Origin of the sequence: Rhodococcus sp. SJ-3, assembly GCF_051918125.1 — a bacterium.
Lineage (GTDB): Bacteria > Actinomycetota > Actinomycetes > Mycobacteriales > Mycobacteriaceae > Rhodococcus.
In genome coordinates this window covers 4,751,995-4,867,337 of record NZ_CM123306.1, presented here as the reverse complement: position 1 = coordinate 4,867,337, position 115,343 = coordinate 4,751,995, and the positions used below count along the sequence as shown (strand labels likewise).

111 protein-coding genes (2 of these 111 only partly in view) are annotated in these 115,343 nt (G+C 65.3%); 44 read left to right on the top strand and 67 right to left on the bottom strand.

What is annotated here, in order from left to right:
* Positions 1–101, top strand: the final stretch of a protein-coding gene (locus ACTDXD_RS22705; RefSeq protein ID WP_440124452.1) for a potassium channel family protein. 553 nt of this gene lie to the left of the window's left edge; only the last 101 of its 654 coding nucleotides appear in the window; its start codon lies off the left edge, out of view; its stop codon occupies positions 99–101.
* Here the strand turns inward: ACTDXD_RS22705 and ACTDXD_RS22700 are convergent.
* On the bottom strand, positions 98–832 hold the full coding sequence (locus ACTDXD_RS22700) for a DUF3159 domain-containing protein (protein WP_440124451.1): 735 nt from the start codon (positions 830–832) through the stop codon (positions 98–100). The genes ACTDXD_RS22705 and ACTDXD_RS22700 overlap by 4 nt on opposite strands.
* 59 nt (positions 833–891) lie before the next feature.
* Complete coding sequence (locus ACTDXD_RS22695; protein ID WP_440124450.1) at positions 892–1,269, bottom strand: OB-fold nucleic acid binding domain-containing protein; 378 nt, start codon at positions 1,267–1,269, stop codon at positions 892–894.
* 137 nt (positions 1,270–1,406) lie between these two features.
* Here ACTDXD_RS22695 and ACTDXD_RS22690 point away from each other — a divergent pair, with 137 nt between their 5' ends.
* Positions 1,407–2,150, top strand: a complete 744-nt coding sequence (locus ACTDXD_RS22690; protein ID WP_440127759.1) for an alpha/beta hydrolase — start codon at positions 1,407–1,409, stop codon at positions 2,148–2,150.
* A gap of 44 nt (positions 2,151–2,194) precedes the next feature.
* Here ACTDXD_RS22690 and ACTDXD_RS22685 read toward each other — a convergent pair whose 3' ends face one another.
* Both ACTDXD_RS22685 and dut read right to left on the bottom strand, forming a co-directional pair.
* The gene (locus ACTDXD_RS22685; RefSeq protein WP_440124449.1) at positions 2,195–3,019 is read right to left on the bottom strand and encodes a DUF3710 domain-containing protein; all 825 of its coding nucleotides are present in this window, start codon (positions 3,017–3,019) and stop codon (positions 2,195–2,197) included.
* Between the two features lies 1 nt (position 3,020).
* Entirely contained in the window at positions 3,021–3,491 is a 471-nt protein-coding gene (gene dut, locus ACTDXD_RS22680; RefSeq protein ID WP_440124448.1) for a dUTP diphosphatase, read from the bottom strand.
* A gap of 60 nt (positions 3,492–3,551) precedes the next feature.
* Here dut and ACTDXD_RS22675 point away from each other — a divergent pair, with 60 nt between their 5' ends.
* Positions 3,552–4,055 carry a DUF3093 domain-containing protein gene (locus ACTDXD_RS22675; protein ID WP_440124447.1) on the top strand — a complete coding sequence of 168 codons (504 nt, stop codon included), beginning with the start codon at positions 3,552–3,554 and terminating at the stop codon, positions 4,053–4,055.
* 153 nt (positions 4,056–4,208) lie between these two features.
* On the opposite strand, the gene ACTDXD_RS22670 is transcribed toward ACTDXD_RS22675, so the two are convergent.
* Entirely contained in the window at positions 4,209–4,511 is a 303-nt protein-coding gene (locus ACTDXD_RS22670) for a DUF4193 domain-containing protein (protein ID WP_054714450.1), read from the bottom strand.
* Between the two features lie 367 nt (positions 4,512–4,878).
* On the opposite strand from ACTDXD_RS22670, the gene cei reads away from it, so the two are divergent.
* Positions 4,879–5,562, top strand: a complete 684-nt coding sequence (gene cei / locus ACTDXD_RS22665; protein ID WP_440124446.1) for an envelope integrity protein Cei — start codon at positions 4,879–4,881, stop codon at positions 5,560–5,562.
* A gap of 111 nt (positions 5,563–5,673) precedes the next feature.
* On the opposite strand, the gene ACTDXD_RS22660 is transcribed toward cei, so the two are convergent.
* Positions 5,674–6,600, bottom strand: a complete 927-nt coding sequence (locus ACTDXD_RS22660; protein ID WP_440124445.1) for an inositol monophosphatase family protein — start codon at positions 6,598–6,600, stop codon at positions 5,674–5,676.
* A gap of 104 nt (positions 6,601–6,704) precedes the next feature.
* On the opposite strand from ACTDXD_RS22660, the gene ppgK reads away from it, so the two are divergent.
* Together ppgK and ACTDXD_RS22650 are read left to right on the top strand one after the other, a co-directional pair.
* Positions 6,705–7,490: a polyphosphate--glucose phosphotransferase gene (ppgK, locus tag ACTDXD_RS22655; RefSeq protein WP_440124444.1), complete on the top strand. Its 786-nt coding sequence runs from the start codon at positions 6,705–6,707 to the stop codon at positions 7,488–7,490.
* Between the two features lie 134 nt (positions 7,491–7,624).
* Positions 7,625–8,974, top strand: coding sequence for an RNA polymerase sigma factor (locus ACTDXD_RS22650; RefSeq protein ID WP_440124443.1), 1,350 nt, complete (start codon positions 7,625–7,627; stop codon positions 8,972–8,974).
* Positions 8,975–9,072: 98 nt separating this feature from the next.
* On the opposite strand, the gene ACTDXD_RS22645 is transcribed toward ACTDXD_RS22650, so the two are convergent.
* Positions 9,073–9,417, bottom strand: a complete 345-nt coding sequence (locus ACTDXD_RS22645) for a DUF952 domain-containing protein (protein ID WP_440124442.1) — start codon at positions 9,415–9,417, stop codon at positions 9,073–9,075.
* A gap of 285 nt (positions 9,418–9,702) precedes the next feature.
* Between ACTDXD_RS22645 and ACTDXD_RS22640 the strand changes: the two genes are divergently transcribed.
* Entirely contained in the window at positions 9,703–9,897 is a 195-nt protein-coding gene (locus ACTDXD_RS22640; RefSeq protein WP_169688813.1) for a DUF7455 domain-containing protein, read from the top strand.
* 113 nt (positions 9,898–10,010) lie between these two features.
* Here ACTDXD_RS22640 and ACTDXD_RS22635 read toward each other — a convergent pair whose 3' ends face one another.
* Positions 10,011–11,738 (bottom strand): DEAD/DEAH box helicase, encoded by a 1,728-nt coding sequence (locus ACTDXD_RS22635; protein ID WP_440124441.1) that lies wholly within the window; start codon positions 11,736–11,738, stop codon positions 10,011–10,013.
* A gap of 293 nt (positions 11,739–12,031) precedes the next feature.
* On the opposite strand from ACTDXD_RS22635, the gene ACTDXD_RS22630 reads away from it, so the two are divergent.
* Entirely contained in the window at positions 12,032–13,228 is a 1,197-nt protein-coding gene (locus ACTDXD_RS22630; protein WP_440127758.1) for a YihY/virulence factor BrkB family protein, read from the top strand.
* Here ACTDXD_RS22630 and ACTDXD_RS22625 read toward each other — a convergent pair.
* Positions 13,201–13,437, bottom strand: coding sequence for a DUF3039 domain-containing protein (locus tag ACTDXD_RS22625; protein ID WP_169688810.1), 237 nt, complete (start codon positions 13,435–13,437; stop codon positions 13,201–13,203). The two genes, ACTDXD_RS22630 and ACTDXD_RS22625, sit on opposite strands and share 28 nt — an antisense overlap.
* Before the next feature lie 73 nt (positions 13,438–13,510).
* Here ACTDXD_RS22625 and ACTDXD_RS22620 point away from each other — a divergent pair, with 73 nt between their 5' ends.
* The 3 genes from ACTDXD_RS22620 (at position 13,511) to ACTDXD_RS22610 (ending at position 16,598) form a co-directional block, all read left to right on the top strand.
* Entirely contained in the window at positions 13,511–13,870 is a 360-nt protein-coding gene (locus ACTDXD_RS22620) for a DUF3099 domain-containing protein (RefSeq protein ID WP_440124440.1), read from the top strand.
* Positions 13,871–13,976: 106 nt separating this feature from the next.
* Positions 13,977–15,455, top strand: a complete 1,479-nt coding sequence (locus ACTDXD_RS22615; RefSeq protein ID WP_440124439.1) for a DUF7782 domain-containing protein — start codon at positions 13,977–13,979, stop codon at positions 15,453–15,455.
* Positions 15,456–15,635: 180 nt separating this feature from the next.
* Entirely contained in the window at positions 15,636–16,598 is a 963-nt protein-coding gene (locus tag ACTDXD_RS22610; RefSeq protein ID WP_169688807.1) for a sigma-70 family RNA polymerase sigma factor, read from the top strand.
* Between the two features lie 81 nt (positions 16,599–16,679).
* On the opposite strand, the gene ACTDXD_RS22605 is transcribed toward ACTDXD_RS22610, so the two are convergent.
* Entirely contained in the window at positions 16,680–19,427 is a 2,748-nt protein-coding gene (locus tag ACTDXD_RS22605; RefSeq protein ID WP_440124438.1) for a bifunctional acetate--CoA ligase family protein/GNAT family N-acetyltransferase, read from the bottom strand.
* A complete protein-coding gene (locus ACTDXD_RS22600) occupies positions 19,420–20,691 on the bottom strand; it encodes an acetoin utilization protein AcuC (protein ID WP_440124437.1) in 1,272 nt (423 codons plus the stop codon). Before ACTDXD_RS22600 ends, ACTDXD_RS22605 begins: the two co-directional genes overlap by 8 nt.
* Before the next feature lie 103 nt (positions 20,692–20,794).
* Here ACTDXD_RS22600 and ACTDXD_RS22595 point away from each other — a divergent pair, with 103 nt between their 5' ends.
* A complete protein-coding gene (locus ACTDXD_RS22595) occupies positions 20,795–21,481 on the top strand; it encodes an iron dependent repressor, metal binding and dimerization domain protein (protein ID WP_440124436.1) in 687 nt (228 codons plus the stop codon).
* A gap of 52 nt (positions 21,482–21,533) precedes the next feature.
* A complete protein-coding gene (gene galE / locus ACTDXD_RS22590) occupies positions 21,534–22,529 on the top strand; it encodes a UDP-glucose 4-epimerase GalE (protein WP_440124435.1) in 996 nt (331 codons plus the stop codon).
* Here galE and ACTDXD_RS22585 read toward each other — a convergent pair whose 3' ends face one another.
* Both ACTDXD_RS22585 and ACTDXD_RS22580 read right to left on the bottom strand, forming a co-directional pair.
* Positions 22,530–23,660, bottom strand: a complete 1,131-nt coding sequence (locus ACTDXD_RS22585; RefSeq protein WP_440124434.1) for a DUF4192 domain-containing protein — start codon at positions 23,658–23,660, stop codon at positions 22,530–22,532.
* Between the two features lie 199 nt (positions 23,661–23,859).
* Positions 23,860–24,597 (bottom strand): DUF5642 family protein, encoded by a 738-nt coding sequence (locus ACTDXD_RS22580; RefSeq protein WP_440124433.1) that lies wholly within the window; start codon positions 24,595–24,597, stop codon positions 23,860–23,862.
* A gap of 149 nt (positions 24,598–24,746) precedes the next feature.
* Here ACTDXD_RS22580 and ACTDXD_RS22575 point away from each other — a divergent pair, with 149 nt between their 5' ends.
* From ACTDXD_RS22575 to ACTDXD_RS22560, 4 genes are all read left to right on the top strand, one after another.
* Positions 24,747–25,688 (top strand): proteasome assembly chaperone family protein, encoded by a 942-nt coding sequence (locus ACTDXD_RS22575; protein WP_440124432.1) that lies wholly within the window; start codon positions 24,747–24,749, stop codon positions 25,686–25,688.
* 246 nt (positions 25,689–25,934) lie between these two features.
* Positions 25,935–26,972 (top strand): alpha/beta fold hydrolase, encoded by a 1,038-nt coding sequence (locus ACTDXD_RS22570; protein ID WP_440124431.1) that lies wholly within the window; start codon positions 25,935–25,937, stop codon positions 26,970–26,972.
* Positions 26,973–27,003: 31 nt separating this feature from the next.
* Positions 27,004–29,508 carry a DEAD/DEAH box helicase gene (locus tag ACTDXD_RS22565; RefSeq protein WP_440124430.1) on the top strand — a complete coding sequence of 835 codons (2,505 nt, stop codon included), beginning with the start codon at positions 27,004–27,006 and terminating at the stop codon, positions 29,506–29,508.
* A 33-nt stretch (positions 29,509–29,541) separates the two neighbouring features.
* Complete coding sequence (locus tag ACTDXD_RS22560; protein WP_440124429.1) at positions 29,542–30,315, top strand: LysR family substrate-binding domain-containing protein; 774 nt, start codon at positions 29,542–29,544, stop codon at positions 30,313–30,315.
* Between the two features lie 25 nt (positions 30,316–30,340).
* Here the strand turns inward: ACTDXD_RS22560 and ACTDXD_RS22555 are convergent, their stop codons facing one another.
* Positions 30,341–31,270, bottom strand: a complete 930-nt coding sequence (locus ACTDXD_RS22555) for a LysR substrate-binding domain-containing protein (RefSeq protein WP_440124428.1) — start codon at positions 31,268–31,270, stop codon at positions 30,341–30,343.
* 176 nt (positions 31,271–31,446) lie between these two features.
* On the opposite strand from ACTDXD_RS22555, the gene ACTDXD_RS22550 reads away from it, so the two are divergent.
* Together ACTDXD_RS22550 and ACTDXD_RS22545 are read left to right on the top strand one after the other, a co-directional pair.
* On the top strand, positions 31,447–32,037 hold the full coding sequence (locus ACTDXD_RS22550) for a peroxiredoxin (protein ID WP_169688797.1): 591 nt from the start codon (positions 31,447–31,449) through the stop codon (positions 32,035–32,037).
* On the top strand, positions 32,034–32,573 hold the full coding sequence (locus tag ACTDXD_RS22545; RefSeq protein ID WP_440124427.1) for a carboxymuconolactone decarboxylase family protein: 540 nt from the start codon (positions 32,034–32,036) through the stop codon (positions 32,571–32,573). Before ACTDXD_RS22550 ends, ACTDXD_RS22545 begins: the two co-directional genes overlap by 4 nt.
* Before the next feature lie 76 nt (positions 32,574–32,649).
* Here ACTDXD_RS22545 and ACTDXD_RS22540 read toward each other — a convergent pair whose 3' ends face one another.
* A complete protein-coding gene (locus ACTDXD_RS22540) occupies positions 32,650–33,357 on the bottom strand; it encodes a hypothetical protein (protein ID WP_440124426.1) in 708 nt (235 codons plus the stop codon).
* 51 nt (positions 33,358–33,408) lie between these two features.
* Between ACTDXD_RS22540 and ACTDXD_RS22535 the strand changes: the two genes are divergently transcribed.
* Complete coding sequence (locus ACTDXD_RS22535; protein ID WP_440124425.1) at positions 33,409–33,672, top strand: hypothetical protein; 264 nt, start codon at positions 33,409–33,411, stop codon at positions 33,670–33,672.
* 9 nt (positions 33,673–33,681) lie between these two features.
* Here the strand turns inward: ACTDXD_RS22535 and ACTDXD_RS22530 are convergent, their stop codons facing one another.
* Positions 33,682–34,941: an aminotransferase family protein gene (locus tag ACTDXD_RS22530; RefSeq protein WP_440124424.1), complete on the bottom strand. Its 1,260-nt coding sequence runs from the start codon at positions 34,939–34,941 to the stop codon at positions 33,682–33,684.
* Between the two features lie 269 nt (positions 34,942–35,210).
* Here ACTDXD_RS22530 and hrpA point away from each other — a divergent pair, with 269 nt between their 5' ends.
* Positions 35,211–39,104, top strand: a complete 3,894-nt coding sequence (gene hrpA, locus ACTDXD_RS22525; RefSeq protein ID WP_440124423.1) for an ATP-dependent RNA helicase HrpA — start codon at positions 35,211–35,213, stop codon at positions 39,102–39,104.
* A 27-nt stretch (positions 39,105–39,131) separates the two neighbouring features.
* Here hrpA and nrdR read toward each other — a convergent pair whose 3' ends face one another.
* A complete protein-coding gene (nrdR, locus tag ACTDXD_RS22520) occupies positions 39,132–39,608 on the bottom strand; it encodes a transcriptional regulator NrdR (RefSeq protein ID WP_440124422.1) in 477 nt (158 codons plus the stop codon).
* 740 nt (positions 39,609–40,348) lie between these two features.
* Here nrdR and lexA point away from each other — a divergent pair.
* The gene (gene lexA, locus ACTDXD_RS22515; RefSeq protein ID WP_440124421.1) at positions 40,349–41,056 is read left to right on the top strand and encodes a transcriptional repressor LexA; all 708 of its coding nucleotides are present in this window, start codon (positions 40,349–40,351) and stop codon (positions 41,054–41,056) included.
* 125 nt (positions 41,057–41,181) lie between these two features.
* On the opposite strand, the gene ACTDXD_RS22510 is transcribed toward lexA, so the two are convergent.
* From ACTDXD_RS22510 to ptsP, 3 genes are all read right to left on the bottom strand, one after another.
* Positions 41,182–42,324, bottom strand: coding sequence for an acyl-CoA dehydrogenase family protein (locus tag ACTDXD_RS22510; RefSeq protein ID WP_440124420.1), 1,143 nt, complete (start codon positions 42,322–42,324; stop codon positions 41,182–41,184).
* Between the two features lie 104 nt (positions 42,325–42,428).
* A complete protein-coding gene (locus ACTDXD_RS22505) occupies positions 42,429–43,685 on the bottom strand; it encodes a uracil-xanthine permease family protein (RefSeq protein WP_440127757.1) in 1,257 nt (418 codons plus the stop codon).
* Between the two features lie 139 nt (positions 43,686–43,824).
* Complete coding sequence (ptsP, locus tag ACTDXD_RS22500; RefSeq protein WP_440124419.1) at positions 43,825–45,492, bottom strand: phosphoenolpyruvate--protein phosphotransferase; 1,668 nt, start codon at positions 45,490–45,492, stop codon at positions 43,825–43,827.
* Between the two features lie 113 nt (positions 45,493–45,605).
* On the opposite strand from ptsP, the gene ACTDXD_RS22495 reads away from it, so the two are divergent.
* The 4 genes from ACTDXD_RS22495 to ACTDXD_RS22480 are packed head-to-tail and all read left to right on the top strand — an operon-like array spanning position 45,606 to position 49,708.
* Positions 45,606–46,373 carry a DeoR/GlpR family DNA-binding transcription regulator gene (locus ACTDXD_RS22495; protein ID WP_440124418.1) on the top strand — a complete coding sequence of 256 codons (768 nt, stop codon included), beginning with the start codon at positions 45,606–45,608 and terminating at the stop codon, positions 46,371–46,373.
* Positions 46,370–47,374, top strand: coding sequence for a 1-phosphofructokinase family hexose kinase (locus ACTDXD_RS22490; RefSeq protein WP_440124417.1), 1,005 nt, complete (start codon positions 46,370–46,372; stop codon positions 47,372–47,374). Before ACTDXD_RS22495 ends, ACTDXD_RS22490 begins: the two co-directional genes overlap by 4 nt.
* Entirely contained in the window at positions 47,374–49,425 is a 2,052-nt protein-coding gene (locus ACTDXD_RS22485) for a PTS fructose transporter subunit IIABC (RefSeq protein WP_440124416.1), read from the top strand. Before ACTDXD_RS22490 ends, ACTDXD_RS22485 begins: the two co-directional genes overlap by 1 nt.
* 25 nt (positions 49,426–49,450) lie before the next feature.
* The gene (locus ACTDXD_RS22480) at positions 49,451–49,708 is read left to right on the top strand and encodes an HPr family phosphocarrier protein (protein ID WP_440124415.1); all 258 of its coding nucleotides are present in this window, start codon (positions 49,451–49,453) and stop codon (positions 49,706–49,708) included.
* A gap of 20 nt (positions 49,709–49,728) precedes the next feature.
* Here the strand turns inward: ACTDXD_RS22480 and ACTDXD_RS22475 are convergent, their stop codons facing one another.
* From ACTDXD_RS22475 to ACTDXD_RS22455, 5 genes are all read right to left on the bottom strand, one after another.
* Positions 49,729–50,796, bottom strand: coding sequence for a hypothetical protein (locus ACTDXD_RS22475; RefSeq protein WP_440124414.1), 1,068 nt, complete (start codon positions 50,794–50,796; stop codon positions 49,729–49,731).
* Positions 50,796–52,259, bottom strand: coding sequence for a GTPase HflX (hflX, locus tag ACTDXD_RS22470; protein ID WP_440124413.1), 1,464 nt, complete (start codon positions 52,257–52,259; stop codon positions 50,796–50,798). Before hflX ends, ACTDXD_RS22475 begins: the two co-directional genes overlap by 1 nt.
* A 73-nt stretch (positions 52,260–52,332) precedes the next feature.
* Positions 52,333–53,199, bottom strand: a complete 867-nt coding sequence (dapF, locus tag ACTDXD_RS22465) for a diaminopimelate epimerase (protein WP_440124412.1) — start codon at positions 53,197–53,199, stop codon at positions 52,333–52,335.
* Between the two features lie 100 nt (positions 53,200–53,299).
* Entirely contained in the window at positions 53,300–54,226 is a 927-nt protein-coding gene (gene miaA / locus ACTDXD_RS22460) for a tRNA (adenosine(37)-N6)-dimethylallyltransferase MiaA (protein WP_440124411.1), read from the bottom strand.
* The gene (locus tag ACTDXD_RS22455; protein ID WP_440124410.1) at positions 54,223–54,945 is read right to left on the bottom strand and encodes a hypothetical protein; all 723 of its coding nucleotides are present in this window, start codon (positions 54,943–54,945) and stop codon (positions 54,223–54,225) included. Before ACTDXD_RS22455 ends, miaA begins: the two co-directional genes overlap by 4 nt.
* 148 nt (positions 54,946–55,093) lie before the next feature.
* Between ACTDXD_RS22455 and ACTDXD_RS22450 the strand changes: the two genes are divergently transcribed.
* Positions 55,094–56,497, top strand: coding sequence for a DUF349 domain-containing protein (locus tag ACTDXD_RS22450; protein WP_440124409.1), 1,404 nt, complete (start codon positions 55,094–55,096; stop codon positions 56,495–56,497).
* Between the two features lie 82 nt (positions 56,498–56,579).
* Here ACTDXD_RS22450 and ACTDXD_RS22445 read toward each other — a convergent pair whose 3' ends face one another.
* Positions 56,580–57,203, bottom strand: coding sequence for an Rv2732c family membrane protein (locus tag ACTDXD_RS22445; protein ID WP_440124408.1), 624 nt, complete (start codon positions 57,201–57,203; stop codon positions 56,580–56,582).
* Positions 57,200–58,729, bottom strand: coding sequence for a tRNA (N6-isopentenyl adenosine(37)-C2)-methylthiotransferase MiaB (gene miaB, locus ACTDXD_RS22440; protein ID WP_440124407.1), 1,530 nt, complete (start codon positions 58,727–58,729; stop codon positions 57,200–57,202). The genes ACTDXD_RS22445 and miaB overlap by 4 nt, the downstream gene beginning before the upstream one ends.
* Before the next feature lie 235 nt (positions 58,730–58,964).
* Here miaB and ACTDXD_RS22435 point away from each other — a divergent pair, with 235 nt between their 5' ends.
* The 4 genes from ACTDXD_RS22435 to ACTDXD_RS22420 all read left to right on the top strand — a co-directional run bounded on the left by ACTDXD_RS22435 (position 58,965) and on the right by ACTDXD_RS22420 (position 62,265).
* Positions 58,965–59,693 (top strand): amino acid ABC transporter ATP-binding protein, encoded by a 729-nt coding sequence (locus ACTDXD_RS22435; RefSeq protein ID WP_440127756.1) that lies wholly within the window; start codon positions 58,965–58,967, stop codon positions 59,691–59,693.
* 46 nt (positions 59,694–59,739) lie between these two features.
* A complete protein-coding gene (locus ACTDXD_RS22430) occupies positions 59,740–60,573 on the top strand; it encodes a glutamate ABC transporter substrate-binding protein (protein ID WP_440124406.1) in 834 nt (277 codons plus the stop codon).
* Between the two features lie 103 nt (positions 60,574–60,676).
* A complete protein-coding gene (locus ACTDXD_RS22425; RefSeq protein WP_440124405.1) occupies positions 60,677–61,357 on the top strand; it encodes an amino acid ABC transporter permease in 681 nt (226 codons plus the stop codon).
* Positions 61,354–62,265, top strand: a complete 912-nt coding sequence (locus ACTDXD_RS22420) for an amino acid ABC transporter permease (protein ID WP_440124404.1) — start codon at positions 61,354–61,356, stop codon at positions 62,263–62,265. The genes ACTDXD_RS22425 and ACTDXD_RS22420 overlap by 4 nt, the downstream gene beginning before the upstream one ends.
* A gap of 12 nt (positions 62,266–62,277) precedes the next feature.
* Here the strand turns inward: ACTDXD_RS22420 and ACTDXD_RS22415 are convergent, their stop codons facing one another.
* The 8 genes from ACTDXD_RS22415 to ACTDXD_RS22380 form a co-directional block, all read right to left on the bottom strand.
* A complete protein-coding gene (locus ACTDXD_RS22415) occupies positions 62,278–62,916 on the bottom strand; it encodes a regulatory protein RecX (RefSeq protein WP_440124403.1) in 639 nt (212 codons plus the stop codon).
* On the bottom strand, positions 62,903–63,535 hold the full coding sequence (locus tag ACTDXD_RS22410; RefSeq protein WP_440124402.1) for a DUF459 domain-containing protein: 633 nt from the start codon (positions 63,533–63,535) through the stop codon (positions 62,903–62,905). The genes ACTDXD_RS22415 and ACTDXD_RS22410 overlap by 14 nt, the downstream gene beginning before the upstream one ends.
* A gap of 33 nt (positions 63,536–63,568) precedes the next feature.
* A complete protein-coding gene (locus ACTDXD_RS22405) occupies positions 63,569–64,054 on the bottom strand; it encodes a hypothetical protein (RefSeq protein WP_440124401.1) in 486 nt (161 codons plus the stop codon).
* A gap of 142 nt (positions 64,055–64,196) precedes the next feature.
* On the bottom strand, positions 64,197–66,329 hold the full coding sequence (gene recA, locus ACTDXD_RS22400; protein ID WP_440127755.1) for an intein-containing recombinase RecA: 2,133 nt from the start codon (positions 66,327–66,329) through the stop codon (positions 64,197–64,199).
* A gap of 191 nt (positions 66,330–66,520) precedes the next feature.
* Entirely contained in the window at positions 66,521–66,715 is a 195-nt protein-coding gene (locus ACTDXD_RS22395) for a DUF3046 domain-containing protein (RefSeq protein ID WP_440124400.1), read from the bottom strand.
* 47 nt (positions 66,716–66,762) lie between these two features.
* Entirely contained in the window at positions 66,763–67,908 is a 1,146-nt protein-coding gene (locus ACTDXD_RS22390) for a glycosyltransferase (RefSeq protein WP_440124399.1), read from the bottom strand.
* 72 nt (positions 67,909–67,980) lie between these two features.
* The gene (locus ACTDXD_RS22385) at positions 67,981–68,703 is read right to left on the bottom strand and encodes a PIG-L deacetylase family protein (protein WP_440124398.1); all 723 of its coding nucleotides are present in this window, start codon (positions 68,701–68,703) and stop codon (positions 67,981–67,983) included.
* 21 nt (positions 68,704–68,724) lie between these two features.
* The gene (locus ACTDXD_RS22380) at positions 68,725–68,901 is read right to left on the bottom strand and encodes a hypothetical protein (RefSeq protein WP_169688772.1); all 177 of its coding nucleotides are present in this window, start codon (positions 68,899–68,901) and stop codon (positions 68,725–68,727) included.
* A 247-nt stretch (positions 68,902–69,148) separates the two neighbouring features.
* On the opposite strand from ACTDXD_RS22380, the gene ACTDXD_RS22375 reads away from it, so the two are divergent.
* Genes ACTDXD_RS22375 through ACTDXD_RS22365 form a run of 3 tightly spaced genes read left to right on the top strand, consistent with a single transcriptional unit; the run spans position 69,149 to position 71,043 of the window.
* Positions 69,149–69,745: a biotin transporter BioY gene (locus tag ACTDXD_RS22375; RefSeq protein ID WP_440127754.1), complete on the top strand. Its 597-nt coding sequence runs from the start codon at positions 69,149–69,151 to the stop codon at positions 69,743–69,745.
* A gap of 15 nt (positions 69,746–69,760) precedes the next feature.
* On the top strand, positions 69,761–70,441 hold the full coding sequence (locus ACTDXD_RS22370; protein WP_440124397.1) for an energy-coupling factor ABC transporter ATP-binding protein: 681 nt from the start codon (positions 69,761–69,763) through the stop codon (positions 70,439–70,441).
* Positions 70,438–71,043, top strand: a complete 606-nt coding sequence (locus tag ACTDXD_RS22365; RefSeq protein WP_440124396.1) for an energy-coupling factor transporter transmembrane component T family protein — start codon at positions 70,438–70,440, stop codon at positions 71,041–71,043. Before ACTDXD_RS22370 ends, ACTDXD_RS22365 begins: the two co-directional genes overlap by 4 nt.
* 55 nt (positions 71,044–71,098) lie before the next feature.
* Here the strand turns inward: ACTDXD_RS22365 and pspM are convergent, their stop codons facing one another.
* The 4 genes from pspM to pgsA form a co-directional block, all read right to left on the bottom strand.
* Complete coding sequence (gene pspM, locus ACTDXD_RS22360) at positions 71,099–71,908, bottom strand: phage shock envelope stress response protein PspM (RefSeq protein ID WP_440124395.1); 810 nt, start codon at positions 71,906–71,908, stop codon at positions 71,099–71,101.
* Between the two features lie 34 nt (positions 71,909–71,942).
* On the bottom strand, positions 71,943–72,755 hold the full coding sequence (locus ACTDXD_RS22355) for a PspA/IM30 family protein (RefSeq protein WP_330131668.1): 813 nt from the start codon (positions 72,753–72,755) through the stop codon (positions 71,943–71,945).
* Between the two features lie 209 nt (positions 72,756–72,964).
* Positions 72,965–73,399: a helix-turn-helix domain-containing protein gene (locus ACTDXD_RS22350; protein ID WP_440124394.1), complete on the bottom strand. Its 435-nt coding sequence runs from the start codon at positions 73,397–73,399 to the stop codon at positions 72,965–72,967.
* 233 nt (positions 73,400–73,632) lie between these two features.
* Positions 73,633–74,301, bottom strand: coding sequence for a CDP-diacylglycerol--glycerol-3-phosphate 3-phosphatidyltransferase (gene pgsA, locus ACTDXD_RS22345; protein ID WP_440124393.1), 669 nt, complete (start codon positions 74,299–74,301; stop codon positions 73,633–73,635).
* 42 nt (positions 74,302–74,343) lie between these two features.
* Here pgsA and ACTDXD_RS22340 point away from each other — a divergent pair, with 42 nt between their 5' ends.
* Together ACTDXD_RS22340 and ACTDXD_RS22335 are read left to right on the top strand one after the other, a co-directional pair.
* Entirely contained in the window at positions 74,344–74,871 is a 528-nt protein-coding gene (locus ACTDXD_RS22340; protein WP_440124392.1) for an amino-acid N-acetyltransferase, read from the top strand.
* Between the two features lie 59 nt (positions 74,872–74,930).
* Positions 74,931–75,215, top strand: a complete 285-nt coding sequence (locus ACTDXD_RS22335) for a YciI family protein (RefSeq protein ID WP_440124391.1) — start codon at positions 74,931–74,933, stop codon at positions 75,213–75,215.
* On the opposite strand, the gene ACTDXD_RS22330 is transcribed toward ACTDXD_RS22335, so the two are convergent.
* The 6 genes from ACTDXD_RS22330 to thyX all read right to left on the bottom strand — a co-directional run bounded on the left by ACTDXD_RS22330 (position 75,205) and on the right by thyX (position 83,548).
* Positions 75,205–76,230 carry a TerC family protein gene (locus ACTDXD_RS22330; RefSeq protein WP_440124390.1) on the bottom strand — a complete coding sequence of 342 codons (1,026 nt, stop codon included), beginning with the start codon at positions 76,228–76,230 and terminating at the stop codon, positions 75,205–75,207. The two genes, ACTDXD_RS22335 and ACTDXD_RS22330, sit on opposite strands and share 11 nt — an antisense overlap.
* A 194-nt stretch (positions 76,231–76,424) precedes the next feature.
* Positions 76,425–79,214, bottom strand: a complete 2,790-nt coding sequence (locus ACTDXD_RS22325) for a DNA translocase FtsK (protein WP_440124389.1) — start codon at positions 79,212–79,214, stop codon at positions 76,425–76,427.
* Positions 79,215–79,331: 117 nt separating this feature from the next.
* On the bottom strand, positions 79,332–79,955 hold the full coding sequence (locus tag ACTDXD_RS22320) for a TIGR03085 family metal-binding protein (protein ID WP_440124388.1): 624 nt from the start codon (positions 79,953–79,955) through the stop codon (positions 79,332–79,334).
* 55 nt (positions 79,956–80,010) lie between these two features.
* Positions 80,011–81,726, bottom strand: a complete 1,716-nt coding sequence (locus ACTDXD_RS22315) for a ribonuclease J (protein WP_440127753.1) — start codon at positions 81,724–81,726, stop codon at positions 80,011–80,013.
* A gap of 95 nt (positions 81,727–81,821) precedes the next feature.
* The gene (gene dapA, locus ACTDXD_RS22310; RefSeq protein WP_440124387.1) at positions 81,822–82,727 is read right to left on the bottom strand and encodes a 4-hydroxy-tetrahydrodipicolinate synthase; all 906 of its coding nucleotides are present in this window, start codon (positions 82,725–82,727) and stop codon (positions 81,822–81,824) included.
* Positions 82,728–82,798: 71 nt separating this feature from the next.
* Positions 82,799–83,548 (bottom strand): FAD-dependent thymidylate synthase, encoded by a 750-nt coding sequence (thyX, locus tag ACTDXD_RS22305; protein ID WP_440124386.1) that lies wholly within the window; start codon positions 83,546–83,548, stop codon positions 82,799–82,801.
* A 125-nt stretch (positions 83,549–83,673) separates the two neighbouring features.
* Here thyX and ACTDXD_RS22300 point away from each other — a divergent pair, with 125 nt between their 5' ends.
* On the top strand, positions 83,674–84,267 hold the full coding sequence (locus tag ACTDXD_RS22300) for a toxin-antitoxin system HicB family antitoxin (protein ID WP_440124385.1): 594 nt from the start codon (positions 83,674–83,676) through the stop codon (positions 84,265–84,267).
* A gap of 88 nt (positions 84,268–84,355) precedes the next feature.
* Positions 84,356–84,796 carry an SRPBCC family protein gene (locus ACTDXD_RS22295; RefSeq protein ID WP_440124384.1) on the top strand — a complete coding sequence of 147 codons (441 nt, stop codon included), beginning with the start codon at positions 84,356–84,358 and terminating at the stop codon, positions 84,794–84,796.
* An 18-nt stretch (positions 84,797–84,814) separates the two neighbouring features.
* Here the strand turns inward: ACTDXD_RS22295 and ACTDXD_RS22290 are convergent, their stop codons facing one another.
* The 12 genes from ACTDXD_RS22290 to ACTDXD_RS22235 form a co-directional block, all read right to left on the bottom strand.
* The gene (locus ACTDXD_RS22290; RefSeq protein ID WP_440124383.1) at positions 84,815–85,282 is read right to left on the bottom strand and encodes a flavodoxin family protein; all 468 of its coding nucleotides are present in this window, start codon (positions 85,280–85,282) and stop codon (positions 84,815–84,817) included.
* Positions 85,283–85,304: 22 nt separating this feature from the next.
* On the bottom strand, positions 85,305–85,796 hold the full coding sequence (locus ACTDXD_RS22285) for a hypothetical protein (RefSeq protein WP_440124382.1): 492 nt from the start codon (positions 85,794–85,796) through the stop codon (positions 85,305–85,307).
* Entirely contained in the window at positions 85,793–86,551 is a 759-nt protein-coding gene (gene dapB / locus ACTDXD_RS22280) for a 4-hydroxy-tetrahydrodipicolinate reductase (protein WP_440124381.1), read from the bottom strand. Before dapB ends, ACTDXD_RS22285 begins: the two co-directional genes overlap by 4 nt.
* An 86-nt stretch (positions 86,552–86,637) precedes the next feature.
* Positions 86,638–87,972 (bottom strand): M16 family metallopeptidase, encoded by a 1,335-nt coding sequence (locus ACTDXD_RS22275; protein ID WP_440124380.1) that lies wholly within the window; start codon positions 87,970–87,972, stop codon positions 86,638–86,640.
* Between the two features lie 127 nt (positions 87,973–88,099).
* Positions 88,100–88,831 carry a respiratory nitrate reductase subunit gamma gene (gene narI / locus ACTDXD_RS22270; protein WP_440124379.1) on the bottom strand — a complete coding sequence of 244 codons (732 nt, stop codon included), beginning with the start codon at positions 88,829–88,831 and terminating at the stop codon, positions 88,100–88,102.
* Positions 88,828–89,520, bottom strand: coding sequence for a nitrate reductase molybdenum cofactor assembly chaperone (narJ, locus tag ACTDXD_RS22265; protein WP_440124378.1), 693 nt, complete (start codon positions 89,518–89,520; stop codon positions 88,828–88,830). Before narJ ends, narI begins: the two co-directional genes overlap by 4 nt.
* Positions 89,517–91,190: a nitrate reductase subunit beta gene (gene narH / locus ACTDXD_RS22260; protein ID WP_440124377.1), complete on the bottom strand. Its 1,674-nt coding sequence runs from the start codon at positions 91,188–91,190 to the stop codon at positions 89,517–89,519. The genes narJ and narH overlap by 4 nt, the downstream gene beginning before the upstream one ends.
* Positions 91,190–94,888 carry a nitrate reductase subunit alpha gene (locus tag ACTDXD_RS22255; RefSeq protein WP_440124376.1) on the bottom strand — a complete coding sequence of 1,233 codons (3,699 nt, stop codon included), beginning with the start codon at positions 94,886–94,888 and terminating at the stop codon, positions 91,190–91,192. Before ACTDXD_RS22255 ends, narH begins: the two co-directional genes overlap by 1 nt.
* Complete coding sequence (locus tag ACTDXD_RS22250; protein WP_440124375.1) at positions 94,885–96,132, bottom strand: nitrate/nitrite transporter; 1,248 nt, start codon at positions 96,130–96,132, stop codon at positions 94,885–94,887. Before ACTDXD_RS22250 ends, ACTDXD_RS22255 begins: the two co-directional genes overlap by 4 nt.
* 253 nt (positions 96,133–96,385) lie before the next feature.
* Positions 96,386–98,686 (bottom strand): polyribonucleotide nucleotidyltransferase, encoded by a 2,301-nt coding sequence (locus ACTDXD_RS22245; RefSeq protein ID WP_440124374.1) that lies wholly within the window; start codon positions 98,684–98,686, stop codon positions 96,386–96,388.
* 310 nt (positions 98,687–98,996) lie between these two features.
* Positions 98,997–99,266 (bottom strand): 30S ribosomal protein S15, encoded by a 270-nt coding sequence (gene rpsO, locus ACTDXD_RS22240; RefSeq protein WP_054806682.1) that lies wholly within the window; start codon positions 99,264–99,266, stop codon positions 98,997–98,999.
* A gap of 131 nt (positions 99,267–99,397) precedes the next feature.
* Entirely contained in the window at positions 99,398–100,363 is a 966-nt protein-coding gene (locus ACTDXD_RS22235; RefSeq protein WP_440124373.1) for a bifunctional riboflavin kinase/FAD synthetase, read from the bottom strand.
* A 104-nt stretch (positions 100,364–100,467) separates the two neighbouring features.
* Between ACTDXD_RS22235 and ACTDXD_RS22230 the strand changes: the two genes are divergently transcribed.
* From ACTDXD_RS22230 to ACTDXD_RS22215, 4 genes are read left to right on the top strand one after another with little or no spacing between them, the layout of a single operon-like run.
* On the top strand, positions 100,468–101,355 hold the full coding sequence (locus ACTDXD_RS22230) for a metal ABC transporter substrate-binding protein (RefSeq protein WP_440124372.1): 888 nt from the start codon (positions 100,468–100,470) through the stop codon (positions 101,353–101,355).
* Positions 101,352–102,131, top strand: a complete 780-nt coding sequence (locus ACTDXD_RS22225) for a metal ABC transporter ATP-binding protein (RefSeq protein ID WP_440124371.1) — start codon at positions 101,352–101,354, stop codon at positions 102,129–102,131. The genes ACTDXD_RS22230 and ACTDXD_RS22225 overlap by 4 nt, the downstream gene beginning before the upstream one ends.
* A complete protein-coding gene (locus ACTDXD_RS22220; protein WP_440127752.1) occupies positions 102,131–103,006 on the top strand; it encodes a metal ABC transporter permease in 876 nt (291 codons plus the stop codon). The genes ACTDXD_RS22225 and ACTDXD_RS22220 overlap by 1 nt, the downstream gene beginning before the upstream one ends.
* Positions 103,007–103,015: 9 nt before the next feature.
* Complete coding sequence (locus tag ACTDXD_RS22215; protein WP_440124370.1) at positions 103,016–103,708, top strand: metal-dependent transcriptional regulator; 693 nt, start codon at positions 103,016–103,018, stop codon at positions 103,706–103,708.
* 9 nt (positions 103,709–103,717) lie between these two features.
* Here the strand turns inward: ACTDXD_RS22215 and ACTDXD_RS22210 are convergent, their stop codons facing one another.
* Both ACTDXD_RS22210 and ACTDXD_RS22205 read right to left on the bottom strand, forming a co-directional pair.
* Positions 103,718–104,461: a hypothetical protein gene (locus tag ACTDXD_RS22210; RefSeq protein ID WP_440124369.1), complete on the bottom strand. Its 744-nt coding sequence runs from the start codon at positions 104,459–104,461 to the stop codon at positions 103,718–103,720.
* 2 nt (positions 104,462–104,463) lie between these two features.
* Positions 104,464–105,390, bottom strand: coding sequence for an ABC transporter ATP-binding protein (locus tag ACTDXD_RS22205; RefSeq protein ID WP_440124368.1), 927 nt, complete (start codon positions 105,388–105,390; stop codon positions 104,464–104,466).
* Between the two features lie 107 nt (positions 105,391–105,497).
* Between ACTDXD_RS22205 and ACTDXD_RS22200 the strand changes: the two genes are divergently transcribed.
* Positions 105,498–106,673: a sensor histidine kinase gene (locus ACTDXD_RS22200; RefSeq protein WP_440124367.1), complete on the top strand. Its 1,176-nt coding sequence runs from the start codon at positions 105,498–105,500 to the stop codon at positions 106,671–106,673.
* A 5-nt stretch (positions 106,674–106,678) separates the two neighbouring features.
* On the top strand, positions 106,679–107,326 hold the full coding sequence (locus ACTDXD_RS22195; protein ID WP_440124366.1) for a response regulator transcription factor: 648 nt from the start codon (positions 106,679–106,681) through the stop codon (positions 107,324–107,326).
* Between the two features lie 7 nt (positions 107,327–107,333).
* Here ACTDXD_RS22195 and truB read toward each other — a convergent pair whose 3' ends face one another.
* The 8 genes from truB to infB form a co-directional block, all read right to left on the bottom strand.
* On the bottom strand, positions 107,334–108,251 hold the full coding sequence (truB, locus tag ACTDXD_RS22190; protein ID WP_440124365.1) for a tRNA pseudouridine(55) synthase TruB: 918 nt from the start codon (positions 108,249–108,251) through the stop codon (positions 107,334–107,336).
* A gap of 3 nt (positions 108,252–108,254) precedes the next feature.
* Positions 108,255–108,917, bottom strand: coding sequence for a 4'-phosphopantetheinyl transferase Npt (npt, locus tag ACTDXD_RS22185; protein ID WP_440127751.1), 663 nt, complete (start codon positions 108,915–108,917; stop codon positions 108,255–108,257).
* Positions 108,918–108,958: 41 nt separating this feature from the next.
* Positions 108,959–109,897 carry a metallophosphoesterase family protein gene (locus ACTDXD_RS22180; RefSeq protein WP_440124364.1) on the bottom strand — a complete coding sequence of 313 codons (939 nt, stop codon included), beginning with the start codon at positions 109,895–109,897 and terminating at the stop codon, positions 108,959–108,961.
* Between the two features lie 5 nt (positions 109,898–109,902).
* Entirely contained in the window at positions 109,903–111,267 is a 1,365-nt protein-coding gene (locus tag ACTDXD_RS22175; protein ID WP_440124363.1) for an MATE family efflux transporter, read from the bottom strand.
* Positions 111,267–112,259 (bottom strand): DHH family phosphoesterase, encoded by a 993-nt coding sequence (locus tag ACTDXD_RS22170; protein WP_440127750.1) that lies wholly within the window; start codon positions 112,257–112,259, stop codon positions 111,267–111,269. Before ACTDXD_RS22170 ends, ACTDXD_RS22175 begins: the two co-directional genes overlap by 1 nt.
* Positions 112,260–112,266: 7 nt before the next feature.
* On the bottom strand, positions 112,267–112,716 hold the full coding sequence (rbfA, locus tag ACTDXD_RS22165; RefSeq protein WP_169688723.1) for a 30S ribosome-binding factor RbfA: 450 nt from the start codon (positions 112,714–112,716) through the stop codon (positions 112,267–112,269).
* A 61-nt stretch (positions 112,717–112,777) separates the two neighbouring features.
* Positions 112,778–113,068 (bottom strand): DUF503 domain-containing protein, encoded by a 291-nt coding sequence (locus ACTDXD_RS22160; RefSeq protein WP_169688722.1) that lies wholly within the window; start codon positions 113,066–113,068, stop codon positions 112,778–112,780.
* Positions 113,069–113,155: 87 nt separating this feature from the next.
* On the bottom strand, positions 113,156–115,343 hold the 3' portion of the coding sequence (infB, locus tag ACTDXD_RS22155; RefSeq protein ID WP_440124362.1) for a translation initiation factor IF-2. Its footprint extends 710 nt past the window's final position; only the last 2,188 of its 2,898 coding nucleotides appear in the window; the start codon falls outside the window, past its right edge; the stop codon is at positions 113,156–113,158.

The following is a 115,343-nucleotide window of genomic DNA, read 5'->3' as shown; positions in this document are numbered from 1 at the left end:
TCGTCCCGCAGGCCGACGATCCGCTCGAAGGTGGAGATGAGCTGTTGTTCGTCGCAGCGGAAGACGTCGAAGACGAGCTTCGCGCCTTGATCGAGCGTTAGCGCTTCTCGTGCCGCGGGCGGGCGTCGTGAGACGCGGTAGCCGCGTCCGTGGCCGCTGCAGGGTCCGTGGCCGCCGTGGAGTCCATGGGCACCGCGGTGTCCGGGTGCGCCTCGTCGTACCCCGCCGTGGACTCCACCAGCCTGTCGGCCCTGCGGACGGCCCAGAGGGTCACGAGCAGTGCGAGCGCGGTCAATGGCCATCCCATCCCGATTCGAGCAGCAGCGAGCCAGCCGGTTTGATCCTCGTCGTAGAGGTGGTTCTGAACCATATAGCGCGCAAGGAACACCAACGCCCACGCGGCCGTCGCGATGTCGTACGCGCGCACCGCCTCTCGATGGGTACGCCAGCGCGAACCCTGCCCGTTGAGCATTCCCCAGATCACGCCGACGAGGGGCCGGCGCACGAGCACCGACAGCACGAACGCGCCACCGTAGACCAGGCTCGCGTAGATGCCGAACAGGAAGTACCCTTTGGCGTCGCCCGTGCGGTGCGCAATGAAGGCGCACAGAGCCACACCCATGAATCCGGAGATGGCCGGCTGGATGGGTGTCCGCCGGATCAATCGCCACACGAGCACACCGCAGGCGACCCCGACGGCGGACCAGATCGCAGCAGTCAGGCCCCAGACGCTGTTGATGGGCACGAAGACCAGCACGGGCAATGTCGAATACACCAACCCGCTGAGTCCACCGAGTTGTTCGAGAAGGGTCTGCCGGCTGGTATCGCTCACGTATACGAGGGTGCCATACTCGGATGCTTTCGACTCCCGCCGAACTGCGGGTCAGTCGTTCAGGCCGGGTCTCTGAGCTCGTAGTACGGGTTGTAGATGGCTTTGCGGCCCTCCCGCTCGCCGACCCTGCCGCGAACCTGCAGCGTCTTGCCGGGTTCGATGCCGGGGATGCGCCGCCGCCCGATCCACACGAGCAGGATCGAGTCGGTTCCGTCGAAGAGCTCGGCCTCGACCGACGCGGAAGCAGCCTTCGACGAAGACTCCACACTTCTCAGTCGCCCGAACATCGTCACTTCCTGCCCACGGGTACAGGACACGACAGGCAACGCGCCCGTCGCGTGTGATGATTCGGCCATCTCCTCGGCATCGAGTTCTTCGAGATCCTCAGTGAGGCGGCGGGTGAGCCGGCGAATGTAGCCGGCTGCGGCGGATGCCATAGCGCGCTCCTGCAACGGGCGGCACGGGTTTCGCGCCGCGACACTTCCTTCGTCCGCCACTGTAGACCGATCCGCACAGGAGACAACCAAGACCGGGTCGACCGCCTTCGAATCGATTCGGCAGGATCACATTCATGATGCGAGATACTGCTGCTGCACCGCACGATGCCGTCGTCACCGCAGTCCTCCTACCTGGGACGGGGTCCGACGCCAGGTTCGCCAACGAGGCCTTCGCCATCCCACTGCAGCGTCGCGGCATCGCCACGGTCGCAGTCGAGCCGGATCCTCGCGGTGTGGTTGCCGGCTACGTCGAAGCCATGGACCGGGCGGCTGTCGGGGGTCCCGTTCTCGTCGGTGGCGTGTCCATCGGAGCGGCGGTCGCGTTGCGCTGGGCGGCCCGGCACCCGGACCTGACAGTCGGCGTTCTCGCGGCACTCCCTGCCTGGACCGGAAAGCCGGACGGTTCCCCCGCCGCCGCGAGTGCCCGCTGGACGGCATCGCAGCTACGTACCCACGGTCTGGAGTCCGTCGCTGCGGCAATGGTCGAGTCGAGTCCGGCGTGGCTCGGAGCCACGTTGTCACGCTCGTGGAGTTCCCAGTGGCCGGATCTTCCCGAGGCTCTGGAAGAGGCCGCGAACTACCGGGCCCTCGACGTCGACGAACTGCATTCGGTGACGGTGCCCGTTGGGATCACCGCGGCCGTCGACGACGCGGTTCATCCCCTCGACGTCGGGCGTGAGTGGGAGACGGCGTTGCCGTTCGCGGCCCTGACCACGATCGCACTGGCCGACGTCGGAACGGATCCGGCGGTGCTCGGCGTGGGATGTCTCGCAGCCCTCGACACAGCGGCCCGTACGAAACGGGCCGCCGCGGCTAGGTGATGCGGCACGACCACTGGGGCGAGCAACCGAAGTCGTGACTGCGGTCAGAAGCCCAATTGCTGCATGGCCGACCCCGACCCACCGGTGCGGGGACGCGGTTGGGGTCGGGCAGGGGGAGCCTGTTGTCCGGCGGCCGGGACTCCTGATTGCTGCGGCCGAGCCTGCCCTTGCTGCGGCCCGGCGGCTTGGCGCGACGCCTGCTGTTGTTGCTGTTGCGCGGCAGCAAGTTGATCCGCGAGCGTCTGAGGAAGGACGACCGGCAGAGGCGTTCGGACGGGATGGGGTTCCTTGCCTCGTCGCACGACCGTATCGGCAAGCACCGCGTGGGCTGCCGCGATCAGCGGACCGTTCGCTGCGGCGGCTCCGGCAGGACCCGCGGCGACACATCGGATCATCCATCGGTAGCCGTCGACGCCGATGAACCTCATATCCGCGTTCGGAGTGCTCCCGTGCAGTTCCCGGCCCCACGGTCCGGTTTCCATGCTCACGGTGGCGTTGTCGTTGCGCAGCGTCTCGGCCAGCTCGGCAGCCACTTCGCGCCATTGGCCGGGCGACTTGGGCGCAGCGTAGGCCGCGACGGTGATCCGGCCGTGCTGCGTTACCAGGTGCACCGCCTGGGGATTGCCGTTGGGCGCCATCTCCACCTGGATCTGGCCGCCCTGCGGAATCGGGACGAGCACGGAGCCGAGGTCGAGGCGGGAGCCACCGACCTCGTCCTCATCCATCTCGTCGATGTCATACGGGCCGCCCTCGGCCGATGCAACGTCGTCGAAGTCGTCGTCCGGAGAGGAAGCTCCGATCCGTTCGAATTCGTCGGTCGTCGCGTCAACGGAGTTGTCGGAGCGGTTCTTGCGGCGTCGTCCGAACATGTCAGGACCCTTCTTTCAGGAGGCCTGCGTGGCCACCACTCGAGCCGTGACCACCGGCACCACGCGAGGTGTCGTCGAGTTCGTCGACCTCGACGAAGTCGACGAGCTCGACGCGCTGCACGAGGAGCTGCGCGATGCGGTCACCCCGGCTCACCTCGAAGGGGTGCTCGGTGTCGTGGTTGATCAGGCAGACTTTGATCTCCCCCCGGTAGCCGGCATCGACGGTGCCCGGGGTGTTCACAACGGAAAGTCCGAACTTGGCGGCAAGCCCCGAGCGCGGGTGGATCAATCCGACGGTCCCCACCGGCAACGCCACCGCTATTCCGGTTCCGACGAGCACCCGCTGTCCGGGTTCGATCGTCACATCGCAGGTAGCACACAGATCCACGCCCGCGTCACCGGCGTGCGCCCGTGTCGGCATAGGCACGCCCGGGTCGAGACGACGCAGCGGGATGGGGGAAAGGTCGGTCACGTGCACCGAGACTACTCTCCGGATGTCGATGCCCCATCTCCAGGCGACTATCCTGGTGGCGTGTCTGATACCTCCAGCTCCGGCAGCGCCACCGGTTCGTTGACCCACACGCCGACCTACTCCGAACGGTTGTGGGTTCCGATCTGGTGGTGGCCCATCGGTATCGGAATCGCAGCGCTGCTCGCAGCCGAACTGCACATGGGTGCGCCGGGGATGTACGCGTGGGTGCCGTATGCCGCGCTGATCCCCTGCGCGCTCTGGACGCTGGTATGGCTCTCGCGACGGCGCATCGAAGTCATCGACGGTGAGCTCGTGGTCGACCAGGCTCATCTACCGGTGGAACTGATCTCGAGGGGAGTCGTGGTTCCGGGTTCGGCGAAGAGCTCTGCTCTCGGCAGGCAACTCGATCCAGCCGCATTCGTGCGGCATCGACCGTGGGTCAAGACGATGGCTCTGGTCGTCCTCGACGACCCGGAGGATCCGACCCCGTACTGGCTGATCAGCACGAGGCGGCCTGCGGAACTCCTGGGCGCACTGGGACACGGGGAGCCTTCGAAGAGCTGAACCCGTACTCCGGCAGATCTTTCCCTGCCGGATGCTTCGACGTCGGATACTTCGACGCCGGATACTTCTACGGCGGATACTTCTACGCCGCAGCCGTGGCCCTCTCAGGTCACTGCTGCGGCGTTCCGAAGTCGATTCAGCGCGGGCGCTTGCTCACCAGGCGCAGTCACGGCAGATCATCTGTCCGCCCTCCTCGCTCGCAAGGCGGCTTCGGTGATGTACCAAAAAGCAGCTCGAGCAGGTGAATTCATCGGCCTGTTTCGGCACTACGCGCACCGACAGTTCCTCGCCGGACAGGTCCGCACCCGGGAGCTCGAAGGATTCGGCCGTGTCCGATTCGTCGACGTCCACTACCGCGGACTGCGCCTCGTTGCGCCGTGCCTTCAGTTCTTCGAGTGAGTCTTCCGACACATCGTCGCTATCGGTCCGCCGCGGTGCGTCGTAGTCAGTCGCCATTTCCCTCTTACCTCTAGTCCTCTTACAGGTGCTCGACAGGAACCACCGTGATGCTCCCGGCCAAGGCAACGCTTGACGGCGCGGTGAAGTTCCCACAGGTATCGGCTCGTCGGTATCCCCGAAATTCCTCGAATCCGAACCCCGTCGCCCTCGTCGATGGACGACGCTCGGCCGCCGAACAATAGCCGACAGAAGAGCTGAATATGCAATCGATTCACGATTCCACCGGAATCGACCGGAAATCGTCACCAACATCACGGTCACCGTGACATTCCTGAGCCGGTACGCCTCCGCCGCACAGACAGGCCCGCCCTCTACAGTGAACGACGCATCGCACTCAGCGCGACGAGACGAAAGGCAGGCCTGCGTGGTTTCCCTGATCACCGAAGGCAGTGCAACCGACAAGCGCGGTCGCCCGTTCCATCGTCGCCGGTGGGTTCCCGCCGCGCTCGCGGGCGCTGTTCTCGCCGCGGGCACGATCGTGGTCTGGACCTCGGTACTCACCACGGCCGACACCACCACGACCACCGTCGCTTGCCCGGCGCCGCCCACCGCATCGACCGATCCCGAGGGTCCTCCGCCCGTCCCACTCGGCCAGGTGGTGGACCGTTCGACCATGCTCGATGTCGATCCGGCCCCGCTCGCTGCGACCCGGGTGCGGGTGTTCAACGCGAACGGCCAGCGCGGACAGGCGTCCACCGTGGCGGCGCAGCTCAGCGACTACGGCTTTGCGAGTGCGCCGGATGTGCAAGCGGGTAACGATCCGGTGTACGTCGATCAGAACATGCAATGCCACGGCCAAGTCCGGTTCGGCGAGGCCGGTCGCGCAGCAGCGAATACTGCGCGTCTCGTGGCGCCGTGCGCCGAGCTGATCCTGGACGATCGCCCGGACGACACGGTCGACCTGGCACTGGGCACCTATTTCCGCGACATGACACCGAGCGCCGATGCTGAAGAACTACTGCGCACGTTGCGGGAGGCGCCGGTGGGCGAGAAGTCCGCGCCTCTCGATGTGGAACTCCTCGACGCCGCACTCAACTCCCCCTGTTGACCGCGCGGACATTCTCGATCGGATTCGGGCAAATTGCTCTTTTCTCCGAAATTCACCCGCGAATTCGGATCGCATTCCCGGTGTTACCCGAACGAGAAGTCGTCGGCGCTGTCAGTCGCGAAGTGGTGCGATCGCCCCAATTTTCGTAAGCGCCTCTGCGAATGCGTCCGCAATGCCGGGCGCCGCGGCAGTCATGATCTCGCCGTCGTCGCCGAATCCCGTCGGCAATCGGACCTCGGCACCTGCTTCGGAGGCAATGAGTGCACCTGCCGCCCAATCCCACGGATTGAGGCCGTGCTCGTAGTGGGCGTCCACGCTCCCCGAGGCCACCATGCACAGATCCAGGGCCGCAGCCCCGATACGCCGGATATCTCGTACCTGTGGCAACAGCTCCGCCACCATTTTCCCTTGGCTCGCTCTGCGCGTCGCTGAGTACGAGAATCCGGTGGCAACGAGCGCCAGGCCCAGATCGGTCACCGGCGTGCAGCGCAGCGTCGTCACCATCCCGTCCGCGCCGGTGCATGTCGCGCCGAGTCCCACCGCCGCCGAGTAGAGGCGCTCCGCCGCGACATCGACGACAGCGCCTGCTACCGAGACCCCATCGATTCGGGCCGCCACACTCACGGCGTAGGCGGCGATCCCGTAGACGAAGTTCACCGTGCCGTCGATGGGGTCGACCACCCACTGGACGCCGGTTTCTTCGCCGCTGCCCTCATCGGCACCGTGGTCTCCCCCGCTTTCCTCCCCGAGGAACCCGTCACCGGGTCTCAACTGCCCGAGTCGAGTGCGGATGAGGTCCTCGGACTCGGTGTCCGCGATGGTGACCGGATCGGTGTCGGTGGACTTCGTCTGCACCGAGTGGCCCTCACCGCCTGGTGGCCGGTCCGATCCGAACAGCTCGGCACGGCGGCGTCGCACATGCGCTGCTGCTTCCAGTGCAACGGTGACGGCCACCGCCCGAAGCTCGGCGAGGTCGGATTCGGAGAAAGCACGGGAATCGATGGCATCTGACACTCGACCATCGGAACACACGCGCATCCTCCGCACCACCCGCACAAACCGGAACTTCCAACTATCGTTGCCCCACAAGCATTGCGGCCGACCGAGCACCGTTGCGCACCGACCCGGAGAGTGAGCATCTCATGACGCAGCCGACATCCCCCACCCCGAGCGACTCCGCCGATGTGGGATTCGGCGTCGACGTCGGTGGCAGCGGAGTCAAAGGCGGCCTGGTCGACCTGTCCACCGGTCAGCTGATCGGCGAACGGGTCAAGATCCTCACCCCGCAACCGTCGACTCCCGACGCCGTGGCTGCGACGGTGGCCGATATCGTCCGGCAGGCGAGGTGGGACGGCCCCGTCGGCATCACCCTCCCGAGCGTGGTGACCGCAGGCGTCGCCCGGACCGCAGCAAATATCGATTCGTCGTGGATCGGGACGGACGCACGGGCACTGTTCCGGTCCGTCCTCGGGGAACGAGATGTCACGGTCCTCAACGACGCCGACGCCGCAGGCATCGCCGAGGATCGGTTCGGCGCAGCGGCCGACACCGACGGTGTGGTCATCCTCCTGACCTTCGGTACCGGCATCGGCTCGGCAGTACTGCACAACGGCGTCCTTCTGCCGAACACCGAGCTAGGGCATATGGAGATCGACGGCAAAGAAGCCGAGCATCGCGCTGCCTCCTCGGTCAAGGAACACCATGACTGGTCCTACAAACGGTGGGCCCGGGAAGTCTCCCTTGTCCTCGAACGTTTCGAGGCCCTGCTGTGGCCCGACCTGTTCATCGCGGGCGGTGGTATCAGCCGCAAGCACGAGAAGTGGATTCCGCTGCTGACGAACGACACTCCCGTGGTCCCGGCCGAACTACGCAATACCGCGGGGATCGTCGGCGCTGCATACGCTGCGAAAACAGGTGCGACTCCTTGAGTCCGACACATCCTCGGTCACAGGGATCGTTACAATGGTGCACAGCCGGCCGGAACCCGGCCTGATCCCGACAGACCTCTCCGCCGGAACACCTCTGGCGCGACGCCGCACTACCTCGTCACGAAAGGGCGTACGTGGCAGCCACCGACATCCACACCGCTGATTCACAGAAGGAATCGGCACCCGTCGCAGACGCTTCAGGCGCCGCCGACGCTACAGACTCTGCTACACCCGCGGCAAAGCCACCGGCCAAGAAGGCCGCCGCGAAGAAGGCACCCGCCAAGAAGACCGCGGCAAAGAAGGCACCCGCCAAGAAGGCCGCCAAGAAGACCGCGGCGAAGAAGACCGCAGCCAAGGGCGGGAAGGCCGGAGAAGACGAGTTCGACGGCGCAGCCGAACCGGAGCTCGAAGACATCGACGTCTCGGAAGGCGAACTCGTCGCCGACGACGCGTCGGTCGAAGACGACGAACCCAGCGAAAAAGACAAGGCGTCCGGCGACTTCGTCTGGGACGAAGAGGAATCCGAAGCACTGCGTCAGGCGCGCAAGGACGCCGAGCTCACCGCCTCCGCCGACTCGGTTCGTGCCTATCTCAAGCAGATCGGCAAGGTTGCGCTCCTCAACGCCGAGGAGGAGGTCGAACTCGCCAAGCGCATCGAGGCGGGCCTCTACGCCACGTTCCGATTGCAAGAACTCGCCGCGAAGGGCGAAAAGCTCCCTGTGGCCCAGCGCCGCGACATGAACTGGATCTGCCGCGACGGCAATCGCGCGAAGAATCATCTCCTCGAAGCGAACCTTCGCCTCGTCGTCTCCCTCGCCAAGCGGTACACCGGTCGCGGCATGGCCTTCCTCGACCTCATCCAGGAAGGCAACCTGGGTCTCATCCGTGCGGTGGAGAAGTTCGACTACACCAAGGGCTACAAGTTCTCGACCTACGCGACGTGGTGGATCCGTCAGGCCATCACCCGCGCCATGGCCGACCAGGCCCGCACCATTCGCATCCCGGTTCACATGGTCGAGGTCATCAACAAGCTCGGTCGAATCCAGCGCGAGCTGCTCCAGGATCTGGGTCGCGAGCCCACGCCCGAAGAGCTTGCGAAGGAAATGGACATCACGCCGGAGAAGGTGCTGGAGATCCAGCAGTACGCGCGTGAACCCATTTCGCTCGACCAGACCATCGGCGACGAGGGCGACAGTCAGCTCGGCGACTTCATCGAAGACTCGGAGGCTGTCGTCGCAGTTGATGCCGTGTCATTCACGCTACTGCAGGATCAGCTGCAGTCCGTCCTCGAGACGCTCTCCGAGCGCGAGGCCGGTGTCGTACGGCTGCGCTTCGGCCTCACCGACGGTCAGCCACGCACCCTCGACGAGATCGGCCAGGTCTACGGGGTGACCCGTGAACGCATTCGCCAGATCGAGTCGAAGACCATGTCGAAGCTGCGCCACCCGTCGCGGTCGCAAGTCCTGCGCGACTACCTCGACTAGTCACCTCAACCGGACCGGCGAGGCGCGCTGCAGTATCCGGAAAAGGGGCGAGAGGGACGTCATCGTCCCTCCGCCCCTTTTGTGGCGAGAGGCCACAATCACACGGGTGCGAATCGTCCGTCGTCCCCGGGGCGATAGTCGATGACTTCCACGATCGCGTCGACCGGCAACGGCCCGTACAGATGTGGAAACGTCATCGACCCGGGGTCCGCAGGCACACCCGGTTCGAACCGCACCTCGTCGATCAGGCGAGACGGGTCGATCCGGAGAAGAACAAGGTCCGTGCGGCCGTGGAACAAGCGATTCGCTGGAAGGTGGACCTGACTGGGCGTCGACAGATGCACGAATCCCACCTCATCCAGTGACGCTGGTGTCACAGCGCCTGCCTCACGGGCACGGAACCACTCGTCGCGCGGGCAGATGTGCAGCAGAGTTCCACTCATGCCCCCATTGTTCGCATTGCCGAAGCGCAGACGATTCGTCGACGCGCCGTGCCCGCTGCTGCGCTGTGAGCGAACAGCCGCGCCTGGGAGCACGAGAACAGATCAGCAAACGCCCACGTCCTGGGGTTTCTCAGCGTCCATTCGTGAAACACAACACGAATGGACGATCAGGGGAACAACCCACGAACGCGAATCGTCTGTAAGAGTAGATCTACCGCGCTACCCCCGGCGCGGCGGACCAGACCCCAGGCGACCGTTGTCGAAGGTGGCCAGTTTGGAGGAGTCATGCCCGGTACGTTGACCACCCCGAAGTTGACCGCCGCCGACAGGTGCGATCGATGCAACGCAGCCGCTCGCGTACGCGCTGTCCTTCCCACAGGCGGCGAACTGTTGTTCTGCGGTCATCACGCAAACGAGCACACCGATCGGCTCCGTGAGCTCGGTGCCACGATCGTGACCGAGGCCGACGCCACCGTCTGATCCGCCGTCCGGAGCCTCACGGTTCCGCGACTCGACCCCGGATACGGGCGACTACCTTTCGGTAGTCGCCCGTATCGTCGTTCAGGGACGGCTCCTCGCCGACAGCAGGGCCGTCACCAGCTCCGCAGAATCGCGATGCGGTCGCGCAACTGCTCGGCGCTCGCCATTGCGGTCGGCGGTCCACCGCACTGACGTCGAAGCTCTCCGTGGATCACGCCGTGTGGCTTGCGAGTGCGGTGGTGCACGACCGCTACCAAGGAATTGAGCTCGCGCCGCAGCTGGGGCAGCTCATCGGCCGCAGCGATCCGTTCGGCCACCTGCTGCGGGGGACTCGGCGTCTGCACGGCCGCAGGTTTGTCGAGTTGTTTCTCCTGTCGTTGACGTAGCAGCGCCCTCATCTGGTCTGCATCCAGTAGCCCGGGCAGGCCGAGATAGTCCGCTTCCTCGTCGCTACCCGAGAACGTGGCAGTGCCGAAGGACGAACCGTCGTAGATCACCTGATCGAGCTCGGCCTCCGCGCCGATCGAGGTATAGGCCTTCTCGTCCTCGCCCGGCTCATCCTTCCTGCGATTGGCGTCGGCGAGCAGTTCGTCGTCGAAACCTTCCTTGACTCGATGCGGTTTGCCAAGGACATGGTCGCGTTGCGCTTCGAGCTGACTGGCGAGTTCGAGCAGCACCGGTACCGACGGGAGGAACACGCTGGCCGTCTCTCCCTTCTGCCTCGCACGCACGAAACGCCCGATCGCCTGAGCAAAGAACAGTGGAGTCGAAGCGCTGGTCGCATACACGCCGACGGCGAGCCGGGGGACGTCGACTCCTTCGGACACCATTCGAACTGCCACCATCCAACGCTGAGTTCCCGCGCTGAACTCGGAAATACGCGACGAGGCAGTGGGATCGTCGGAAAGAACGACGGCGGGCGGCTCACCTGTGAGGTGTTCGAGAGTCTTCGCATACGCACGAGCGACCGTCTGATCGGTCGCGATGACGAGGCCGCCCGCATCCGGCATGCCCCCCGCGCGCAACTGCTCGAGACGGGTGTTGGCAGCACCCAGAACGGCAGGCACCCAGTCACCTTCCGGGTCCAGCGCGGTACGCCAGGCGCGCGCGGTGTGCTCGGCGCTGAGCGGCTCACCGAGTCTGGCGGTGTACTCCTCCCCTGCATTGGTTCTCCACCTGGCTTCGCCGGAGTAGGCGAGGAACACGACCGGTCGGACGACGCCATCTGCGAGCGCATCGGAATATCCGTAGGCGTGGTCGGCCTTCGATTGCATCAGGCCTTCCTCGTTCGGTTCGTACGTCACGAACGGAATGGCGCTGTCGTCGCTACGGAACGGCGTGCCTGTCAGCGCCAGCCGACGTGTCGCATCGCCGAACGCCTCGAGAATTCCCTCCCCCCAGCTCTTGGCGTCACCGCCGTGGTGGATCTCGTCGAGGATGACCAGCGTGCGGCGCGCTTCGGTGCGAACACGGTGCTTGAACGGGTGGGAGGCGATCTGCGCATAGGTCACGACGACGCCCTGGTAGTCGCTCGAGGTCTGCCCCGTGGAGTTGGTGAAGTTCGAGTCCAGGGCGATGCCGAGTCGGGCCGCTGCGGACGACCACTGGTGCTTGAGGTGTTCGGTAGGGGCAACGACCGTGACCTGGTCCACGGTCCGGTCCTTCAACAGTTCCGACGCGACCCTCAGTGCGAACGTGGTCTTGCCTGCCCCTGGCGTCGCCACCGCGAGGAAATCGCGAGGTTTGGTGGCGAGGTACTTGGTCAGGGCGCGACGCTGCCACGCGCGCAGCTGTCCTCCGGGGGCGGAGGTCGTAGCTTGTCCGACGGTTTCAGTGCTCACCGGTTCTTCGTGCTCCTTGTCCGCTCAACTCCGGTCGGTGACGGCAGAACTGGCCAACCGATCACCGACCGCCATGCAGCCTATCGCCTCGGCCTCGCGATCGACGCCCCGAACCGCCAGGCCGATGAGGATGGGAAGTGATGGTCGTGACAGAATCCGAAATACCGACAACCGCATGTGGTGCGCGCATCGCGGCGTGTCATCAGGAATGCTGGAAGTAGATGAACGCCACAGCTGTGCCCCACGTGCCCGGACCGCGCCGTATCGGGCGCGCGGTACGGGCGTGCGGTCGGGTGTTCGGTCACACCGCGCAATCCGCGTGGAATCACTCGATCTTCAGCAAGGCCGCGACAGCCGCGTTCTGGCAGACCCTGTCACTCCCCCCGCTACTCCTGGGACTGCTCGGCAGCCTCGGTTACGTGGGCGGATGGTTCGGACCCGACATTCCCAACATCATCGTGTCCAAGATCGTCACGTTCACACGCACGGCATTCAGCGACAGCGTTGTCGACGAGATCATCGCGCCGACCGTCTACGACGTGCTCAACCGTGGACGTGCGGATGTGATGTCGCTGGGCTTTCTCCTGTCGCTGTGGGCAGGATCTTCGGCCATCTCCACGTTCGTCGATTCGATCGTCGAGGCGCATGGGCAACAGGACCATCGCCACCCGGTCTGGCAGCGGGTGTTCGGCCTGCTGCTGTACGTGATGTTTCTCATCCTGGCGGTCATCACGTTGCCCTTGGTGGCACTGGGGCCGACGATGATCGGCCGATTACTACCCCAGTCGTGGTACTCGGTGGGTTCGCAGCTTGTCGACACCTTCTACTACCCGGCTGTCGGTCTGCTCCTGCTCATTGCCCTGACAACTCTGTACAAAGTGGCCTTGCCGAAGACTCTGCCGTGGCATCGTCTGCTCGGCGGAGCAGTACTCGCGGGAGCGTTCTTCATTCTCGCGAGCGCGGGACTACGCAGGTACCTGACCTGGATTGCCGAACACGGGTACACCTACGGCGCGCTGGCCGCGCCCATTGCGTTCCTGCTGTTCACATTCTTCCTCGGCTTCGCGGTGGTGATCGGTGCCGAATTCAATGCCACGATCCAGGAGATGTGGCCCGCGCGAGCAACACGGATCGAACAGTGGCGTGTGTGGCTCGCCGAGCAAGCCGACAAGCAGCCGTCACCCGGAGAGGGGCCGGTCACCAACCTGACACGACGGATCACGATGGCGAGCCCCATCCGGCTCACCGATCTTCTCCGTTCCGATCAACTGCCCGGCTACGACGACGCGTGTCCGTCCGACGAAGGTGGGCCCGACGCATGCCCGATCGACAGGCCGGACCTCTCGAGAGGATCCAGGCACGACGAAACGGCCGAGGAGGCATCGATCACCTCGGCCGATGATGGTCCGGTTTCGCCGCGAGAACCCGGGTCAGTGGAGCGCGATTCCCTGACCCGACTTCCTCAGTCGCCCTTGCGCAGGCCCTCGTAGACCTTCTTGCACTCGGGGCACACCGGCGAACCAGGCTTCGGCGACATGGTCACCGGGAAGACCTCACCACACAGTGCAACAACGTGTGTCCCCATGACGGCGCTCTCCGCGATCTTGTCCTTCTTCACGTAATGGAAGAACTTGGGAGTGTCGTCGCTGGTGGTTTCGTCGGTGGTGGTATCCGGCCGTTCCTTGATATCCGTGCTCACGTGTCCATGATGCCGCACCGCACCCCCGGACCGGTATGTGCATTCGATCTACGGGCGTGGGAAAGTAGTAGATATGGCACGAACACCTGGTTTCGGCGGATCCCACGAGAGCGGATCGCCCGATAACCCGGTCCTGATCACGGAGGCGGAGGCGTCTCTCGAGGACCAGCACCGAGCGCGGGTCCGTAAGTACATGACATTGATGGCTTTCCGCATCCCCGCCCTGATCTTGGCAGCCGTCTCCTACGGCGTATGGGCGAACCCGTGGATCGCGATGGCGATCATCGGCCTCTCGATCCCCCTGCCGTGGATCGCGGTACTCATCGCGAACGACCGGCCGCCGCGACGCAAGGATGAGCCGAGCCGCTGGGACAGCCGGCACAGGGAACTTGCGGCGCTCGAGCGATCCGAGCATCGCGTCATCGACGGCTGACCGGACCGGCCGGCCGATGTTCGACGCACGCACAGACACCACGGACTTCGGCACGGGGGGGGTGGGCACCGGGTCCACCTGTACACACGGCTGCGAGAATGCTTCCGTGGACCCCGACCTGCTTCTGTCGATCTGCCCTTCCCTCCGTACTGCGTTGATCCGGTGTCGCTACGACATCGACAGCGTGCGTGAACTCCTGGGCGCGGAAGCTCACGCCGCGTTGGGGCGCAGCGAACCGGTCGCCGCACGTCGCGCCTCGCGCGACGCGGGTGATCTCGGTGTGCTCGTGCGGCTGCTCCTGTTGCAGGACACCTGCTCGGCCGACCAGGTCGCCGCGGCACTTGCACCTCTGAATCTCGACGACGCGATCGCCGCCGGTCTGCTCGAACGTGACGCGAACGGTGTGCGGTCTGCGCTGGATCTGCGGCCGCTGGATGCGGGCGGGGGCAACCTCTGGGTTCTGTCGGACCTCGACGGTGCGCTTCGACCCAGCCCTACTCGTCCTGATCATGTGCTGGGCGTCGGGCAGGCATCGCTGTCGTTGTTGCAGGCCACTCCCACCGACCCTGTGGGTTCCGTACTCGATCTCGGCACCGGATGCGGTGTCCAGGCAATCCACGCGGCCGAGTACGCCGACACGGTGACCGCGACCGACATCACACCGCGCTGCCTGACACTGGCCGCGGCCTCCGCCGCGCTGAACGAAGTGGACCTCGAACTTCTCGAAGGCTCGTGGTTCGAGCCCGTTGCCGGCCGCCGCTTCGACCGGATCGTCGCGAACCCCCCGTTCGTGGTGAGCAGCGGCCAGGTCGAGCACAGCTACCGTGATTCCGGTCTCGATCTCGACGGCGCGAGCAAGCTGATGATCTCGCAGAGCGTCGACCACCTGAATCCAGGAGGGACCGCGTCCATCCTGGCGTCGTGGGTTCATATCGAGGGCCAGGACTGGCGAGCACGCGTCGCGTCGTGGTTACCCGCCCACGGTGTGGATGCATGGATCGTGCAGCGTGATGTGGCCGATCCGGCTCTGTACATAGGGACCTGGCTCCGCGATGGCGACGCCGACCAGCGCGACCCGGCAGTCGCGGGACGCGCCGAGGAGTGGTTCGACCACTTCGCACGCAACCGTGTCGAGGGTGTCGGCTTCGGGTTCGTCTATCTGCGTCGCACGGATGAGCCGTCGGATGTGCTGGCCGAGGACCTGCGTCATGCCTTCACCGATGCGCTCGGGCCCGAATCGATCGACTATTTCGCACGCCTCCAATGGTTGCGCGACCACGATGTCCTCGAATCTCGGTTCCGAGTGCGCGACGACACCGCACTCGAGCGCGTCTTCCTCCCCGGCGAGGAAGGCTGGAACCAGGTTGTCACCCGAGTGCATCGGGGGGGCGGCCCCGCGTGGCAGCACGAGCTGGACGACCTGGCAGCCGCCTTGCTCGGCGGTCTGCGTTCCGACGGCCTCTGTCTGGGCGATCTGGTCTCGCTGCTCGCCGCGGCCCACGGCGAGGAGGAGGACGAGCTGGCGGCAATGGCGGTACCCCTGATGCAGGGGCTCATCCGTCACGGTCTCGTCACGCCGGTATAGATCCGAGCAGGCGGGGCACAGTTCCCGCGACGACGCCCCTCCCCCGATCTCTCAGCAACTTCTCAGACGAGCTACCAGGTTTACGCAGGTCGCAGCACTGCGGTTCGGAAACCGGTGGGAACTTTCCCAGGTGACCCGAGCGTTGAACCCTGTGAGACACCACCGATGAGGAGGCACGTCATGGCACGCCCCGCAACAACCGCTCGAGTCAATTCCGACCTCGACAATCAAAGTCCCGCCGCCGATCTTGTGCGCGTTTACCTGAACGGCATCGGAAAGACGGCATTGCTGACCGCAGCGGACGAGGTAGAACTGGCAAAGCGGATCGAGGCCGGCCTTTATGCCAAGCACGTGCTCGAGACCAAGAAGCGTCTCTCACCTGCAAAGAAGCGCGACCTTGCGATCGTCGTACGCGAAGGCCAGGCAGCTCGTAGTCATCTACTCGAGGCGAACTTGCGGCTCGTGGTGTCGCTGGCCAAGCGCTACACCGGACGCGGCATGCCCCTGCTCGATCTGATCCAGGAAGGCAACCTCGGTCTTATCCGGGCAATGGAGAAGTTCGACTACGCGAAGGGCTTCAAGTTCTCGACCTACGCCACGTGGTGGATCCGTCAGGCAATCACCCGCGGTATGGCCGATCAGAGCCGCACCATCCGGCTTCCGGTCCATCTCGTCGAGCAGGTCAACAAGCTCGCCAGGATCAAGCGGGAACTGCACCAGCAGCTCGGACGCGAGGCCACCGACGAAGAACTCTCGGAAGAATCCGGCATTCCGGTCGCGAAGATCGCTGATCTGCTCGACCACAGCCGCGACCCGGTGAGCCTGGACATGCCGGTCGGGAGCGACGAAGAAGCGCCTCTGGGCGACTTCATCGAGGACGCCGAGGCGACCTCCGCCGAGACCGCCGTGATCGCCGGACTCCTGCACAGTGATGTCCGTAGCGTTCTCGGAACTCTCGACGAGAGGGAGCAGCAGGTCATCCGGCTCCGGTACGGGCTGGACGACGGCCAGCCGCGCACTCTCGACCAGATCGGCAAGTTGTTCGGTCTCTCGCGCGAGCGCGTACGGCAGATCGAGCGTGAAGTGATGGGCAAACTCCGCGAGGGCGAGCGTGCCGAACGCCTCCGCGCCTACGCAAGCTGACCGGGCGCGTCAGCTTCAGCGATCCCCGAGAGCCGGGCTGGGTTCTCGGGGATCGTGCTGTCGGCGGGTTGCTCGGTTCGCTTACCGCAACCGGCGCGGTCCCAGGTCGAGAGGATGTTGCGATTCCGGGCCGATCCGCAAGTGCGCGTCGGTGAGCTCAGCACCGACCGGCGACGCCAGCACCGGTTCGCATACGAGCTCACGGACCTCGGGTAGGTCGTCGGCGAGCGCAGAAATGCGCTGGACGATATCGACGAGCGCGGCGCGATTGGCCGGTGCAGCATTGCGGTAGCCGGTCAGCAGCGGCGCTGCCTTGGGTGCGTCGATCAGTTCGACGGCCTCGTCCTCGGTCAGAGGCAACACCTGGTAAGCGCGGTCACCCAGCAGGTCGGAGATCACGCCTGCGACGCCGAAGGAGATCAAAGAACCGAACGAGGGGTCGTCCTGTACCCGAATCGCGCATCCGATGCCCTTGGTCGCCATCTTCTGCACATGAAGCAGCGGCTCCCCGGACACCGCAGCGAGGTCCCGGTACGCGATACGAACCGAATCGGCGTCGACGAGATCGAGCCGGACCCCGGTCAGATCGGGCCGGTGTCGCCATTGCGCCCCGGTCGCCTTGACTGCCACCGGGAAACCGATCTCGTGGGCTGCTTCGATCGCTTCGTCCTCGGTGGTCACCGACCGGAACGTGGCGATATGCACGCCGTAGCACGAGAGCAGCAACGCGGTCTCGGTGTCGGACAGGTAGCGACCGCCGGGCGTGGTGTCGAGCCAGCTGTCGACGAGGGCACGGGCCCGCTCCGGGTCGATCCCTGCGGGACGGACAACCTGTGATTGGGGGCGAGACCGCCACTTGGCGTACCGCCACGCACGTGCAAGAGCTGTCGCAGCCCGTTCCGGCCCCGGGTACGAGGGCACCGATCCCCTCGCCGGGTTGCCGTCCTCATCTCGGACCGCGAGAACGTCGGGGATGCCCTCGGTCGCAAGGAATGTCGTGACCACCGGCTTCTCCGCACCTGCCACCGCATCGCGCAGTGCTTGTGCGTAGGGCTCGACCGTCACCGCAACCGGGGGAACGAACACGGCGATGACCGCATCGATCTCGGGTGTCCCGAGCGCCTGTGCCACCGCTTCCGCGAACCCTTCCGGGGTCGCCTGCGCGCCGAGATCCACTGCGTCGGCGGGCTTGAGGCCCTGCCCTCTCGCCGCATCCACGGCGAGCACCCCGAGCGCTGTCGAATTACCCACCACCGCGACCCGCGGTCCGGCAGGCAGCGGCTGATAGCTGAACAACAACGCCGAATCGAACAGTTGCGCAATGGATTCGACCTGAACGACGCCGGCCTGCTCGAACAAATGACGCACAATTGCGTCATCCATCTCCCCTGTGCGGGCCTCGAGTACCGGAGGTACCGCATGTCGACCGGATTTGACCGCCACGATCGGTTTGCTTCGCGCGACCCGGCGGGCGATGCGCGAGAACTTACGGGGGTTGCCGAAGCTCTCGAGGTAGAGGAGTACCACCTCGGTAGCGGGGTCTGTGTCCCAGTACTGCAACAGGTCGTTGCCCGACAGGTCGGCACGGTTTCCCGCAGACACGAACGAGGACAGGCCCACTCCGGTCTTGGCGGCTTCGTCGAGAATCGCGATGCCCAACGCACCCGACTGACAGAAGAACCCGACATTGCCCGCGGCGGGCAGTATGGGGGCGAGCGTCGCATTCAGCCGGAACGCCGGATCGTTGTTGGCAACTCCGAGGGCGTTCGGCCCGATCAATCGCATCCCGTGCGCACGCGCGGCATGCGCCAGGCGGCGCTCCGCGTCGCGTCCCTCGGGCCCGGTCTCGCCGAATCCGGACGACACGACGAGTAGTGCTTTGACGCCTTTCGCGAGACAGTCGTCGAGGACCGCGTCGATCGATTCGGCGGGAACCGCGGCGATCGCAAGGTCGATCTCGTCCGGGATGTCGCGCACTGTCGGGTAGGCTCGCACTCCCCGCACCGACCGGTGCTCGGCGTTGACCGGATAGACCGGTCCGGTGAATCCGCTGCGCAGCATGTTCACCAAGACGGCGTTGCCGACTTTTCGGCTGTCGGTGGACGCACCGATCACCGCGACGCTTCCCGGACTCAAGATGTTGCGGACGCTACGAGCCTCAGCGGCACGCTCACGTGCATTGCGCACCGAGACGAGTGCCTCAGTGGGGTCGATGTCGAACTCCAACCGCACCACACCGCCCTCGAAACTGCGGCTGACCTGATACCCGGCCTCACGGAACACCGAGATCATGTGGCGGTTCTCTGCGAGGACCTCCGCAACGAAACGACGGAGTCCGTTCTCCGCGGCAGCACCGGCGAGGTGTTCGAGCAGAATGGGCCCCAACCCGCGACCTTGATGCGAGTCCGACACGGTGAATGCGACTTCGGCGGACAGACCGTCCCCCTCGGACGACAGTCCTTCGTAGCGACCGACTGCGATGATCTCGTCTCCGAGCATCGCCACGAACGCCACCCGCTTGCGATGGTCGACAACGGTGAAATTGAACAGGTCGCGCTTCGAGATCGTCGGGTACGGTCCGAAGTATCGGAGATACCGCGTCCGTTCGGACAACTTGCCGTGGAATTCGACGATCTTGTCGGCGTCTTCCGGAACGATCGGCCGTAGATGGACGACACCGCCATCGGAAGCCAGCACATCGGCAACCCAGTGGCGAGGATAATCACGCGCGACCGCGAGTGCCCGTTCGCGCTCGGGGTCGGCAGTCGCATCGGGCGTGCGAGGCGCTTCATCTCCCGCATGTGCCTGCGTGCTCTCCGAGTCAGTCACGAGGGTCCTCCGGGTCCAGTCCGAGAAGCGGGAAGCATGCGCGGCGCGTAGCGATGATCGCCGAATCGATTCGGGTCAGCGCGCGATCGAGTGACGCAACGCCGGTTTCGGGTGTACCACCGGGACCGTCCCACGCCAGATACGACAGGTCGGCCCCTTCGCCCATTTCAGTGGGAAGGTCGACTCCGGGTGCCATGGCGCCGACACGATCGCGCCAGTCGTCGGGAACCTTTGCGGTGAGGTCGATCTCACGATCGAGTGCCGCGGCGATCAGGTGTGTCCACGAACGCGGTACAACCCGGACCAGGCCGTATCCTCCCCCGCCCAATGCAAGCCAGCGTCCCTCGCAGTACCGGTCGGCGAGATCGCGCATTGCGAGATACGACGCACGTTGCCCGTCGACGGTGAGCGACAGATCGGCCAGCGGGTCTTCGCGGTGACTGTCGGCCCCGCACTGACTGATGAGGATCTGAGGGCGGAAGGCGGCGATCGCGCCGGGCACGACGGCCTGGAACGCCCGCAACCACAAGGAATCGACCGTGCCGGGTAGTACAGGAAGATTGATGGCGGTACCTTCGGCGGCACCGGCCCCGACCTCACTCGACCAACCGGTGTTCGGCCACAGGGTCGCGGGATGCTGATGAATCGAGACAGTCAGCACACGCGGGTCGTCCAGGAATGCGTGCTGGACCCCATCGCCGTGGTGAGCATCCACATCGACATAGGCGATGCGGTCGTAACCTTGATCGAGCAACCACGAGATGGCGATCGCCGCATCGTTGTAGACACAGAATCCGGCGGCCCAGTCGGCCATCGCGTGGTGCATGCCCCCGCCGATACTCACCGCTCTGCGGGTCCGGCCGGAGGCGATCTCCCGGGCAGCGGCCAGCGTGCCGCCCGCCAGTGTGGCGCTCGCCTCATGCATCTTGGGGAAGATGGGATTGTCGTCGGTGCCCAAACCGTGCGGTGTATCGGCCGGAGGTTCCGATCCGGCGGGCGCCGACCCCGCCTTCTTGACAGCATCGACATAGCCGGAGGTGTGGATGCGCAGGAGATCTGCATCGTCCGCAGGGTCCGGACGCACCGTTTCGACGCCCTCGAGCAGCCCGATGCTGTGTGAGAGCGCCATCGTCAGGTCGAGCCGGGTCGGGTTCATCGGATGGCTCGGACCCCACCGATAGTCGAGGTAATCGGGGCTCCAGACCACCACACGGTCGCCGCCCAGATGTGTCGAACCGCCTGCCGCGGTGGAGCTCGTGGTCATGAACACAGACGCTACTTGCCCGCCTCGGGTCACGCGAGCATCGGACCTCACCCACCACCTGAACGCCACGGTTAGAATCGGGCGCAGACGAAGGGGTGTGAGAGTGAAGGACCTGGTCGATACAACGGAGATGTATCTCCGGACGATCTACGACTTGGAGGAGGAAGGTGTGGTGCCCCTGCGGGCACGCATTGCCGAACGCCTCGAACAGAGCGGTCCGACGGTCAGCCAGACCGTCGCCCGCATGGAACGCGACGGATTGCTGCGCGTCGCGGGCGATCGCCATCTGCAGTTGACGGAGAAGGGACGGGATCTCGCCGTGTCCGTCATGCGTAAGCACCGCCTCGCAGAGCGGTTGCTCGTCGATGTGATTGGGCTCGACTGGGAGAATGTGCACGCCGAGGCGTGCCGCTGGGAACACGTGATGAGCGAGGAGGTGGAACGCCGACTCGTCGAAGTACTGAACAATCCGACCACTTCGCCGTACGGCAACCCGATCCCCGGGCTCGCAGAACTGGGTCTCGACAAGGCCGCCGTCTCGGACGAGAAACTGGTCCGTCTGACGGAGATTCCGAGCGGGCAGCCCACCGCGGTCGTGGTGCGCAGACTCGCCGAGTACGTCCAGTCGGATCCAGACGTGATCGCTCGCCTGCGTGAGGCGGGCGTCGTGCCCGACGCACGCGTTACAGTCGAGACGCGTCCGGGTTCGGTGATGATCACCGTCACCGGCCACAGCACATTCGAGCTTTCCGACGAGATGGCCCATGCCGTGCAGGTGAAGCAGGTCTGATGCCGGGCCTCTTCCACCGGGCCCGGTGGGCCGGTGGAAGAGGAGACCCAGCGTGAAACTTCTGGTGACCGGCGGCGCCGGTTATGTGGGCAGCGTATGCAGCACTGTGTTGCTCGAGCGCGGCCACGACGTGGTCGTCGTCGACGATCTGTCCACCGGTAACGCCGACGCCGTGCCGTCGGGCGCCGAGTTCGTTCACGGTGATATCGCCGATGTTGCCGCGGAGATACTGGGCTCCCGAGGTAGTTCACCCCGATTCGACGGCGTTCTCCATTTCGGTGCGCAATCGCTCGTAGGAGAATCGGTCGAGTTCCCGGAGAAGTACTGGCAAGGCAACGTCGTATGCACACTCGCACTGCTCGAAGCGATGCGATTGTCGGGCACGCCGCGGCTTGTCTTCTCGTCCACCGCAGCGACCTACGGTGAGCCCGAGCAGGTACCGATCACCGAGGATGCACCCACCCGGCCCACGAATCCGTACGGTGCCTCCAAACTCGCGATCGATCACGCAATCTCCTCGTACGCCCACGCACACGGGATCGCCGCGACCAGTCTGCGCTACTTCAATGTGGCCGGCGCATACCGGGGCGCCGGGGAGAATCGTGTCGTCGAGACACACCTGATCCCGCTCGTCCTGCAAGTCGCCCTTGGGCAACGCGAGCGCATCTCGGTGTTCGGCACGGATTGGCCGACCAAGGACGGCACCGCCATCCGCGACTACATCCATGTCAAGGACCTTGCCGACGCACACGTGCTGGCGCTGTCGAAGGCAACTGCGGGAGCTCATCGCATCTACAACCTCGGCAGCGGTGAGGGCTTCACCGTGCGCGAGGTCATTTCGTCGTGCGAGCGGATCACCGGACTTCCGATCGCCGCTGCCGATGCACCACGACGCGCCGGGGATCCTGCCGTGCTGATTGCCTCGAGTGCGCGCGCGATCGACGAACTCGGCTGGAAACCTGAGCACACAGACCTCGACGAGATCGTCGCGGATGCCTGGGAATTCATGCGGCACCTCGGTGATCGCGCGCACGCCGCCCGTACTTGATCATTCCGGCGGTCCGGGCGAGGGCAGCACCACGCCCAGTCGAGCAGCGATCTCGTAACCGGTGTCGGCAAGACCACGAACGGCTTGGGGACGCAGCCCGGCCTGCAACGCCTGGTCGAGGAGATCCGAAAGACGGTGTCGCGGGTTCGATTCCAGGGCCACCCCGAGCGCAACGCCCGCGAACGCACCGTCGCCTCGTACGTAGGCACTGAAGGCGACGAGTGCAGCAGCGTCGGCTCGTTCCGGATCCGGCAATGCACGAGCAAGCTCGACCCACATACGCTCGGCAATTCGCGCCTGCGTCCCCGCCGCCAATGCGAGGGTCGCGTCACGAACCGTCGGATTCGCAAGGAGTACGGCCACTTCGGCGCATTCCTGGGCGCGGAGTTGCCCTCCGTCACCGAATGCCGCGAGATGGCCGAGCAGTGTTTCGAGTTCCATTCGGTCTGCACGGGCGGAGCCGCCGGCGCGTGCAGCGCGCTCGTACGCCAGGTCGCGGGCATCGATCACATCGTCGATGCATTGACCTACTCGCCTGCGATGCTCCTGCGAGGACGGAGCAAGCAGTGCGTCGAGTTCGTCCCGCGACCGCCGGATCGGACTCCCACCGAAAACTCGTGTGGCAGCAACCACCGAACTCTCGGGATCGGGGATCGTCCCGTTCACATTGCCTTCAGGCGTGAACCACACGCGTCCACGGGCGATTTCGGGGGTGGCATGCACTCCGGCCACTTCGATGCCGGACAGTGCGAGTTCTTCGGCGAATTCCTCGACCAGACGCAATGCGGCAGCGGACCCAGGGCAGTGGGGATGGTCGAGCCTGTCGTCGACGAGCACCACCAGTACGGCGCGTGCCCCTTCGCGGACGCAGACCGTGCAGAACCGCTCGAATGCGGCGCTCATCGGTGCAGGAATCGGTTCGTCGGTCCGTGGAAGCAAGAGGTCGTGTCGCATGACGGCGCCGATCGCGTCGCTTCTCCCATCGCTGTTGGGTGATCGCTGTGCAGGAGAGAGGCTCAATACGAGAATCGAGCGCGCCGGATGGAAGCCGAGCATGGCGGGCACCGCTGCGAGCAGTTCGCCGATGTCCGACAGATGCAGTGGCTGCGAGGATGAGGTCGATGCGGTCATGCCCAGCACGATCCATGGTCGCGGCGACCGAAATCGGGCCTCGGACGTGGAATCCGCAAATCTGTGGATGGATGAGGCGGCTGTGGACAATCCGGGCAGCGCAACCTCGTGCCAGGCGATGACACAGCAGGCAGTGTCATCGCAGACTGTTAAGGTCCGGCCGCGAGAAGTCCGCAACGCCCTTCACGAAGCACCTCGCTCAACCTCCGAAGGCATGCACCACTGCATTGTGGAAGACGATGTCCAGGGCATCGCGGTCGACCTCACGCCGGTCGAAGGTCATATAGGTCACCAGCACCCTGGCATCTCCGAGCTGGGCACCACGGGTCTCCATCGACTGGATCAGCTGGCGATCGTCTCCCGAAACCACCGTGCGTGTGTACGCGAGGGTCCGGACGCCCCCCATGGGCGGAAGCGGTTTCGGCGCGGCGACGGTGGTGACGGTGGCGGTCACCCCCCTGTGAGTGGCATCGACCTCGCCGCACTCTCCGAGGTGCTTCCTCAGTTCGGGGAGTTCGGGTGCCGGAACGACCACCTCGACACTGATGGTGGCCCGTCCGTCCTCGGAGGTTCCCACGGCCATCGCGGTTCCGTCGGGGCCGTAATTCTGCGGGAGCGGGAGACAGCCGGGCGGTTCCACCTTCGCGCCGACAGGGATCCCTGCCAGGTCCGGCGCGGCCTGCGCCACTGCAGAGGGAGGCAGCGTCACCGCCCGGTACGAGGCGGGGAACTCCCCCGGGGGCAGCAGAAGCGCAGTAGGCAAGGACCGGTCCAGCGCGGGGTCGGAGATCCCGGACACGTCGATCGCCCGCGAGGCGGTTTCGGGCATCGCGGTGCCTGCCACCGTCGTCGAGCACCCTGCCGCGGTGGCGATCAGCGCCGCGCACATGACCACGCGACCGACGTACCGGTCGCGCCGCCGACGAACTGCGTTCACGGCCACCCGAACCTCCGCTGTTCCCGTTCATCGGGGCAGAACACCCCGTCGAGCGCTGTTCTCGGTTCAATTAGACTCGAACACCACCATGCCACGCCGGTGCGCCACCGGGCAGAAGGCTATGACGACGTGATCGGAGTGGTTCGGAAATGGACGAACAGTCCCGGATGTACGAGCTGGAGTTTCCCGCGCCTCGATTGACCTCGGCCGACGGGCAAGGGCCCGTGTTGGTGCACGGGCTGGAGGGCTTCTCCGATGCGGGACACGCTGTGCATCTGGCCACCACTCACCTCCGGGAGCAGCTCGAGACGGAAGTCGTCGCTTCCTTCGCCATCGATGAACTTGTCGACTACCGTTCGCGGCGGCCCATGATGACGTTCGAATCGGATCACTTCTCCGAGTACGCGGCACCCGAACTCAACCTGTATGCGCTCGTCGACAATGCGGGCACTCCGTTCCTGTTGCTCGCAGGTACCGAGCCGGACCTGAAATGGGAGCGCTTCATCACGGCGCTCCGCATTCTGGCGGAGCGATTCGGGGTCCGACGCACGATCGGCCTGAATTCGATACCCATGGCGATTCCCCACACCCGCCCGCTGGGTGTGACCGCCCATTCGACGAACAAGGATCTCATCGCTGATCATCACCGGTGGTCCGGTCAGCTGCAGGTTCCGGCGGGCGCGTCGTCATTGCTCGAGTTCAGGATGGCTCAGCACGGACATGAGGCTGTCGGATTCTCGGTGCATGTTCCGCACTATCTGGCGCAGACCGACTACCCCGCTGCCGCCGAGTCGCTGTTGATCAACGTCGCGGAGGTCGGGAATCTCGATCTTCCGCTCGGAGCGTTGGGGGAGGCTGCCGCGCGCGTTCGCGAGCAGGTCGACGAGCACATCGAAGGCAACGAGGAGGTGCTGTCCGTCGTGCGCGCGCTCGAACGCCAGTACGACAGCTACGTGGCAGCCCAGGAGCAGCAGTCCACTCCCCTGCCGACCGATGAAAGCCTGCCCAGCGGGGACGAGCTGGGGGCCGAGTTCGAACGATTCCTCGCCGAGTACGAGCGCAAGGACGGTGACACGGACTCCGAGTCCTGACCTGCGAGTCCTGACCTGCGGCTCCGAGACTCTGTAGGAATCGACTCGGAGGAATTCGGTACGGCCGGTTCGGGTACGGCTCGGTAGCGCTGCAGCCGCGTTACATACCGGTAACGATCCTCATTGCCGACGTCACATACAGAAAGTATGCTCGCCCGGCATGCAAGGGTAGGCAAGCAAGGATCAACTCCCGAGCCAGATCGGAGACCGGCCGGCTGCAACCCGTGGACACGGCAGGAGAGACTGATGGCTACATCGCGACCGCGTACATTGCGCCCGGTTCCCGATACGGAACCACGGATGGTCTTCCGGACCGTTCACGGATACCGGCGCGCCTTCCGCCTCGCAGGCAACGGTCCGGCCCTGGTGTTGATCCACGGTATCGGCGACAATTCGTCCACCTGGCTCGACGTCATTCCCCATCTTGCGAAGAAGTACACGGTCATCGCCCCCGACCTGCTCGGCCACGGCCGTTCCGACAAGCCTCGCGCCGACTATTCCGTCGCCGCATACGCCAACGGTATTCGCGACCTGCTCTCGGTTCTCGGTGTCGAACGGGCCACGATCATCGGTCACTCCCTCGGTGGCGGGGTTGCAATGCAGTTCGGCTACCAGTTTCCCGAGATGGTGGAACGGCTCGTGCTCGTGTCGTCCGGTGGCGTAACCAAGGACGTCCATCCGGCACTGCGGCTCGCGTCCCTGCCCGGAGTGAGTGAACTACTCAGACTGCTCAGAATTCCCGGGGCAGTGCCGGCGGTCAGGATCGTGGGCACCGTCCTCGGTCATATCCACGGCTCGCCGCTACGGCCCGGAGCTCTACTCCACGACACGAGCGATCTCGTGCGGATCCTGTCCGGTCTGCCGGACCCGACCGCATACGAGGCATATCTGCGCACTTTGCGTGCGGTGGTCGACTGGCGTGGTCAGGTGGTGACGATGCTCGATCGTTGCTATCTCACCGAGGATGTCCCGGTGCAGTTGATCTGGGGTGATCAAGATGGTGTGATCCCCGTCGGACACGCACACCTCGCGCACTCGGCCATGCCCGGGTCGCGACTCGAGATATTCCACGGTTCGGGGCATTTTCCGTTCCGAGACGACCCGATCCGGTTCCTGCGGGTGATCGAGGACTTCCTCGATTCCACAACGCCGCTGAAGTTCGACGAGGAGCAGTGGCGGCAGCTGCTGCTCACGGGACTGCGCGAATCCCGCATCACCGGTGGCCCGGCGACACGCACAGCCGTCCTCGGCGCAATGGGATCGGACGAACGCAGCGCGACGTAGAGCCGGCCGGCGTTCCGACTAGCCTGGAACGGTGCTGCTTCCGGATCTGATACCCGACACTGTCGACGACGACTCCCTTTTCGACGCGTTCACCTCCTGGACGACGGACCGGGGTATCACGCTCTATCCGGCGCAGGAGGAAGCGTTGATGGAGCTCGTCTCCGGCGCCAACGTGATCCTTGCGACCCCCACCGGCTCGGGGAAGTCGATGGTCGCGCTCGGCGCTCATTTCCACGCATTGGCCACCGGAAAGCGGACCTTCTACACCGCACCGATCAAGGCGCTCGTGAGCGAGAAGTTCTTCGCATTGTGCGATGTGTTCGGTGCCGACCTCGTCGGGATGATGACCGGCGACGCGTCCGTCAACGCTGGAGCTCCGATCATCTGCGCGACCGCCGAGATCGTCGCCAATCTCGCGTTGCGCGAGGGAGCGAACTCCGACATCGGCCAGGTGGTCATGGACGAGTTCCATTTCTATTCGGAGCCCGAACGCGGCTGGGCATGGCAGGTACCGCTCGTCGAACTTCCGAATGCGCAGTTCCTGCTCATGTCGGCGACACTCGGCGACGTCACGTTCCTGAAGAACGATCTCACGCGGCGAACCGGGCGGCCCACCGTTGAAGTTTCGGGTTCGGAACGCCCTGTTCCCCTGACCTTCTCGTACTCTCAGGTACCGATCGGCGAGGCCATCGAAGAACTGGTCTCCACCCATCAGGCCCCGGTCTACGTGGTGCACTTCACACAGGCCGCCGCACTCGAGCGGGCACAAGCCCTCACCAGCGTCAACATGTGTTCCAAGGACGAGAAATCAGCCATCGCCGATGCCCTGGGCGGATTCCGGTTCACCACCGGTTTCGGCAAGACACTCTCACGGTTGGTCCGGCACGGAATCGGCGTTCACCACGCGGGCATGCTGCCCAAGTACCGGCGATTGATCGAGAAGCTCGCGCAGGACGGCCTCCTCAAGGTGATCTGCGGCACCGACACTCTCGGCGTCGGCATCAACGTGCCGATCCGCACGGTTCTGCTGACAGGGCTGACCAAGTACGACGGCACCCGCACGCGGCAGCTCAAGGCACGGGAGTTCCACCAGATCGCGGGGCGTGCCGGACGCGCAGGCTACGACACTATGGGAAGCGTCGTAGTCCAGGCACCCGAGCACGAGATCGAGAACATCCGCGCACTCGCCAAAGCCGGTGAGGATCCCAAGAAACGACGCAAGGTGCAGCGCAAGAAAGCACCCGAGGGTTTCGTATCCTGGGGACAGGGCACCTTCGACAAGCTCATCGCCGCGTCGCCGGAGCCCTTGCAGTCCCGGTTCGCGGTGAGCAACTCGATGCTTCTCAACGTCATTGCGCGACCCGGCAACTGCTTCGACGCGATGCGTCACCTCCTCGAGGACAATCACGAACAGCGGCCCGCGCAACGAAAACACATTCTCAAAGCGATATCGCTGTACCGCGGTCTGTTGCAGGCAGGGGTCGTGCAGCAGCTCGACGAGCCTGATAAAGACGGACGCATGGCGCGCCTGACGGTCGATCTGCAACGCGACTTCGCACTGAATCAGCCGCTGTCCCCGTTTGCACTGGCTGCGATCGAGCTGCTCGACATGGAATCGACCACGTACGCGCTCGACGTGGTGTCGGTGATCGAATCGACCCTCGACAACCCCCGTCAGATCCTGATGGCTCAGCAGCATGCGGCACGTGGCGAAGCGGTCGCCGAGATGAAGGCCGACGGCATCGAGTACGACGAGCGGATGGAACTGCTCGAGGAGGTCACCTGGCCCAAGCCTCTCGTTGAGCTCCTCGAGCCCGCATTCGAAACCTACCGTGGTGGCCACCCATGGGTCTCCGAGTTCCCCTTGTCCCCGAAGTCCGTCGTGCGCGACATGATCGAGCGCGCGATGACATTCGCGGAGCTGGTCAGCCACTACGGACTGGCGCGGTCGGAAGGCCTGGTACTCCGGTATCTCGCCGACGCGTACCGGGCGCTGCGGCAGACAGTTCCCGATTCCGCGCGCACCGAGGAACTCGAGGACATCGCGGAGTGGCTCGGCGAGCTGATCCGGCAGGTCGATTCGTCACTGCTCGACGAATGGGAGTCGCTCACCAACCCCGGCGCAGAATCCGACGATCAGCAGATCGCGTTCGGTGCCGATACACCGCGACCGCTCTCGGCGAACACTCGCGCGTTCCGGGTGATGGTGCGCAACGCGATGTTCAAGCGCGTCGAACTCGCATCACGACGTCGCTGGAACGATCTTGCCGAACTCGGTGACGGCCTCGACGCGGAAGACTGGTCGGACCTGCTCGAGCTCTACTTCGACGAGTACGACGAGATCGGCACCGGCCCCGATGCGCGCGGACCGTTGTTGTTCTCGTCCGAGATGGGCTCCGAAGTGTGGCGCGTGCGCCAGACGCTTGCGGATCCGCAAGGTGATCACGGTTGGGCACTGATCGGGGAAGTCAACCTCGCCGAGTCGGATGCCGCCGGTGAGGTCGTCTTCGACGAGTTCGAGATCGTCGAAGGCTGAGAGCGGGGGGACGGGACCGGTACCCTGGTTCCGGTGAACGATGAGCCCGCTGCGGCGTTTCGCCTGTCCTACGTCCCCGGCGTGACCCCGGCCAAATGGGTTCGGGTGTGGAAGGAACGGATTCCGGACGTACCGATCGAGCTGGTTCCCGTCGATTCGACCTCGGGGGCGGAGTGTGTGCGGGACGGGACGGCGGACATCGCGCTACTGCGGTTGCCGCTCGAACGTGACGGACTTTCGGTGATCACCCTCTACACGGAAACCTCCGTGGTGGTCGTGCCGAAGGAGCACGCGATAGCCGTCGTCGACGAGGTGTCGGTGTCCGACCTTGCAGACGAGACCGTGTTGCATCCCCTCGACGACGTGCTCGATTGGGTGAGCCTGCCCGGGGAGGAGGCGTTCGAGCGCCCCGCAACCACCGAGGACGCGATATCGCATGTCGCGTCGGAGGTAGGGGTACTCGTGACACCGCAGTCGCTCGCTCGTCTGCATCATCGTAAGGATCTGACGTATCGTCCGGTCGCCGATGCCCCTCAGTCGCAGGTGGGTCTCGTATGGCTCACCGACCGCACTACCGAGCACGTAGACGAGTTCGTCGGTATCGTCCGGGGCCGCACCGCGAACAGTTCCCGTGGGAGGCAGGATCCTTCCGGAACCGACGCCGCATCCAATGCCTCGGGTAAGCGTCGCGGCGAGCGTCAGGGTTCACAACCGAGGAAGATTGTCGGCGACAAGAAACCCAGGTCGCGCCGCGGCGCCACCGGACGCGGCAAGAACACAGGCCGTCCCAACCGCCGACGCGGCTGATCAGATTTCTCCGCAGCGCAGCCGATCAGCCGATGACCCGGGACTGCGGCGGGGCCTGCGACCGCAACACATCTGCCAATGCCCGGTAGTCGTCTGCGCGCGCGCTCGACGCCCGGAAGACCAGTCCGACGGTGCGTCCCGGTTCGGGGGCGGCGAAGTGGGCCACGGCCAGGTCCCCGCCCGCCGTTTCCACCGGCACCGCCGAGGCGGGCACGAGCGTAACGCCGAGACCACCTGCGACGCACCGCACGACAGTGGCAAGCGACGTTGCCCGTGTGTCTCCGGCATCAGGCCGGGCATCGACCGATCGGCACAGATCCAGGGTCTGGTTCCGGAGGCAGTGACCTTCGTCGAGAAGCAGGAGTGGAAGCTCGTCGAGGATAGACAGTGGAAGATCGGTTCTGCCTGCGAGGTGATGATCAGCGGGAACAACCAGGATGAAATCCTCGATGTACAAAGGGATCTCCACGACTCCCGCCACTTCGGACGGCAGAGCGAGCACTGCGACGTCCAGTGTGCCCGAACGGAGCGAACCGAGGAGCCGGGCCGTCTGATCCTCGATCACGTGCACTGCGAGATTGGGCATGCGCGTGCGAAGTTCGGGCAACAGGCCGGGGAGAAAGTAGGGCGCAACCGTGGGAATCAGCCCGATCCTCAGCGGGCCCGAGAACCCGTCGGAGACGCCCGCAGCCGCGGCGACGAATCCATCCGCGGCGTCGAGAATCGCTTTGGCCTGGGCGAGCAGTCTCGCGCCCGCGGGGGTCACAAGCACACGACGCGTGCTCCTCTCGATCAGTTGCACCCCGAGACCGTTCTCGAGCGAGGCGAGACCCTGCGACAGTGTGGGTTGGCTCACATTCAAACGCGCTGCGGCCGTGCCGAAGTGCTTATATGTGGCGACGGCCACGAACGCACGCAGCTGTGACAGGGTCGGGTGATAAGTCTGATCGGACACGCCTATCAGTATAGTGCGAGCCATCACCTTTACCTTTTGAAATTTTTCCGGCAGGATGAATCTCGTACCGGAGAACGATCCCTCGGGAACGTCCGGTAGCGCACAGACCCACGTCATCGGGCGTGGTGTGCGTGATCGACTCGCTTGTTCACGAGACACCAACGAGAGGACCGAAAATGGCATTGCTGACCATCGGCGATCAGTTCCCCGCTTTCAACCTGAAGGCCCTCATCGGCGGCGACCTGTCGCAGGTCGACGCCGCCCAGCCCGACGACTACTTCACCACCATCACCAGCGATGACTACGCAGGCAAGTGGAAGGTCGTCTTCTTCTGGCCGAAGGACTTCACCTTCATCTGCCCCACCGAGATCGCCGCGTTCGGCAAGCTGAACGAGGAGTTCGCGGACCGCGACACGCAGGTCCTCGGCGCCTCCGTCGACAACGAATTCGTGCACTTCCAGTGGCGTGCACAGCACGAGGATCTCAAGACCCTCCCCTTCCCGATGCTCTCGGACCTCAACCGTGAGCTCGTCTCGGCCACCGGCGTCCTGAACTCGGATGGCGTTGCCGATCGCGCCACCTTCATCATCGACCCGAACAACGAGATCCAGTTCGTGTCGGTCACCGCCGGTTCCGTCGGCCGCAACGTCGACGAGGTCCTCCGAGTCCTCGACGCCCTGCAGTCCGACGAACTGTGCGCGTGCAACTGGAAGAAGAACGACCCGACCCTCAATGCAGGTGAGCTCGTCAAGGCGGCGCTGCAGTGAGTGTCGACAACCTGAAGAACGCTCTCCCCGAGTACGCGAAGGACCTCAAGCTCAACCTGAGTTCGCTCGCACGCTCGACCGAGCTCAACGAGCAGCAGCTGTGGGGCACGTTCCTCGCCGCCGCGGCCGCGACCAAGTCCGCGACCGTGCTCACCGAGATCTCGGAGGAAGCCGCCGACGTCCTGTCTGCGGAGGCGTACAACGCCGCGCTCGGCGCAGCGTCGATCATGGGCATGAACAACGTCGCCTACCGGGCCAAGGGCTTCCTGGGCGACGAGTACACCCAGGTGCGCATGGGCCTGCGGATGAACATCATCGGCAGCCCCGGAGTGGAGAAGTCCGACTTCGAGCTGTGGTCGCTGGCAGTGTCCACGATCAACGGATGCCACGACTGCACCGCAGCGCACGACAACGTCGTCCGCAAGGAGGGTCTCACCAAGGAGCAGGTCTGGGAGGCCGTCAAGGTCGCCGCGACCCTCCAGGGCGTGGCCCAGGCGATCACCGCCAGCGAGATCCTCGCCGGCGCCAACGCCTGATCTACTGCATCACCGAGAAGGGATCCCTCCGCGGAGGGGTCCCTTCTCGCGTTCTCCGGCCTACCCGAACAGGTGGCTATGCGTTCGAACTCGGCGGAGTCCCGCCGAGCGCCTCCCCCGCAGCGATGTCGCATGCGTCGAGGGCTACTTCGATCTCGCCACCGAGCGCCACGCCGGGCGCGAGCGGCAACCGGTCACCGCTCCAGAAACGCCCCGGGTCGTACCAACTGCTCCCTCGGCGCCTCTGTTCGAGTAGTCCCATCTCCTCCATCGTCACGGCCACGACCTCAGCGCAATACGCGGATTCGAGACCGCCCTCGCTCCGCTTCAGGCGAGGAACGCGGCCGGCGAACCACCGCCCCGCGAGCTTCGCCGTCGAGGGGAACGGCGTTCCGTCGAGGCAGGCGATGGTACGCAGCAGCTGGTCTTCCTGTTCCGCGGTGATCCGAATCGAGAGCTGACGCAACCAACCACGCTGCCCGTAGCGCGCACCCCAGACCTGGACCGCGCTGCGCAGATCGTGCAGCTGGACACCACGCTGATGCCGGCCTGTCCACATGTCCGGCAGACTGCGCCCCAGCTCGGCATGCCACATCAGCGGAGGCAGATCCTCGAATGCCACCGTCATACCGACGTGATTGACCGGAGCGTTGGTCAACGTCTGGATGGCCCGGTCCGCGCCACTGGTGCCGCGGAAGACCCAGATGTCCCCCGTTCGAGTCAGATCCACGGCCTCGTCGAGCGAGACTCGTGACGGTGTCGGGCCGGACGGTACAGGGCTCACGGGGTGCATAGGGAAAGCCTGCCACGGACCGCTCCCAGCTAGGGTCGGTGCATGGCCCTTCGCACCAGCACCCTGTGGAAGCTGCTCGGACTTGCCGGAATAGCGGGAGTTGCAGCGACCGGTGCGATCACCCTGCGCAACGAACGCAGACGCCGCGACTACACCCCCGACGAGATCCGGTCGGTCCTTCATGAGCGGTACGCACGAGCGGTGGCAGCGCAGGACGGCACCGAGGAGGTACCGCTCACCCAGGTGCCGGTGAGCCCGACAACCCGGATCCGCCGCCTGATGCGCCGGGTCCGGCGTCGGCCATGAGTGATTCGGTCAGCCCAATGCCGCAGCGAAACCGTCAGCGAGTTCTTGCACCTGCTCGTCCGTCATGACGAACGACGGGGAGATCTGCATCGCGCCCTGACCTGCAGCGCGGCCCGAGATGCCGTGCTCCCGCAGGGTCTTGACGAAGCCGAGGGCCTCGCCGGGATCGGCGAGCTGCACTGCCGCGACCGCCCCCAGACCGCTCCGCACTTCCGCGACACGCGGATGATCCGCGAGCGGGGCGAGCTTCTCGTGGAGCGTCTTCTCGAGGCGTGCGGATTCGTCGAGCAGGTTCTCGCGTTCGAAGATATCGAGGTTGGCGTGTGCGGCCGCCGCTGCTGCCGCGTGACCTCCGTAGGTGTAACCGTGACGCCACCACACACCCCCGGCGAAGAACGGTTCGGCCACAGGCGGTGCCACGAACACCGCGCCCATCGGCAGATACCCCGACGTCAGGCCCTTGGCTGTTGTCACAATGTCGGGCTGAAGGTCGAACCTCGTCGCCGCGAACCACGACCCGCCGATCCTCCCGAACCCGGTGACCACCTCGTCGAGGACGAACAGGATGTCGTGATCTCGGCAGATGTCTCGGATCTCAGCGAGATAGCCGTCGGGCGGCAGGTACACGCCCCCGGCACCGATGATCGGTTCGCAGAAGAAAGCAGCGATGTTGTCGGCCCCGACTTTCTCGATGAGCTCGAGCAGGCCTTTGGCGTCGTCCCAGGGAACGGTGGCGGTGTCGGTCCACAGCGCGCCGTAGCCCTCTGAGTTGACGGCGATACCCGCCATCGACGTCCCGCCGACATGCATCCCGTGATAGGCCTTCTCGCGGCTGACGATCATGGTCTTGGTCGATCGGCCGACCTCTTGCCAGTAGCGGCGGGCAAGCTTCGCTGCCGTATCGATCGAGTCCGAGCCGCCCGAGGTGAAGAAGATCTTGCTACCGGGAATCGGCGCAATCTCCGCGAGCCTCTCCGCAAGCGCGATCGTGGGTTCTGCTGCGAAATCACCGAAATTCGAGAAGTGCGCAACTTTCGCCAGTTGCGCGGCGACTGCCTCACCGATCTCGGTGCGACCGTGACCGACGTTGGCAAACCACAGTCCCGCCGTCGCGTCGAGATAGCGAGTACCTGCATCGTCCCAGATGTATGCGCCTTCTCCACGAGCCACGACGAAGGCCCCGTCCCGCTCCACGACGCCCATGTCGGCGAATCCGTGCCACAACGCACCCACAGTCAGCTCCTGTCCACGACTACCGGTCCCAGCCATCGTATGGGTTCCGGGCGAGCGCGGCGGCTTCCGGTTCGGCAGGGCACGAAAGCGGCGGGGGATCGGTTGCGATCCGTCGGCCGAGAATCCGGCACAGGGGATCCTCACCCGAGTTCTGCCCGGGTTGCCGCACTACACAGTGCTCGCCTGCTACCGACACACCATCCGCACCACTCCTGCGCGGCAGTGACACTGCTCTCAGGCAGATCGGCCTGCTCCACACCGGTGTCGCACGAGAGCACCGACAGTCGCTAGGCTGTGTGACCAGCATGTCCATCTCTCCTGCCCCGAACCGTCGCGCACTTCGCGCGTCGCTGACCGAGGTGTCGCTCAGCGACGAACATCGGTTCCGCCGCCGCCTCGATCGAGCGCGCGGCGACGACGCGCTCACCAAGATCGCCCACGACATCGACTCCGCGCGTTCGCGCCTCGCGCGACGCATCGAGTCGATTCCACAGATTCGGTACCCGGAAGATCTTCCGGTATCCCAGCGCAAGAACGACATCGCGGACGCGATCCGCGACCACCAGGTCGTCGTGGTGGCCGGCGAGACCGGGTCCGGCAAGACCACCCAGATCCCGAAGATCTGTCTCGAACTGGGTCGCGGTGTGCGCGGCCTCATCGGGCACACCCAGCCCCGCCGTATCGCGGCACGTGCAGTGGCCGAGCGTCTTTCCGACGAACTCGATTCCGAACTCGGCGACACCGTCGGCTACACGGTGCGTTTCACCGATCAGGTGTCCGAGCGCACTCTGGTCAAACTGATGACCGACGGCATTCTGCTCGCCGAGATCCAGCGCGACCGTATGCTCCGCCGCTACGACACCCTGATCATCGATGAGGCACACGAACGCAGCCTCAACATCGACTTCCTTCTCGGGTATCTCGAGCAACTGCTCCCCCGCCGGCCCGACCTGAAGGTGATCATCACCTCGGCCACGATCGACCCCGAGCGATTCGCGAAGCACTTCGCCGATGCGGAGGGGACGCCGGCTCCGATCGTCGAGGTCTCGGGACGCACCTACCCGGTTGAGGTGCGGTACCGACCGCTGACCGTCGAGCGAGGCGACGAACTCGTCGACCGCGACCCCGTCGACGCCGTGTGCGAGGCAGTCGAGGAACTGCAGTCGGCCGGCGACGGCGACATCCTCGTGTTCCTCTCGGGCGAGCGCGAAATCCGAGACACTGCGGACGCACTGCGCGACCGCAAGTTGCGCAACACCGAGATCCTCCCCCTGTACGGCCGACTGTCGGCTGCCGAACAGCATCGCGTCTTCACCGGGCACACCGGACGGCGCGTCGTACTGTCGACCAACGTCGCCGAGACCTCGTTGACGGTGCCCGGCATCCGCTACGTCGTCGACCCCGGCACCGCCCGTATCTCGCGGTACTCGGTGCGGACGAAGGTCCAACGACTACCCATCGAAGAGATCAGCCAAGCGTCCGCGCGGCAGCGCGCCGGTCGTTGCGGTCGCGTCGCCGACGGCATCTGCATCCGCCTTTATTCGCAGGACGATTTCGAGTCGCGCCCCGAGTTCACCGAGCCCGAGATCTTGCGTACGAACCTCGCGTCGGTGGTCCTGCAGATGACGGCACTCGGTCTCGGCGACATTGCTTCGTTCCCGTTCGTCGAGCCGCCCGACGCTCGCGCGATCCGCGACGGTATCGCGCTACTGCACGAACTCGGTGCGGTCGAACCCGCAGGCAAAGACGAAACGCTGAGGTTGACCGGCATCGGGCGGGAGCTCGCACGGCTCCCCGTCGACCCCCGCATGGCTCGCATGATCGTCGAGGGGCACCGCAACGGGTGTCTGCGCGAGGTCCTCATCATCGTATCCGCGCTGTCGATCCAAGATGTCCGAGAGCGCCCCACCGAGCACCAGCAGGCCGCCGACGAGAAGCACGCTCGTTTCAACGTCGACGGATCGGACTTCCTCGCTTTCCTCCGCTTGTGGGACTACCTGAAGCAACAGCGGAAAGAGCTGTCGTCCAACCAGTTCCGAAAACTGTGCCGCAGCGAGTTTCTACACTGGATGCGTATCCGAGAGTGGCAGGATCTGCAAGGGCAGCTCCGTCAGATCACCTTGAACCTCGGTTGGGAGACCGCGCACCAGCAGGTCGGCGACGACGCGATCCATCAATCGCTGCTTGCAGGCCTGCTCTCGCATATCGGATTGCGCGAGGGCGACAAACGCGACTTCCTCGGCGCGCGAGGCGCACGCTTCGCGCTCTTCCCCGGCTCGTCCTTGTTCAAGAAGCCCCCTCGATGGGTGATGGCGGGTGAGCTGGTCGAAACCTCGCGGCTGTGGGGCAGGATGGCAGCGCGGATCGAGCCCGAGTGGGCAGAGAAACTTGCGCCCCACCTGGTCAAGCGCGCTTACTCGGAGCCGCACTGGTCGACGAAGCAGCAAGCAGCGATGGCGTATGAGCGTGTCACCCTCTACGGCATCCCCCTCATCGCCCAACGCCGGGTGCAGTACGGCCGAATAGACCCCGAAGCCTCACGAGAGCTGTTCATCAGACACGCGCTCGTACAGGGTGAGTGGCAGACCCGCCACAAGTTCTTCCACGACAACCGGGCATTGCTCGACGACGTGGAAGAACTCGAGCATCGCGCGCGGCGACGCGACCTGGTCGTCGACGACGACACCCTGTTCGAGTTCTACGATCGGCGTGTCGGCCCTGAAGTCGTGTCGGCCAGGCATTTCGACGCCTGGTGGAAGAAGGTCCGGCACAACGAGCCGGACCTACTGACCTTCACACCCGAGACGGTCGTCAATCAGGACGCGGCAGCGGTCCTCGAGGGTGACTATCCGGATGCGTGGCGACAAGGCGAGCTGCAATTTCCCCTGACCTACCAGTTCGAGCCGGGCACCGAGGACGACGGCGTCACCGCCAGAATCCCATTGGCGCTGCTCGCAGGAGTACGACCCGTAGGATTCGACTGGCTCGTTCCGGGCTTGCGACACGAACTCGTCACCGCGCTGATCAAGAGCCTGCCGAAGCAGATTCGACGCCAGGTGGTTCCGGCCCCGGACTTCGCGAAAGCCGTCCTCGTCTCGGTGACCGCACGCAGCGAACCTCTCGTCAACGCACTCGCCCGTGAACTGTCGCGGCTCGGGAACTGCAAGATCGAACCGGGTGACTTCACTCCAGCGATGCTGCCCGATCACTTGAAAATGACCTTCGCAGCGATCGACGAGCAAGGAAAGGTGCTGGGCCGCAGCAAGAGTCTCACCGCACTGCGAAAACAACTCGCTACCCGAGTCGACGCCGAGGTCGCGCGCGCGGCCTCGGGCACTGAACGCGCACCTGCCCTCGCATGGACGGCGGAGACCCTCGGCACCCTTCCGCAGACGGTCACGCGCGAAGTCGGTGGCCAGCAGGTGACCGGTTATCCCGCCTTGGTGCCCGAGAACGAGGGTGTGGCGGTACGCGTTCTGAGCACTCCGCAGGCGCAACGTTCCGCCACCCGCGCCGGAGTGCGAGCGCTCCTTCTCGCTGCCGCCCCGACCAAGGCGAAGGTCGTCACCTCAGGGTTGACGAACTCGGAACGGCTGACACTCGGGCGTAACCCGGATGGCTCGTTCGACGCACTCATCGAGGACTGCCGGGCATGCGCGGTCGACGAATTGATCGCAGCCCACGGGAAGCCGGTACGGACACCCGAGGAATTCGAAGTACTCGCGGTGGTAGTGCGCAGCGAGCTTCCCCGGCGCGTCGCGCACCTGCTGAAGTCCGTTGTGCCTGTATTGAGCAAGGCTCACGAGGTGGGCGTGCAGTTGGATCGGGTTCGCGGCGAGGCGGCGGACGACGTCCGTGAGCAGCTGTCTTCGTTGCTCTTCGCCGGGTTCGTCACCGACCTGGGTTCTCGTCGGCTGGCCGATCTTCCTCGGTATCTCGCCGCCGCAGCTCAGCGTCTCGAATCACTCCCGGCAAGTGCAAATCGCGATGCCCAGGCAATGGATGTCCTCGATCGGGTGTATGCGTCCTACGACAAGCTGCTCGCGCGGTTGCCGGAGGAACGCCGAGACGCACGCGACGTCGTGGATGTCTACTGGATGATCGAGGAACTACGCGTGAGCCTGTTTGCCCAAGGGATGGGTACACGGGTTCCGGTGTCGGAAAAACGGATACTCAAGGCCATCGGTTCGATCCGCTGACGTCATGACCGGCCCGACCCTGACGGATCAGTCCGCGTCGGCGGCGACGTCGCGGGTACGTTGGTGTTCGCGCAGTTCCGTGATCTCGCGTTCGAAATCTTCAGCAGAGCTGAATGACCGATACACCGAGGCGAATCGGAGGTAAGCGACCTCATCGAGGTCGCGAAGCGGCCCGAGAATCGCAAGCCCGACCTCGTGGCTGGGGACCTCGGGTGCGCCCTTCGCCCGCACTGCGTCTTCGACCTGCTGCGCCAGCTTGTTCAGGGCGTCGTTGTCGACATCGCGGCCTTGGCAGGCTCGCGCGACACCGCGCACGACCTTCTCACGACTGAAGGGCTCGGTTACGCCGCTGCGCTTGACCACGGACAACACCGCGGCTTCGACCGTGGTGAATCGGCGACCGCACTCCGGACATGCCCGACGGCGACGAATCGCGGCGCCCTCGTCGGCTTCACGCGAATCGACGACCCTGGAGTCGGGGTGCCGGCAATACGGGCAGTACATGTCGATTCCTTCGTCGCTGCCGTGGTGGCCGCAACGTCGCCGACGAAACGATGTCGTGTTCGAAGGATCGATCCTGCCCGGGGGCAGGGTCTTCCCGACGCGACCACACGGGGTGGTGTGACTGACAGATTCAGACAATACCCGCACGTGTAGTGCGCTCCCGGAGTCCGGGTGGGTCGGCACCGCGTCGTCATCTTCCATCGGTGACCACCCCCACTCCCTCCGCACGCGGTGCCGAGTCGGTCATCACCGGTATCGTGCGGCCGGCTTCCGCCGCGACCTGGCTCGTACGAACGTGTGCCACACACAGGATCGCCGTCACCGCGGCGGCTGTGAATATCACCGTGGCGAGCATCTGTACCAGCAAGTACCCGAGACCGATTCGAGGTGCAGGCAGGTGGGCGCAGGACCTCCCCCCGCTCCGCGGCGGGTGCCCGTCGACTCCGGCCGGCAGTGTGGACGCTCTCCGCGGATGAGCAACAGCCTCGGCCGCATGGGTCGTTCGGAATTCCGTCAACAATGTTGTGCCCATCGGGTCCTCCGTGGCAGTCATGAGCCGGGTGGGTTCGCCCATTCATTCGAACGAATGCCTGTTCGAACTTTCTATCACGCTTCGGCGTTCGTGTCGTCCGTTTGTTCGAAACAATCTCGAACAGATGTTTGATATACGGCACCGATGCGGATAGATTCGAAAGATCACACACAACACATCAGAAACTCGACGCACGGAGGTCACGAGCATGACGGACGCCAACTCCGCGACCAGCCGGAAGAAGTCGTCCGGCACCGACGGCACCACGCTCACCGAGCGTCAACGCCGCGTCCTCGAGGTGATTCGTACCTCGGTGGCCGAGCGAGGCTACCCACCGAGCATCCGAGAGATCGGAGACGCGGTCGGCCTCAACAGCACCTCTTCGGTCGCGCACCAACTTCGCACCCTCGAGCGCAAAGGCCTGCTGCGCCGCGATCCGAACCGTCCCCGCGCGGTGGATGTACGTGGATTCGACGACCCACAGGTCGCGCCCGACGTCGTCGGGGAGGTGCTCCCGGCGGCGTCCTCCGACGACATCCCCTCGGCTGCCCTGGTTCCCGTGGTCGGGCGAATCGCAGCAGGCGGCCCGATTCTCGCCGAGGAAGCCATCGAAGATATCTTCCCGCTACCCAGGGAGGTCGTGGGCCAGGGATCGTTGTTCCTGCTGAAGGTCGTGGGCGAATCGATGATCAACGCAGCGATCTGCGACGGAGACTGGGTCGTGGTTCGTCAGCAGAATGTGGCCGAGAGCGGCGATATCGTTGCCGCCATGCTCGACGGGGAAGCCACGGTCAAGACCTTCAAGCGCGTGAAGAACGACGTCTGGCTCATGCCACACAACCCCGTGTTCGAGCCGATTCCGGGTAACGACGCGGTCATTCTCGGCAAGGTGGTCACGGTCATCCGCAAGCTCTGACCGCACACTTCCGTCGCGCCTCAGAGACCGGCGTCCGCACCTCCCTACACAGCGAGGCCGGTGAGGCTCCATCGATGCGGAGCCCCACCGGCCTCATGTAGTGCGCCCGCATGAATGCGCAGCGATCAGAGGTTCAGCCCGCGGCCGATGACCTCCTTCATGATCTCGTTGGTACCGCCGTAGATCTTCTGGACCCGAGAGTCGAGGTACGCCTTGGCGATCGGGTATTCGCGCATGTATCCGTAGCCGCCGTGCAACTGGAGGCAGCGGTCGATGAGTTCGACCTGCTTGTCCGTGGTCCAGTACTTGGCCATCGCGGCCTCCTGGACGGTGAGCGCACCGGCATTGAGCAACTCGACGCATTTGTCCACGAACACCCGAGCAAGCAGGGTTTCCGTCGACAGTTCGGCGAGTTCGAATCGGCTGTTCTGAAAACGTCCGATCGACTTGCCGAAGGCCTTGCGGTCGCGGCAGTACTGGATGGTGTCCTCGAGGACCTGCTCCATTGCGGCGGCCGCGACGACCGCGATCGAGAGCCTCTCCTGCGGAAGGTTCTGCATCAGGTAGATGAAGCCCATTCCCTCTTCACCGAGCATGTTGGCGGCGGGAACACGCACGTCGTTGAAGCTCAGCTCGGCGGTATCCTGTGCATCGAGACCGATCTTGTCGAGATTGCGGCCACGCTCGAAGCCGGGCATACCGCGCTCGACGACGAGCAGGGAGAATCCCTGGGCGCCCTTCTCCGGGTCGGTGCAGGCAACCACGATCACCAGGTCGGCGTTGATTCCGTTGGTGATGAACGTCTTGGACCCATTGAGGACCCAGTCGTCACCGTCACGAGCCGCCCTGGTCTTGATGCCCTGGAGATCGCTGCCGGTGCCCGGCTCGGTCATCGCGATGGCGGTGATGATCTCACCGGAACAGAAACCGGGAAGCCACCGCTTCTTCTGTTCCTCGTTCGCGAGGTTCAGCAGGTACGGCGCTACGACATCGTTGTGCAGCATGAAACCGACACCGCTGTATCCGCCGCGGGTGGTTTCCTCGGTCAGGACAACGTTGTAGCGAAAGTCGTCGACGCCTCCGCCACCGAACTCCTCAGGCACTGCCATGCCCAGAAAGCCCTGTGCACCGGCCTTCTTCCACACTTCGCGGTCGACAATCTTGTCCTTCTCCCACTGCTCGTGGAAAGGGGCCACCTCCTGTTCGAGGAACTTCCGGTACGACTCACGGAACAGGTCGTGTTCGGGCTCGAAAAGGGTGCGTTCCATCTGCGCTCCTGTCAGTGACGACGTGGACATACCCACGGTATGCACGCCGGCGAACGATGGCGCTGACAGGAGCGAGCAGATTTTGTGACCGCGACAACCGCGAATCAGTGGCGCAGTTCTGCCAATCGGCGCAGCAGTGGATAGGCGACGAGTATTCCTATCGACCCCCACGCGATGCCGCCCAACTCCACCGATCCGATCGACAGGGTGAGGTCGCCGATCCCTGCAACGAGTGCTGCTGCTACCACCGTGAGATTCACAGGGTCGGTGAAGTCGATCTTCGCGTCCATCCAAATCCGCACGCCCAGAAGGCCGATCAACCCGTAGAGGACGAGAGTGGCTCCACCCAGAACGCCCTCGGGCACCGTGAACACGAGCGCCCCGAACTTCGGGGAGAACGCGAGCACCACTGCAGTCACCGCCGCCACCCAGTATGCAGCGGTCGAGTACACCCGGGTAGCAGCCATCACACCGATGTTCTCGGCGTATGTGGTGGTTCCCGATCCTCCGCCTGCGCCCGCAAGCGTGGTGGCCAGACCGTCGGCGAGCAGCGCGTCGCCTGCGACACTGTCGAGATTGCGGCCCGTCATCGCGGCAACAGCCTTGACGTGACCCACGTTCTCTGCGACCAGGACGATGACCACCGGCAGGGCCAGCAGAATGACCGACAACTCGAAGGTCGGGGCGCGCAACTCGGGCAAGCCGAACCAGGCTGCTTCCTTCAGCGCGTCGACACGGTCGGGCGCCAGACCTCCGGTGATCCATGCGAAGAGCCATCCGATGACCACGCCGACGAGGATGCCGAGCCGGCCGAGGAGGCCGCGGCCGAGCACTGTCACCATAAGGATCGCGATCAGCGTCACCGCACCGATCAACGGTTGGGCTTCGAACGATCCGACAGCAGTCGGGGCAAGATTGAGCCCGATCAGCGCGACCACCGCGCCGGTCACGACGGGAGGCATCACGGCGTCGATCACCCGCGAGCCGAGCGCCTTGACGATCAGTCCGATGATCGCGAGCACGGCGCCTGCCGCCACGATACCGCCGAGCTGCGCAGCCGGACCGCTCCCGGCCGAGGCCGTCAAGGGCGCGATGAACGCGAAGGACGAGCCCAGATAGCTCGGTACGCGCCCGCGGGTGATGAGTAGGAACAACACGGTGCCGATGCCGGAGAACAGCAATGTGGTGGTCACCGGGAAGCCGGTGATCGTGGGCACGAGCAGCGTGGCACCGAACATCGCGACCACATGCTGCATCCCGATGCCGATGGTTCGCGGCCAAGAAAGCCGCTCGTCGGGAGCGACGACCGCACCGGCATTGATCTGCCGCCCGTCACCGTGCAGTTCCCAGCCGAATCCCATGTTGCGACTCGTCGGCCGCACGCGTTCATTCACGACGCAGATCGTATGACCCGGACGCGCTCCGCCGGGCACCGGCCGAAAGATGATCCGCGTCGCTCCGCAATTCTCCGGCCCGGCAATTCGCGGACTTCTGCGATTCTCAGACGAGGATGCGGGCGGCCGCGGCGCGCGCCTCCACAGGATCGACAGCGGACGACACCGCATGCGCGGCGTCGCGGCATTGCTGCATCGTGACCGCAGACAGTCGCGCGCCGACAGCGGCGACGGCCGATGCCGCGCAGGACAGCGAAGTCACACCCATTCCCGCGAGAACGCACGCGAGAAGAGGATCTGCCGCGGCCTCGCCGCAGACTCCGACGGGTTTGCCTGCCGCCACGCCGGCCGCGGCGGTCCGCGCGACCAGTGCCAGCACTGCCGGCTGCCAGGCATCGGTCAGCGACGCCAGTTCCGGCGACATCCGATCTGCCGCCATCGTGTACTGCGCGAGGTCGTTCGTTCCGATGGACAGGAAGTCGACGTGTTCGAGCAGGCGGTCTGCGAGGAGCGCCGCGGACGGCACCTCGACCATCACGCCGGGCACCATGTTCCGCGACCGGACCCGGTCGGCGAATGCGGCTGCTTCGGCCACCGTGGCGATCATGGGGGCCATGACCCACGGCGCCGTGCCAGTGCGCTCAGCGGCTGCAGCCACCGCGTCGAGTTGCCGTTCGAGGATTCCGGGTGCGGCGGCCGCCACCCGGATGCCCCGGACGCCGAGCGCGGGGTTGTGCTCCTGCGGATGTTCTGCGAATCGCAACGGCTTGTCGGAACCGGCATCGAGCGTGCGGAGCACGACCTTTCGGCCCTGATACGCGTCGAAGACCTCGGCGTAGATGTCGGCCTGTTCGGACACGGTCGGTTCGGTGTCGCGATCGAGGAAGCACAGTTCGGTGCGGAACAGTCCTACGCCTTCGGCTTGGGTCGGGCGAGCAGCGCGCGCACCGGACCCGTCCTGGACATTGGCGAGGACGGCGACGGGATGGCCGTCGGAGGTCGCTCCCGGGCCCGTCCACGCACCGATACGGGCGCGGTCGGTGCGGTCCTGTTCGACGGCCGCCTCGGCGGCATCGTGATCGGGGTCGACGACGATACGTCCGGTACCGCCGTCGATCAGGACCGTCGTGCCCGCGGCGACGTCGTCGAGCCCCGCTGTGGCGACGATGCACGGAATCCCCAGCTGCCTGGCAATGATGGCGGTGTGGCTGGTCGGGCCCCCGAGGGAGGTTGCGAGTCCGAGGATGCGCGCGGGGTCGAGTCCGGCCGTGTCGGCGGGTGCGAGGTCGTCGGCGAGCAGAACCGAGGGAACGTCGGGTAGTTCGATGCCCGGTTCGGGATCGCCGTTCAGTTCGGCGAGGACGCGGTCGCGGATGTCGATCAGGTCGGTGACCCGTTCCGCCTGCAGACCGCCGATCTTCTCGAAGATCGTGACGAATTGGTCGGTCGCGCCGATCGTGGCGGCGGCCGCGTCGGATCCGGATCGGATCTTTCCGTCGGCGGCGGCGCGCCACGCACGGTCCTGCGCCAGTACCGCGTTGGCCTGCAGCACTTCGGCGGCGGCCCCCGAGGCGTGTACGGCTCGTGACTTCAGACGATCTGCGACCACCTCGACTGCAGCATCGAACCGGGCGGATTCCGCTTCGCGCGCAGTATCCGGAACGGTGGTCGTCGTCGTGGTGATCTGCGGGCGCGGTGCCGGCCGGATGACCGGACCGTATCCGACCCCGGGCACCACCGGTGTGCCGTGCAGTACTGGCGCCTCGTTCGTCATTCCGTCTCCTCACCACTACCAGATTCTGTGATCCAGATTACCCGTAGGCATTGACATGTCAACACATACGGGCGTAAAACAACATTATCCAACATCGATTCCAAGGGGTTCTGGTGTACGCAGAGGAACGTCAGCAAGCAATCGCTGATCTGGTCGGTCGCCACGGACGCGTGTCCGTGGCGGATCTCGCCGACCGCTACGACGTCACCTCGGAGACGGTGCGCCGCGACCTCGCACTCCTCGAACGTCTGGGCCACGTCCGGCGGGTCCACGGCGGAGCCGTCCCCACCACAGCACTCACCGCGACCGAACCGGGTCTGTCCGAACGTGAGAACACTCGCGCCGCCCACAAGGATCGGATCGCGGCCGCAGCGGCACGATTCCTCCCCGGCGCGGGCGGCAGTGTGATCCTCGATGCGGGCACCACCACCAGCCGGATCGCCGCCGTCCTGCCGAGCGACTCCGAGATCACCGTCGCGACGAATTCGGTTCCCATCGCGTCACGACTCGCGGGAGCGAACTCCGTGAACCTGCACCTGATCGGGGGACGCGTCCGCGGCACCACCCAGGCCGCGGTGGGGCCCGAAGCTCTCCGGTTCCTGGACATCCTCAACGTGGATGTGGCATTCATCGGCACCAACGCGCTCACTATCGAACATGGGCTGTCCACCCCCGACGCCGACGAGGCGGCGGTCAAGAGCGCGATGGTGCATTCCGCCGAGCGTGTGGTCGTCGTGGCGGATTCGTCGAAGATCGGCCGGCGGCACCTGCTGCGATTCGCTCCGATCGATGCGGTCGATGTCCTCGTCACCGACACCGACCTCGACGACGCAGACCATGCCCGCCTGACCGACCATGGAATCGAGGTGGTGACGGCATGATCGTCACTCTGACTGCAAATCCCAGCCTGGACCGCACCGTCGATCTGGACGCACCGCTCATGCGCGGTGCCGTGCACCGAGCCACAGGAACAACGGTCGACCCCGGAGGCAAGGGCATCAACGTCGCACGTGTCTTGCATCGCGCAGGTCAGGACGTACTGGCAGTACTTCCCGGAAACCCCGACGATCCTCTGCTCGGCGCCCTCGACACACGGGGAATCCCGTACCACGCAATCGCAACCTCGGGGCACGCCCGCACCAATGTCACCATCGCCGAACCCGACGGCACCACCACGAAACTCAACGAACCCGGCACGCCGTGCTCCGACACCACCCGCGCGGGGTTGCATTCCGCCGTGCTCGGTCACGCTCCCGGTGACGGATGGGTCGTGCTGTCCGGATCGCTTCCGCCGGGTATGCCGAGCGACTTCTACGCCGATCTCGTGCGCACCCTCCGGCCCACCGGGTGCCGCGTCGCCGTCGACACCTCGGAAGCGCCACTGCTCGCCCTCGCGGCAGGATTCCCCCACGCCGCACCCGACCTCATCAAACCGAATTCCGACGAGCTCGCCCAGCTCACTGGAGCCGACGCGAGAACACTCGAGGCCGACGCCGCGTGCGGCGACGTCGGATCGGTCGCAGACGCCGGCCGGATGCTCGTCGCACAGGGTGTGGGGGCAGTGCTCGTCACTCTCGGATCCGCCGGTGCCGTACTGATCACGGCCGAGGGCGTCTGGCGGGCCGCGGCCCCGCCGGTCATCGCCCGCAGCACCGTCGGTGCCGGTGATTCGTCTCTCGCCGGCTATCTCATCGCCGAGCAGGCAGGCGCCGCCCCGCCGGACCGCCTGCGTCACGCCGTCGCATACGGCAGCGCCGCCGTTGCCCTCCCCGGAACCCGCATCCCCGGACCCGACTCCGTCGACCCCTCCGCAACCCGCACCGAACCGGTACCCGATCACCCGGACCGCACGAACCGCCCACTCTCCCGTAAGGACACGTGATGTCAGACAGCGCTTCCGGCCCCACCCGTAGGATCATCGACGCCGATCTCATTGCGCTCGACACCGACCTCGGCGCCGACAAGGACTCGGTGATCACGGCGCTGGCCGGGCGACTCACTGCCGCGGGTCGCGCGACGGACCGAGACGCACTCGCGGCCGCGGTCCTCAACCGCGAGGCAAAGTCGGCGACCGGCCTACCCGGCGGGATCGCAATCCCCCACTGCCGCCACGCTGCGATCACCACCGCATCGCTCGGATTCGCCCGACTGTCACCGAAGGTCGACTTCGGTGCCCCGGACGGTCCGGCCGATCTCGTGTTCCTGATTGCCGCGCCCGAGGGCGCCGGCGCAGACCACATGAGACTCCTGACCGCTCTGGCCCGCGCCCTCGTCCGTCCCGATTTCGTGGCGGCGCTCCGAGCAGCGCGCGACTCCGACGAGATCATCGCTCTGGTCGAGGGTGTCCTCCCCACTGCACCCGCCGACACCGCGCCGGCCACCGCCCCCGAGCAGGTCGCGGAGGACACGAAACCCGCGGCATCGGAACCGTCGGAGCGGTCGGTGGTCGCAATCACCGCGTGTCCCACCGGGATCGCCCACACCTACATGGCGGCCGACGCGCTCACCGCTGCCGCCGAGCGGGCCGGCGTCACCCTGCAGGTCGAGACTCAGGGGTCGAGCGGAAGCACCCCGATTCCTCCGTCCGTCATCGCAGCCGCCGACGCCGTGATCTTCGCAACCGACGTCGGAGTCAAGGGCCGTGAGCGCTTCGCCGGGAAACCGGTGATCGCCTCGGGCGTCAAACGTGCAATCAACGAGCCTGACGCCATGATCACCGAGGCGCTGCACGCCGCCGCTGATCCGAAGGCCGCGCGAGTCGAAGCGGGCACAGCCGACACCACCGGTGAGAGCACCGCGGCCGACGTCGGATGGGGTACCCGCCTGAGACAGATTCTGCTCACCGGCGTCAGCTACATGATTCCCTTCGTGGCAGCCGGTGGTCTTCTCATCGCACTCGGGTTCCTGCTCGGCGGTTACGACATCTCCGACTCCGCAGCGCTCATCGTCGTGGACAATTCGCTGACGAACCTGCCCGACGGTGGACTGACCATCTATCTCGGCGCGGTTCTGTATCAAATCGGTTCGCTCGCGTTCTCGTTCCTCGTGCCCGCGCTTGCCGGATACATCGCCTACGCGATCGCCGACCGTCCCGGTCTCGCGCCCGGCTTCACCGCGGGCGCGGTCGCGGTGTTCGTCGGGGCCGGCTTCATCGGCGGTCTGGTCGGCGGCATCATTGCCGGCTTCGCCGCACTGTGGGTCGGACGGATACCACTGCCCGCGTGGGCCCGAGGCCTGATGCCGGTGGTGATCATCCCGCTGCTCGCAAGCCTGATCGTCGGCGCCGCGATGTTCCTCGTGCTGGGCAGGCCGCTCGCCGCGATCACCACCGGTCTCACCGACTGGCTCAATGGCCTGTCCGGCGGTTCTGCGGTCGCACTCGGGGTGATCCTCGGTCTCATGATGTGCTTCGACCTCGGAGGCCCCGTCAACAAAGCTGCGTACGCGTTTGCCGTCGCAGGCCTCGACGTGAGCAATCACGCATCGCTGCAGATCATGGCGGCTGTCATGGCGGCAGGTATGGTACCTCCGCTCGCCATGGCGCTGTCCTCACTGGTGCGACCGCGTCTCTACAGCGCGGCGGAACGCGAGAACGGCAAGGCTGCATGGCTGCTCGGCGCGTCCTTCATCTCCGAAGGGGCCATCCCCTTCGCCGCCGCCGATCCGTTCCGGGTGATCCCGTCGATGATGGTCGGCGGAGCAGTCACCGGCGGCATCATCATGGCCACCGACGTCACGTTGAGCGCACCACACGGCGGTATCTTCGTCATCTTCGCGATGGATCGTGTGCTGTGGTTCTTCATCGCACTCGCTGTGGGCACCGTCATCGCTGCGCTCTGCGTCACCCTGGCAAAGGAGTTCATTCGCACCGATTCCACACGCACCTCGGCACCCGTCGTAACCGGGTCGCAACCAGCCCCGGCCCGGTCCTGATCAACCATCACCAGAAGGAGTTCTCATGCCTGTCAACACCGTCGAGGTCGGCTCGTCCATCGGCCTGCACGCACGTCCCGCCGGAATCATCGCCGAAGCCGTCGTCGCCGCAGGAGTTCCGGTGACGCTGTCGGTCGAGGGCGGTGAACCCGTCGACGCGGGTTCCGCGCTGATGATTATGACCCTCGGAGCCTCACAAGGGGTCGCGGTGACCGTCAGCTGCGAGGACGAGACCGTTCTTGCGCAGGTCAGCGACCTGGTTGCGGCAGACCTCGACGCCTGACTCCGCACGGCAGAGGTGATTCAGGCACGTCGCGTCCGTAGACGCCGCACGATCACGGCGCCAACCACCACGAGCACGGCAGCTGCTGCCGCGACTCCGATCGGCCCGGCGGCGTACGGGTCCGAGTTCGATTCTGTGTCCGACACCGTCTCCGCAGCGAAATGCTCGGTCACACCACGCCACACCCGGAGAGGAGGTCGCGCATCGGTAAGGGTGCCGCCCTGAACGACCGCTTCGGAGCCCGTCACCAGATCGCCTGCCGAGGTGAAGGCCACCGCCTCCCCCTGCGGTTCGTCGGGAACCGGGATTCGCAGCACTGGGCCCGCAATCAACGCTGCTACCAGGTCGGTGTCGGGCGCATGGAACAGGTAGATGTCCGTGTAGGTGCGGACCGCCGCGACAGTTCCGTCCGGGCTCACCGCACCACCGGTGATCAACGTGGACGACGCACCCGGAAGCGGTCCGCCGGGTGTGTCGGTAGGACCGAGAGCGAGCGACCCGGCCTTTTCCAGCGGTGTCGGTCCTGGTGTTGCGAGCTGCTCGAGTGCTCGACCGCGAACCGGCCGATAGATACCGCTCGCACCGAACAGCGTCTTGGTGACGATCACCGGCTCTCCGGTCGCCGATACCAGCACGGCCTCGGCGTCACGAGGACCGTCAGGGTAGGTCAAGCGGTGCAGATCACCGGCTCCGCTGGCGGGGTCGAGCGAGATCAGTGCCACCGTCTGTCGTGCGGAGGTGTTGTCGCCGATGTCCGCGAGCCACAGTCTGCCGTCGGGACCTGCCGTCATGTCTTCGATGTCATAGGGGTCGACTGGAACCGGGAACCGTTGCACCACTGCGCAATCCGGGTCGAGTTCGACCACTGACTCGTCGACACCCGCGTCGGGGGTCGCGAACAGCCGCCCACCGACCACGGCCAGGCCCGACAGCTCGTCGAGGGAGGGATCGTCCGGTGTGCACAGGTTTTCCGATGGAAAGTCCACGACGGGGATGTCCGCGGTGTCCGCCTCGGCGCGCGCCGCACCCGGCAGAACACAGGCGAGCGCGAGGACGGCGGCGACCCCGGCGCCGCGGAGCGGACTCATCAGACGGCGTACTCGTCCAACACGGAGGCGAGCGCCCGCGGAACTCTGGCATGCACGCGTGTTCCGTCCGCCTCGTGCGCGGAATGGAGGATCTGGCCGTCCGAGTGGATTCGGGACAACAGGTCGCCGCGGGTGTACGGCACAAGTACCTTTACCTCTACGTCCGGGTCCTCGAGCATGCGCCCGAGCCGCTCGCGCAGCTCGTCGATGCCCTCACCGGTATGCGCCGAGACGAACACCGAATCGGTCAGGAGCCCGCGGAGTTGGGTCAGGGTGACCGGATCGGCCGCATCGACCTTGTTGACAACGATCAATTCGGGCGGCGGCGGTCCGTCGGACTCACGTAATACGTCCGTCAGAACCTCGCGAACCGCTTTGATCTGTTCGGTCGGGAGCGGGTCGGATCCATCGACCACGTGCAGCAGAAGATCGGCATCGGCGACCTCCTCGAGGGTCGACCGGAATGCCTCGACGAGCTGAGTCGGCAGGTGACGTACGAATCCGACCGTGTCGGTCAGAACCAACTCCCGGCCGTCGGGTAGCGCTGCGCGTCGTGTCGTCGGGTCCAGGGTCGCGAACAGAGCGTTCTCCACCAGGACCCCGGAGCCGGTGAGCCGATTGAGCAGGCTCGATTTGCCTGCGTTGGTGTAGCCGACGATCGCGACGGACGGGACCCGGTTGCGCAGCCGGCGAGTCCGCTTCGTGTCTCGCGCTGCCTTCATCCCTTTGATCTCGCGGCGCAGCTTCGCCATCCGTTCACGGATCCGACGACGGTCGGTTTCGATCTTGGTTTCGCCGGGTCCGCGGAGTCCCACACCGCCGTTGCTACCGGCACGGCCACCTGCCTGACGGGACATCGACTCACCCCAGCCACGCAGTCGCGGCAACATGTACTCCATCTGCGCGAGGGAGACCTGCGCCTTGCCCTCACGTGAGGTCGCGTGCTGCGCGAAGATGTCGAGGATGAGCGCCGTCCGGTCGATGACCTTGACCTTGACTACCTTCTCCAGCGCTGTGAGCTGAGCAGGAGTGAGTTCGCCATCGCAGATCACGGTATCGGCACCGGTAGCGAGCACGATCTCGCGGAGCTCGTCGGCCTTACCCGAGCCGATATAGGTGGCGGCGTCCGGCTTGTCGCGGCGCTGCACCATCCCCTCGAGCACCTCGGAGCCGGCAGTTTCGGCAAGTGCGGCAAGTTCGGCGAGGCTCGCGTCGGCCTGAGCGGCGGTGCCTCCCGTCCATACGCCGACCAGCACAACCCGTTCGAGGCGAAGCTGTCGATATTCGACTTCGGTGATGTCTTCGAGTTCAGTGGACAGACCCGCAACGCGCCGAAGAGCGCTGCGGTCTTCGAGCTGCATCTCGCCCACCGATGGATCGTCGTGAGCCCAGCCTTCTGGCCCGTCGTATCCGGTGCGATCGGTGTCGTCTGTCGTGTTGCGAGTGCGCGATGTGTTCGTCATACAGGGTCCATCGTCCCACGAAGTCCGATTCGGTGCATTCGAGTTTTTCGGACGACCCCGTGAAGGTACGCGCTCACTCGAGCGAAGACCACCAGTCGTCGCTGATGGTGCCGTGCGCAACGAGCACCGAGGGCCCTCTCAACCAGGCATGCTCGTCCTCGATCCGCACCTCCACTGCACCGCCGGGAATCCGTACCCGGACGACACCGGCGTCGGCCCCGTCGTACCGCAGCGCCGCTGCGGCGGCCGCGACCGTGCCCGTTCCACACGAGCGTGTCTCGCCGACCCCCCGCTCGTGCACGCGCATCTGGACGGCTCCCGATTCGATCGGGGTCAGAAACTCGATGTTGACGCCTTGAGGGAAGAAGCCGGGGTCGTAACCGGGCGACGTGAGGTCGAGTGCGGCGAGGCTCGCGCCCGTGAGATTCGGATCGACACAGGCCAGATGCGGGTTTCCGACGTCGATGCCGATCCCCGGATACACGCGGCCATCGATCGTGGCGGACGACTCGCCGAGCTGTGCAACCCGTCCCATTTCCACGGTGACCTCGCCCCTGACCGCTCCGGCAGAGTGGACCCGCACGGGCTTGCCGCCGGCTCTCGATCCCACGACGAAGCTCTTCCGAGTTTCCAGCCTTTCCGCGGTGAGGTAGTGCGCGAAGACCCGCACCCCGTTGCCGCACATCTCGGCGATCGATCCGTCGGCGTTGCGGTAGTCCATGAACCAGTCGCCGGCGCTCGCCCCGTCGGGGACCGCATCGAGCAGACCCGACTCGACCAACGCTCCGGTGCGCGCTACACGTAAGACGCCGTCGGCTCCGAGACCGCGTCGTCGGTCGCACAGGGCCGTGATGCGGTCGGATGTGAGAGTCAGCCGGGCATCGGGATCGGGAAGGATGACGAAATCGTTCTCGGTGCCGTGACCTTTGCTGAACTCCATGCCGTCAACCTTAGCGAGAGCTTCGCTGTTCTCAGCTCCAGGAGTCGACGACTCGCAGCGCATCGGAGTCGACGACTCACAGTGCTTCGGAGTCGACGACTCACAACACTTCGGAGTCGACGACTCGCAGCGCATCGGCAGCCACATTCGGGTCGGCGCCGTCGAACCAGCGGATCCGATGATCGCGGCGAAACCATGAGCGCTGCCGACGGACGTACCGTCGGGTTCCGATGAAGGTCCGTTCCCGCGCATAGTCGAGGTCGCACTTCCCTTCCAGGTACTCGAGGACCTGGGAGTATCCAATCGCACGGGGTGCAGTCACGCCGTCGCGCAGTCCACGCGCGATCAGTGCATGTACCTCGTCGACGAGGCCGAGTTCGAACATGAGATCGGTGCGTTTCTCGATGCGCTCGTCCAGATCCGCCGTGTCGCGGTCGACGCCGAGGATGACCGTGCCCCAGCGTGGATCGCCGACGACCGGCTGTGATGCTGCAAAGGGAAGCCCGGTCAGCTCGACCACTTCCAGCGCACGGACCATGCGCCGCCCGTCCGTGGGCAGGATCGTGGCGGCCGCGGCAGGGTCGGCACGGCGCAAGGCTTCGTGCACTGCGGCCACTCCCCCGTCGGCGAGAACCGCTTCCCATTTCGCGCGGACGTCGGGGTCGGTCGCGGGGAACTGCCAGTCGTCGAGCAGGGACTGCACGTACATCATCGATCCGCCCACGACGATCGGCACCCGGCCCGACGCGAGGATGCGTTCGACGTCGGCGGTGGCGGCCTCCTGGTAGCGCGCGACCGTCGCAGTCTCTGTGACGTCGAGGACATCGAGTTGGTGGTGCGTGATCCCGCGTCGCTCGTCGACCGGAAGTTTCGCGGTGCCGATGTCCATCCCGCGGTACTGCTGCATCGCGTCGATGTTGACGATTTCACCCCCGACGGCCTCAGCGAGGTCCAGCCCGAGATCCGACTTACCCGTTGCGGTCGGACCTACCACGGCGATCGGACGACGATGTCCCGTCTTGCTCATGGACGCCATGCCCCCACGTGGTATCCCACACCGTAGGGTGCCGCGCTGTATTCGATCGTGGCCTCGGACGGAGGCTGGGCGAACGCCGCTGCCAGGACCTGCCATGCAGCACGACCTTCGAGTGCGATGTCCGCGCACAGTCCGGCGTCGAGCGCAGCCAGGATCTGGGGACTACCGGCCGCGAGGGCGTCGCCCAGACTCTGCTCGACTGCAGCAGACCTCTCGTCGAACGCGCCAGGAGCCTTGGATGTCAGGGTTGCAGCGCCGTCGGCGACGATGAGCAGCCCGCGCCGCGTGGCGCCTTCCTCGAGATGCGCTCGCAGTGTCTTGCCCAGCTGTGCGCACGCGCCTGGGTCGGTGTCGCGGGCGAGGACGTGTACCTCGGCGCGAACTTCCCGCGCTGTACGCTCGCGCAGCCATCCGGCGATCAACGCAGGAAGCGGCATGTCGACGTCCGGAGGCCCTGAGGCCGGAACCACTGCGGGACCGAGCTCAACCCGGACGTCGGCACCGAATCCGCGGAAGGTGCCGACGGCGTCGGACGGGACTTCCTCGCTCTCGGTCCCCGTACCCACCACGATCCACTCGTCGACGTCGCCGACCGCACGCGCCGCGGCGAGTACGGCGTGTCGCAACTCGTCGGCCTCGGGGGAATCGAGTCCGACCAATTCGGGCACGAGAAGAGGCGGGGAAGGCACGAACACCGCGGCAATCAACACATCGGCAACGGTAGTCGACCGGACCGGGAACCCCGCAGGCGCGCGACCTGTTTCAATAGGGGGCGGACGTGATCACGGATGCCGTGACCGGACCTGCGGTAAGCGATGCGATCAGGCAGCCGTGCCGCGCGGCAGAGATGAGGTAGCGATGACCGACCCGAACGCACAGGACCCGACGCCCGAGCAGGTGTCCGGCACACCGCCGCGTCCTGGTCCCCCGAAGCCGGGAGGCCCACGCCCCGGCGCGCCGAAGCCCGCCCCGACCGAGTCGGAACACGCCCCCAAGCCTCATCCGGTCCCTGGACAGACGCATCCGCACGCCCCTGCGGTACCGGCAAGCGACCCGAGCCGGTTCGGACGAGTCGACGATGACGGCACCGCGTGGGTTCTGACCGCCGACGGTGAGCGTTGCATCGGTTCGTGGCAAGCAGGCGACGCCGCCGAAGGCCTCGAGCATTTCGGTCGGCGTTACGACGATCTCGCCACCGAGGTCGCACTGTTGGAGACCCGTCTGACATCGGGCTCCGGTGACGTCAAGAAGACCCGTGCGGCGGCCGAAGCGATCCTCGAGTCGTTGCCGACCGCGGCGGTGATCGGCGACCTGGACGCGCTCTCGGCACGGCTCACGGGTGTGATCGAGGAGTCGGAGAAGGCAGCGGTCGTCCAGAAACAGGAGAAGGAGCAGCACCGCGCGGAATCCACTGCCCGCAAGGAAGCGCTGGCGGCCGAGGCCGAGGAGATCGGCGCCGACTCGACTCATTGGAAGGCCGCAGGCGATCGTCTGCGGGAGATCCTCGACGAGTGGAAGTCGATCCGCGGTGTCGACCGTAAGACCGACGACGTGCTGTGGCGCCGGTATTCGAAGGCACGAGAGGCCTTCAATCGTCGTCGCGGCGCTCACTTCGCCGAACTCGATCGTGAACGTGCCTCCTCGAAGACCAAGAAGGAAGAGCTGGTCGCACGCGCCGAAGCACTGCAGGACTCCACCGACTGGGGCGCCACCGCCGCAGCATTCCGGGATCTGCTTGCTGAGTGGAAGGCATCGGGGCGCGCCCCGCGCGAGGCCGACGACCAGCTGTGGAAGCGCTTCAAGGGCGCACAGGACGTCTTCTTCGCCGCGCGCAACGCCGCATCCGCGGAACGCGACGCCGAGTTCGAGGAGAACGCCCGCGCCAAGGAGACGCTGCTCGAGTCGGCGTCGAGCATCGACCCCGCGGCCGATCTGGAGGCCGCGCGTACCCGGCTTCGCGAACTTCAGGAACAGTGGGAGGCGATCGGCAAGGTTCCCCGCGACCGGATGCACGATCTCGAGGGTCGCCTCCGGGCGATCGAGAAGCGCGTCCGTGAAGCGTCCGACAGCGAGTGGCGTCGGACCGACCCCGAAGCCCTTGCCCGCGCTGCCCAGTTCCGCGAGCGGGTCCAGCAGTTCGAGGAACAAGCGGAGAAGGCACAGGCGAAGGGCCGCACCAAGGATGCCGACGCGGCGCTCGCCCAGGCCGCACAGTGGCGCGAGTGGGCGGAAGCTGCGGAAAGCGCCGTCGGCGAACGCTGACCGCACCTCCGAAACAAAGCGAGCCTCGTTCGTGCCGGCAGGATTTCCGGCCCGGACGGGGCTCGCGTCGTCTGTGAACGAACTACTTCAGGTGGCCGCCGAACATTCCCCGACGGTCGTCTTCTTCGGCAACACGCCGCAACTCGGCCTCGGCCTCGAGCTGCGCCGATGTACGGGACCAGACCACGCGGACCCAGTGGAAGGTCAGCACCATCACGGCGAGCCAGCCGAGGAACAGGCCGATTCCGGGGCCCGACGCGTCGGAGTCGACCGGAAGCGTCTGGCGTGACCACACCGTGAGCAACCCGAAGATGATCGACACCGCGGAGCCTGCAGCTGCGACCCACGCCAGAAACCATTTGCGGGTCACGAGCGCGAGAATCGAGGCGACCGCGCCGAACACGAGGACGAGCCACGTGAAGATGCGGGACGGAAGTGCGATCGATTCGGCTGTCGCGTCGGACGCGAACGAGAGCACCTCCCACCCATTGGCTGTACCGGCGTGCGGGAGACTCAACGACCCGAGTAGCACGAGCACCGCGACGGCGACGAACATCGCGCGGGCTCCGGGATCGATCTCACCCGCGATCCGGCGTTCGGCCGCTTCCAGGTCGGCGCGCGCCTCCCTGAGCCCGTGGTTGCTCAGGCGATCTGCTTCACCTCCTGCACCCCGGTCGATGTTCGGACTGTTCTTGCCCGTGGTCATGCGTTGCATCCCATCTGAGTCGGTAGGGGTTCAGGGGCACCGATGCTCGGCAGGCCGAGTCCCACACCGATCGGTTTCGTCTTGGGCAGGCGCCCCTGTTCGAAGTGGTCGCCCGCGCGGGTGCGGCGGTGAGTGAGGATCGGGGTGTCGGCCACGAGATGATGCGGCGCGGCATCGCTGACGACGATCGTGACGATGTCGCCGGGCCGCACCGCGGTGTCGATGTTGCCTTCGGGCCGGAAATGCACGAGTCGACCGTCGCGTGCGCGACCGCTCATCCGGGCGGTTTCGGCGTTCTTGCGACCTTCACCTGCCGCGACGAGCAGCTCGACCTCGGTACCGACGAGCTTGCAGTTCTCCTCCAGCGTGATGCTCTCCTGCAGCGCGATCAACCGCTCGTACCGTTCCTGCACGACGGCCTTCGGGAGCTGTTCGTCCATCTCGGCGGCGGGTGTGCCGGGGCGCTTGGAATACTGGAACGTGAAAGCGCTGGTGAAGCGAGCTTTCTCGACGACATCGAGGGTGTCCTGGAAGTCCTCTTCGGTCTCACCGGGGAATCCGACGATGATGTCGGTGGTGATGGCCGCGTGCGGCATCGCCGCACGGACTCGCTCGATGATGCCGAGAAACTTCTCCTTGCGGTACGAACGACGCATCGCACGCAGGACCCGGTCGCTACCGGACTGCAGCGGCATATGGAGTTGGGGGCAGACGTTGGGCGTCGACGCCATCGCTTCAATGACGTCGTCGGTGAACTCTGCGGGATGCGGCGAGGTGAACCGCACACGCTCGAGACCGTCGATGTCGCCGCACGCGCGGAGCAACGACGCGAATGCGCCGCGGTCGCGAGGCTGTTCCGGGTCGGCGAAGGACCGCCCGTACGAGTTGACGTTCTGCCCGAGCAGTGTCACCTCGAGAACGCCTTCGTCGACGAGTGCCTGCACTTCGGCAAGGATGTCGCCGGGCCGGCGGTCGACCTCTTTGCCACGCAGGGCAGGCACGATGCAGAAAGTGCACGTGTTGTTGCATCCGACCGAGATCGACACCCAGCCCGCATAGGGTGACTCACGCTTGGCAGGGAGTGTCGAGGGGAATGCTTCGAGCGACTCGAGGATCTCGACCTCGGCCTTGCGATTGTGCCGCGCGCGATCGAGGAGAGCAGGGAGATTACCGATGTTGTGTGTACCGAACACGACATCGACCCACGGTGCCTTCTTGACGACGGTGGCGCGATCCTTCTGCGCGAGACACCCCCCGACCGCGATCTGCATGTTCGGGTTCTCGTCCTTGACCGGCCTGAGATGGCTCAGATTGCCGTACAGCTTGTTGTCGGCGTTCTCGCGCACCGCGCACGTGTTGAAGACGACCAGGTCGGGCGCCGCACCTGCATCGGCGCGGGTGAATCCGGCGTCTTCCAGCAGGCCGGACAAACGCTCCGAATCGTGCACGTTCATCTGGCAGCCGTAGGTGCGGACCTCATAGGTTCGGGCACCTGTGTTCGGGGCAACATCGTCGATCAATGACACGTCTCAGGGTAGCTCACGAGAATAACCGACCGCCCCGGCGGTGACGGTGTCCGCCGCGCCGCACCGATGTCGAGGACGGCTACGGTCGGGCCTCGCCCCGCTGCCGCTGTAAAAGTTGAATGTCGATGGGACGAAATGTGGAGGTTCCGGACAGCGACCGCATAGGGTCTTGATCATGACATCAGCGGATGCGGGTTCGGTGAAGCCCTCGGAGGGATCGAGCAGCTCCACTCCGATGATCACGATGACGAACGTGAACAAGCACTTCGGTGCTCTGCACGTTCTCCAGGACATCGATATCGAGGTTCCGAGTGGCCAGGTGGTCATCGTGGTAGGTCCGTCGGGATCCGGGAAGTCCACCCTGTGCCGGACCATCAACCGGCTGGAACCGATCGACTCAGGTGAGATCCGGGTCGACGGCAAGGCCCTCCCGGCCGAAGGCAAAGCTTTGGCAGCGCTGCGGGCCGACGTCGGCATGGTGTTCCAGTCGTTCAACCTCTTCGCGCACAAGACGATCCTCGAGAATGTAATGCTGGGCCCACTCAAGGTCCGCAAGCAGAAGAAGGAGACCGCACGGGAGAACGCGCTGCGCTTGCTCGACCGTGTGGGCATCGCGAACCAGGCCGACAAGTACCCCGCACAGTTGTCCGGCGGTCAGCAGCAGCGCGTCGCGATCGCCCGCGCCCTGGCAATGAATCCGAAGGTGATGCTGTTCGATGAGCCCACCTCCGCGCTCGATCCCGAGATGGTCCAGGAGGTTCTCGACGTGATGACCTCACTCGCCAAGGAGGGGATGACGATGGTCGTCGTCACCCACGAGATGGGCTTCGCCCGCAAGGCCGGAGACCGGGTGTTGTTCATGGCCGACGGCCGCATCGTCGAAGACACCGACCCCACCACCTTCTTCACCTCTCCGTCATCCGATCGGGCCAAGGATTTCCTCGGCAAGATCCTGAGCCATTAGCCCTGTTCACGACAGCCCGATCGAACACCACAACCGGAGGTACTCGATGAAAATGTCTCGCTCGATCCGCCTGGGCATCGGCGTGATCGCCGTCGCCCTCGCCGCAACAGCGTGTGGCGGCGACGAATCTCGTAGTGTCACATCCTCGGCCGAGAACGGCAGCCTCGTGGTGGGTATCAAGTTCGACCAGCCCGGACTCGGCCTCCGCAACCCCGACGGCACCTTCAGCGGGTTCGATGTCGAGGTGGCCAAGTACGTGGCAGGACAGCTCGGCGTGCCCGAGGAGAACATCGAGTTCAAGGAGTCGCCGTCGGCTCAGCGCGAAACGCTGATCCAGAACGGCGAGGTCGACTACATCGTCGCAACCTATTCGATCACCGATTCTCGCAAGGAAAAGGTCGATTTCGCAGGTCCTTACTTCATCGCGGGCCAGTCGCTGCTGGTGCGCGCCGATGACACCGAGATCACCGGCCCGGAATCGCTCAGCGGCGGCAAGCGCCTGTGTTCGGTGACGGGGTCGACGCCCGCACAGAACGTCAAGGACACCTATGCGCAGGATGTGCAGTTACAGGAGTTCGACACCTACTCCGCATGTGTCGAAGCTCTGCGCAACGGCGCGGTCGATGCGGTGACCACCGACGACATCATCCTCGCCGGTTACGCAGCCCAGAGTCCCGGATCCTTCAAGGTGGTCGGTGAACCGTTCACCGAGGAGCGGTACGGCATCGGCCTGGCCAAGGGCGACGACGCTTCGCGAACTGCCATCAACGATGCAATCCAGGAGATGATCGACAGCGGAGCCTGGGCGGAGGCCTTCGAGGCAACCGTCGGCGCGTCCGGATACCCGCTGCCGGAACCGCCGACCGTCGATCGGTACTGATCCGACGCAGCGTTCGAGGTACGAACGGCCGGTTCGTGACGGGTTCACGGACCGGCCGGTTCTGCCCCCCAGTGTCCCGTCCCCTCGATCCCGGAGTTGACCTGTGGATCTGTTCAGCAAGTACGGAAGTCAGCTGCTCGAAGCGTTCTGGACGACGATCCAGCTGACGGTATTGTCCGCTATCGGTTCGCTGATCCTCGGAACGATCCTCGCGGCCATGCGGGTGTCCCCGATCCCTGTCGCCCGGGCGGTCGGAACGGTGTATGTGACCATCTTCCGAAACACACCACTGACCCTGATCATCATCTTCTGCCTGTTCGGACTGTCACAGACTCTCCAGATCCATCTCGCACCGCAGTCGTCTCCGACATTCTTGGTGGACAACAACTTCCGTCTCGCGGTCCTCGGCTTGACCGTCTACACCGCCGCCTTCGTGTGCGAGTCTCTGCGCTCCGGAATCAACACCGTCCACCTCGGGCAGTCCGAAGCAGGCCGCTCCCTTGGCTTGACGTTCGGCCAGAACCTCCGGTTCATCGTGCTGCCGCAGGCTTTCCGCGCGGTCATCGCACCTCTGGGTTCCGTACTCATCGCCCTCACCAAGAACTCGACAATCGCGTCGGTGATCGGTGTAGCGGAGGCGTCGCTGCTGATGAAGACGATGATCGAGAACGAGGCGGCCATCTTTGTCATCGGTGGGATCTTCGCCGTGGGCTTCGTGATCCTGACCCTCCCGACCGGCCTGCTGTTCGGCTGGCTCAGCAAGCGATTCGAGGTAGCGCGATGAGTTCGGAAGGCACTGTTCTCTACGACGCTCCCGGCCCGAAGGCCCGCGCGCTCTACCGCGTGCTGTCGGTCCTCGTGGGCATCGTTCTCGTCATCATCGCATACGTGGTGTACCGCGCCCTGGATTCGCAAGGGCAGCTCACCGCAGCGAAATGGGACCCGTTCCTCGAGTCGTCGAGCTGGACGACGTACCTGATCCCCGGTATCCGGGGCACGCTGATTGCCGCCGCCCTGTCGATCGTGCTGGCCTTGGTATTGGGGGCGGTTCTGGGCATCGGCCGACTGTCGGAGCATCGTTCCATTCGGATGGTGTCCGGGTTCATCGTCGAGCTGTTCCGCGCGATCCCCGTCCTCATCCTGATGATCTTCGCGTACCAGGTGTTCGCGGAGTATCGACTGTTCAAGTCCGACTACCTTGCGCTCGCCGCGGTCGTGACCGGTCTGACGCTCTACAACGGGTCCGTGATCGCCGAGATCGTGCGCGCAGGCATCAACTCACTCCCGAAGGGCCAGACCGAAGCGGCCTCTGCCATCGGTCTACGCAAGGGCCAGACCATGCGTCTGATTCTCCTGCCGCAGGCCGTGACGGTAATGCTGCCTGCGATCGTGTCGCAGATGGTGATCGCGCTCAAGGACTCGGCACTCGGCTACCTCATCGGCTACGTCGAAGTGGTGCGGTCGGGGCAGCAGCTCGGTGCCTACTTCCAGAACTACCTTCCGTCGCTGCTGGTGGTAGCCGCCATCATGATCATCCTCAACAGCGCTCTGACGCGCTTCGCAACATGGCTCGAGAAGCGGTTGCGGTCCAGCAGGCGCCGGGGTTCGACCACCGACGGTGAGCCGGATGCCCCGGTGCCCGTGACGGCAGTACCCGGGATGGACATCACCGGTCCCCGCTCGGTGAGGTGACGAGCGGATAGTTCAGTCGAGCGGTTCGCCAGTATCGACTTCGAAAGCCGTCACTTCGTCGCGAACCACATCGAAGGCCATCCCCTGCGCGTAGCCGCGACGGGCAAGCATCCCGACGAGGCGTCGAACCAGCTTGTCGCGTTCGGTCGCGATCTCACGCCGGTCGCCCTCCGTGGGCAACGGCGCCTGGGTGCGGAGTTTCTTTCTGACCAGTTCTACGGCCCGTTCGCGTTCTGAATCACTGTCGATCGTGTCGAGGGCATCGGCCGCGTCCTGCTGGTCGATGCCCTTGCGGCGCAACTCCAGTGCTATCGCACGCTTGCCTTTCCCCGAGTACAGGTGCCGAGAGCGCACCCACTGCTGGGCGAAGTCTGCGTCGTCGATCAACCCGGCCTCGGTGAGGCGATCGAGGGTGCGCTCGGAGATCTCCGCTGTAAAGCCCTTCTGCTCGAGTTTGGTGGCGAGTTCGGAGCGACTCCGGGCCCTATCGGTGAGGAGCCTCAGACACACATCCTTGGCCTGTGCTTCGGTGCCGCCGCCAGGTTCGGGGCGGGCCCGACGCCGACGGCCACCGGGTGCGGTGCGCGCGTCGTTCTCGGATGGTCCGACATCTTCGGGATCGTCCATGATGAGAACCCTAGACGCGGCCACCGACCGAGTCGGCGGACGTCCCGAGCCAGGCGGTGATGTCCGCGCACACGAGGTCGGCGAGGTCCGTGTAACCTTGCGCACCTGGATGCGCACCATCGCCCCGATCTGCTTCCCTCATCCACGAAGTCGCGCCCACCAGATGCGAGAACGTGTGAAGGTAGGGCACCGTGTGCGCATGACACAGGGCAGCCAGTCGCTCGTCGAGCGCCGCTGTACGCGCGTTCTGCTGCTCGTCTGCAATCGGTGGTGGCCCGACCACGAGCGTGGGCCACCCGCGGGACGCCGCAACATCGAGGATCGCGGCCAGATTGGATTCGGACTCCGCTGGTTCGACGCGAAGTGTGCCGTTCTGCAAAGTCGTGTCGTTCACACCGAACGACACGATCATCCGGTTGTCGTACTCGCGGGAAAACCTGGCGAGCGCTTCGCTCGGCCAACGCGCCCGCACATCGGAAGACGTGTCGCGCCTGATACCGAGGTTGTAGACCGTGAGGTCGACGGGCAACTCGGCGAGTGCACGCTCCGCGACTCGACCCACCCAACCGCGATGCGCGGGGTCTCCGACCCCCGCGACGAAGGAATCACCGAAGACACACACCCGTAGGGGACGCACCGTCATTCCACAGATGCTGCCAGACGACCGGCGGTGCGCTCAGGGGACGAACACTTCGAGCGGTGCCGCTCCGATGTGGTGCAGACTCGTCGTGCCGATGGTGAAGACGACCCGTCCTCGCCCCGTGTGGATCTCCAGGTATCCGCCCTCCTGAAGACTCGGTGCGAGCCCCCGCGAAGTGTGCGACATGGACGCGGGTACGGATCCCGAGGCACCGGTCTCGAGGTTGTGCCAGTTCACCAACGCGGTCACAGCGCACGTCGGCTTGCCTCCGCTCGCCGTACCGAGGTAGGGCGCGAACGTCATCGACACCAGCGCGGTGGCGGGACGATCGTGAGGTGATCGGATGGAGGTGGTGATCTGGCCGGCGCAAAGCGGATCATTGCCCTCGCCGAGGGTGTAGGTGTGGCCGGGGACGATCAGGTACTCGGTGTGGTCGGCGGCTGCAGTGCCGGTGGCACCGAACATGGCGGCGGCGCCCAGCCCGGCCAGCACCGCAATCCTTGCTGAAAGTCGTGTGGTCACAAGGCGTGACACTACTTTTCGAGACCGACCACCGCAGAGCTTGTCCGAACTGTCAGGGTTGCCCGGCCACGCCCTTGTATCGGATATGGACGGAGGCACAGACCCGCGGGGTCTGTGCCTCCGTCGATGTTCGAGTCTGCGACTAGAAGTCGGCTTCCGCCTCGGCTTCGGGATCGGTCAGAACTGCACCGATGCCGAGCTTCTCCTTGATCTTCTTCTCGATCTCGTCGCGTATGTCGGTGTTCTCGAGCAAGAACTTGCGGGCGTTTTCCTTACCCTGACCGAGCTGATCGCCTTCGTACGTGTACCAGGAGCCGGACTTTCGGATGAAGCCCTGATCGACACCCATGTCGATCAGCGAGCCCTCCTTGCTGATGCCCTGCCCGTACAGAATGTCGAACTCTGCCTGCTTGAACGGCGGCGACACCTTGTTCTTGACGACCTTGACGCGGGTGCGGTTACCGACCGCGTCGCCGCCGTCCTTGAGCGTCTCGATGCGCCGGACGTCCAACCGAACGGAGGCGTAGAACTTCAAAGCCTTTCCGCCCGTGGTCGTTTCAGGAGAATTGTGCACCATCACGCCGTCAACGAAGTAGTTGTGATTGCCCTCGACCTCGATGTCGAAACGATGCATCGAACGAGTCTCGGGCTTGACGTGGACATCGAGCACCCGTGCAGGAACCAGATGTTGTGTGGGGTCGACGAACTGCGGCGTCACCGCGCCGAGACCGCGGAACCGCGGCAGGAGCTTGTACTCCATCGACGGGGCCATGTACGGCGCCACGATCTCCTGGAACTTCGCGCTCGCTTCAGTGGTGAACGTGAGAACCGCGACTCCGCGGGCACCCGCATGCCGCAACTTCACGTCGAGACCGTGAGTGTCGCGCAGGTAGTCTCGCACCCGTTCGCGGGAACCCACACTGAACGCCTCGACACAGATTTCGATGCGGCCGCTCCCACCCGCGGTCCGTTGCTGCAGCCCCTGCGACCGCACGCTGAAGGAGCCGTCGTCCATGTACCAGACGGCCAGCGACAGCGGCGTGAGCGCCTTGAGGTACTCCTCTGACAGGAACTTCTTGCCGTCGCCCAGGTAGACCGCGCGTTGAAGCTCGGCGAGCTCGGGCAACGGGGTGAAGTCGACGAACTTGGCGCCCTTGTCGTTGGTGCGCACAGAATGACCGATGTTACCGAGCAGTCCGGACTTCCAGTCGAGGTACTCGTGCTGCTGCGCACCGTGACCCATCCGAAAGCGAACACCGTTGCGGTCTCGACGGTTCGGCGACAGGTTGCCGTCGCCCATCAGCGAGCCGAGGACGACCTCGAACTGCTGGTCACTCAGCCGGTGCGGCTCCATAGCGAGCACGCGGTCGCCCGCAATGATTTCACCCGCGTGGGCCCAGCCTCCGGGCGTGCGGATGAGGTGGTTCGGCGTCGCGGCGAACTGGGAACGACCGTTGCCACCGGACTTCTCGACGGTGAACTGCAGGAAATGATCGGCCGGACCGTTGTCGAACCAGTTGACGATGCGACGGGGAACGATCTTGTCGGTGGCGGGGTCATAGGACATGACCTCGACATCCAGCTTCTGATTGACGATCTTGCCGATCTTCTCGGTCGTGCCGTCGGCCAACTGCACCCTCGTGGAGTAGTTGAAGCAGCCGAACATGACTCCGATCTTCTCTCGGAGCTGGTTGATGAAGATTGCGGTGGTGCCGGAGTTGTTGAGCGCACCCGTCATCTTGCGGAGTGCCTGGCTCATCAGGCGAGCTTGGAGTCCGACGTGGCTGTCGCCCATCTCCCCTTCGATCTCGGCGCGGGGCACAAGGGCTGCGACCGAGTCGATGACGAGGATGTCGAGCGCGCCGGAGCGGATCAGCATGTCGGCGATCTCGAGCGCCTGCTCGCCGGTGTCCGGCTGCGACACGAGCAGGGCGTCGGTGTCGACACCGAGTTTGCGCGCATATTCCGGGTCGAGGGCGTGTTCCGCGTCGATGAACGCGGCGATGCCGCCTGCGGCCTGAGCGTTGGCCACCGCATGGAGTGCCACCGTGGTCTTACCCGAGGATTCCGGCCCGTAGATCTCGACGACTCGGCCGCGAGGCAGGCCGCCGATACCGAGCGCCACGTCGAGCGCGATCGACCCGGTCGGGATCACTGCAATGGGGGGACGCGCATCCTCACCCAGGCGCATCACGGAGCCCTTGCCGAAATTCTTGTCGATCTGCGCCAGGGCAAGCTCGAGCGCCTTTTCGCGATCGTGTGCCTGTGCTGCCATCTTGGTCCCCTTCATCGTGTCCCGTCCTGATTGTCGACGACGCTACAACCGGGCACCGACATCTTTCGCTGCCATGACCGCGGACTCGCCGAAGCTGTGGATGAATTCGCCGCCTGTGAACAGACGCCCTTCACCATCGAACATACCCAGCATAGGGGAACATCTGTTCGAATTCATGCAAATGTGTTCGATCAACGTCGCACGGCGGGCACGTCGAACTCCTCACACAGCGCCCGCCATACCTCGCGAGGCTCCTGACCTGCTTCGATCGCTTGCTCCGCGGTCCGTCCACCCAGCTCGAGCAGAATGTGGTCACGCAGAAGGGCATCGCCGTACACCTGTCCGAATTCGTCTCGGACCATCTCGTGGAACTCTGTCAATCGCACGACACCACCGTAACGGCCGAACCGAATCCCCCGCAGCGACGATCCGATCAGCGAACTGCACCCACACACACCGCGATCGGGTCCTCGACGTCGGTCGCTGTCGCGGCGGCGCGCCTGGCCGCCTCTGTGAACCTCGGCTCGGCCAGGATCTCCGCAACCGCATCCCGCACCGACGCAGCGTCGAGGGGCCGGACCACCACTGCACTCCCCTGTCGCGCAGCCCTGTTCGCGAGTTCCCACTGATCGCCTCCGCCCGGCACGATCACCGCGGGCACCCCCGCACTCAAGGCCTTCGCGAGCATTCCGTGGCCGCCGCCACAGACAACGACATCGACGTCACGAAGAAGGACATCCTGACGCCCCTGCCCTGCCACCGCCCATTCCGGGAGCACATTTCCGGGCGGGTCGAGCATCGTGGCCGCGACACGCATCCCCAGCCCGTCGAGGCCCTCGCACACCGCATCGAGCATCCCCGCGACCCCGGTAGCTGCCGTCGACGGCGCCACCATCACGAGAGGCCCGTCCCCCGGAGGCGGTTCGAGGACCGTGCCGGTCGGCTCCCAGTGCAGCGCTCCGACGACGTGAGCGTTCGACGGCCAATCCGGTCTCGGTACCTCGAGAGCGGGCACTGTTGCGACGAGCCTCGCCTGCGGACCAGGATCTCGCGCAGGGAGACCGATCCCCACGCGTGCGGCGGAACGTTCATGTTCCCCCTGCCGTAAGGATCGCGCTGTGAGGCGGCGTAACAGGGCGTCACGCGCCCGACCGCCAAGGCCTGTCCCGGGCTCGAGTCCACTGCCGATCGGAGGCAGACCGCGCGACGGCAGATACAGCGGGTGGGGAGACAACTCGACCCACGGAATTCCGAGCCGCTCGGCGGCCATACCGCCACCCGCGGTGATGACATCCGAGACGACGAGATCAGGCAGAAGCGCGCTGAGACCGGGGAGCAGAAGAGTCGCGATGTGCGCGGCCCGCGCGTGAATCTTCGCACCCGCATCGCCGTCGTCGTCGTCGCCCCTCGGCGTCAGTCCGTCGAGCGGGGCCACCGTCACGCCGGGTACATCGACGCCGAACCAACGCTCGCCGGTGAAGAGCACCGCTTCATGACCGGCATCGACGAACCGCCTGCTCAGCGCAATGGCCGGAATCGCGTGTCCCGCATCGGGCCCGGCCACCAATGCCACTCGCATCGGCCCAGACTGCCACAGATCGTGATCGCCGCAGCACACCGGTCACCGCGCACGCAGGCGCCGACTCCAGGTCTAGCCGGCGAACGTGTACAGATCGAAGCCCACGGCGCGGGCCGCCGGGAACCCGGGCAGCGGCCCCGTAGCCATCTCGACCTGTGCTCGGGCCTGTTCCAGGACGTCTGTGTCGGAGAGGGCCTCGAGATACCGACGGTGCGCGGCGAGCGAGTCCACCGCTACGTCGACCGTGTCGGTGACATCGACTGCGTGGGACGCGCCCGGAGTATTGACCGCTGCCCACCGCACTCCGGACCACGGCGCGAACCCTTGCTCCACGCCGAGTTCCGGAAAGATCCATTCGTTGGCGGCATCGGAGACGGCATCGAGCACACACAGCCCCAACGCACGATGGTCGGCGCTGTTCAGTGCGCCCGGGAACCACGTGAGGCCGAAATTCGCGGTCACCACCATCTCGGGCCGGTGCCTCCTGATCGCTCCTGCCACGTCACGCCGCAAGTCCGGTCCCGCGACGAGGCGCCCGTCCGGGTGGCCGAGGAACTCGACGGTCTCGACGCCGACGATCGCCGCTGATGCCCGCTCCTCTTCCTCCCGGAGCGGACCGCACTCTGCGGGCGGCAAGCTTGCTATCCCGGCCTCACCACTGGTGGCAAGAACATACCGGATGTCTTTGCCCTGCCGAGTCCACCGGGCCACCGCCGCAGCCGCGCCGTACTCGATGTCGTCGGGATGAGCAACGACGACGATTCCCCTCGTCCAGTCCTCCGGCACAGGTTCCATGCGTCCACTATGCGGTCTCGCTCAGACCCGCGTGATGTCGTCGCGCCGATTTCCTCCGGAGATGGCTTTGTACAGCATGTAACCGCCGAATGCGATCGCACCCAGCACCAGGATCCCGAACAGGTGGTCGAACACTGCGCCGATCACCGCAAGCCCGATCCATACCAGCACCACTACTCCGACAATCTTCCAGAACATCGTCTTCTCCCGCCTCGTGCCTGAGCACGTTCCGTGTCGTACTCACACGATCCTGACACGACACCGTTGAGAAAACACCAGCTCAGAGCATAGATCAGGGAAAAATCAGGGGATACCCGCAGAAGCCGGGGAGACCACTCGGGGTCGGCGTTCACCCAGGGTGGTGGTGCGGAGGTCTCCGCACCCGCCTACGCTCGACGGGTTTGGTCCTCAAATTCGGAAGTCGACTGTCGGAAGCTGAGTGAACGTGTCCCCGAGCCGCCTGACCCCCGCCCGCGATCTGGCGCAGATCGCGGTATTCGCCGCCCTCATCATCGCTCTCGGCCTGCCAGGCCAGATCACGATCGGTTCCTCGGGCGTCCCGATCACCCTGCAGACCCTCGGCGTCATGCTCGCCGGTGCTCTGCTCGGCGCGCGTAAGGGCATGCTGTCGGTCTCGACCGTGATCCTTCTCGGGCTTGCGCTTCCGGTACTCGCAGGGGGACGGACCACACTCACCTCGCTCGCCGGCCCTACGGCAGGCTTCCTGCTCGGCTGGATTCCGGCAGTTGCGGTGATCGGGTGGCTCAGCGCGCGCATGCTTCCCCGCTATCGTGTCCTCCCGGGTATCGCGGCGAATGTACTCGGCGGCATTGTGGTGCTGTACGCGTTCGGAATTGCCGGCATGGTGCTGCGAACCGATCTGACCGTGTGGGCCGCTCTCGCAGCCAACGTCGCGTTCCTTCCTGGCGACCTGTTCAAGGCCGTCGTTGCCGCCGCAGTGGCCGCCCAGGTGCATCGGGCCTATCCCGCCCTGCTCATGTCCCCGATCAGACACGCGCCCAACGCCGACCCCGCGCACTGAACGCTGCACCACACGATGAGCGAGATTCGTTTCCAGCAGGTCCGCCACGCCTATGGTGAGCGTGCGGTCCTCGACGACGTGAACGTCGTCCTGACCGAACCCCGCATCGGCATCGTCGGCGCGAACGGCAGCGGCAAGTCGACACTCGCACGCATGATCAACGGGTTGGTCGTCCCCACTTCCGGTTCGGTGACCGTCGACGGACTCGACACCGGCCGCAAAGGGCGCGAGGTCCGTAAACGCGTCGGATTCGTCTTCACCGACCCGGATCACCAGATCGTGATGCCGACAGTCGCAGAGGACGTCGCATTCTCCCTGCGCCGCAGCTCCCTCGGTAAAGCCGAGCGCAACGAGCGAGTCCGGCAGGTGCTCGACGACTTCGGTCTCGCCGCGCATCATGACCACCCGAGTCACCTCCTGTCCGGGGGGCAGAAACAGTTGCTCGCGCTCGCCGCGATCATGGTCACCGACCCGCAGATCCTGGTCGCGGACGAACCGACCACTCTCCTCGACCTACGCAACACCAAACTGATCGCCCGGACTTTCTCGAACCTCCGACAGCAGCTGATCGTCGTGACCCACCAGCTCGATCTGCTCGGCGACTTCGATCGGGTACTCGTCGTCGATGCCGGACGCATCGTTGCCGACGATGCACCGGGTCCGGCGATCAGGTTCTACCGGGACCTCATCGGGTGAGCATCGTCGGCCTGCACCACCCTGGGCACTCCCCGCTGCACCGCTTGCCTGCCGGAGCCAAGCTCATTGTCGTGTCACTGACGATCGTTGTCATGACGCTGTGGATCCGGCAGCCGTGGCAGGTCCTGCCCTGTGCGGTCGCCGTGGCAGGTGCCTACACCCTCGCCCGGATCCCGGTACGGCTCGCCACAACGCAATTGCGACCGCTGCTGTGGATGCTCGCGATCATCGCGGTTTTCCAGATGATCGTGGCGGGATGGGAACGCGCCGTCGTGATCTGTGGATCGCTGTTTCTGGCGATTGCTCTCGCCCTGCTGATCACACTGACCACCCGCATGACGGACATGCTCGACGCGATCGTTGCGGCTGTGCGGCCGCTTCGGCGGGTGGGAGTGGACCCGGACCGCGTGGGACTCGTGCTCGTGATGACGATCCGTTGCATTCCGCTGTTGGGATCGATGGTCGCGCGTGTCACCGAGGCTCGTAAAGCACGCGGGCTGGGCTTCTCATTGCGGGCTCTGGTCGTGCCCGTCGTAGTGGGCGCGCTCATGACCGCAGAGGCGATGGGAGAGGCGCTCGCGGCACGCGGTGTCGACGACTGACAGGGTCGACGACTGACAGCTGTACGCGGCCGTTTCTCGCCGACGCAATAGCGGTTCAGTGTCGGTGGCGTTCCTGGATCTGCTCGATCTCACGCCAGGACTGCGCCCAGCTCTCCAGCCGTTCCGACGCATCGATGAGTTCGGTCCGCTGCCGGTCGAGGAACGCCATCGACCGTGTACCTTCGGGCGCTGCGGCGAGTTTCGCAGCAGCGGAGACGAGCTGTTCGTATTGGTCGACGCCCGAGTCGAGCCGCTGCCCCGCCGCCATGATGGCAGGACCCAGGTGAACGCCTGCCGCCTCGCTGGCTCGGGCAGCCGATTCGAGCGCCACGATGTCCTCGACGACGCTGTCGAGCGCCGACGACGCCGACCGGGCGGCCTCTCCGATCTCCTCGAGGTCGTCACCCGCCACTGCACCGGACTTGGAGACGACGGCGAGTAATCGCTCGAGGCCCTGCTCGTTACTCGACAGCCGTTGCATTGCAGCTCGGGCCACCGATCCGGTCGGCGGCAAGGACCTGCGCGCCGGAGCGGCGGGTGGGAGTGGAACCGCGTCGAGACGACGGAAGGTGCGCAACGCAAAGATCGCCGGTACCGCGAACACGGCGGTTGCACCGCCGGTAGCGACCACCGTCCACTCGGGCGCCGACGCCGCGACCAGAGTTGCAGTGCCGATACCCCACGTTCCGGCGGTCATACCGAAGAATCCGGCACGACGACGTGCACGGCGCTTCTTTCGTCGAAGTTTCGCCGCCGGATCACGCCATCGGCGCGCGACGTCCACCGCAGCGTCGGTCACCTCCCTGAGCGCGGCGACGGCCGGACCGGGCGTCATTCCGGTCCGGCCGTCGTCGGGTGTGCTCATGGTTGTCGAGTTCCGCTCGATGGAGGTTGCGCGACTACTGGGACCCTGCAGAGCCAGCAGCGTTCGGAGGTTCCTTTGCAGTATTGACGGCGGGATTCGCCGGTGCGCCGCCCGGCAGTGCGTCGCCCTTCATCGAAGCACGGATCTGTTCGAGACGGCTGTGACCGGCCATCTGAACAGTGGCCTGCTGCACTTCGAGCATGCGTCCCTGTACCGAGTTCTGGGCGAGCTCGGCCGAGCCGAGTGCGGTGGCGTAGCGCTGCTCGATCTTCTCGCGCACGGCATCCAGGCTCGGCGTGGTGCCCGGAGCTGAGAGTGTCGAGTCCATGGACCGCAGCGATTCGCTGACGCGTTCTTGCATCTTGGCCTGCTCGAGCTGGCTGAGCAGCTTGGTGCGCTCGGCCACCTTCTGCTGTAGCGCCATGGCGTTCTGCTCGACGGCCTTCTTGGCCTGAGCCGCCGCTTGCAGCGACTGGTCGTGCAGGACCTTCAGATCCTCGACCGACTGTTCGGCGGTGACAAGCTGCGCGGCGAACGCCTCGGCTGCATTCGTGTACTGGATCGCCTTCTCCGTGTCGCCGGCGTTGCTGGCCTGGTCGGCCATCATAACGGCTTGACGAGCGCTCGCATTGAGCTTCTCGACCTCGTCCAGCTGCCGGTTCAGCTTCATCTCCAGCTGGCGCTGGTTGCCGATCACTGATGCTGCCTGCTGCGACAACGCCTGGTGCTGACGCTGCGCATCCTCGATCGCCTGCTGAATCTGAACCTTCGGATCGGCCTTCTCATCGATCTTGGAGTTGAAGAGCGCCATGAGGTACTTCCAACCCTTGACGAACGGATTAGCCATGGGTGTGATCCCGCCTCCATCTGTACGCCGCGCCGAACGCGACCCGGTGCGCGACCCTCGCACACCGGTTCCGGTTCGCCGTGCCGGTCACCTTCGACTCGACCGATCCGGCGATCCCACCTGGCGACTCGAGCCACCCCCCGGGACGGTGACCCACGCTGTGTCGCTTTCGTCCGTATTCGGCGAGGCCGACACGGTCGCGATCCATGTTATGCCGCAGCGAGCGCCCGTGCCGCCGGTGCCGGAATCACCACGCGAGTCTCCTGCGTGATGAGCGACTCCTGGGCAAGCAGCGAGTCCGAGTTCAGAAGGGCTGCGTCGACTGTTTCGACACCCGACTCGGGGTGCGCCGCGTCCGGGCCTGCGTAGCCACCCGGCATCATCACGTCCGCGCCGGTACCCTGCAGAGCCCGGTCGGCAAGCGACTCACTGACGTCGAAAAGCACATCGGACAGGGGCACGTCGAGTGCGTCGCAGATCGCGGCGAGCAGTTCGCTCGATGCTTCCTTCCGCCCTCGTTCGACCTCCGAGAGGTAACCGAGACTGACCCTGGCGCTGCTGGAGACTTCACGCAGGGTGCGGCTCTGCGAAACACGGGTGCGCCGAAGGCTGTCACCGAGTGCCTCACGCAACAACAGCGCCATCGCATCCTCCTTCGTCCGTCGTGCCTATACCTCGACAACGCGCGACACGGTCGCGAGGTTCCCGGGCATCCACCGGACTTCGAATACCGCGGTGCACAGACATTACAACGCCGCCTGGGAACCCCAGCGCGTGAGTAGCCATACCTTCTGGTGAGCAAACATGAACATGCCCAGTTCGCTTCGTCATCAGGCAGCTCACGTCGCAGTGTCCTCGGCCGGAGCATGACGTGCTCTCACGCGGGATCACCGTTCAGGTGCTCCTGTTCGGCGCGACGTACTCCGGCGCGCAGCCTCGCCGCCTGGACGACGTAATCGAGCCCGGTGACGACCGTGAGCACTACCGCCAGCACGATCAAAGCCATAGCGAACGGTGCCACGACGTCGGGCAGCGGAAGCAGATACACGCCGATCGCGACGGTCTGTACCAACGTTTTGAGTTTGCCGCCACGACTGGCGGGTATCACTGCGTGCCGTAGTACTGCGAAGCGCAGTGCGGTGATACCGAGCTCGCGCACGGCGATGATGCCGGTTATCCACCACGACAGATCTCCGAGCAGCGACAGCCCGACCAGGGCGGCCCCGATGAGCGCCTTGTCCGCGATCGGATCGGCCATTTTGCCGAAGTCCGTGACGAGCCCGAGCCTGCGGGCGAGCTGACCGTCGATACGGTCGGTGATCGCGGCGATCGCGAAGACCGCTGCTGCCGCGAGCCGCCAGAGAGTCTCCTGCCCATCGCCGATGAACAAGAAGACGAGGAACACCGGTACCAGTGCAATGCGCAGCACCGTGAGTATGTTGGCGATATTCCACAGCGGGACCGGGTCGTGCGCGGAACCGGCATTCGGTCCCGGTGCGGCGCCGCTCCCGCCCGATGCGGCAACGGACTGGCGGGGCGTGCTCATGCGCCCACAATATCGGTACATTCACGCGCTACTGTTCACCGCATGACTTCACCGGCCCACGAACAGGACACGAACGACCGGATTGTCGTGCGGCGCGCCCGAACCTCCGACGTGCCGGGAATAAAACAGCTGATCGACATCTACGCCGGGAAGATTCTTCTCGAAAAGAATCTCGTGACCTTGTACGAATCCGTTCAGGAGTTCTGGATCGCCGAACTCGGAGGCAAACTGGTCGGGTGCGGGGCCCTCCACGTTCTGTGGTCGGACCTCGGCGAGATTCGCACCATCGCGGTAGACCCCCAGGTCACAGGACGCGGCACAGGGCACCTCATCGTCTCGCGCTTGATCGAGGTCGCGCGTGAACTCGAACTCGAACGGCTTTTCGTCCTGACTTTCGAGGTCTCGTTCTTCGCACGCCACGGGTTCGCGGAGATCGACGGAACGCCGGTGACCTCCGAGGTCTTCGCAGAGATGTGCCGGTCGTACGATACGGGCGTTGCGGAATTCCTGGACTTGAGCTACGTGAAGCCCAACACGCTCGGCAACACCCGGATGTTGCTCACCCTGTGAGTTCAGCTCCCGCGATCCGAGAATCCCGAACGCTCGATCCTGTACGGAAGTGAGAACCCATGGCCCTGTTCGCTGTCGAATACACCTACTCCGATGCCACCACCGCAGCCCGCGACGAGCACCGCCCGAAGCACCGTGCCTGGCTCGGAGATCTGGTCGAGAAAGGCACGGTGCGGGCGACTGGGCCGTGGGCCGACGGTTCCGGCGCGCTGATCCTCATCGACGTCGCCGACGAGGCATCAGCGCACGACCTGATGGCGCAGGATCCGTTCGCTCAGCTGACGCTGATCGACGCCGTCCGGATCACCGGCTGGAATCCGGTGATGGGTGTGTTCAACGACTGAGACCCTTCGCCCCGGTCGTGTTGTCACCGGGCTCGTCGTCCTGCCTCTTGTCGTCGTTTCGAGACTTGATCAAGCTCGCGACCGTGGTGACGATGAGCACCCCGACGATCACGATCAGCGACACTGCAGTCGAGATCTCCGGGACCATCACGTGTTCGCCACCGTTGATGAATCCGAGTGTGTTCTCGTGCAGCGCGTGGAGGATCAGCTTGACGCCGATGAAGCCGAGAATCACCGATAGGCCGTACGAGAGAAAGACAAGGCGCTCGAGCAAACCACCGATGAGGAAGAACAGCTGACGTAGCCCCATCAGAGCGAAGGCGTTGGCAGTGAACACCAGGTACGGCTCGCTGGTCAGTCCGTAGATCGCGGGGATCGAATCGAGCGCGAAGAGGATGTCGGTGAAGCCGATCGCGAGCAACGCGAGCAGCATCGGGGTGACCATCTTCTTGCCGTCGATGCGGGTAACCAGCTTGTCGCCGTCGTATTCGTCGTGGACCGGCAGGAACTTGCGGGCGAGAACGACCATCTTGTTCTCGGACACACTCTCGGTTTCATCGCCGTGGTCGCGGATGAGCTTGACGGCCGTGTAGATCAGGAAGAATCCGAACAGGTAGAACACCCAGCTGTAGGCGTTGATCGCGGCTGCTCCGACCGCGATGAAGATGCCGCGCATCACCAGCGCCAGCACGATCCCGATCGTGAGGACCTTCTGCTGAAATTCACGCGGTACCGCGAAGGTCGCCATGAGGATGACGAAGACGAAGAGGTTGTCGACCGACAGCGCCTTCTCGGTGATGTAGCCGGCGAAGTACTCGCCGCCGTACGTCGGCCCCCACACCAAGAACACGACGACACCGAAGACGATCGCGATGGCGATGAACACCGCGGACCAGAAACCGGATTCCCGCAGGGTCGGCGCGTGTGGTTTGCGGACGTGAGCGAAGAAATCGAAGACGAACAGCCCGATGATCACTGCGATCGTGATCAACCAGGTCGTCAATGTGACGTGCATATGCACCTCGGCCTTCCGGTAGGTATGCGTACCTGCCGGAGGTCTCTCCCGCCCGGGAACGAATCCCGGACCGGCAGTCCCGGAGCGACAGCGGTGCCGAACGTGTTGACGAGACTGCCGCGAATAAGGGGATACTCCCCTCCACAGCTGTCACGATTGTGCCACATCTTCTACGCGGCGCACGCCGCGACACGTCACATGCCGCCGGCGTCACCTTCGGCCGCATCGCCACCGCCCCGGATCGAATAGAGCAGACCGTCGAGTTCATCCGGCTTGACGAGTACCTCACGAGCCTTGCTTCCTTCGCTCGGTCCCACCACGCCTCGGGTCTCCATGAGATCCATCAAACGGCCGGCCTTCGCGAACCCGACGCGGAGTTTGCGCTGCAGCATCGAGGTCGATCCGAACTGACTCGTGACCACGAGTTCGACCGCCTGCAGGAACACATCGAGGTCGTCGCCGATGTCGGGATCGACATCCTTCTTCTCGCCGGCCTTCGGAACCGTGACGCCCTCGTTGTACTCGGGCTCGGCCTGGGTTTTCGAGAACTCGACCACCGCCGAGATCTCCTCGTCGGTGATGAACGCGCCCTGCATACGGATCGGTTTGCCTGCACCCATCGGCAGGAAGAGTCCGTCGCCCATACCGATGAGCTTCTCGGCGCCGGGCTGATCGAGGATGACCCTCGAGTCGGTCAGCGAGCTCGTCGCGAACGCGAGTCGTGAGGGCACGTTCGTCTTGATCAGGCCGGTCACGACGTCGACGGATGGCCGCTGGGTGGCCAGCACGAGGTGGATACCGGCGGCACGAGCCTTCTGAGTGATCCGCACGATCGCGTCCTCGACGTCGCGCGGCGCGGTCATCATGAGGTCCGCGAGCTCGTCGACAATGGCCAGAATGTACGGATACGGGCGGTAGACACGCTCACTGCCCAGCGGCGCGGTGATCTCACCCGACTTCACCTTCGCATTGAAGTCGTCGATGTGCCGTACCCGGTTGGCCTGCATGTCCTGGTAGCGCTGCTCCATCTCTTCGACAAGCCACGCCAGGGCGGCTGCAGCCTTCTTCGGCTGCGTGATGATCGGTGTGATCAGGTGTGGAATACCCTCGTACGGCGTCAGTTCGACCATCTTCGGGTCGATGAGGATCATTCGCACTTCTTCCGGTGTCGCACGAATGAGCAGCGACACCAGCATGGAGTTGACGAAACTGGACTTTCCGGAGCCGGTGGAACCTGCCACAAGGAGGTGCGGCATCTTCGCAAGGTTTGCGGAGACGAAGTCGCCTTCGATGTCCTTGCCCAGACCGATGACGAGCGGATGGTGATCGCGCCGAGTGGAGGCAGCCCCCAGCACGTCGGACAGGCGTACGAGTTCGCGATCGGAATTGGGTACCTCGATGCCGACCGCGGACTTCCCGGGAATCGGTGCGAGCAACCGGACGTTGTCGGTCGCGACTGCGTACGCGATGTTGCGTGCGAGGGCAGTGATCTTCTCGACCTTCACACCGGGCCCGAGTTCGACCTCGTATCGCGTGACGGTCGGGCCTCGGGTGAAACCGGTGACCGCCGCGTCGATCTTGAACTGCTCCAGGACCTCGGTGATCGCCTCGATCATCTGATCGTTGGCCGCCGAGCGAGTCTTGGGCGGGTCACCCTCCATCAACAGGGACAGGGACGGGAGTGTGTAGTCGCCCTCGACGACCCGGTCCGGAACGAGGGGCTCCATGACGTCGGAAGCGGGCTCCGGCGGGGCGGGCGTCGGCACCACCGCCGCGGCTGTGGACGCCTTCGGCTTGGCGCGGGCTCGCGGTTTCGGAGCTTCCGGCTCCGGTTCCGGCTCGGGCGCCGTCGACGTGTCCGGCTCGTCCCACAGCGGCAGGACCTCGGTGCGTGCGTCGCCGTCGAACTCGTCGGTCGGGTAGTTCTCGCTGGGGGTCCGACGACGGCGCGACCGCGGTTTCTCGGTGTCGTCCTCGTGGAGCAAGGGATTGAGATGGTCTGAGTAGCCGTCGTGCTCGGGGTCGTATGCGCCGTACTCGTCGTAATGCCCGTACCCGTCGTCATCGCGGTAGGGCAGGCCGAAGAAATCGCGGAAGAGTTCGGGTAGTTCACGGATCGTGGTGCCGGTGATCAGCAGGATCCCGAAACCCATGGCCATCAACATCAACGGTACCGACAACCACACCGTCAGGCCGGCGGTGACCGGACCGCCGACGGCTGCACCCACGAAGCCCGCGCCCTCCGAGCGCCCGTCGGCGTCGGTGGGTGAGCCGGACGCGATGTGCCAGAGTCCCAGCGCAGGGAGCGCGACGAGCAGCGACCCGAGTACCAGGCGTGGGCGAGCTTCGGGCCAGGGTTCGGTCCGCATGAGAACCACCGCCACACCGACGGCGACGAGAGGTAATACGGCACTCGCCCCGCCCGTGACCGCCCGTACTCCGGTTTCGATCCATTCACCGACCGGTCCGCCTACGCCGAACCACACGGAACCTGCGACAACCACCGCGAACGCGACGAGACCGAGTGCGATTCCGTCACGACGGTGACCATGTTCGATATCGGTCGCACGTCCCATCGTCCGCGTGGTGGCACCGAGTCCACGGGCGATCATGAACCAGGTGGCACCGACGCTCTTGCCGATCGCTGTGAGCAGTCCTCCCGATGCTCGGCGAGGTGGCGCGGCGGAACCTCCCCTCGGGCGCCTCGCGGGGGTTCGACGCGCCGCGGACGAGGCACGCGCACCGGAAGCCTGAGGCTGACGTTTGCCGGGCGACTTGGAACTCGAGGATTTCGCGGCCGGTTTCCTCGGCGCCGATTTCTTCGCAGTCGATCCCTTCGCGGAACGCGCGGCGGGTGTTCTCGCAGACGAGGTCGATCTGGTGGCGGCAGCCTCCGCTCGACCGGATGAGGTCGACGCGCGCGTACCCGACCGCGACCGAGAGGTCGCAGCGGACGATGCGCGGCTACCCGACTTTCCTGCCATATCCGCCAGGGTAGCCGCATGGGCCACTGGCGAACCATCAGCAACACGGGGCCCACACGGCGGCACTGGTCACAGCACGGAACCGGAAGGTTACTCCCCGGCGGCGATACGTGCTGCTCAGAGCCCCCTTCTCGAACCTGCGAGCTCAGCGATATCCACCTCGGCCCCCTCTTGTTCGAGGCGCACCTCGTCGCGCCCGAACGCGTGAAGAAGCAATTCGGACGGCCGTCCGCTCAATACGACGGTGCGCGGCCCTCGCTTGCGCACGGTCACTCGCTCACCGCCCGGGCGCTCGAACACGACGGTGATGTCGCTGCCTCCGTAGCTTGTGCGACCGATGGTCCGCGCATACTTCCAGAGTTGATCCTCATCGTCCGCAGGCAGGGGACGCGGTTCCCATCCCGGAACGCTCCGTCGCACGTCCTCGTGGTGCACGAACATCTCGGTGGCATTCGCCACCGAGTCGACGAGATATAGGGGCGACCACTTGGGAGGCCCGGAATCGATGTCGGCGAGCAGGTGCGCCCACTGACGGTCGGTCACCTCGCGGCGGACCTTCTCTGTGTGCGCTGCGAACGCCGGGATCATGATTCCGGGCATCGTATCGATGCGGCGTTCGCGCACCAGCAGATGCGCCGCGAGGTCGCGTGTCGTCCAGTCACCACAAAGCGTCCGGGCTTCCGGACCGACCTCCGACATCGTCTTGACCAAGGCGTGCCGTTCACGTCGAGCAAGGCTCATTCCGCCACTCTAACGAGCAACTCGCGCGACGGCACCACCGATCCCGGCGTGTGTCTCAGGAGACCGCGATGACCGTGGGAACGATCATCGGCCGACGCCGGTATGTGTCGGCAACCCACCGACCGACGACACGACGGATGCCCTGCGCGATGCGGTGAGTTTCGGTCACGCCTTCCGAGGCGAGTTCGTTGAGTGCCTTGTCCACCAGTTGCGCTGCTTCGTTGAGCGCAGTCGGATCGTCGGAGAACCCTCGCCCCGAGACCTCCGGTGCGCTCACCGCACGACCGGTCGTGGCATCGACGGCGACGGAAATCGAGATGAAGCCGCCTTCTCCGAGGATCAACCGGTCCGACAGGGTGGACTCGCCCACGTCGCCGACGGAGAGGCCGTCGACGTACACATGGCCGACCGGTACCCGGCCGACGATCTCCGCGAGTCCGTCGACCATGTCGACGACAACGCCGTCCTCCGCGAGCACGATCCGCTCCTTCGGCACACCGGTCGCTTCCGCGAGCGCCGCATTGGCACGGAGGTGCCGCCACTCGCCGTGCACCGGCATCGCATTGGTGGGTCGCACCGCGTTGTACAGGTACAACAGCTCACCGGCCGAGGCGTGGCCCGAGACGTGCACTTTCGCGTTCTGCTGCGTGACGACAGTGGCGCCGCGCTTCGCGAGCCCGTTCACCACTGCGAACACCGAGTTCTCATTGCCAGGGATCAGCGACGACGCAAGGACCACGAGGTCGTTTTCCTTGACGTTGATCTGTCGGTGTTCGCCGCGCGCCATTCGCGAGAGGGCAGACAACGGTTCGCCCTGTGAACCCGTCGAGACCAGCACGAGCCGATCGTCCGGCAGCGATGCCGCTGTGTCGATGTTGACCTCGAGGCCGTCCGGCACGTTGAGGTAACCGAGATCCTGCGCGATCTGCATGTTGCGCACCATCGAACGCCCGACGAACGCGACCCGCCGGTTGTAGCGATGCGCAACGTCGACGACCTGCTGGATTCGGTGAACATGACTCGCGAACGACGCGACGATGACACGGTTCTTCGCTTTGCCGATGACATTGTCGAGCACGCCGCCGATCTCGCGTTCCGGGGTCACGAACCCGGGAACCTCGGCGTTGGTGGAGTCGACGAGGAACAGGTCGACGCCCTCGTCGCCGAGACGTGAGAACCCGGCGAGATCGGTGAGCCGGTTGTCGAGCGGCAGCTGGTCGAGCTTGATGTCTCCGGTATGCAGCACGACGCCGGCCGAAGTGTGGATCGCCACCGCGATCGCATCCGGGATCGAGTGATTGACGGCGAAGTACTCGCACTCGAACGGTCCGTGGGTGGTCCGCTCCCCTTCGGTGACCTCGGTGAGGTTCGGGCGCAGCCGGTGCTCGCGACACTTGGCGGAAACAAGCGCGAGCGTGAACTTCGAACCCACGACCGGAATATCCGGACGCAGTCGCAGCAGGAACGGCAGTGCGCCGATGTGGTCTTCGTGACCGTGGGTCAGGACGACCGCTTCGATGTCGTCCATCCGATCTTCGATGTACCGGAAGTCGGGGAGGATCAGGTCGACGCCCGGCTGCTGGTCCTCGGGGAAGAGGACACCACAGTCGACGATGAGAAGACGACCCTGGTGCTCGAACACCGTCATGTTGCGGCCGATCTCTCCGATGCCACCGAGCGCGACGACGCGCAAACCGGTCTTCGGAGCTTTCGGCGGGGTGCCGAGGCGCGCAGTGGGGTCCGTCGTAGGTCTCGGGTCCGGACGCTTCATTGCGGCGGAGTTCTGGCTGACGCGGCGGGTGGGCTTGGACGTCGGGGGCCCGGCGTTGCGGGTCGCGCGACCACGGCCACGATTGGGACGGCTCATCACAGCACCCCCGCTGCGTGCAGATCTGCGGCCAGCGCGTCGATCTGAGCGGTCACCGGGGCAACTTGCGGTAGGCGTGGTTCCCCGACATCGATTCCCATCAACCGTAAGCCGGCCTTGGAGGCGCTCACCCCACCGAGCCGCGCGACCGCACGGTAGATGGGGATCAAGGACAGGTTGATCTTCCGTGCGAGTTCGAGGTCGCCTTCGACGAAAGCGGCGTGCAGTTCGCGTAGGCGTCCGGGAACCAGGTGTCCGATGACGCTCACGAAGCCAACCGCACCGACGGAGAGCCACGGCAGATTCAGCGGGTCGTCGCCCGAATAGAACTTCAGGTCGGTGGTGCCGATCAATTCTGCACCGGCGTTGAGGTCACCCTTGGCGTCCTTGACCGCGACGATGCGTGGATGTTCCGCCAGCAGGCGCAGAGTCTCCGTTTCGACCGGGACGACCGAGCGTGGCGGAATGTCGTAGATCATGACCGGAAGATCGGTGGCATCGGCCACCGCAACGAAATGCGCGTAGAGGCCGGCCTGCGGCGGCCGGGAGTAGTACGGGGTGACGACGAGCAGGCCGTGGGCCCCAGCACGAGCGGCGTCGCGGGCGAGCTCGACGCTGTGGGCGGTGTCGTTGCTTCCTGCGCCCGCGATGATCTTCGCGCGGTCGCCGACAGCGGCGAGCACGGCCCGCATCAGTTCGATCTTCTCGTTCTCGGTGGTGGTGGGCGATTCGCCGGTGGTGCCGGCGAGAACCAGTGCGTCGCATCCCCCCTCTACGAGATAGGTCGCGAGGCGAACACCCGCATCGATATCGAGCTTGCCCTCGGCAGTGAACGGGGTCACCATCGCTGTTGCGATGGTGCCGAACGGAAGCTCGACAGCAGTTGCGGAATCACCGTTGGTCATGGTCAGAAGGCTACCGCGTAGAAGCTGCCACCCGGAACACGGCTCGTGTACGACACGGGCAGGCAGCGCTTTCAGCCGTCGATCTGGAAGCCCCCCGAGGCAACTTCGGTGCCATCGGAGAGCGTGTTGATCGTGAAGTCGCAGAAGGCGTTCGGTGCCGCCGCCGCGAGTTGCCGCAGACATTCCACGGCGAGTCTCCTGATCTCGACGTCGGCATGCTCGGTGGCGCGCATTGCCACGAAGTGCCGCCACGACCGATAGTTGCCGGTCACCACGATCCGGGTTTCGGTGGCGTTCGGCAGGACGGCTCTCGCGGCTTCACGGACCTGCTTGGCCCGCAGAGGTCCGGGTGGGAGGTACGCCAGCTTCTCGTCGAGCCTGTCGATGAGTTCGACGTACGCGTCGCGGCTGCGTTCTGCGGCGCGAAAGAACAAGGCTTCGAGCTCGTGGTCTCCCTCGATGGCAGGGGGGATGACAACCGGTGCATCCCCACCCGGGACGAACCGTTGAGAGAGCTGCGAGAAAGAGAAGTGTCGATGCCGGATCAGTTCGTGCGTGCACGACCGGGAGATACCGGTGATGTAGAAGGTGACCGTCGCATGTTCGAGCACCGAATCGTGGCCGACGGCGAGAAGGTGGTTGAGGTACCCGCTGTTGGTGGCAGTCCGGGGGTTCGGCTTCGACCAGCTCTGATAGCACGCGCGGCCGGCGAACTCGACGAGCGCTTCCCCGCCGTCGGCATCGGTACTCCATGGCACGTCCTCGGGCGGCAGGAACTCCGTCTTGGCGATGAGCCTGACCTTCAGTCCGATCGGCGCCATGCCCGTCTCCCTCCACGGTTCCGCACGGATAGTCAGCACGACCTTAACGTCCGGTCTTGCGAATCTCCCGCACGACATCACTCATGACAGTTGACCGACGTCATAGTTGGCGTCACACTGACGTCATGAATATCGACACCTACACCGACGCCATCGCCGATTCCGTACGGAACGCGGCAGAGCTCGGCGACGAGCAGACTCGACGCATCGCCTCTGCCCTCGCCACCGCCATTGCCGCCCCCGCCCGTCTCGCAGTCCTGAGCGCGCTGTCCGATCTGGCCTCCGAGGTGTCCGAACACCTCGGCGACCGCAGGGTCACCGTCCGCCTCGACGGAGCCGAGGCCGTCATCGAGGTCCACGACGGCCCCACACCCGAAGCCGAGGACACTCCCCCGACGTTCGAAGAGATGACCGGCGACATCAGCCGCGTCACCTTGCGACTCGTCGAGCAGATCAAGACCCGCGCAGAGGAGGCTGCGGCGCAGAGCGGGGTCTCTCTCAATTCATGGGTGGGGCAAGCCGTCCAGGGAGCGCTGCGCGAGCAGATGCGCTATCAGCGGCGTGCCGACGAATGGCGCTGGCCCACTGGCAAACCCACCACCGCACCCTCTGCGCCCGAGACCCCGTCCGAAGCACCGGTCGACACCGAGAAACCTGCGTCAGCCGATACCGGCAGCGACGACACCGCGGACGGTCCGGACAAGCCCCACACAGACTGAGCCCTGTCCACGCATCCTCGTGCGGTAGATTTCCGTCGCACGCGAAGGCACAGTCCGCGGAGTTGCGGACCCGAGGGGTGGAGTGGTCATGGCCGTCAGCAGCACCAGAAGCTTCGAGATCAAGGCGACACCGGAGCAGGTGATGGCGGGTATCGCAGCAGTCGAGCGACTCCCCGAATGGTCGTCGACGCACAAGTCCGTGACGATCGAGAGCACCCACCCCGACGGCAGGCCTCACCGCGTCCGCATGACCGTGTCGATCATCGGCATCACCGACGAGCAGGTCGTCGACTACTCGTGGAACGGCAACGAGTCGATGTCATGGACCCTTGTGGAGAGCACGCAGCAGAATGTGCAGGACGGCGCCTACACGCTCACCGCAACCGACAACGGGACCAAGGTCGACTTCAGTCTCACCATCGATCCCAAGATCCCGGTGCCCGGATTCCTCGTGCGCCGTGCGGAGAAGACCGCGATCGAGACCGCAGGCAAGGGCCTGACGAAATTCGTGGAGAAGAACTTCCGGTAGCGAGCCCGGCCGTCGCGCTCAATCCATCAGTTGAGCGGCGACGGTCGCACCGAGTTCCCAGCAGGCCTCGAGATCACTCTTGCTCGGCTTACCCGACGCGACAACGTAGTCGGTGGCCTTGACCCAGCCGAGCCCCGTCGTGATGCTGTCGACGGCGCGCTCGGCACCTTCCGTGCCCTCGTTGCCGTGAAGGTACAACCCATAAGGCCTGCCACGCGTCGAATCGAGGCACGGGTAGTAGCAGACGTCGAACGCGTGTTTGAGCGCACCGCTGATGTACCCCAGGTTGGCAGGTGTGCCGAGCAGATAACCGTCCGCTTCGAGCATGTCGATCGGCGAGACGGTGAGCGCAGGCCGCCGGACCACGGTCACACCTTCGATCTCGGGGTCGGTCGCGCCTGCCAGCACTGCTTCGAACATGGCCTGCATGAACGGCGACGGGGTGTGGTGGACCACGAGCAAGGTGCGAGAATTCTCTTCGGTCATGCCCGCAGACTACGGCGGGCCGCTACGCCTCACCGTCGCGCTCGGATTTCTCCAGGGCCACGGCGCGTTTCATCGTCTCGCGCGCCCGGCTGCGATCGCCTGCGAAATCGTACGCACGGGCGAGGCGATACGAGTTACGCCAGTTGTCGGGATCGGATTCCCACTCCGCTTTCACCGACTGGAACAGCTCGTCCGCAGCGTCGCGCTCGATCCGTCCCGAGGCCATCCGCGGAAGGCCGCTGACATCGAGGTCGAGGCCTTCTTCGTGGATGCGACGGGACAGTCGCTGGTGGTCCAACCCCGCACGCAGCGTCGCGTACACGATCCACACACCCACCAACGGGAGCAGGAACACGCCGATTCCGAATACGATCGACACCGCCTCCCCGCTCGTGATCAGTGCGATTCCGGTGTGCCCCAGTCTCACGAAATAGAACGCGAGCGCCGCGACGATGAAGGCGATCAGGAGGACCACCTTCGCCACGTCGCGACCGGCGGACGCCGACGAACTCACAGGTCGAGCAGGGGGTCGATTCCGACGGTGAGCCCCGGACGAGAACCGATCTCGCGGACGCCGAGAAGCACACCCGGAGCGAAGGACGACCGATCGATCGAGTCGTGCCGGATCGTGAGCGTCTCACCCTGTGTGCCGAGCAGCACTTCCTGGTGAGCAACCAGACCAGCCAAGCGCACCGAATGCACCCGCACGCCGTCGACGTCCGCACCGCGCGCCCCGTCCAGTTCGGTGCTGGTGGCATCCGGGCTGCGACCCACCCCGGCCGCGTCACGAGCTTCGGCGATCAACCGGGCGGTGCGGTACGCCGTACCGGACGGCGCGTCGGCCTTGTTCGGGTGGTGGAGTTCGATGACCTCGACGGAATCGAAGAAGCGTGCGGCGGCCTGCGCGAATCGCATGGACAGCACCGCGCCGATCGCGAAGTTGGGTGCGATGAGCACCCCGACGTCGGGTTTCGCGTCGAGCCATTCCCGGACCTGTTCGAGGCGTGCGTCGTCGAATCCGGTGGTGCCGACAACGGCATGAATACCGTTCTCGATCAGGAATTGCAGATTGCCCATGACAACGTCGGGATGGGTGAAGTCGACGACGACCTGGGTTCCGGACGTGACGAATGAATCGAGGTCGTCGCCCTTGTCGACCGTCGCGGCCAGTTCGAGCCCGGCTGCGGCATCCACTGCGTCGCAGATGGCCTGACCCACCTTGCCCTTCGCCCCGAGGACCCCTACCCGAAGACCTGTCTTGTCCGCCACCGATCCACGCCCTTCCCGTCGCCGCATTCTCGAAGAAAGCCTACGCAACCGGCACGATCGCCGAGTTGGCGGGATGAGTCGCGAACTCAGGCCACGACACTGCGCACGGACGCCGGGAGGTCGCGCGGTCGCCGATAGGGCCCCACGACTGCCGCCGCATAGGGACGCCGGAGCACTTCACCGGCGACCTCACGCACCTGCTCGGTGCTGACGGTGGCGATGCGCTCCAGCGTCTCGGTGATCCCCCAATGCCGCCCGTAGCTGAGTTCGCTACGCCCGATCCGATGCATCCGGGCGCCGGTGTCCTCGAGTCCGAGGACGAGTCCGCCCCGCAGCGACCCTTTCGCGCGCGCACACTCCGCGTCGCTGATGCCGTGCTCGGCAACCTCGGTGAGGACTTCACGCACCACCGAGGCGACGTCGCCGAGGTTTTCGGGCTGGCACCCGACATATGTCGAGAATGCACCCGTGTCCGCGAACGTGTCGACACCCGAGTAGACCGAGTACGCCAGCCCTCGCTTCTCCCGCACCTCCTGGAACAACCGCGAGCTCAGACCCCCTCCGACCGCAGTGTTGAGGACCGACAGCGCCCAACGTCGAGGATCGTGTCTGCCGAACGCGCGGACGCCGAGGCTCAAGTGCGCCTGCTCGTTGTCCTGATCGGTGATGCTCAAACTGGGTGCGGTGCGCAACCGCAATGTTCCTTCGCGACGCGGTGCCGCCTGAGCCGACTCATCGAGATGGCCTGCGAATGCCCTGCGGACGAGTTCGACCGTGTGTGCATGATCGACGTTGCCCGCCACCGCGACCACCATCCGCTGCGGCGTGTATCGGCGCACGTGGAACGAGTGCAACTGGTTGCGGGTCATCGATTCGATCGATTCCGGCGAACCGATGATCGGACGGCCCACGGGATGATCACCGTAGAGCGCAGTCAACAGAGCATCGCCGAGCAGATCCTCGGGGTCGTCGTCGCGGATGGCGATCTCCTCGAGCACCACCTGGCGCTCGACATCGACGTCGACGCTGCGGCACCTACCGCGCAACACCACGTCCGCGACGACATCGACGGCGATCGGCAGATCGTCGTCGAGTACGTGCGCGTAGAAGCAGGTGTGTTCCTTGCTGGTGAATGCGTTGAGCTCGCCACCGATCCCGTCGACGAGTTCGGCAATGTCGAGAGCTGTGCGCGTGGGAGTCGCCTTGAACAGCAGGTGCTCGAGAAAATGAGCAGCTCCCGCAACCGAGGGCTGCTCGTCGCGGGAGCCGACACCCACCCACACACCCACTGCTGCCGATCGCACACCGGGCACATGTTCGGTGACGACTCGCACGCCGCCTGGCAGAACAGTGCGCCGTACGCCGGTGTCCGCGACAGCCGACGGGGTGTCGAATGAAAGAGAATCGAAGGTTGTGGCCATGGGTTGTTCTACGGTCCTGCGCTGTCGGTGATTCGCCTGTGGTGAGAGCTGTGTTCAAGGCACGGAACACCACACACTACACGCGACTACCACGGTGTTGCCGTCGACAACCACTGCTGCGTTCTCGTCACCAGCCTCGACGTCGAGGCTGGGATCCGACCAGCTGGTCCTTCGACGCTTCGTCACGCCCGCGGTAGACGATGTAGGGACGGAACAGATACGCGAAAGGCGCGCTGAAAGCGTGGACGAGGCGCGTGAACGGCCAGATGGCGAACAACACCAGCGCAATCATCACGTGGATGTGGAACGAGAGCGGTGCCTCTGCCATCAGATCGCCCCGGGGCTGCAGTATCCAGATCGACCGGAACCACGGAGACACCGTCTCGCGGTAGTTGTGTGCCTCGTTGCCCTCGAACGCGCCGATCATCGTCGTGGCCAGCCCGGCGACGATCGCGGCAACCAACACCAGATACATGAGCTTGTCGTTGAGGGTGGTCGCGCTGAAGACGGGACCTCTGGTGCGCCGACGGTAGACCAGTAGGGCCACGCCGATCAGCGTCGCGACACCCGCGATGACGCCCGGAATCGCGGCGCCCCAGTGGTACATGTGCTCGCTGATACCGACGGCTTCCGTCCAGGACTCCGGGATCAGCAGTCCGATGACGTGTCCGAGGATCACCACGAGCATGCCGAAGTGGAAGAGCGGACTGCCGATCCGCAACAACCGGCTCTCATACAGCTGTGACGATCGGGTGGTCCACCCGAACTTGTCGTATCGGTATCGCCACCACGTGCCGACGACAATCATGGCGAGGGCCACGTACGGCACGATGTCCCAGAAAATCTCGCCCGCGCTCATGCCGGTCGATCTCCTTCTCGAGCTGGACTACCGTCGCGGCGCGGCGGCACTGTGAGAGTGAACGGTTGCAATCCGATCGCCTCTGCCGGGGGCCCTGTCTCTGCCAGGTGACGAGCTCGTTGCACCTCCTGATCTGTGACGGGAGGAAGCGTGGCACACACCGCGGTCAGGGTGTCGGCGTACGGCGATCCGCATTCGACGAGCGCGGTGTGCAGCACATCCAGCGGCGCTCTGTGCGCCGCGAGCAACTGCTCCCCCGTCTCCGGATTCACCGTCGCGGCGAATTCGAGCACCACAGGTAGGTGGTCGGGGGCCTCCCCGCCGGGCGGCTCGACTCCCGCGTCACGGTAGGCACGCGCGAAGGCGTGGATCTCCGCGCCTCGGTTCCGTGTGTCGCCTCCGGTCCAGTAGGTCAGATACATCGTCGACCGGCGGCGCATATCGAACGTCTCGACGTAGTGGCGTGCCACCACGAGGGGATCGGTCGCGTGAAGATACGACGCAGTACGGTCCAGGGCGTCGCGTTCAGGCCCGGTGATGTGGTCGAGCAGGGCGCCGACGGTCACGAGGCGGCCCGGCGTCCGCTCGTCCGGATAGGCGAGCAGCAACGACGCCGCCTGCCGGATCGCACGGTGCTGCAACCGAATCGCCGCCGAGTCTCGTCGCGCGGGGCGGCGCAGCAGTTTCATCGGTTCTCCTTCATTTCATCGCGGTGCTGATCCGGGAAAATGCCTGCCGGCACGCCCTTACCGTCCCAGTTGAGTAGGTTCACCCGCGACGGACGGCTCGCATTCGCGGCCATACCCTCCGTCGTCTGTCGCTGCTCGAGCGCGTGGAAGGTCTCGACGGCGACCGGCACCGGCCCCCCGCTGGACTCACCGAACGGCCCCGATTCGTACATACCCGGTCCGCCGTCGAACGATAACGAGCAGTCTGTCGCGGTCTCCTCGAGTTTGTGTCCCTCGGCTGCGTACGCGGTCGGAATGACGTAGCGCTCGTCGTACTTGGCGAGAGCAAGCAGCCGGTACATCTCGTAGATCTCTTCCTCGGTCATGCCCACCGCCTTCGGGATGTGGGGTTGGGTGTCGCGTCCGAGGTTGACGTCACGCATGTACGAGCGCATCGCCGAGAGCCGGTGCAACACACCCTCGACCACGTTGGTGTCGCCCGCTGTGAACAGCTCCGCGAGGTACCGGACCGGAATCCTGAGCGATTCGAGTGCCCCGAAGAGATTTCCGAGATCCTCACCGTCGTGGCCGTCGCGGCTGACCGCGTCGACGACCGGCGAAAGCGGTGGGATGTACCAGACCATCGGCATGGTCCGGTATTCCGGATGCAGCGGCAACGCCACCTTGTACTTGTTGATCAGCGCGTGGATCGGTGATCGCTGCGCTGCGGTGATCCACTCGTCGGAGATCCCTTCGGCCCGTGCACCGGCAACGACTTCCGGATCGTTCGGGTCGAGGATGAGCTGCCGTTGCGCCTCGTACAGATCCTTGTCGTCCGGGACCGATGCGGCTTCGAGCACCTTGTCGACGTCGTAGAGCACCAGACCGATGTATCGGAGCCGGCCGACGCAGGTCTCCGCGCACACCGTCGGCAACCCGACCTCGATCCGCGGGTAGCAGAATGTGCACTTCTCGGCCTTGCCGGTCTTGTGGTTGAAATACACCTTCTTGTAAGGGCAGCCCGAGACACACATCCGCCAGCCGCGGCAGCGGTCCTGGTCGACGAGCACGATCCCGTCTTCGCTGCGCTTGTAGATCGCACCCGACGGGCAGGACGCAACGCACGACGGGTTCAGGCAGTGCTCGCAGATTCGCGGGAGGTAGAACATGAAGGTCTCTTCGAGCTGAAGTCTGACCTCCTCGTTGACTTTCTGCAGGATCGGGTCCTGCGGCACGATCTCGGGGGAACCACCGAGGTCGTCGTCCCAGTTCGCCGACCATTCCACCTTCATCGGTTTGCCGCTGATGAGGCTGCGCGGGGGCGCCACAGGGATGTCGTTGCCCAGGGGCGCGGTGGTGAGGTTCTCGTAGTCGTAGGTCCACGGCTCGTAGTAGTCGTCGATCGACGGCATCTTCGGGTTGGAGAAGATGCGGCTGAGCTTGTGGAGGCGCCCGCCGTCGCGCAGGCGCAGTCGGCCCTTCTTGTCGCGGACCCAACCGCCCCGCCACTTCTCCTGATCCTCGTACCGGCGCGGATACCCTTGTCCCGGACGGGTTTCGACGTTGTTGAACCACACGTACTCGGTGCCCGACCGATTTGTCCACGCCTGCTTGCAGGTCACCGAACAGGTGTGGCACCCGATGCACTTGTCGAGGTTCATCACCATCGCCATTTGCGCCATGACCTTCATCAGTACGTCACCTCCTGGCTACGGCGGCGGACCACCGTCACTTCGTCGCGTTGATTCCCGGTGGGCCCGAGATAGTTGAAGGCGTACGACGTCTGCGCGTAACCGCCCGCCATGTGTGTCGGTTTGATGAGAATCCTCGTGATCGAGTTGTGGATACCGCCGCGCTTGCCGGTGGTCTCGGTCAGAGGGACGTCGATCGTGCGCTCCTGGGCGTGATAGACGTACACGACTCCTTCGGGCATACGGTGCGAGACGATCGCGCGGCACACCACCACCCCGTTGCGGTTGACGGCCTCGACCCAATCGTTGTCCCGGACCGAGATCTTCGCTGCATCGGCGGGGCTCATCCACATCGTCGGGCCGCCACGCGACAGTGACAGCATGAACAGGTTGTCCTGGTATTCGGAGTGGATCGACCACTTGGAGTGCGGGGTCAGATATCGCACCGTCAGGCCGACTCCGTCCGTCGTCCCGATGGCGGACGCCCCGAACAGTCTCGACATGTCCAGCGGCGGCCGGTAGGTCGGTAATTGCTCCCCGACCTCTTCGATCCAGTCGTGATCGAGATAGAAGTGCATGCGACCGGTGAGGGTGTGGAACGGTTTGAGTTCCTCGATGTTCACGGTGAACGGAGCGTAACGCCTGCCACCGGTCTCGCTGCCGGACCATTCGGGGCTGGTGATCACCGGAACGGGCCTGGCCTGGGTGTCTGCGTAGGTGATCCTGCGCTCTTCGCTGCCCTCGGCCAGATGAACGAGACGTCTGCCGGTACGCCTCTCGAGTTCCCTGAATCCCTCGACCGCCAGCCGGCCGTTGGAGGTCCCGGAGAGCGACAGGATCACATCGGCCATCCGTTCCGCGGTGGTGATGGCCGGGCGCCCAGCACCGGCTCCGGTGTTCATCACACCGAACTTCGCGGCGAGCTCGGCGACCTCCTCGGTCGGATGCGTGGTCACCCCCTTGGTGGTCAGCCCCAGTTTGTCCACGAGAGGGCCGAGTGTGGACCACTTGTCCGCCACAGCGGCGTAGTCACGTTCGACGACCACGAGCGGGCCCATCGTCTTTCCCGGAACCGGAACCTCACCGGTCTTGCGCCAATCGTTCTCGGTACCGGACGGGAAGGCCATCGCTCCCGGGGTGTCGTGCTGGAGCGTGCCCATCACGACATCGGTGCGAGTACCGAGGTGCGTACGCGCTTGTGCACTGAAGGCCTTCGCGATGGCGCCGAATGCTTCGTAATCCGACCGTGTTTCCCAGGGCGGGTCGATTGCCGGACTGAACGCGTGGATGTACGGGTGCATGTCGGTGCTCGACAGGTCGCCCTTCTCGTACCATGTCGCAGCGGGCAGTACGACATCCGAGAACAGCGTGGTGGACGTCATGCGGAAGTCGATCGACATCAGCATGTCGAGCTTGCCCTCGGGTACTGCGTCGGTCCACGTCACCTCCTTCGGTCGCAGGCCGTCGGTGGTGGAGTCACCCTGCAGGTTCGAGTCTGTTCCGAGCAGATGCTGCAGGAAATATTCGTTGCCCTTGCTCGAGGAGCCGAGCAGGTTCGAGCGCCACACGCTCAGGACGCGGGGCCAGTTCTTCGGGTTGTCGGGATCGGTGACCGAGAGTTTCAGATCCCCGCTCGCCAATTGCTCCGCGACGTACGCCGGAATCTCTTTGCCTGCTGCACGCGCCTCGTCCGCGACGTCGAGATTGTTCCGGTCGAACTGTGGGTAGAACGGAGTCCATCCCATCGCGACGGCGGAAGCCATCACATCCATCGTGTGCTTGTCACGGAATCGGCCGCGTCCGAGCGGACTCGCCAATGCGTCTGCGCGGTAGCCGTCGTAGCGCCACTGGTCGGTGTGCACATACCAGTACGAGGTACCCGCCATCTGCCGCGGGGGCCGACTCCAGTCGGTACCCATCGCCATCGCCGCCCACCCGGTAACAGGACGGCACTTCTCCTGACCGACGTAGTGTGCCCAGCCTCCGCCATTGCGGCCCATCGACCCGGTGAGCAACAGCAACGCGAGCACAGCGCGGTAGGTGGCGTCGCCGTGGAACCATTGGCAGATACCCGCGCCCATGATGATCATCGAGCGCCCGTTCGATTCCTCGGCGTTGCGCGCGAACTCTTTCGCGATCCGGATGGCTTGCTCTGCAGAGACTCCGGTGATCGCTTCCTGCCATGCCGGCGTGTAGAGCGAGTCGGCATCGTCGTATCCGCTGGGCCACTGCCCGGGCAGATCCAGGCCGGGCCTGTTCACGCCGTACTGCGCGAGCATGAGATCGAACACCGTGCACACGAGGTGTTCTCCGACCCTTCGCACAGGGACACCGCGTTGGATGCTCTCACCGTGCCCGTCGATCGAATCGAAGCTCGGCAGATGCACCGCGGCGGTCTCCCCCGCTGCGCCGCCGGCCGGAGCGACCGTCAACGTCGGTACGAGGCCGCCGAGATCCAGATTCCATTTACCGACGCCCTCGTCACCGTATCGGTGCCCCAGAGAGCCATTCGGCGCGACGACGGTATCGGTGGCGCCATCGAGCAGGACCGGCTTGAACGCGGCGTTCTCGACCTCGTGACCGAGGTCGGCCGCGGTGAGGTTCTTACCCGGAACGAGCGCGCCGTCGCGATCCTCGAGCTTCACCAGGAACGGCAGATCCGTGTACTGCCGCACGTAGTCGACGAAGAACGGGACCCGCTGCTGTACGTAGAACTCGTTGAGCAGCACATGGCCCATCGACATCGCGAGGGCGCCGTCCGTCCCTGCCGCACACGGCATCCACTCGTCGGCGAATTTGGTGTTGTCGGCGTAATCGGGGCTGATCGAGACGACCTTCGTACCGCGGTAGCGGACCTCCGCCATCCAGTGCGCGTCCGGTGTCCGGGTCACGGGAACATTCGAGCCCCACATCATGAGGTACGCGGCGTCCCACCAGTCGCCGGATTCGGGCACGTCCGTCTGATCACCGAACACCTGCGGAGATGCAACGGGAAGGTCGGCATACCAGTCGTAGAACGAGGTCATGACGCCGCCGAGCAATTCGATGAATCGCGAACCCGCCGCAAACGACACCATCGACATCGCCGGGATCGGCGAGAAACCGGCGATGCGGTCGGGCCCGTACTCCTTGATCGTGTGCACGTGCGCAGCCGCGATCATCTCGGTGGCCTCGTTCCACGTCACGCGCACGAGACCGCCCTTGCCGCGGGCCCGTTGGTAGCGCGCGCGCCGCTCTGGGTCGTTCTGGATGTCGGCCCACGCGAGGACCGGATCGCCGAGACGCTGTTTGGCCTCGCGATACATCTCGACGAGGACACCACGCGCGTAGGGATACCGCACCCGGGTCGGTGAGTACGTGTACCACGAGAACGCGGCACCCCGGGGACATCCTCGAGGTTCGTACTCGGGACGGTCGGGGCCGACCGACGGGTAGTCCGTCTCCTGGGTCTCCCAGGTGATGATTCCGTCTTTGACGTAGATCTTCCACGAGCATGAACCGGTGCAGTTGACTCCGTGGGTGGAACGAACCACCTTGTCGTGGCTCCAGCGATCGCGATAGAACACATCGCCTTCACGGCCACCCTGGCGGGTGACCGTACGGCCGTCATCGGAACCCGTTCCGGGAGTGAAGAATCGACCACTTCGAACCAGGAGATCCTCGAGCGGTCCGCCCGTACCGGTCTTCTCAGTGGTCACTTCGATTCCTCCTGTGGCTGTGGTGCGCCGACTGCCGCATCGGTCGTCGGTTCACGTGTTTTCAGTTTCAGTGCGGTGTAGACCAGCGCGACCAAGGCCGTCGCGACGAGCAGTAGCAGGCCGACCGTGTAGTCGTTGTCGACGGGGTCGTACGTCGCACCCATTACCAGTGGTGGGAAGTATCCGCCCAAACCACCTGCAGCAGCAACGATTCCGGTGACGCTACCGACCGACTTGGCCGGTGACCGCCGCGCAACCCACGCGAAGACGCCGCCGGTGCCGATCCCCAGGAAGATCGCCATCGTGATGAAGTCGGTGGCCGACCAGACGTCCGGCGGAGGCTTGAGGGTAGCGATGAACGCCGTGACCGCGGTACCTGCGAGTGAGGCGAGCACAACGTATTTCGGCGGAATCCGGTCGGAGAGTGCACCGCCGATGGGCCGAGCGATCACTGCGGCGACCGCGAACCCTGCCGTTCTCGTTCCCGCGTCGACAGCCGAGAAATCGTAGATCGTCTTGATGTACGTGGGCAGGTAGTTGCTGAACGCAACGAAACCGCCGAAGACGATGGCGTAGAGGAACGACATCTCCCACGTCACGCGGAGTTTGCAGGCCGCGATCAGCTTCGGAGTGACCTTGTCGGTGTTCGGGGTGAAGGTCGGTGAGTTCCTCATCACTACGACACACAGCACCGCTGTGAGTGCGAGTGCGATCGCGATGATCACGTGAGTGGTGATTGTCCCGAACCAGCCGACGAATCGCGGAGTGAAGAACGCGGACAGAGCGGTACCGACCATGCCCGCGCCGAACACACCGGTTGCGAATCCTCGGCGGGAAGCGTCGTACCAGCTGTTCGCAAACGGGATCCCGACAGCGAATATCGTGCCCGCGATGCCGAGGAAGAACCCGAATACCAGGAGCAGTGGATAAGACCCGGCTTCACCCGCGAAACCGACCGCGAGCACCGGGATGATGGAGGCGACGGTGACGAGGATGAACATGAACCGACCGCCGTACCGGTCGGTGAGTGGTCCGACGGCGATTCTGCCGAGCGATCCCACGAGAATGGGCGTCGCGACGAGCATCGACGCCTCACTACTACTGAGGGACATGTCGCCCGCATAGGTGGTGGACAGAGGGCCGATCATGTTCCAGGCCCAGAAGTTTATGGCAGATACCCAGGTGGCCAGTGCCAAGTTGAACCCGGGTCGTGCCCCGATGCCAGTCGCTGCAACCGTGTTCACCCCCTCAGGTAACCACTCCGAGGAGAACTCGCGCGCATGTTTGGGTAAACGTTACAACGGTCGCAGTTTGTGAGTTCGAACCCGAGTACGAAAGACCCTGGCTGTCGCGGATGTGGACCGCATAAGGTGCCAGTGGATCGAAAGCCCCCTGCTCACAGGGACTTTCTCCGAGGATACGTCGAGCGGATACGACACCGCCCGCGGGCAGTTCTCCTCTAGCGGGAGAACCACACGCGGGCGTGTGTGCGAGAAATCAGGATTCGGCAGCCTCGGTGGCGGCCTCTCCGGCGGCGGCCGGCTCAGCAGCGGCTTCCTCCTCGACGGGGATCAGGCTGATCTTGCCGCGGTTGTCGATGTCGGCGATCTCGACGCGGATCTTGGATCCAACGCTCACGACGTCCTCGACCTTGGCGATGCGCTTGCCGTTACCCAGCTTGCTGATGTGTACCAGACCGTCGCGGCCGGGCAGCAGGGAGACGAACGCCCCGAACGCCGTGGTCTTGACCACGGTGCCCAGGAACCGCTCGCCGACCTTGGGCAGCTGCGGATTCGCGATGGCGTTGATCTTGTCGATCGCAGCCTGCGCGGACGGGCCATCTGCGGCACCGACATAGACGGTGCCGTCATCCTCGATCGAGATGTTGGCGCCGGTCTCTTCGGTGATCGAATTGATCATCTTGCCCTTGGGGCCGATGACCTCACCGATCTTGTCCACGGGGACCTTGATGGTCGTGATACGCGGCGCGAACGCGCTCATCTCGTCGGGGGTGTCGATCGCCTCGGCCATGACTTCGAGAATCGTGGCGCGGGCGTCGTGCGCCTGCGAGAGCGCACCGGCAAGGACCTGCGACGGGATGCCGTCGAGCTTCGTGTCGAGCTGGAGCGCCGTGACGAAGTCCTTCGTACCCGCGACCTTGAAGTCCATGTCACCGAATGCGTCCTCGGCACCGAGGATGTCGGTGAGGGCGACGTACCGGGTCTCGCGGCTGCCGTCCTCGAGCTCGATCTCGTCGGAGACCAGACCCATCGCGATGCCTGCAACCGGCGCCTTGAGGGGCACACCTGCGTTGAGCAGCGACAGCGTCGATGCGCATACCGAGCCCATCGACGTAGAGCCGTTGGAGCTCAGGGCTTCGGACACCTGCCGGATCGCGTACGGGAACTCTTCCTGGCTCGGAAGCACCGGAATGAGGGCGCGCTCGGCAAGTGCGCCGTGGCCGATCTCGCGACGCTTCGGCGAACCGACCCGGCCGGTCTCACCGGTCGAGTACGGCGGGAAGTTGTAGTGGTGCATGTAGCGCTTGGTCGTCTCAGGACCGAGCGAGTCGACCTGCTGCGCCATCTTGACCATGTCGAGGGTGGTGACACCCATGATCTGGGTTTCGCCGCGCTCGAACAGTGCGGAACCGTGGGCGCGCGGAACGATGGCGACCTCGGCAGACAGCGCGCGAATGTCGGTGATGCCGCGGCCGTCGATGCGGAACTGATCGCGGAGGATGCGCTGGCGCACGAGTTTCTTGGTCAGCGAACGGAATGCTGCGCCGATCTCCTTCTCGCGACCTTCGAACGACGGTGCGACCTGCTCGAGGATCTCGACCTTGACCTCATCGGTGCGGTCGTCGCGCTCCTGCTTACCGGCGATCGTGAGAGCCTCGGCAAGCTTGGCGGACGCAGCGGCCTCGACCGCGGCGTACACGTCGTCCTGGTATGCGGGGTACAACGGGAAATCACCGGTCGGCTTCGCCGCGGCAGCGGCGAGCTGCTGCTGAGCAATACACAGGCGCGCGATGAACGGCTTCGCCGCTTCGAGCCCCGCGGCGACGACCGTCTCGGTGGGCGCCTGCGCGCCGCCCTCGACGAGTGCTATCACCTTGTCGGTGGCCTCCGCCTCGACCATCATGATGGCGACATCGGCGGAATCCGGGTTGTCCCCTCCGCCGACGATGCGGCCGGCGACGACCATGTCGAACACGGCGTTCTCGAGCTGCTCGACGGTCGGGAACGCCACCCACTGGCCGGCCTTGTTCTCCTCCGACGTGATGAGTGCGACGCGCACGCCACCGACCGGACCGGAGAACGGCAGACCCGCGATCTGAGTGGATGCCGAGGCCGCGTTGATCGCGACGACGTCGTAGAGGTCGTTCGGGTTCAGGCTCAGGACCGTGACCACGACCTGGATCTCGTTGCGCAGGCCGTCGACGAACGACGGACGCAGCGGCCGGTCGATGAGGCGGCAGGTGAGGATCGCGTCGGTCGAGGGGCGGCCCTCACGACGGAAGAACGAGCCGGGGATGCGGCCCGCTGCGTACATACGTTCTTCGACGTCCACCGTCAGCGGGAAGAAGTCGAAATGCTCCTTGGGCTGCTTCGAGGCGCTCGTGGCCGACAGCAGCATGGTTTCGTCGTCGAGGTATGCGACGACGGAGCCGGCGGCCTGCTGAGCAAGGCGTCCGGTCTCGAATCGAATGGTGCGGGTGCCGAAGGACCCGTTGTCGAGCGTGGCGACGGATTCGAATACGCCCTCGTCGACCTCGACTGCGGTGTTACTGGTCATCTGTGAAATCTTCTCTTCCCTCTTCGTCTTCGCCGTACCCACGCGGGCGCCGGGCCCCCTTGGCCACGGCTGCGCACCGACTCACGGAGGCGGTCGTCGATCGAAACCCGCCGGCACTTCTCGTGCGGCCGAAGGGTCACTACCGAAGACCGACACCGTCGGTGCGTACGGATCATCGCCGTCGGCGGCGATGTGCTGCGCCGGCAATTCCGGCGCATACACCGATAGCCAACGAGGCCCAGTCTAAGGGGTACCCCGTTGGCTATCGGAAAAGATCAGCGAATGCAGATCGTGTCGCTTCCGGACTGCGTCAGCGACGCAGGCCCAGACGCTGGATGAGCGCGCGGTAACGCGCGACGTCGACCTTCTCGACGTACTTGAGCAGACGGCGACGACGACCGACCAGCAGCAGCAGGCCGCGGCGGGAGTGGTGGTCGTGCTTGTGCTGCTTCAGGTGCTCGGTCAGATCGGTGATGCGCTTGGTGAGCATCGCCACCTGCGCCTCCGGCGAACCGGTGTCGGTCTCGTGGAGACCGTACTCGCCGAGGATCTGCTTCTTCTGCTCGGTGGTCAATGCCACTGTTCTACTCCTGATCACTGATGTCCGCGTGATGAACAACGGGCCGGAACCCGGTGGTGCGGCCGCCGCGAACCGCAGCACACACCGACGGACGAGATTACCAGATGTTCATCTGGTGCTTGACTGCCGGCCTACGCTTCGCCGGCCAGAAGGTCACGAGCTCGATCCGCGTCTCGATGCATCGCCGAGATGAGCGCCTCGACGGAATCGAACTTCTCCATGCCACGGAGCCGCTCGACGAAGTCGACAGCCACGTGCTGCCCGTAGAGATCGGCATCAGCATCGAGCACGAACGCCTCGACCGTGCGATTACGGCCCGAGAAGGTGGGATTCGTCCCCACCGACACCGCGGCACGGTAGCGCAGGCCGGCCTCGAGGCCGTCCACGGGAGATCCCGAATCGAGGACTGTGAACCATGCGGCGTAGACACCGTCCGCGGGGATGGCGGCATACATCGGGGGCGCGATGTTCGCCGTGGGGAACCCGAGCCCCCGGCCGCGTCCGTCGCCGTGCACAACGACACCCTCCACACGGTGAGGGCGGCCGAGCGCGTCGGTAGCGGCGGTCATGTCGCCCGCATCGACACACGAACGGATGTAGGTCGACGAGAACGTCACCGCATGTTCGGCGAGCAGGGTCTGCCCGTCCACCGCGAAACCGAATCGTTCGCCTATGCCACGGAGCATCTCCACGGTTCCCGCGGCCTTCTTGCCGAAGGTGAAATTCTCCCCCACGACCACCTCGGCGACATGCAACCGCTCGACGAGAATCTCTCGGGCGTAACGCTCGGGCGAGAGTTTCATGAACTCGGGGGTGAAGGGCATCACGCAGAACACGTCGACGCCGAGTTCTTCGGCGAGTTCGGCCCGCCGGGCCAAAGTGGTCAGCTGGGCCGGATGGCTCCCAGGACGAACCACTTCCATCGGGTGCGGGTCGAAGGTCATCAACACGCTGGCGATGCCCCGCTTCTTCGCTGATTTCACCGCACGGGTGATCAGTTGCTGGTGACCCCGATGCACGCCGTCGAACACGCCGATCGTGACCACGCACCGACCCCAGTCCGCAGGTATCTCGTCCAGACCTCGCCATCTCTGCACATCGGAAGCCTACGACCCCATGTACGGGCCGGCATCCTCGCCCTCGGCCCCGCTGGACAATCCGGAATGCGGTTCTGCATAATTTCGGGGTGCCGAACTTTTTGATGAGACCAACCAAATTACTGCTTGTAGTCAGCTCACTGATCGGGCTCACCGCATGTGGCACCGCGCAGACCGACGACCGCCCGCTCGTGCTGACCACGTTCACCGTGCTGGCCGATATGACCCGCACAGTCGCGGGCAACCACATACGGGTGGAGTCGATCACGAAGCCCGGCGCAGAAGTGCACGGCTACGAACCGACACCCGGCGACCTGAGGCATGCAACCGAGGCGGATCTCGTCCTCGACAACGGATTGGGTCTCGAACGCTGGTTCGAGCAGTTCCTCGCCGACACCGACGCCGCACATGTAGTGCTGACCGAGGGTATCGAGCCTCTGCCCATCGGCGACGCGCCCTCCACGCAACTCAACCCGCACGCGTGGATGTCACCGCTGACCGCACAGATCTACGTCGACAACATCGAGGCCGCGCTCAGCGACCTCGCTCCCGAGCACGCCGCGGATTTCGCGACCAACGCCGACGCATACCGGTCCGACCTCCAGGCCGTACACGACGAACTGATCACGACGCTGGCGGCCGTTCCCGAGCACCAACGAGCCTTGGTCACCTGCGAGGGTGCCTTCGGTTATCTCGTGCGCGACGCCGGAATGCGCGAGGCCTACCTGTGGCCGATCAACTCCGACCAGCAGGGCACCCCGCAACAGATCGCCCGCACAGTCGATTTCGTACGCGACAACGACATCCCTGCGGTGTTCTGCGAATCCACCGTCTCCGACAAGGCACAGAGGCAGGTCGCCGCCGATACCGGTGCCGCGTACGGAGGCACTCTCTACGTCGACTCGCTGTCCGAACCCGACGGCCCGGTACCCACCTATCTCGACCTGCTCCGCCACGACGTCGCAACCATCACGTCAGGACTGAACCCGTGACGCTCTCCGGCACCGCCCGACCCGACCGTGCCCGTCCCCCCGGACCCGCACTGCGCCTGGATCACGTGACAGTCCGGTACGACACCGTCGTCGCGCTCGACCGGGTGAGCCTCGAACTCGATCCCGGCAGAGTGTGCGGGCTCGTCGGTACCAACGGATCAGGCAAGTCCACCCTGTTCAAGACCGTGATCGGGCTCGTCAAACCTGACGAAGGCGAGGTCACCGTCGGCGGCATCGGAATCACCGCCGCACGAAAATCCGGCGCCGTGGCGTATGTCCCGCAAGCCGAGGGTGTCGACTGGGACTTCCCGATCGGGGTACGCGACGTCGTGATGACCGGACGCTACGGACACCAGGGGTGGATGCGCCGAGCACGGCGCGGCGACCACGAGGCGGTCACCGAGGCACTCGACCGTGTCGGCATGACCGCGTTCGCCCACCGTCAGATCGGCCAGCTGTCCGGGGGCCAACGCAAACGTGTGTTCGTCGCGCGGGCCATCGCACAGCGTGCGCCGCTGTTGCTCCTCGACGAACCTTTTGCCGGCGTCGACACAACCACCCAGGCCGCGCTGACCGACGTTTTCCGCGGCCTCGCCGCCGACGGGCACACGCTGCTCGTCGCCACCCACGACCTTGCAGGTCTGTCCCAGCTGTGCGACGAGGCGGTTCTGCTGCAGAAGCGGGTCGTCCTGCACAGCACGCCCGACGACGTACTGCGGCCGGAGAACCTTGCGCGGGCGTTCGGTGCGAGCACCGAACCACAGGAGGTGTCGTGATGCTCGATCTGATCCTCGAACCACTGCAGTACGGATTCATGCAACGCGCCCTCGTCGTCGCGGTCGTCGCAACCGCGGTGTGTGCACTGCTGAGTTGCTGGCTCGTGTTGATCGGCTGGTCCCTGATGGGCGATGCGGTCTCGCACGCGGTCCTGCCCGGCGTTGTCCTGGCCTACCTGGTGGGTGCGCCGTTCACCCTGGGCGCATTGTTGTTCGCAGGTCTCGCGGTAGCGCTGATCTGGTTGGTGCGTGGGACCACGAAGATCAAGGAGGACGCCGCGATCGGGACGGTCTTCACCACGCTGTTCGCTCTGGGCGTGGTCCTCATCTCGAAGAATCCCAGCCAGATCGACCTGCACCACGTGCTGTTCGGAAACCTGCTGGGACTCTCGCAATCCGACGTATGGCAGATCGCGGGGCTCGCCACCGCGGTGTTCGTGGTGCTCGTGGTCAAGCGTCGGGACCTGACCCTGTTCGCGTTCGACCGCGTCCACGCGCACGCACTCGGCATCTCCCCTGCCAAGCTGTCGGCGCTGCTACTGGCCTTGCTGGCGATCACGATCGTCAGTGCGGTGCAGGCCGTCGGCGTGATCCTCGTGGTCGCGATGCTCATCATTCCCGGTGCCACCGCGTACCTGCTGACCGACAGGATGTCTCGAATGCTGGTCATCGCGCCGATACTCGGCGCACTCGGTTCGGTGGCCGGTGTGTATACGAGCTACTACACCGATGCAGCGACCGGTGGCGTGGTGGTGCTCGCCCAGGCCACCCTGTTCACTGCCGCATACCTCTTCGCACCGCGACAAGGCCTGGTAACCACGGCACTGCGCCGCCGACCGTCCCGAGAAGGTGATTCTTCGCTGACGGTTACCTAAGCTGGTCACGTGCCTGAGACTCGTGAGCCCTCCGTGACCGACACGTTGTCCTCGGTTGCCCAGGACTACCTGAAGATCATCTGGACCATCCAGGAATGGTCGGGTGAGAAGGTGTCGACGAAGCTGCTTGCCGAGCGTCTCGGTGTCTCGGCGTCGACGGTGTCCGAAGCCGTCCGCAGACTCGCCGACCAGGGAATGGTCGACCACGCACGCTACGGGTCCATCTCGCTCACCGACAGCGGCCGCGACGCCGCCGTCGCCATGGTGCGCAGGCACCGCCTCATCGAGACGTTCCTCGTCCGCGAACTCGGTTACGGCTGGGACGAGGTGCACGACGAAGCCGAAGTTCTCGAGCACGCGGTCTCCGAGCGCATGATCGCCGCGATCGACGCGAAACTCGGCCACCCCGAACGCGACCCGCACGGTGATCCGATCCCCACTGCGGGAGGCTCGATTCCCGCGCCCCCCGCCCGCGCGCTCAGCGAGTTCGGCGACGGAGAAGGCGGACGTGTCGCCCGGATCTCCGACTCCGACCCCGCGATGCTGCGCTACTTCGACGAGGTCGGCATCGCTCTCGACACCGACATCCAGGTAGTCGAACGTCGCGACTTCGCCGGCACCGTCTCGGTGCGGATCGGGAGCCCGGACGGCACCCCGGTGGACCTCGGAAATCTTGCGGCCGAAGCTATCTGGCTCGTCTGATCCCGCCGGTCAGCAGTCGCGACGACGGAATGCCCACCAACCGGCGAGGACGGCTGTACCCGACCACAACGCTGTCACCACAAGTCCCGCCCACGGCCCCGGTGAACCGAGCGGATCCAGTACGAGCACCTGGCGCCCCGCGCGATCGGGCAGATAGTCGGCGACACCGCTGCTGCCTGCCACGTCGCCGAGAACGAACGACAGCAACAACACCAGCGGGACTAGGATGCCCAGTGTGGCTGCAGCACTTCGTAACAGAGTTGCCATTCCCGACGCGAACAGTGCCATCGCGGTCAGATAGACCGCGCACCCGAGAATTGCGCGTCCAGCAGCCACATCGGTCCATTCCATCCGGTGCTCACCGAGCAGAAGCTGACCACCGACGAAACACGCGAGGGCTGTCGCCAGGCCGACAACGAAGGTGAGACTCGCGACGACGCCGAGACCGGCGAGGTAGAACACACCGCGGCGGGGAACTGCGACGAGCCAGACTCTCGTGCCGTGGTTCTTGAACTGTGCTGCCGCGGCGAGGGCACCGAAGGTGATCGCGACCACCTGACCGAAGTTGACGCCGAAGAAGGAGATCAGCAACGGGTCGAAATCGGGTTCGCGCGCCTCCTCTCTGCCCAACGTTGCACTGCCGACCAGGGAAAATCCGACGGTGACGAGAAAAAGGAGCGCGAGCACCCCACCGAGTGACGGCAGGGACCGCGTCTTGATCCACTCCGAATGGAGTGCGGATGCGTACGACATGGCTAGGCCTCCTGGTGCGTCGTGCCGGACACGTGGGTCCTCGCGCTCGATGTCAAGGCAAGATAGGCCTCCTCGAGCGAGGCCTGTTGATCGGTGAGCTCGAGGACGGGGATGCCCGCGTCGGCGAGCCGCGCTCCGATCTCGTCGATCCGGCCGCCGCGGACCATCCATCTGCCGCGGTCGTCCTCGACGGCAGTGCATCCGGAGCGCGCGAGCACCTCGTCGGGGCGGGTGCCGTGGGGGGTGCGCAGGCGCACGGTCGATTCGGCATGAGCGCGGACGAATTCGTCCGTGGAAGCATCGGCGAGAATGCGTCCCGCGCCGAGAACCAGGAGGTGGTCTGCGTACGAGGCGATCTCGGACATCAGATGACTCGAGACGAGGACCGTGCGTCCCTCGCGGGCGAGCCTCGGCAACGCCTCCCTGATCCAGATGATGCCCTCCGGGTCCAGCCCGTTCGACGGCTCGTCCAGTATCAGTACCTGCGGGTCGCCGAGCAGCGCGGCGGCGATCCCGAGGCGCTGGCGCATTCCGAGCGAGAAGGACGAGACGCGTCGTCCCTCGACAGCGGACAGTCCGACCTCGTCGAGGACCACGCCGACACGGTCGGCCGGGAGCCGATTGCTCCTCGCGAGCGCCAGCAGGTGGTTCCGGGCGGTCCGCCCGGGGTGCGCGGCGTCCGCGTCGAGGAGGGCACCGGCCAGGGTCAGGGGTTGCCCGGATTCGGCGAAAGGCCTGCCGCCGATCATGGCAGTCCCGGTGGTCGGTCGGTCGAGGCCGAGGATGATGCGCATCGTGCTGGACTTTCCGGCACCGTTGGGACCGAGGAACCCCGTCACCACACCGGGACGCACAGTGAACGTCACGCCGTCGACCGCATGGATCGATCCGTATACCTTGGTGAGCTCGTGCACTTCGATTGTCGTCATGCGCTCAGCGTCATCCGAACCGGTCGCGTGATCTCCCCCCTCGGGTGGGATCCGTCTCCCCCATTTCGGGGAATCACCGGCGAACGCGCAGCTGGCACTATGAATACATGTTCCGCGAGATAGGCCGGCTCTTGACTCGTCCGGCGACCTACACCCGCGGGTTACATCTGTGCCTGCCGTTGACGTTCGCTGCGGTGTGGATCTTCATCGACGACGAACGGCCGTACATGCTCGCCTTGTTCGTCGTGCCAGTGGGGTTGCTCCCGGCGATGCGGCTCGCGGAAGGAGTCCAGGCACGACTGTTCCTCACTCCCGGTGAGAGAACCCGCGCTGATGGGCCGTCCATCGGCGCCACATCGTCGGCGAGTTGGTCCGACCGGTGGCGCACCGTGCTCTGGCTCGAGGTCAGGCTCGCGCTCAGCGCAATACTGTGCGCCGTGTGCGTGCCGATGATCATGCTGTGCGCGGATCTCGCCGGTGCAGCGATGGGAGGTGCACCGGGCGAGGACGCCCTCGTGAGGATCGAGCAACCTCAGTGGTGGTACGTCCTGCTGATCCCACTGCCCATCATGGTGATCTTCACGACGGTCCTCGGGCTCGGGGCTCTGGTCACCGCCCTTGCGCGCCGGTTGCTCGGCCCCTCCGCCGCAGATCGGATGCGGGTCCTGGAACAACGCACCGACCTTCTCCTCGAACACACCCGTCTCGCTCGCGAGCTGCACGATTCGATCGGTCATGCCCTCACCGTCGCGGTATTGCAGGCCGGCGCGGCCCGCGCCGCCGATGATCCCGAGTTCACCGCGCTGGCACTGCGCGCAATCGAAGAAACCGGACGCGACGCGCTCGACGACCTCGATCGGGTCCTTCTCGTGCTACGCGACTCCACGGGGCCAGGTGAGCGTCCGACCCTCGCCGACGCTTGTCGCCTTGTCGTGTCCGCACGATCGGCGGGCGCCGAAATCGACGTCTCGGTCGCCGGCCCCATCGATCGTGTACCCGGGCCACTTTCCCGGGAGGGCTACCGCATCCTGCAGGAATCGCTGACCAACGTGCTGCGTCATGCCGGTCCCGGGCCCGTCCTCGTCCGAGTTCAGGTGGATGCCGATCGACTCGAGTTGGCGGTGACGAGCGCATTACCTGTCGGCGCGCCGACCACCGGTCGTGGAAGCGGGTTGCGCGGCATTCACGAACGCGCAGAGCTACTCGGTGGCCACGCGGCGACCGGACCGGCCGACGGTGTCTGGCAGGTCCACGTCACGCTCCCGTTCGACGGAACGCAGTGATACGCATGACGATCACCGTGCTGCTCGTCGACGACGAACCACTCGCCCGCGCGGGACTGCGCGCGATCCTCGACGCGCAGCCCGACATCGAGGTCGTGGGCGAAGCCGGGGACGGCGCCGCGGTCGTCCCGCTCTTGCGGCAGTTACGTCCGACCGTGATCGCAATGGACGTGCGGATGCCGTTGATGGACGGGATCGACGCGACACGCGCGATCCTGCGGACCGTACCGTCACCGCCCAAGATCGTGATCGTGACGACCTTCGAGAACGACGAGTACGTCTACCGGGCTTTGCGGGCGGGCGCGGACGGATTCCTGCTCAAACGTGCCCGCCCCGCCGAGATCGCAAATGCTGTCCGCACCGTGGCCGAAGGCGATTCACTTCTGTATCCCGCTGCCGTCCGGACGCTCGCGTCAGGCCATGGCAACGCGCCCGCCCGCGAGCAACTCGATCGTGCTGCGCTCACCGAACGGGAGTCGACCGTGTTGCGGTTGATGACGCGCGGCCTGTCGAATGCCGAGATCGCCACGCACATGTTCGTTGGCGCCGAGACCGTCAAATCCCATGTCAGTGCCGTACTTTCGAAGCTCGGTGTGCGCGACCGAACCCAGGCGGTCATTGTGGCCTACGAATCGGGATTCGTCACGACCTGAGCGCACCTCAGATGTTGGACGGACGCACCACGAACACCGATGCCGCCCGCTTCCCCTTCTCCTGTAGTAACGACACCGCCCGCCCCTGCGGGTCGATCGCCGCATACACACCGGACATACCGATCGGGTCGAGCCAGCGGCCGTGCGAGAGCACCACGGCCTCGTCGGCCGTGACCGAACGGGTTTCGAACGCAGCCAGGATCGCCGCGTCGAGGTCGAGGCTCGGTGTCGGATCGTCCACCAATTGCTCGAGGGTGCGCGCATGCTCGAGACCGAACGGGCCGACCGTGGTACGCCGCAAGGCCGTGAGATGTCCCCCGACGCCAAGGGCCGCTCCCAGATCTCGCGCAAGAGCCCGGATGTAGGTCCCGGATGAACAGTCGACCTCGACGTCGAGGTCGACGAATCCTTCCTCGGTCGGGTCGTGGCGCGCGAGAACCTCGAACCGCGACACGGTGACCGGCCGCGCGGGGAGCTCCACCGCTTCACCCTCGCGCATCCGCGCGTACGCACGCTTACCGTCGATCTTGATCGCACTCACGCTCGCCGGGACCTGCTCGATGTCCCCGGTCAGCGCGGCAACCCCTGCAGTGATCCTGTCGTCGCTCACGGACGACGCGTCCATGGTCTCGAGCACTTCGCCCTCCGCGTCATCGGTCACGGTGCGCCGCCCCAGCCGGATCGTCGCGGCGTACGACTTGGTGGTCAACGCCAGCAACCCGAGTAACTTGGTGGCGCGTTCGACACCGAGCACCAGAACTCCGGTCGCCATCGGATCGAGGGTGCCTGCGTGGCCTACCTTGCGGGTCCCCAGCAGTTTCCGGCATCGGGCGACGACGTCATGGCTGGTCATGCCCGCCGGTTTGTCGACGATGAGCAAGCCGGCACGAGTGAGGGCGGGGTTGCCGAAAGCGGATTCGGTCATGGTTCAGCGCACCGTGATTGCGGTGAGCACCAGGCCGTCGGCGACAAGCCAGCGACCGTCGAATGCGGTCAGCGGCGCGCCGTCGCGGGTGTCGCCGGGAACCAGCAACTCCGACCGGAACGTGCCGGAGGTCGCACCGGAGTCGTCGCGTTCGAAGGTTATGTGGGCATCCTCGAATCCGAGCCAGCGACCGGTGAGCGGAAACCACGCCTTGTATGTGGCTTCTTTGGCGCAGAACAGCACCCGATCCCAGTGCACGTCGGTGTCGTCGGTCGACGCGAGCCATGTGCGTTCGACGTCGAGGCTGACTGCATCGAGGACACCGTCCGGGAGATGATCGTGCGGTTCCGCGTCGATTCCGAGCGAACGCACCTGCAGCGAGTAGCCGAGGACGGCACCGCGATAGCCGTCGCAGTGCGTGAGACTACCGACGACTCCGCGAGGCCAGATCGGTGCGCCCATGTCCCCCTTGAGAATCGGCGCCGGCTCCACACCCAGGCGACCCATCGCCTGACGTGCGCAGTGCCGAGCACCGATGAACTCGCGGCGACGCTTCTCGACAGACCTGGCGATGAGGGCTTCCTCCTGAGGGTGAGCTGCGAGGCCCGGCGGGTCGGAGAACAGTTCCGCGGCTGCGACGCCGTCGGGAACGATCCGTTCGATCAAACCGTCTCGTGCACCGACCATGGGGTTCGTCGCCGGTTCCGTCACCGTAGTTCCTTCTCTCGTTGAGCCCGAAACTTCTCGGCTTCGGCTTCCATCTCGGGAGTCACCGTGAAATGACCGCCCCACTTGTTGAGCGTGCCCGCCGGGTAGTCCGGGACGGGCAGGATCTGGCGCAGCACGTTGTCGGGGAGGCCACGTCGTTGCCATTCGCGTGGGTATCCGACCGATACCTCCTCGAAGCGCACCCCGTCGTAATACGTGGTACGCGGGATGTGGAGATGCCCATACACACTGCACAACGCCCGGTACCGCAAGTGCCAGTCGGCGGTCTCGGTGGTGCCGCACCACAGTGCGAACTCAGGATAGAACAGCATTCGAGTGGGTTCGCGCACGAGCGGGAAGTGATTGATCAACACGGTCGGCAACTCAGGATCGAGCGCGTCGAGCCGAGTCCTCGTCTGCTCGATCCGTGCACGGCACCACGTGTCGCGGGTGATGTACGGGTCGGGCTTCAGCAGGAACTCGTCGGTCGCGACCACGTTCCGCTCGCGCGCCAAAGCCAGGCCATCAGCCTTCGTGGTGGTGCCGTCCGGCAGGAACGAATAGTCGTACAGCAGGAACATGGGAACGAGCACGACCGGACCGCCCTCGCCCTCCCAGACCTGGTACGGGTCTTCTGGAGTGATCACGCCGAGTTCGCGGCACATGGTCACGAGATAGTCGTAGCGAGCCACCCCGTGCATTTGCACGGGATCTTTCGCGGTGGTCCACAGTTCGTGGTTGCCGGGAACCCAGATCACCTTCGCGAAGCGATCGCTGAGCAGCTTCAGTGCCCAGCGGATATCGTCGGTCTTCTCCGAGACATCACCTGCGACGATGAGCCAGTCGTCGGGTGATTCGGGAAACAGGTCTTCGGTGACAGGCCGATTTCCCCGGTGTGCCACATGGATGTCACTGACCGCCCACAACTTCGCTGCCACGGTTTCTATCCTCCCGTTCCGTCGCCTGCGTGGACCTGTCGGTCCGCGCCCGTCACTACCCAGCGCCCCGACAGAGTGCGCCACACGACGGCAATCATCCGAAACACGATGAACACCGTAAGCCCCGTCCAGATTCCCGCGAGGCCCCAGTCGAAGGCGAGCGAGCACCAGATCAGAGGGAGGAATCCCAGCAATGCGGCGGCAAGTGTCGCGGTACGAAGGAATGCGGCGTCGCCTGCACCGAGTAGTACTCCGTCGAGCGCGAATACGACCCCGGCCAGCGGGATGATCGCGACGAAGAACCACCATGCGATCTCGATCTGATCGAGTACCGCGGCGTCTGCAGTGAACAGACCGGGGAGCAGCGTCCGCCCCGCAAGGAAGAGCACGGCCAGAGCCATTGCGAACAGGGCGGACCACGCCGTCACTCGCCAGGCAATCCGAGTTGCACCGCGGGTGTCCTTGGCACCGAGTGCGGCCCCGACGAGTGCCTGTGCGGCGATGGCAAGTGAGTCGAGGGCGAGCGTGACGAAGTTCCACAACTGCAGGACCACCTGGTGCCCCGCGACCGCAGCGGCACCGAACCGCGCTGCGACCGCGGCTGCCGACAGGAAGCACGCCTGGAACGCCAGGCTCCGGGCGATGAGGTCGCGACCGAGTTGCAACTGGGCGACGATCACAGCACGGCGCGGCCGGCGCGACACCCCTGAACGCACCAGCGCCACCACGAACAGCGTTGCCGCAACGAACTGCCCCACAACGTTGGCAACCGCGGAGCCGACGAGCTCCCAACGTGGAGCACCGAGCAGACCGTGGACCAGAATCGGACACAATGCCGCCGAGAGCCCCAATCCCAGCACCACATACCGCAAGGGCCGCGCGGTGTCCTGCACACCTCGCATCCACCCGTTACCCGCCAGGCTGATGAGGATCAGTGGTGCACCGAACAGCGCGACACGCAGCCAGGACACCGCGGCAGCCGCGATCTCCTCGTCACCGGCGATCAGGCTCGCGACCGGGGCGGCAAGCAACTGGCCGACCACGACGATCACGGCACCGACACAGACCGCGAGCCAGGTGGCCTGGATCCCTTCCGTGACGGCGTCGTCGCGCCGACCGGCACCGTGGAACCGCGCCGCCCGGGCTGTCGTCCCGTACGACAGGAAGGTCAACTGCGTCGTGACCTGGGCAAGAACGAGACCACCGATCGCCAGTCCGGCGAGCGGAAGTGCACCGAGTCGTCCCACGACCGCGATGTCGAACAGCAGGTAGAGGGGCTCTGCCGCCAGCACTCCGAGCGCGGGCAGCGCGAGTCCGAGGATCCGCCGCCCGGAGACGTCGCGTGGGGTCGTGGATTCGACCGACGCCATCACCCGAGCGCAGCGCGAAGGGCAGCGACGATCTCCTCGGAGTCGCCGAGTGCGGTGTACCCGGACGCAAATCGATGTCCGCCGCCTCCGAGGGTGGTCGCCACGAGTGAGACGTCCACATCGCGCTTGGAACGCAACGAGACCGTCCATTCCTGCGGACCGACTTCCTTGAACACCGCCGCAACCTCTGCTTCCAGCGTGGTGCGCACGATGTCGATGACGCTTTCGATCTCTTCGGCGCCGAGATGGGAAGAGTCCGCACGACGCACCAGGGCGTACACCAGTCCTCGATCGTTCGCGGCCTCGGGTATCAGGGTCGCGGACGACAGGACCGACGACAGCATCGGCAACCAGCCGAACGGGTGGGTGTCGAGAAGCGTACGGGTGATGTTCGCACCGTCGATCCCGGTCGCGAGCAGGCGCTCCGCAAGCGAGTGCGTACCCGGGCGCACCCATCGGAAGGATCCGGTGTCGGTGGCGAGACCAGCGAACAGGCAGTGGGCGATATCCGCGTCGATCTCGACGCACCACGCGTCGAATATGTCAGCGAGGACTGCCGCGGTGGCCTCGGCGTCCGCATCGATGAGGTTGTGGGTCCCGAATCGGGTGTTCGATCGGTGGTGATCGATGACCAGCGAGTTCCGAGCACCCTCGAGACGGGTCCGCAAGCTGCCGAGACGACCGGCCGTGCCGCAGTCCACGGCAACGAGCAGGTCTACCTCGTCCCGGACTTGCTCCGCGGCGACGACGAGATGGACGCCCGGCAGGCTTCGCATCGATTTGGGTACCGTGTCCGGCGCCGCAAACGCCACCTGCACGGGAACTCCTCGTCGCTCGAGTGCGAGGCCGAGGGCCAGCCCGCTACCGAGAGTGTCGGCGTCGGGTTGGACGTGGCACAGCACAGTCACTGTCTGCGCAGCAGAGAGCAACGCGACGGCACCGTCGAGATCGACTGCGCCGCCGGGGGCGGTCGACGTTTCGAAGTCGGGCATGGGGCCGCTATTCGTCGTCGTCACGTTCGCGAGGTTCCTTGTACGGGTCGGAGTCACCGGCCGGTACCGCTCCCTCTCGTGCCCGTGCCACTTCGTCGTCCGCCGCACGCGCCCGCGCGAGGAGTTCTTCCATGTGACGGGCGGTATCCGGCACGGTGTCGGTGGCGAACGTCAGTGTCGGGGTGAACCGGACACCGGTTGCCGCACCGACCTTCGATCGGAGGATCCCCTTGGCCTTCTCGAGCCCTGCGGCTGCCGACTCGAGGTCCGGCTCGGTATTCAGATCGGCGCCGCGCACGGTGTAGTAGACCGTCGCGTCATGCAGATCGGGCGTGACCTTCGCGTCGGTGATGGTGATGAATTCGAGCCGTGGATCCTTGATCTCATGGTCGATCGCGGTAGCCACGATAGTGGAGATGCGCTTCGCAAGGCGACGCGCGCGTGCTGGATCGGCCATGTCGTTCGTTCCTCCTCGGTCGCCGGTCTCCGGCGACCACTCTCTGTGTTGTTTCGGACCGTCAGTCTTCCGGACCGAACACTCTTCGTCTGGTGGAAAGCAACTCCAGTTCCGGGCGATCCGCGGCGAGACGCTCACACTTGTCGAGTATCTCCCGTACGTGCGCAAGATCGGGTGCGGCCACCGCCACACCGAGTTTCGTTCGTCGATGCAGATCTTGGTCGCCGGTCTCCGATGCAGATACACCCAGGCGACGCAACTCGGCGAGCACCGGCTTGATCAACGATCGCTTGCCCTTGAGCGAATGGACGTCACCCAGGAGAATGTCCAGTTCGAGCGCTCCCAGATACATCGTCGACCTTCCCCGTCGGATGCTGATCTCTCGACACGCCCGTGGCGGCGGACGACATGGTCGTCCACCGCCACCGGCCGAGATATGTCAGTCGCGCGGCTTCTCGCGCAACTCGTAGGCCTCGATCACGTCGCCGACCTTGATGTCGGAGTAGGTGATCGTCAGACCACATTCGTAGCCCTCACGCACCTCTACGACGTCGTCCTTCTCACGCCGCAGCGAGGAGATCGTGACGGTCTCCGCAACCACGTTGTTGTCGCGGAGCAGACGTGCCTTGGCGTTGCGCTTGACAATCCCCGACTGCACGAGGCAACCGGCGATGTTGCCGACCTTCGACGACTTGAAGATCGCGCGGATCTCAGCGCGGCCGAGCTCGACCTCCTCGTAGATCGGCTTGAGCATGCCCTTGAGAGCCTTCTCCACCTCGTCGATCGCCTGGTAGATGATCGAGTAGTAGCGGATATCGACGCCCTCGCGGTTCGCCAGCTCCGTCGCCTTGCCCTCGGCGCGGACATTGAAGCCGATGATCACGGCGTTCGATGCGGACGCCAGGTTGACGTTGGTCTCGGTGACGCCACCGACACCGCGGTCGATGACCCGCAGGCGCACCTCGTCGTCGATCTGGATACCCATGAGGGCCTCTTCGAGGGCCTCGACGGTACCGGAGTTGTCGCCCTTGAGGATGAGGTTGAGCTCGTTGTGCTCCTTGAGAGCGGCGTCGAGATCTTCGAGGCTGATCCGCTTGCGGCTCCTGGCGGCCAGCGCATTGCGCTTGCGCGCATTGCGCCGGTCGGCGATCTGCCGGGCGATGCGGTCCTCGTCGACGACGACGAGATTGTCGCCGGCGCCGGGCACGGACGTGAAGCCGATGACCTGAACCGGACGCGACGGGAACGCTTCGAGGACGTCCTCACCGTGCTCGTCGACCATGCGACGAACGCGGCCGTACGCATCGCCGGCAACGATGGAGTCGCCGACCCGCAGGGTGCCGCGCTGAACGAGCACCGTCGCGACCGGACCGCGACCGCGGTCGAGGTGGGCCTCGATGGCGACGCCCTGCGCCTCCATGTCGGGATTCGCCCGCAGATCGAGAGACGCGTCTGCGGTGAGCAGCACGGCCTCGAGCAGCTGGTCGATGTTGAGACCCTGCTTGGCGGAGATGTCGACGAACATGGTGTCGCCGCCGTACTCCTCGGTGACCAGCCCGTACTCGGTGAGCTGCTGACGGATCTTCTGAGGGTTCGCACCCTCCTTGTCGATCTTGTTGACCGCGACCACGATCGGCACGTCGGCCGCCTGGGCGTGGTTGATCGCCTCGACCGTCTGCGGCATGACACCGTCGTCGGCTGCGACCACGAGAATCGCGATGTCCGTCGACTTGGCGCCGCGGGCACGCATGGCGGTGAACGCTTCGTGGCCCGGCGTGTCGATGAACGTGATCAGGCGGTCTTCACCGTTGAGGTGCGTCATGACCTGGTAGGCACCGATGTGCTGCGTGATGCCACCGGCCTCGCCCTCGCCGACGTTCTCCTTACGGATCGTGTCGAGCAGTCGGGTCTTACCGTGGTCGACGTGGCCCATGACGGTGACCACCGGCGGACGCTGCTGAAGGTCCTCCTCGCCGCCCTCGTCCTGGCCGTACTGGATGTCGAACGACTCGAGCAGTTCGCGGTCCTCGTCCTCGGGCGAGACGACCTGCACGACATAGTTCATCTCCGAGCCGAGCAGCTCGAGGGTCTCGTCGTTCACCGACTGAGTGGCGGTGACCATCTCGCCGAGGTTGAACAACGCCTGCACGAGTGCTGCCGGATTCGCATCGATCTTCTCCGCGAAGTCGGACAACGATGCTCCGCGGGCGAGACGAATGGTCTCACCGCTGCCGCGCGGCAACCGCACGCCGCCGACAGCGGGCGCCTGCATGGAATCGTATTCCTGCCGCTTCTGCCGCTTCGACTTGCGGCCACGACGCGGAGCGCCACCTGGACGACCGAACGCACCGGCTGCACCGCCGCGTCCGCGGCCACCGCCGCCACCGCCACCGGGACGACCGCGGAAGCCACCGGGAGCACCTGCACCGGCGCCCGCGCCGCCGCCTGCGCCACCACCGGCACCGCCACCGCGGTAGCCGCCGCCACCACCGCCGGGACGACCCCCGGGCGCGCCGCCCGGACGACCCGGACGACCGGAAGCAGCCGGGCGTGCAGCACGCTGCGGCATCGCACCCGGGTTCGGACGGGGAGGCATGGAGCCGGGGGACGGACGAGGTCCACCCTGT

Coding starts and splice junctions, on each gene's coding strand:
- ACTDXD_RS22695 (WP_440124450.1), bottom strand. CDS start 1,269: ATGGCATCCGCCGCAGCCGGCTACATTCGCCGGCTCACCCGCCGCCTC.
- ACTDXD_RS22690 (WP_440127759.1), top strand. CDS start 1,407: ATGCGAGATACTGCTGCTGCACCGCACGATGCCGTCGTCACCGCAGTC.
- ACTDXD_RS22685 (WP_440124449.1), bottom strand. CDS start 3,019: ATGTTCGGACGACGCCGCAAGAACCGCTCCGACAACTCCGTTGACGCG.
- ACTDXD_RS22670 (WP_054714450.1), bottom strand. CDS start 4,511: ATGGCGACTGACTACGACGCACCGCGGCGGACCGATAGCGACGATGTG.
- ACTDXD_RS22660 (WP_440124445.1), bottom strand. CDS start 6,600: ATGCGCGTGTGTTCCGATGGTCGAGTGTCAGATGCCATCGATTCCCGT.
- ppgK (WP_440124444.1), top strand. CDS start 6,705: ATGACGCAGCCGACATCCCCCACCCCGAGCGACTCCGCCGATGTGGGA.
- ACTDXD_RS22645 (WP_440124442.1), bottom strand. CDS start 9,417: ATGAGTGGAACTCTGCTGCACATCTGCCCGCGCGACGAGTGGTTCCGT.
- ACTDXD_RS22640 (WP_169688813.1), top strand. CDS start 9,703: ATGCCCGGTACGTTGACCACCCCGAAGTTGACCGCCGCCGACAGGTGC.
- ACTDXD_RS22620 (WP_440124440.1), top strand. CDS start 13,511: ATGGCACGAACACCTGGTTTCGGCGGATCCCACGAGAGCGGATCGCCC.
- ACTDXD_RS22610 (WP_169688807.1), top strand. CDS start 15,636: ATGGCACGCCCCGCAACAACCGCTCGAGTCAATTCCGACCTCGACAAT.
- ACTDXD_RS22600 (WP_440124437.1), bottom strand. CDS start 20,691: ATGACCACGAGCTCCACCGCGGCAGGCGGTTCGACACATCTGGGCGGC.
- ACTDXD_RS22585 (WP_440124434.1), bottom strand. CDS start 23,660: ATGACCGCATCGACCTCATCCTCGCAGCCACTGCATCTGTCGGACATC.
- ACTDXD_RS22575 (WP_440124432.1), top strand. CDS start 24,747: ATGGACGAACAGTCCCGGATGTACGAGCTGGAGTTTCCCGCGCCTCGA.
- ACTDXD_RS22570 (WP_440124431.1), top strand. CDS start 25,935: ATGGCTACATCGCGACCGCGTACATTGCGCCCGGTTCCCGATACGGAA.
- ACTDXD_RS22550 (WP_169688797.1), top strand. CDS start 31,447: ATGGCATTGCTGACCATCGGCGATCAGTTCCCCGCTTTCAACCTGAAG.
- ACTDXD_RS22535 (WP_440124425.1), top strand. CDS start 33,409: ATGGCCCTTCGCACCAGCACCCTGTGGAAGCTGCTCGGACTTGCCGGA.
- ACTDXD_RS22530 (WP_440124424.1), bottom strand. CDS start 34,941: ATGGCTGGGACCGGTAGTCGTGGACAGGAGCTGACTGTGGGTGCGTTG.
- hrpA (WP_440124423.1), top strand. CDS start 35,211: ATGTCCATCTCTCCTGCCCCGAACCGTCGCGCACTTCGCGCGTCGCTG.
- nrdR (WP_440124422.1), bottom strand. CDS start 39,608: ATGTACTGCCCGTATTGCCGGCACCCCGACTCCAGGGTCGTCGATTCG.
- lexA (WP_440124421.1), top strand. CDS start 40,349: ATGACGGACGCCAACTCCGCGACCAGCCGGAAGAAGTCGTCCGGCACC.
- ACTDXD_RS22510 (WP_440124420.1), bottom strand. CDS start 42,324: ATGGAACGCACCCTTTTCGAGCCCGAACACGACCTGTTCCGTGAGTCG.
- ACTDXD_RS22505 (WP_440127757.1), bottom strand. CDS start 43,685: ATGGGATTCGGCTGGGAACTGCACGGTGACGGGCGGCAGATCAATGCC.
- ptsP (WP_440124419.1), bottom strand. CDS start 45,492: ATGACGAACGAGGCGCCAGTACTGCACGGCACACCGGTGGTGCCCGGG.
- ACTDXD_RS22490 (WP_440124417.1), top strand. CDS start 46,370: ATGATCGTCACTCTGACTGCAAATCCCAGCCTGGACCGCACCGTCGAT.
- ACTDXD_RS22485 (WP_440124416.1), top strand. CDS start 47,374: ATGTCAGACAGCGCTTCCGGCCCCACCCGTAGGATCATCGACGCCGAT.
- ACTDXD_RS22480 (WP_440124415.1), top strand. CDS start 49,451: ATGCCTGTCAACACCGTCGAGGTCGGCTCGTCCATCGGCCTGCACGCA.
- ACTDXD_RS22475 (WP_440124414.1), bottom strand. CDS start 50,796: ATGAGTCCGCTCCGCGGCGCCGGGGTCGCCGCCGTCCTCGCGCTCGCC.
- hflX (WP_440124413.1), bottom strand. CDS start 52,259: ATGACGAACACATCGCGCACTCGCAACACGACAGACGACACCGATCGC.
- dapF (WP_440124412.1), bottom strand. CDS start 53,199: ATGGAGTTCAGCAAAGGTCACGGCACCGAGAACGATTTCGTCATCCTT.
- miaA (WP_440124411.1), bottom strand. CDS start 54,226: ATGAGCAAGACGGGACATCGTCGTCCGATCGCCGTGGTAGGTCCGACC.
- ACTDXD_RS22450 (WP_440124409.1), top strand. CDS start 55,094: ATGACCGACCCGAACGCACAGGACCCGACGCCCGAGCAGGTGTCCGGC.
- ACTDXD_RS22445 (WP_440124408.1), bottom strand. CDS start 57,203: ATGACCACGGGCAAGAACAGTCCGAACATCGACCGGGGTGCAGGAGGT.
- ACTDXD_RS22435 (WP_440127756.1), top strand. CDS start 58,965: ATGATCACGATGACGAACGTGAACAAGCACTTCGGTGCTCTGCACGTT.
- ACTDXD_RS22430 (WP_440124406.1), top strand. CDS start 59,740: ATGAAAATGTCTCGCTCGATCCGCCTGGGCATCGGCGTGATCGCCGTC.
- ACTDXD_RS22420 (WP_440124404.1), top strand. CDS start 61,354: ATGAGTTCGGAAGGCACTGTTCTCTACGACGCTCCCGGCCCGAAGGCC.
- ACTDXD_RS22410 (WP_440124402.1), bottom strand. CDS start 63,535: ATGACGGTGCGTCCCCTACGGGTGTGTGTCTTCGGTGATTCCTTCGTC.
- recA (WP_440127755.1), bottom strand. CDS start 66,329: ATGGCAGCACAGGCACACGATCGCGAAAAGGCGCTCGAGCTTGCCCTG.
- ACTDXD_RS22390 (WP_440124399.1), bottom strand. CDS start 67,908: ATGCGAGTGGCATTGGTGGCCGGGCCCGATGCGGGACACGCGATTCCG.
- ACTDXD_RS22385 (WP_440124398.1), bottom strand. CDS start 68,703: ATGGAACCTGTGCCGGAGGACTGGACGAGGGGAATCGTCGTCGTTGCT.
- ACTDXD_RS22380 (WP_169688772.1), bottom strand. CDS start 68,901: ATGTTCTGGAAGATTGTCGGAGTAGTGGTGCTGGTATGGATCGGGCTT.
- ACTDXD_RS22370 (WP_440124397.1), top strand. CDS start 69,761: ATGAGCGAGATTCGTTTCCAGCAGGTCCGCCACGCCTATGGTGAGCGT.
- pspM (WP_440124395.1), bottom strand. CDS start 71,908: ATGAGCACACCCGACGACGGCCGGACCGGAATGACGCCCGGTCCGGCC.
- ACTDXD_RS22355 (WP_330131668.1), bottom strand. CDS start 72,755: ATGGCTAATCCGTTCGTCAAGGGTTGGAAGTACCTCATGGCGCTCTTC.
- ACTDXD_RS22350 (WP_440124394.1), bottom strand. CDS start 73,399: ATGGCGCTGTTGTTGCGTGAGGCACTCGGTGACAGCCTTCGGCGCACC.
- pgsA (WP_440124393.1), bottom strand. CDS start 74,301: ATGAGCACGCCCCGCCAGTCCGTTGCCGCATCGGGCGGGAGCGGCGCC.
- ACTDXD_RS22340 (WP_440124392.1), top strand. CDS start 74,344: ATGACTTCACCGGCCCACGAACAGGACACGAACGACCGGATTGTCGTG.
- ACTDXD_RS22335 (WP_440124391.1), top strand. CDS start 74,931: ATGGCCCTGTTCGCTGTCGAATACACCTACTCCGATGCCACCACCGCA.
- ACTDXD_RS22330 (WP_440124390.1), bottom strand. CDS start 76,230: ATGCACGTCACATTGACGACCTGGTTGATCACGATCGCAGTGATCATC.
- ACTDXD_RS22325 (WP_440124389.1), bottom strand. CDS start 79,214: ATGGCAGGAAAGTCGGGTAGCCGCGCATCGTCCGCTGCGACCTCTCGG.
- ACTDXD_RS22320 (WP_440124388.1), bottom strand. CDS start 79,955: ATGAGCCTTGCTCGACGTGAACGGCACGCCTTGGTCAAGACGATGTCG.
- ACTDXD_RS22315 (WP_440127753.1), bottom strand. CDS start 81,726: ATGAAGCGTCCGGACCCGAGACCTACGACGGACCCCACTGCGCGCCTC.
- dapA (WP_440124387.1), bottom strand. CDS start 82,727: ATGACCAACGGTGATTCCGCAACTGCTGTCGAGCTTCCGTTCGGCACC.
- thyX (WP_440124386.1), bottom strand. CDS start 83,548: ATGGCGCCGATCGGACTGAAGGTCAGGCTCATCGCCAAGACGGAGTTC.
- ACTDXD_RS22300 (WP_440124385.1), top strand. CDS start 83,674: ATGAATATCGACACCTACACCGACGCCATCGCCGATTCCGTACGGAAC.
- ACTDXD_RS22295 (WP_440124384.1), top strand. CDS start 84,356: ATGGCCGTCAGCAGCACCAGAAGCTTCGAGATCAAGGCGACACCGGAG.
- ACTDXD_RS22290 (WP_440124383.1), bottom strand. CDS start 85,282: ATGACCGAAGAGAATTCTCGCACCTTGCTCGTGGTCCACCACACCCCG.
- ACTDXD_RS22275 (WP_440124380.1), bottom strand. CDS start 87,972: ATGGCCACAACCTTCGATTCTCTTTCATTCGACACCCCGTCGGCTGTC.
- narI (WP_440124379.1), bottom strand. CDS start 88,831: ATGAGCGCGGGCGAGATTTTCTGGGACATCGTGCCGTACGTGGCCCTC.
- narJ (WP_440124378.1), bottom strand. CDS start 89,520: ATGAAACTGCTGCGCCGCCCCGCGCGACGAGACTCGGCGGCGATTCGG.
- narH (WP_440124377.1), bottom strand. CDS start 91,190: ATGAAGGTCATGGCGCAAATGGCGATGGTGATGAACCTCGACAAGTGC.
- ACTDXD_RS22245 (WP_440124374.1), bottom strand. CDS start 98,686: ATGACCAGTAACACCGCAGTCGAGGTCGACGAGGGCGTATTCGAATCC.
- ACTDXD_RS22230 (WP_440124372.1), top strand. CDS start 100,468: ATGAGACCAACCAAATTACTGCTTGTAGTCAGCTCACTGATCGGGCTC.
- ACTDXD_RS22220 (WP_440127752.1), top strand. CDS start 102,131: ATGCTCGATCTGATCCTCGAACCACTGCAGTACGGATTCATGCAACGC.
- ACTDXD_RS22210 (WP_440124369.1), bottom strand. CDS start 104,461: ATGTCGTACGCATCCGCACTCCATTCGGAGTGGATCAAGACGCGGTCC.
- ACTDXD_RS22205 (WP_440124368.1), bottom strand. CDS start 105,390: ATGACGACAATCGAAGTGCACGAGCTCACCAAGGTATACGGATCGATC.
- ACTDXD_RS22200 (WP_440124367.1), top strand. CDS start 105,498: ATGTTCCGCGAGATAGGCCGGCTCTTGACTCGTCCGGCGACCTACACC.
- ACTDXD_RS22195 (WP_440124366.1), top strand. CDS start 106,679: ATGACGATCACCGTGCTGCTCGTCGACGACGAACCACTCGCCCGCGCG.
- truB (WP_440124365.1), bottom strand. CDS start 108,251: ATGACCGAATCCGCTTTCGGCAACCCCGCCCTCACTCGTGCCGGCTTG.
- ACTDXD_RS22175 (WP_440124363.1), bottom strand. CDS start 111,267: ATGGCGTCGGTCGAATCCACGACCCCACGCGACGTCTCCGGGCGGCGG.
- ACTDXD_RS22170 (WP_440127750.1), bottom strand. CDS start 112,259: ATGCCCGACTTCGAAACGTCGACCGCCCCCGGCGGCGCAGTCGATCTC.
- rbfA (WP_169688723.1), bottom strand. CDS start 112,716: ATGGCCGATCCAGCACGCGCGCGTCGCCTTGCGAAGCGCATCTCCACT.
- ACTDXD_RS22160 (WP_169688722.1), bottom strand. CDS start 113,068: ATGTATCTGGGAGCGCTCGAACTGGACATTCTCCTGGGTGACGTCCAT.